Annotated in this window: 98 protein-coding genes and 5 pseudogenes (2 of these 103 cut by a window edge); 45 read left to right on the forward strand and 58 right to left on the reverse strand. The window is 71.3% G+C overall.

The features are described from left to right. The 3 genes from ACW9J6_RS12600 to ACW9J6_RS12610 all read right to left on the reverse strand — a co-directional run. On the reverse strand, nt 1-202 hold the beginning of the coding sequence (locus ACW9J6_RS12600; RefSeq protein ID WP_457116825.1) for a patatin-like phospholipase family protein. It extends 986 nt beyond the left edge of the window; the window shows 202 of its 1,188 coding nt (coding positions 1-202); it begins with the start codon at nt 200-202; the stop codon falls past the left edge of the window. Between the two features lie 333 nt (nt 203-535). Beyond that, entirely contained in the window at nt 536-1,450 is a 915-nt protein-coding gene (locus ACW9J6_RS12605) for a prephenate/arogenate dehydrogenase family protein (protein WP_457116826.1), read from the reverse strand. Further along, entirely contained in the window at nt 1,443-2,555 is a 1,113-nt protein-coding gene (locus tag ACW9J6_RS12610; protein ID WP_457116827.1) for a pyridoxal phosphate-dependent aminotransferase, read from the reverse strand. Before ACW9J6_RS12610 ends, ACW9J6_RS12605 begins: the two co-directional genes overlap by 8 nt. Nucleotides 2,556-2,704: 149 nt before the next feature. On the opposite strand from ACW9J6_RS12610, the gene ACW9J6_RS12615 reads away from it, so the two are divergent. Beyond that, nucleotides 2,705-3,007 carry a ribbon-helix-helix domain-containing protein gene (locus ACW9J6_RS12615; protein WP_457116828.1) on the forward strand — a complete coding sequence of 101 codons (303 nt, stop codon included), beginning with the start codon at nt 2,705-2,707 and terminating at the stop codon, nt 3,005-3,007. Nucleotides 3,008-3,016: 9 nt separating this feature from the next. Here ACW9J6_RS12615 and ACW9J6_RS12620 read toward each other — a convergent pair. From ACW9J6_RS12620 to ACW9J6_RS12655, 8 genes and pseudogenes are all read right to left on the reverse strand, one after another. Further along, nucleotides 3,017-3,163: pseudogene (locus ACW9J6_RS12620) on the reverse strand (AraC family transcriptional regulator); the annotation flags it as partial. Between the two features lie 216 nt (nt 3,164-3,379). Continuing rightward, complete coding sequence (locus ACW9J6_RS12625; RefSeq protein ID WP_457116829.1) at nt 3,380-3,742, reverse strand: hypothetical protein; 363 nt, start codon at nt 3,740-3,742, stop codon at nt 3,380-3,382. After that, complete coding sequence (locus tag ACW9J6_RS12630) at nt 3,742-5,310, reverse strand: GMC family oxidoreductase (protein WP_457116830.1); 1,569 nt, start codon at nt 5,308-5,310, stop codon at nt 3,742-3,744. The genes ACW9J6_RS12625 and ACW9J6_RS12630 overlap by 1 nt, the downstream gene beginning before the upstream one ends. Nucleotides 5,311-5,391: 81 nt before the next feature. Further along, nucleotides 5,392-5,940, reverse strand: a complete 549-nt coding sequence (locus ACW9J6_RS12635; protein WP_457116831.1) for a gluconate 2-dehydrogenase subunit 3 family protein — start codon at nt 5,938-5,940, stop codon at nt 5,392-5,394. Between the two features lie 59 nt (nt 5,941-5,999). Then, complete coding sequence (locus ACW9J6_RS12640; protein ID WP_457116832.1) at nt 6,000-6,395, reverse strand: VOC family protein; 396 nt, start codon at nt 6,393-6,395, stop codon at nt 6,000-6,002. A gap of 104 nt (nt 6,396-6,499) precedes the next feature. After that, nucleotides 6,500-8,263 carry a cache domain-containing protein gene (locus ACW9J6_RS12645; protein WP_457116833.1) on the reverse strand — a complete coding sequence of 588 codons (1,764 nt, stop codon included), beginning with the start codon at nt 8,261-8,263 and terminating at the stop codon, nt 6,500-6,502. Nucleotides 8,264-8,393: 130 nt separating this feature from the next. Next, nucleotides 8,394-9,287: a sulfite exporter TauE/SafE family protein gene (locus ACW9J6_RS12650; protein ID WP_457116834.1), complete on the reverse strand. Its 894-nt coding sequence runs from the start codon at nt 9,285-9,287 to the stop codon at nt 8,394-8,396. Nucleotides 9,288-9,293: 6 nt separating this feature from the next. Then, nucleotides 9,294-9,425, reverse strand: coding sequence for a hypothetical protein (locus ACW9J6_RS12655; protein ID WP_457116835.1), 132 nt, complete (start codon nt 9,423-9,425; stop codon nt 9,294-9,296). A 661-nt stretch (nt 9,426-10,086) separates the two neighbouring features. On the opposite strand from ACW9J6_RS12655, the gene ACW9J6_RS12660 reads away from it, so the two are divergent. Continuing rightward, entirely contained in the window at nt 10,087-10,689 is a 603-nt protein-coding gene (locus ACW9J6_RS12660) for a TetR/AcrR family transcriptional regulator (protein ID WP_457116836.1), read from the forward strand. A gap of 13 nt (nt 10,690-10,702) precedes the next feature. Here the strand turns inward: ACW9J6_RS12660 and pucL are convergent, their stop codons facing one another. Together pucL and ACW9J6_RS12670 are read right to left on the reverse strand one after the other, a co-directional pair. Next, a complete protein-coding gene (pucL, locus tag ACW9J6_RS12665) occupies nt 10,703-11,542 on the reverse strand; it encodes a factor-independent urate hydroxylase (RefSeq protein WP_457116837.1) in 840 nt (279 codons plus the stop codon). 75 nt (nt 11,543-11,617) lie between these two features. Continuing rightward, on the reverse strand, nt 11,618-13,018 hold the full coding sequence (locus ACW9J6_RS12670; protein ID WP_457116838.1) for a nucleobase:cation symporter-2 family protein: 1,401 nt from the start codon (nt 13,016-13,018) through the stop codon (nt 11,618-11,620). Nucleotides 13,019-13,221: 203 nt separating this feature from the next. Here ACW9J6_RS12670 and rnhA point away from each other — a divergent pair, with 203 nt between their 5' ends. From rnhA to ACW9J6_RS12685, 3 genes are all read left to right on the forward strand, one after another. Continuing rightward, nucleotides 13,222-13,926 (forward strand): ribonuclease HI, encoded by a 705-nt coding sequence (rnhA, locus tag ACW9J6_RS12675; RefSeq protein ID WP_457116839.1) that lies wholly within the window; start codon nt 13,222-13,224, stop codon nt 13,924-13,926. A gap of 115 nt (nt 13,927-14,041) precedes the next feature. Then, a complete protein-coding gene (locus tag ACW9J6_RS12680) occupies nt 14,042-14,524 on the forward strand; it encodes a MarR family winged helix-turn-helix transcriptional regulator (RefSeq protein WP_457116840.1) in 483 nt (160 codons plus the stop codon). Nucleotides 14,525-14,532: 8 nt separating this feature from the next. Beyond that, on the forward strand, nt 14,533-15,372 hold the full coding sequence (locus ACW9J6_RS12685) for a patatin-like phospholipase family protein (protein ID WP_457116841.1): 840 nt from the start codon (nt 14,533-14,535) through the stop codon (nt 15,370-15,372). Between the two features lie 55 nt (nt 15,373-15,427). Here ACW9J6_RS12685 and ACW9J6_RS12690 read toward each other — a convergent pair whose 3' ends face one another. Continuing rightward, nucleotides 15,428-15,655 (reverse strand): hypothetical protein, encoded by a 228-nt coding sequence (locus ACW9J6_RS12690; RefSeq protein ID WP_457116842.1) that lies wholly within the window; start codon nt 15,653-15,655, stop codon nt 15,428-15,430. After that, nucleotides 15,652-15,834, reverse strand: a complete 183-nt coding sequence (locus ACW9J6_RS12695) for a hypothetical protein (protein ID WP_457116843.1) — start codon at nt 15,832-15,834, stop codon at nt 15,652-15,654. Before ACW9J6_RS12695 ends, ACW9J6_RS12690 begins: the two co-directional genes overlap by 4 nt. A gap of 189 nt (nt 15,835-16,023) precedes the next feature. Between ACW9J6_RS12695 and ACW9J6_RS12700 the strand changes: the two genes are divergently transcribed. From ACW9J6_RS12700 to ACW9J6_RS12720, 5 genes are all read left to right on the forward strand, one after another. Continuing rightward, nucleotides 16,024-18,633, forward strand: coding sequence for a putative bifunctional diguanylate cyclase/phosphodiesterase (locus tag ACW9J6_RS12700; RefSeq protein WP_457116844.1), 2,610 nt, complete (start codon nt 16,024-16,026; stop codon nt 18,631-18,633). A gap of 557 nt (nt 18,634-19,190) precedes the next feature. Continuing rightward, entirely contained in the window at nt 19,191-20,756 is a 1,566-nt protein-coding gene (locus tag ACW9J6_RS12705) for an ABC transporter substrate-binding protein (RefSeq protein WP_457116845.1), read from the forward strand. Next, entirely contained in the window at nt 20,756-21,703 is a 948-nt protein-coding gene (locus ACW9J6_RS12710) for an ABC transporter permease (RefSeq protein ID WP_457116846.1), read from the forward strand. The genes ACW9J6_RS12705 and ACW9J6_RS12710 overlap by 1 nt, the downstream gene beginning before the upstream one ends. Next, nucleotides 21,700-23,436 (forward strand): dipeptide/oligopeptide/nickel ABC transporter permease/ATP-binding protein, encoded by a 1,737-nt coding sequence (locus ACW9J6_RS12715; protein WP_457116847.1) that lies wholly within the window; start codon nt 21,700-21,702, stop codon nt 23,434-23,436. The genes ACW9J6_RS12710 and ACW9J6_RS12715 overlap by 4 nt, the downstream gene beginning before the upstream one ends. Next, entirely contained in the window at nt 23,433-24,218 is a 786-nt protein-coding gene (locus ACW9J6_RS12720; RefSeq protein ID WP_457116848.1) for an ATP-binding cassette domain-containing protein, read from the forward strand. Before ACW9J6_RS12715 ends, ACW9J6_RS12720 begins: the two co-directional genes overlap by 4 nt. Before the next feature lie 12 nt (nt 24,219-24,230). On the opposite strand, the gene ACW9J6_RS12725 is transcribed toward ACW9J6_RS12720, so the two are convergent. After that, nucleotides 24,231-24,629 carry a flagellar biosynthesis repressor FlbT gene (locus ACW9J6_RS12725; RefSeq protein ID WP_457116849.1) on the reverse strand — a complete coding sequence of 133 codons (399 nt, stop codon included), beginning with the start codon at nt 24,627-24,629 and terminating at the stop codon, nt 24,231-24,233. Nucleotides 24,630-25,070: 441 nt separating this feature from the next. Between ACW9J6_RS12725 and ACW9J6_RS12730 the strand changes: the two genes are divergently transcribed. Next, a complete protein-coding gene (locus tag ACW9J6_RS12730; protein WP_457116850.1) occupies nt 25,071-26,102 on the forward strand; it encodes a flagellin N-terminal helical domain-containing protein in 1,032 nt (343 codons plus the stop codon). 744 nt (nt 26,103-26,846) lie between these two features. Here ACW9J6_RS12730 and ACW9J6_RS12735 read toward each other — a convergent pair. Together ACW9J6_RS12735 and ACW9J6_RS12740 are read right to left on the reverse strand one after the other, a co-directional pair. Continuing rightward, complete coding sequence (locus tag ACW9J6_RS12735) at nt 26,847-27,866, reverse strand: flagellin N-terminal helical domain-containing protein (RefSeq protein WP_457116851.1); 1,020 nt, start codon at nt 27,864-27,866, stop codon at nt 26,847-26,849. 1,136 nt (nt 27,867-29,002) lie between these two features. Next, entirely contained in the window at nt 29,003-30,022 is a 1,020-nt protein-coding gene (locus ACW9J6_RS12740; protein ID WP_457116852.1) for a flagellin N-terminal helical domain-containing protein, read from the reverse strand. Between the two features lie 1,092 nt (nt 30,023-31,114). Here ACW9J6_RS12740 and ACW9J6_RS12745 point away from each other — a divergent pair. Next, nucleotides 31,115-32,134, forward strand: coding sequence for a flagellin N-terminal helical domain-containing protein (locus ACW9J6_RS12745; RefSeq protein WP_457116853.1), 1,020 nt, complete (start codon nt 31,115-31,117; stop codon nt 32,132-32,134). 159 nt (nt 32,135-32,293) lie between these two features. On the opposite strand, the gene ACW9J6_RS12750 is transcribed toward ACW9J6_RS12745, so the two are convergent. From ACW9J6_RS12750 to ACW9J6_RS12835, 18 genes and pseudogenes are all read right to left on the reverse strand, one after another. Then, entirely contained in the window at nt 32,294-32,977 is a 684-nt protein-coding gene (locus ACW9J6_RS12750) for a hypothetical protein (protein WP_457116854.1), read from the reverse strand. Between the two features lie 59 nt (nt 32,978-33,036). Continuing rightward, nucleotides 33,037-33,672 (reverse strand): glycosyltransferase family 32 protein, encoded by a 636-nt coding sequence (locus ACW9J6_RS12755; RefSeq protein WP_457116855.1) that lies wholly within the window; start codon nt 33,670-33,672, stop codon nt 33,037-33,039. Nucleotides 33,673-33,736: 64 nt separating this feature from the next. Then, nucleotides 33,737-35,011, reverse strand: coding sequence for a hypothetical protein (locus tag ACW9J6_RS12760; RefSeq protein ID WP_457116856.1), 1,275 nt, complete (start codon nt 35,009-35,011; stop codon nt 33,737-33,739). A gap of 96 nt (nt 35,012-35,107) precedes the next feature. Then, nucleotides 35,108-37,159, reverse strand: coding sequence for an O-linked N-acetylglucosamine transferase, SPINDLY family protein (locus ACW9J6_RS12765; RefSeq protein ID WP_457116857.1), 2,052 nt, complete (start codon nt 37,157-37,159; stop codon nt 35,108-35,110). A 132-nt stretch (nt 37,160-37,291) separates the two neighbouring features. Next, complete coding sequence (locus ACW9J6_RS12770) at nt 37,292-37,615, reverse strand: hypothetical protein (protein ID WP_457116858.1); 324 nt, start codon at nt 37,613-37,615, stop codon at nt 37,292-37,294. Between the two features lie 246 nt (nt 37,616-37,861). Continuing rightward, on the reverse strand, nt 37,862-38,776 hold the full coding sequence (locus ACW9J6_RS12775) for a general secretion pathway protein GspK (RefSeq protein ID WP_457116859.1): 915 nt from the start codon (nt 38,774-38,776) through the stop codon (nt 37,862-37,864). Beyond that, nucleotides 38,773-39,327, reverse strand: coding sequence for a hypothetical protein (locus ACW9J6_RS12780; protein ID WP_457116860.1), 555 nt, complete (start codon nt 39,325-39,327; stop codon nt 38,773-38,775). The genes ACW9J6_RS12775 and ACW9J6_RS12780 overlap by 4 nt, the downstream gene beginning before the upstream one ends. Nucleotides 39,328-39,358: 31 nt before the next feature. Next, on the reverse strand, nt 39,359-39,763 hold the full coding sequence (locus ACW9J6_RS12785) for a prepilin-type N-terminal cleavage/methylation domain-containing protein (RefSeq protein WP_457116861.1): 405 nt from the start codon (nt 39,761-39,763) through the stop codon (nt 39,359-39,361). After that, nucleotides 39,760-40,227 carry a GspH/FimT family pseudopilin gene (locus tag ACW9J6_RS12790; RefSeq protein WP_457116862.1) on the reverse strand — a complete coding sequence of 156 codons (468 nt, stop codon included), beginning with the start codon at nt 40,225-40,227 and terminating at the stop codon, nt 39,760-39,762. Before ACW9J6_RS12790 ends, ACW9J6_RS12785 begins: the two co-directional genes overlap by 4 nt. Before the next feature lie 2 nt (nt 40,228-40,229). Then, entirely contained in the window at nt 40,230-40,910 is a 681-nt protein-coding gene (locus ACW9J6_RS12795) for an SCO family protein (protein ID WP_457116863.1), read from the reverse strand. Nucleotides 40,911-41,513: 603 nt separating this feature from the next. Beyond that, complete coding sequence (locus tag ACW9J6_RS12800; RefSeq protein ID WP_457116864.1) at nt 41,514-44,747, reverse strand: RICIN domain-containing protein; 3,234 nt, start codon at nt 44,745-44,747, stop codon at nt 41,514-41,516. A 399-nt stretch (nt 44,748-45,146) separates the two neighbouring features. After that, nucleotides 45,147-46,176 (reverse strand): annotated as a pseudogene (locus ACW9J6_RS12805) (IS630 family transposase); the annotation flags it as partial. 19 nt (nt 46,177-46,195) lie between these two features. Further along, nucleotides 46,196-47,791 carry an ABC transporter ATP-binding protein gene (locus ACW9J6_RS12810; protein ID WP_457116865.1) on the reverse strand — a complete coding sequence of 532 codons (1,596 nt, stop codon included), beginning with the start codon at nt 47,789-47,791 and terminating at the stop codon, nt 46,196-46,198. Between the two features lies 1 nt (nt 47,792). Further along, nucleotides 47,793-48,893, reverse strand: a complete 1,101-nt coding sequence (locus ACW9J6_RS12815; RefSeq protein WP_457116866.1) for an ABC transporter permease — start codon at nt 48,891-48,893, stop codon at nt 47,793-47,795. Beyond that, nucleotides 48,890-49,810 carry an ABC transporter permease gene (locus ACW9J6_RS12820; protein WP_457116867.1) on the reverse strand — a complete coding sequence of 307 codons (921 nt, stop codon included), beginning with the start codon at nt 49,808-49,810 and terminating at the stop codon, nt 48,890-48,892. The genes ACW9J6_RS12815 and ACW9J6_RS12820 overlap by 4 nt, the downstream gene beginning before the upstream one ends. A gap of 85 nt (nt 49,811-49,895) precedes the next feature. After that, complete coding sequence (locus ACW9J6_RS12825; RefSeq protein ID WP_457116868.1) at nt 49,896-51,482, reverse strand: peptide ABC transporter substrate-binding protein; 1,587 nt, start codon at nt 51,480-51,482, stop codon at nt 49,896-49,898. A gap of 286 nt (nt 51,483-51,768) precedes the next feature. Then, complete coding sequence (locus tag ACW9J6_RS12830) at nt 51,769-53,367, reverse strand: peptide ABC transporter substrate-binding protein (protein WP_457116869.1); 1,599 nt, start codon at nt 53,365-53,367, stop codon at nt 51,769-51,771. A gap of 14 nt (nt 53,368-53,381) precedes the next feature. Then, on the reverse strand, nt 53,382-53,816 hold the full coding sequence (locus ACW9J6_RS12835; RefSeq protein WP_457116870.1) for a GlcG/HbpS family heme-binding protein: 435 nt from the start codon (nt 53,814-53,816) through the stop codon (nt 53,382-53,384). Nucleotides 53,817-54,258: 442 nt separating this feature from the next. On the opposite strand from ACW9J6_RS12835, the gene ACW9J6_RS12840 reads away from it, so the two are divergent. After that, nucleotides 54,259-55,854, forward strand: coding sequence for a porin (locus ACW9J6_RS12840; protein ID WP_457116871.1), 1,596 nt, complete (start codon nt 54,259-54,261; stop codon nt 55,852-55,854). Between the two features lie 178 nt (nt 55,855-56,032). On the opposite strand, the gene ACW9J6_RS12845 is transcribed toward ACW9J6_RS12840, so the two are convergent. From ACW9J6_RS12845 to ACW9J6_RS12855, 3 genes are all read right to left on the reverse strand, one after another. Then, nucleotides 56,033-56,359: a putative quinol monooxygenase gene (locus tag ACW9J6_RS12845; protein WP_457116872.1), complete on the reverse strand. Its 327-nt coding sequence runs from the start codon at nt 56,357-56,359 to the stop codon at nt 56,033-56,035. Between the two features lie 79 nt (nt 56,360-56,438). Then, nucleotides 56,439-57,797, reverse strand: a complete 1,359-nt coding sequence (locus ACW9J6_RS12850) for an NAD(P)H-dependent oxidoreductase (protein WP_457116873.1) — start codon at nt 57,795-57,797, stop codon at nt 56,439-56,441. Between the two features lie 177 nt (nt 57,798-57,974). Beyond that, on the reverse strand, nt 57,975-58,877 hold the full coding sequence (locus ACW9J6_RS12855) for a LysR substrate-binding domain-containing protein (RefSeq protein WP_457116874.1): 903 nt from the start codon (nt 58,875-58,877) through the stop codon (nt 57,975-57,977). 287 nt (nt 58,878-59,164) lie between these two features. Between ACW9J6_RS12855 and ACW9J6_RS12860 the strand changes: the two genes are divergently transcribed. Both ACW9J6_RS12860 and ACW9J6_RS12865 read left to right on the forward strand, forming a co-directional pair. Further along, nucleotides 59,165-60,199 (forward strand): TRAP transporter substrate-binding protein, encoded by a 1,035-nt coding sequence (locus tag ACW9J6_RS12860; RefSeq protein WP_457116875.1) that lies wholly within the window; start codon nt 59,165-59,167, stop codon nt 60,197-60,199. Beyond that, nucleotides 60,196-62,073, forward strand: a complete 1,878-nt coding sequence (locus tag ACW9J6_RS12865; protein WP_457116876.1) for a TRAP transporter large permease — start codon at nt 60,196-60,198, stop codon at nt 62,071-62,073. Before ACW9J6_RS12860 ends, ACW9J6_RS12865 begins: the two co-directional genes overlap by 4 nt. Nucleotides 62,074-62,085: 12 nt before the next feature. Here the strand turns inward: ACW9J6_RS12865 and ACW9J6_RS12870 are convergent, their stop codons facing one another. Beyond that, a complete protein-coding gene (locus ACW9J6_RS12870; protein ID WP_457116877.1) occupies nt 62,086-62,331 on the reverse strand; it encodes a hypothetical protein in 246 nt (81 codons plus the stop codon). A gap of 184 nt (nt 62,332-62,515) precedes the next feature. Here ACW9J6_RS12870 and ACW9J6_RS12875 point away from each other — a divergent pair, with 184 nt between their 5' ends. Continuing rightward, nucleotides 62,516-62,728 carry a hypothetical protein gene (locus ACW9J6_RS12875; protein ID WP_457116878.1) on the forward strand — a complete coding sequence of 71 codons (213 nt, stop codon included), beginning with the start codon at nt 62,516-62,518 and terminating at the stop codon, nt 62,726-62,728. Between the two features lie 339 nt (nt 62,729-63,067). Then, entirely contained in the window at nt 63,068-64,045 is a 978-nt protein-coding gene (argC, locus tag ACW9J6_RS12880) for an N-acetyl-gamma-glutamyl-phosphate reductase (protein ID WP_457116879.1), read from the forward strand. Nucleotides 64,046-64,503: 458 nt separating this feature from the next. Here argC and ACW9J6_RS12885 read toward each other — a convergent pair whose 3' ends face one another. Further along, a complete protein-coding gene (locus tag ACW9J6_RS12885) occupies nt 64,504-65,532 on the reverse strand; it encodes a hypothetical protein (RefSeq protein ID WP_457116880.1) in 1,029 nt (342 codons plus the stop codon). A 48-nt stretch (nt 65,533-65,580) separates the two neighbouring features. Next, complete coding sequence (locus ACW9J6_RS12890; RefSeq protein WP_457116881.1) at nt 65,581-68,640, reverse strand: penicillin-binding protein 1A; 3,060 nt, start codon at nt 68,638-68,640, stop codon at nt 65,581-65,583. Between the two features lie 167 nt (nt 68,641-68,807). On the opposite strand from ACW9J6_RS12890, the gene ACW9J6_RS12895 reads away from it, so the two are divergent. Beyond that, entirely contained in the window at nt 68,808-69,659 is an 852-nt protein-coding gene (locus ACW9J6_RS12895) for a protein-L-isoaspartate O-methyltransferase family protein (protein ID WP_457116882.1), read from the forward strand. A 9-nt stretch (nt 69,660-69,668) separates the two neighbouring features. Here ACW9J6_RS12895 and ACW9J6_RS12900 read toward each other — a convergent pair. The 5 genes and pseudogenes from ACW9J6_RS12900 to ACW9J6_RS12920 form a co-directional block, all read right to left on the reverse strand. Continuing rightward, nucleotides 69,669-69,908 (reverse strand): annotated as a pseudogene (locus ACW9J6_RS12900) (multicopper oxidase domain-containing protein); the annotation flags it as partial. Continuing rightward, a pseudogene (locus ACW9J6_RS12905) lies at nt 69,909-70,082 on the reverse strand (hypothetical protein); the annotation flags it as partial. Next, on the reverse strand, nt 70,082-70,333 hold the full coding sequence (locus ACW9J6_RS12910; RefSeq protein ID WP_457116883.1) for a hypothetical protein: 252 nt from the start codon (nt 70,331-70,333) through the stop codon (nt 70,082-70,084). The gene ACW9J6_RS12910 and the pseudogene ACW9J6_RS12905, both read right to left, overlap by 1 nt. A gap of 29 nt (nt 70,334-70,362) precedes the next feature. Continuing rightward, entirely contained in the window at nt 70,363-70,806 is a 444-nt protein-coding gene (locus ACW9J6_RS12915; protein ID WP_457116884.1) for a hypothetical protein, read from the reverse strand. Nucleotides 70,807-70,982: 176 nt separating this feature from the next. After that, a complete protein-coding gene (locus ACW9J6_RS12920; RefSeq protein WP_457116885.1) occupies nt 70,983-71,321 on the reverse strand; it encodes a hypothetical protein in 339 nt (112 codons plus the stop codon). Nucleotides 71,322-71,889: 568 nt separating this feature from the next. On the opposite strand from ACW9J6_RS12920, the gene ACW9J6_RS12925 reads away from it, so the two are divergent. From ACW9J6_RS12925 to gyrB, 3 genes are all read left to right on the forward strand, one after another. Continuing rightward, complete coding sequence (locus ACW9J6_RS12925) at nt 71,890-72,531, forward strand: MBL fold metallo-hydrolase (protein WP_457116886.1); 642 nt, start codon at nt 71,890-71,892, stop codon at nt 72,529-72,531. An 11-nt stretch (nt 72,532-72,542) separates the two neighbouring features. Beyond that, nucleotides 72,543-73,502 carry an aldo/keto reductase gene (locus tag ACW9J6_RS12930; RefSeq protein ID WP_457116887.1) on the forward strand — a complete coding sequence of 320 codons (960 nt, stop codon included), beginning with the start codon at nt 72,543-72,545 and terminating at the stop codon, nt 73,500-73,502. 173 nt (nt 73,503-73,675) lie between these two features. Further along, nucleotides 73,676-76,111: a DNA topoisomerase (ATP-hydrolyzing) subunit B gene (gene gyrB / locus ACW9J6_RS12935; RefSeq protein WP_457116888.1), complete on the forward strand. Its 2,436-nt coding sequence runs from the start codon at nt 73,676-73,678 to the stop codon at nt 76,109-76,111. A gap of 504 nt (nt 76,112-76,615) precedes the next feature. Here gyrB and ACW9J6_RS12940 read toward each other — a convergent pair. Then, nucleotides 76,616-77,068, reverse strand: a complete 453-nt coding sequence (locus ACW9J6_RS12940; RefSeq protein ID WP_457116889.1) for a hypothetical protein — start codon at nt 77,066-77,068, stop codon at nt 76,616-76,618. A gap of 216 nt (nt 77,069-77,284) precedes the next feature. Further along, the gene (locus ACW9J6_RS12945; protein WP_457116890.1) at nt 77,285-77,779 is read right to left on the reverse strand and encodes a MerR family transcriptional regulator; all 495 of its coding nucleotides are present in this window, start codon (nt 77,777-77,779) and stop codon (nt 77,285-77,287) included. Between the two features lie 140 nt (nt 77,780-77,919). Here ACW9J6_RS12945 and ACW9J6_RS12950 point away from each other — a divergent pair, with 140 nt between their 5' ends. Then, nucleotides 77,920-78,573 carry a methyltransferase domain-containing protein gene (locus ACW9J6_RS12950; protein WP_457116891.1) on the forward strand — a complete coding sequence of 218 codons (654 nt, stop codon included), beginning with the start codon at nt 77,920-77,922 and terminating at the stop codon, nt 78,571-78,573. 168 nt (nt 78,574-78,741) lie between these two features. On the opposite strand, the gene ACW9J6_RS12955 is transcribed toward ACW9J6_RS12950, so the two are convergent. Further along, complete coding sequence (locus ACW9J6_RS12955; RefSeq protein ID WP_457116892.1) at nt 78,742-79,044, reverse strand: metal-sensitive transcriptional regulator; 303 nt, start codon at nt 79,042-79,044, stop codon at nt 78,742-78,744. A gap of 159 nt (nt 79,045-79,203) precedes the next feature. On the opposite strand from ACW9J6_RS12955, the gene ACW9J6_RS12960 reads away from it, so the two are divergent. The 3 genes from ACW9J6_RS12960 to ACW9J6_RS12970 all read left to right on the forward strand — a co-directional run bounded on the left by ACW9J6_RS12960 (nt 79,204) and on the right by ACW9J6_RS12970 (nt 80,121). After that, nucleotides 79,204-79,536 carry a four-helix bundle copper-binding protein gene (locus ACW9J6_RS12960; RefSeq protein WP_457116893.1) on the forward strand — a complete coding sequence of 111 codons (333 nt, stop codon included), beginning with the start codon at nt 79,204-79,206 and terminating at the stop codon, nt 79,534-79,536. A gap of 92 nt (nt 79,537-79,628) precedes the next feature. After that, nucleotides 79,629-79,922 carry a hypothetical protein gene (locus tag ACW9J6_RS12965; protein ID WP_457116894.1) on the forward strand — a complete coding sequence of 98 codons (294 nt, stop codon included), beginning with the start codon at nt 79,629-79,631 and terminating at the stop codon, nt 79,920-79,922. A 7-nt stretch (nt 79,923-79,929) separates the two neighbouring features. Continuing rightward, nucleotides 79,930-80,121, forward strand: a complete 192-nt coding sequence (locus ACW9J6_RS12970; RefSeq protein WP_457116895.1) for a hypothetical protein — start codon at nt 79,930-79,932, stop codon at nt 80,119-80,121. Between the two features lie 106 nt (nt 80,122-80,227). Here the strand turns inward: ACW9J6_RS12970 and ACW9J6_RS12975 are convergent, their stop codons facing one another. Then, complete coding sequence (locus tag ACW9J6_RS12975) at nt 80,228-81,184, reverse strand: toll/interleukin-1 receptor domain-containing protein (RefSeq protein WP_457116896.1); 957 nt, start codon at nt 81,182-81,184, stop codon at nt 80,228-80,230. Between the two features lie 53 nt (nt 81,185-81,237). Then, nucleotides 81,238-81,594 (reverse strand): hypothetical protein, encoded by a 357-nt coding sequence (locus ACW9J6_RS12980; protein ID WP_457116897.1) that lies wholly within the window; start codon nt 81,592-81,594, stop codon nt 81,238-81,240. Between the two features lie 344 nt (nt 81,595-81,938). On the opposite strand from ACW9J6_RS12980, the gene ACW9J6_RS12985 reads away from it, so the two are divergent. The 18 genes from ACW9J6_RS12985 to ACW9J6_RS13070 all read left to right on the forward strand — a co-directional run bounded on the left by ACW9J6_RS12985 (nt 81,939) and on the right by ACW9J6_RS13070 (nt 106,409). Beyond that, nucleotides 81,939-82,586, forward strand: coding sequence for a hypothetical protein (locus tag ACW9J6_RS12985; protein ID WP_457116898.1), 648 nt, complete (start codon nt 81,939-81,941; stop codon nt 82,584-82,586). Between the two features lie 190 nt (nt 82,587-82,776). Further along, nucleotides 82,777-83,880: a hypothetical protein gene (locus tag ACW9J6_RS12990; protein ID WP_457116899.1), complete on the forward strand. Its 1,104-nt coding sequence runs from the start codon at nt 82,777-82,779 to the stop codon at nt 83,878-83,880. Between the two features lie 360 nt (nt 83,881-84,240). Then, nucleotides 84,241-85,533 carry a type II restriction endonuclease gene (locus tag ACW9J6_RS12995; RefSeq protein WP_457116900.1) on the forward strand — a complete coding sequence of 431 codons (1,293 nt, stop codon included), beginning with the start codon at nt 84,241-84,243 and terminating at the stop codon, nt 85,531-85,533. Between the two features lie 269 nt (nt 85,534-85,802). Next, the gene (locus ACW9J6_RS13000) at nt 85,803-87,755 is read left to right on the forward strand and encodes a diguanylate cyclase (RefSeq protein ID WP_457116901.1); all 1,953 of its coding nucleotides are present in this window, start codon (nt 85,803-85,805) and stop codon (nt 87,753-87,755) included. 590 nt (nt 87,756-88,345) lie between these two features. Continuing rightward, nucleotides 88,346-89,824, forward strand: coding sequence for a calcium-binding protein (locus tag ACW9J6_RS13005; protein ID WP_457116902.1), 1,479 nt, complete (start codon nt 88,346-88,348; stop codon nt 89,822-89,824). A 130-nt stretch (nt 89,825-89,954) separates the two neighbouring features. Next, nucleotides 89,955-91,805 carry a type I secretion system permease/ATPase gene (locus ACW9J6_RS13010; RefSeq protein WP_457116903.1) on the forward strand — a complete coding sequence of 617 codons (1,851 nt, stop codon included), beginning with the start codon at nt 89,955-89,957 and terminating at the stop codon, nt 91,803-91,805. Further along, nucleotides 91,802-93,115, forward strand: a complete 1,314-nt coding sequence (locus ACW9J6_RS13015) for an HlyD family type I secretion periplasmic adaptor subunit (RefSeq protein ID WP_457116904.1) — start codon at nt 91,802-91,804, stop codon at nt 93,113-93,115. Before ACW9J6_RS13010 ends, ACW9J6_RS13015 begins: the two co-directional genes overlap by 4 nt. 83 nt (nt 93,116-93,198) lie before the next feature. Then, nucleotides 93,199-93,543: an NADH-quinone oxidoreductase subunit A gene (locus ACW9J6_RS13020; RefSeq protein WP_457116905.1), complete on the forward strand. Its 345-nt coding sequence runs from the start codon at nt 93,199-93,201 to the stop codon at nt 93,541-93,543. Beyond that, nucleotides 93,534-94,436, forward strand: coding sequence for an NADH-quinone oxidoreductase subunit H (locus ACW9J6_RS13025; protein ID WP_457116906.1), 903 nt, complete (start codon nt 93,534-93,536; stop codon nt 94,434-94,436). Before ACW9J6_RS13020 ends, ACW9J6_RS13025 begins: the two co-directional genes overlap by 10 nt. Continuing rightward, nucleotides 94,433-95,407 (forward strand): NADH-quinone oxidoreductase subunit J family protein, encoded by a 975-nt coding sequence (locus tag ACW9J6_RS13030; protein ID WP_457116907.1) that lies wholly within the window; start codon nt 94,433-94,435, stop codon nt 95,405-95,407. Before ACW9J6_RS13025 ends, ACW9J6_RS13030 begins: the two co-directional genes overlap by 4 nt. Continuing rightward, on the forward strand, nt 95,407-95,718 hold the full coding sequence (nuoK, locus tag ACW9J6_RS13035) for an NADH-quinone oxidoreductase subunit NuoK (RefSeq protein ID WP_457116908.1): 312 nt from the start codon (nt 95,407-95,409) through the stop codon (nt 95,716-95,718). The genes ACW9J6_RS13030 and nuoK overlap by 1 nt, the downstream gene beginning before the upstream one ends. Beyond that, nucleotides 95,715-97,565: an NADH-quinone oxidoreductase subunit 5 family protein gene (locus tag ACW9J6_RS13040; RefSeq protein ID WP_457116909.1), complete on the forward strand. Its 1,851-nt coding sequence runs from the start codon at nt 95,715-95,717 to the stop codon at nt 97,563-97,565. The genes nuoK and ACW9J6_RS13040 overlap by 4 nt, the downstream gene beginning before the upstream one ends. Before the next feature lie 15 nt (nt 97,566-97,580). Then, nucleotides 97,581-99,059 carry a complex I subunit 4 family protein gene (locus ACW9J6_RS13045; RefSeq protein ID WP_457116910.1) on the forward strand — a complete coding sequence of 493 codons (1,479 nt, stop codon included), beginning with the start codon at nt 97,581-97,583 and terminating at the stop codon, nt 99,057-99,059. A gap of 5 nt (nt 99,060-99,064) precedes the next feature. Continuing rightward, nucleotides 99,065-100,507, forward strand: coding sequence for an NADH-quinone oxidoreductase subunit N (locus ACW9J6_RS13050; protein WP_457116911.1), 1,443 nt, complete (start codon nt 99,065-99,067; stop codon nt 100,505-100,507). A gap of 301 nt (nt 100,508-100,808) precedes the next feature. After that, entirely contained in the window at nt 100,809-102,635 is a 1,827-nt protein-coding gene (locus ACW9J6_RS13055) for an ABC-three component system protein (RefSeq protein ID WP_457116912.1), read from the forward strand. Beyond that, entirely contained in the window at nt 102,632-103,189 is a 558-nt protein-coding gene (locus tag ACW9J6_RS13060) for a hypothetical protein (RefSeq protein WP_457116913.1), read from the forward strand. Before ACW9J6_RS13055 ends, ACW9J6_RS13060 begins: the two co-directional genes overlap by 4 nt. Next, nucleotides 103,186-106,029 (forward strand): AAA family ATPase, encoded by a 2,844-nt coding sequence (locus ACW9J6_RS13065; RefSeq protein WP_457116914.1) that lies wholly within the window; start codon nt 103,186-103,188, stop codon nt 106,027-106,029. The genes ACW9J6_RS13060 and ACW9J6_RS13065 overlap by 4 nt, the downstream gene beginning before the upstream one ends. Before the next feature lie 71 nt (nt 106,030-106,100). After that, nucleotides 106,101-106,409 carry a hypothetical protein gene (locus ACW9J6_RS13070; RefSeq protein WP_457116915.1) on the forward strand — a complete coding sequence of 103 codons (309 nt, stop codon included), beginning with the start codon at nt 106,101-106,103 and terminating at the stop codon, nt 106,407-106,409. Between the two features lie 62 nt (nt 106,410-106,471). On the opposite strand, the gene ACW9J6_RS13075 is transcribed toward ACW9J6_RS13070, so the two are convergent. Then, entirely contained in the window at nt 106,472-108,367 is a 1,896-nt protein-coding gene (locus ACW9J6_RS13075; RefSeq protein WP_457116916.1) for an IS200/IS605 family accessory protein TnpB-related protein, read from the reverse strand. On the opposite strand from ACW9J6_RS13075, the gene ACW9J6_RS13080 reads away from it, so the two are divergent. Next, a complete protein-coding gene (locus ACW9J6_RS13080; RefSeq protein ID WP_457116917.1) occupies nt 108,353-109,564 on the forward strand; it encodes a tetratricopeptide repeat protein in 1,212 nt (403 codons plus the stop codon). The genes ACW9J6_RS13075 and ACW9J6_RS13080 overlap by 15 nt on opposite strands. 92 nt (nt 109,565-109,656) lie before the next feature. Next, a pseudogene (gene tnpA / locus ACW9J6_RS13085) lies at nt 109,657-110,082 on the forward strand (IS200/IS605 family transposase). Here the strand turns inward: tnpA and ACW9J6_RS13090 are convergent. The 5 genes from ACW9J6_RS13090 to ACW9J6_RS13110 all read right to left on the reverse strand — a co-directional run. After that, on the reverse strand, nt 110,024-110,848 hold the full coding sequence (locus tag ACW9J6_RS13090) for a nucleotidyltransferase domain-containing protein (RefSeq protein ID WP_457116918.1): 825 nt from the start codon (nt 110,846-110,848) through the stop codon (nt 110,024-110,026). The pseudogene tnpA and the gene ACW9J6_RS13090 overlap by 59 nt on opposite strands. Nucleotides 110,849-111,742: 894 nt before the next feature. Continuing rightward, complete coding sequence (locus ACW9J6_RS13095; RefSeq protein ID WP_457116919.1) at nt 111,743-112,510, reverse strand: transglycosylase SLT domain-containing protein; 768 nt, start codon at nt 112,508-112,510, stop codon at nt 111,743-111,745. Further along, on the reverse strand, nt 112,507-113,196 hold the full coding sequence (locus ACW9J6_RS13100) for a copper-binding protein (protein WP_457116920.1): 690 nt from the start codon (nt 113,194-113,196) through the stop codon (nt 112,507-112,509). Before ACW9J6_RS13100 ends, ACW9J6_RS13095 begins: the two co-directional genes overlap by 4 nt. 94 nt (nt 113,197-113,290) lie before the next feature. Then, complete coding sequence (locus ACW9J6_RS13105; RefSeq protein WP_457116921.1) at nt 113,291-113,578, reverse strand: copper-binding protein; 288 nt, start codon at nt 113,576-113,578, stop codon at nt 113,291-113,293. A 246-nt stretch (nt 113,579-113,824) separates the two neighbouring features. Next, nucleotides 113,825-114,286, reverse strand: partial view of a multicopper oxidase family protein gene (locus tag ACW9J6_RS13110; RefSeq protein WP_457116922.1) — the 3' portion only. Its footprint extends 960 nt past the window's final position; only the last 462 of its 1,422 coding nucleotides appear in the window; its start codon lies beyond the right edge, outside the window — the gene reads right to left on this strand; the stop codon is at nt 113,825-113,827.

Raw genomic sequence — 114,286 nt, forward strand, 5'->3', positions numbered from 1 at the left:
TGGCGACGGCGCGGCCGACCTCGGCGAAGGCGGAGGCCGGGGCGTCGGCCCAGACACGGATATTGGTGGCCTGACCCGGGATCGTCGCGACGGAGGCCTCGGCCGCCGTGTAGGGCGCCCGTGGGATGGAGGAACAGGCCGCGATCGGCGCGGCGACGAGTGCGGCGAGGAGCCCGCGCACCGGATGCGATCGAAGGAACACGGGATCTCCGCCGTCGGTCTGGCTGCGCCGCCTCGGCCGGACTCTCCGTCAGGGGCCGGCGAATGGCAACGCTTATTGTAAAGCTTGAGCGGCGGAACGGTTCCGTTTCGGGAGGGCGTGGCGGCGGTGCATCGGGGGCGGCGCGCCGGACGACCCCTCCCCCCTCTGCGGGGGAGGGTGGCCTGCGGAGCAGGCCGGGAGAGGGGCCGGCGCGACGCTGCTCCAGTGAGCGCCCGTCAGAACGGTCCCGAACAATCCTGAAGCGTGGTTCCCCTCTCCCGCCCCGCTCCGCGGGGCACCCTCCCCCGCAGAGGGGGGAGGGTTCGGCCGCCCTCACCCCTTCCGGCGGCCGAAATCCGGCTCCGCGGTCTCCTGGCCCATCGCCACGATGCCGCGGCGGATCGCCCGGGTGCGGGTGAACAGGGCGTGCAGCGCCTCGCCGTCGTCCCAGCGGATCGCGCGGGCGAGCGCCGCCAGGTCCTCGTTGAAGCGGCCCAGCATCTCCAGCACCGCCTCCTTGTTGGTGAGGAAGACGTCGCGCCACATGGTCGGGTCGGAGGCCGCGATGCGGGTGAAGTCGCGAAAGCCGCCGGCCGAGAACTTGATCACCTCGGACTGGGTCACGGCCTCGAGGTCCGCCGCCGTGCCCACGATGTTGTAGGCGATGAGGTGCGGCACGTGGCTGGTGATGGCCAGCACGAGGTCGTGATGGGCCGGGGTCATGATCTCGACCACCGAGCCCATCCCCTCCCAGAAGGCGCGCACGCGCGCCACCGCCTCCGGGTCCGTGCCCTCGGGCGGGGTGAGGATGCACCAGCGGCCCTGGAACAGGGTGGCGAAGCCGGCATCCGGCCCCGATTGCTCGGTGCCGGCGACCGGATGGGCCGGCACGAAGGCCGCGTGGGCGGGCAGGTGCGGCGCCACCGCGGCCACCACCGCGCCCTTGACCGAGCCGACGTCCGAGACGATGGCGCCCGGCTTCAGCGCGCCCGCCAGCGCCGCCGCCACCGGGCCGGCCGCGCCCACCGGCACGCAGAGCACGACGAGATCCGCCCCCGCTACGCCCGCCGCGAGGTCCTCCGTGACCTCGTCGGCGATGCCGAGCGACCGGACGCGCTCGCACACCGCCGGGTCGCGGTCGATGGCGACGATGGTCCCGGCGAGGCCGTTCGCCCGCGCCGCCCGGGCGATCGAGGAGCCGATCAGGCCGAGACCGACCAGGGCGAGCCGGCCGATGACCTCACGCATGGACCGCGCTCCGCACGAAGTCGCCCAGCGCCGCGATCACCGCCTCGTTCGCCTCCGCGGAGCCGATCGTCATGCGCAGCGCCTGCGGCAGGCCGTAGGACGCCACGCGCCGCAGGATCAGCCCGCGGGCGGTGAGGAAGGCGTCCGCCTCCGCGGCCGTGCGGCCCGGCGCGTCCGGGAAGTGGATCAGCACGAAGTTGCCGACACTCGGCGTGACCGTGAGGCCGATCTCGGTGAGCGCCCGGGTGACCTTCGGCAGCCATTCCTCGTTGTGGGCCACCGCCCGCGCGATGTGGGCATCGTCCGCCACCGCCGCCGCGCCGGCCGCGATCGCTGCGGCGCTGAGGTTGAAGGGGCCGCGGATGCGGTTGACCGCGTCCGCCACCGCGGGCGGCGCCACCATCCAGCCGATGCGCAGCGCCGCGAGCCCGTAGACCTTCGAGAAGGTACGGGTCATGACCACGTTCTCGGACTCGGCCACGAGTTCGAGCCCGGCCGCGTAGTCGTTGCGGCGGACGTATTCCGCGTAGGCCGCGTCGAGGATCAGCAGCACGTTGCCGGGGAGCCCGGCATGGAGCCGGCGCACCTCGTCGAAGGGCAGGTAGGTGCCGGTCGGGTTGTTGGGATTGGCGAGGTAGACGATGCGGGTGCGCGGCGTGACGGCGGCGAGGATCGCGTCGACATCGGCCGTGTGGTCCCGCTCTCGCACCACGACCGGCGTGCCGCCCGCCGCCAGGATGGCGATGCGGTACACCAGGAACCCGTATTCCGAGTAGATGCCCTCGTCGCCCACGCCGAGATACGCGTAGGTCAGGAGCGAGAGCAGTTCGTCCGAGCCGGCGCCGCAGACGATGCGCGCGGGGTCGAGCCCGTACTTGCCCGCGATGGCGCGGCGGAGCGCCGTGGAACTGCCGTCCGGGTAGAGTTCGAGGTGGGATTCCGTGTCGCGCATCGCCGCGACCGCGGCCGGGCTCGGGCCGAGCGGGGTCTCGTTCGAGGACAGCTTGTGCAGCTTCACGCCGGCCGGCGCCGCGTTCTTGCCCGGCACGTAGGCCTCGATCGCGAGAACGCCGGGGCGCGGGACGGGGCGGAGGGCGGCGGACATGACGGGTCTCGGCGGTTTCGTGCGGAAATCGCCCGTCTAGAGCATGTCGGCGCGCAGGGGAACAGGAGCGCGCGCGACGCCGCAGCCCGGCCGGCTTGCCGGAGAGGGAGGCGGCTGTTTAGGCTTGTTCCAAACTCAGGAGGAACGTCATGTGCCGCATCTTCGCGGAGCAGCCACCCGAGAGCTACGCCTGCGAGACCCGCTCGCTCCGCATCGGCGGGCATTGCACGTCCCTGCGGCTGGAGACCGCCTTCTGGACCATCCTGGAGGACATCGCCCGCCAGGAGGGCCTGAGCGTCGCGAAATTCGCCACCAAGCTTCACGACGAGGTGCTGGAGCGGCAGGGCGAAGTGCGCAACTTCGCCTCGCTGCTGCGCTGCTGCTGCCTCATCTACCTCGCGCGGGGCGGCCCGGGGCGGTTCGGCGCGCCGGTGCTGATGGCGGCGGAGTGAGGGACCGCCTCAGGCCTTCGGCGCGACCGATGGCGGGACCGCGTACATGCCCGTGCTCTGGAACTCGGACGGGCTGATCCCGAAGGCGCGGCGGACCACCTTGGCGAAGTCGTTCGGGTCGGGGTAGCCGCAGGCGAGCGCGACGGCCTTGATGCTGAGCTGCGAACGGGCGGGCGGCCCCCGTCCATCCTCTGCTTGCGCACGAACTCGGCCGGGACCACCCCCGTGGTGCGGGCGAAGGACCGGCTGACCCCGGCGACCGTCGCCAGGGTGTCGATGTCGACCGCGGCGCGCCGGTCACGCTGGTGCCCGCGCCCCACCACCTGCACCGCTTCGCCGTGGACGGGACGGCGCTGCGCGGATGACGCGCCCTCACCGCGGCGCGGTGCCGTCCGCCCGGCTCGACGGCAATCCGCCCGGCGCGTCCGGATAGGCGGTGCTGGGCGTGCCGGTCCGGCCGGCGCCCTGGCTCGGCGCCGCGGTCCGGCTCGCATCCGCGGCCCCGGACGGGTCCGGCTTGCCCGGGCAGGGCGCGCCCGCCGGGCAGGCCGGATCCGGCGGACGCGCATCGCGCGCGGCGGCCGGGGTGCCGGCCGGGTTGCCCGGATAGGCGGCCGCGCCGCCGGGCTGCGTCGGCGCGGGCGCCGGCGTTCCCGACTGCGCCAGACGCGTCCCGGCCGCGGCGGCGGGACCCGCCAGGGGGAGGGCGACGAGGACGGCGAGGAGGATCCGCATCAGATCTCCCGCCGCTGCATGGCGCCCGCGATGTGGTCCGCCTGCCGGAGCGCCAGAGCCACGATGGTCAGCGTGGGATTGCAGGCCGCGCCACTCGTGAACTGGCTGCCGTCGGAGACGAACAGGTTCTTGACGTCGTGGGTCTGGCCGAACTTGTTCACGACGCCGTCCCGCGGCTTCGCGCTCATCCGGTTGGTGCCCATGTTGTGGGTGCTCGGGTAGGGCGGGGTCGGGTAGGTCACGGTCGCCCCCACCGCCTCGTAGACCGATGCGCCCTGGCGGTAGGCGTGGTTGCGCATGGCGACGTCGTTCGGGTGATCGTCGAAATGCACGTGGGCCACCGGCATCCCGTGCTTGTCCTTCTGCACGGGGTCGAGGGTGATGCGGTTCGTCTCCTGGGCGAGGTCCTCGCCGACGAGCCACATCCCGGCCATGCGCGGATACTGCTCCATGGCGCTGGTGAAGGGGCGCCCCCAGCCGCCGGGATTGAGGAAGGCGGCCATGAAGGGCAGGCCGAGCGACAGCGTCTCCATCTCGTAGCCGCCCGCGAAGCCGCGCGAGGGATCGTGGCGCGCCTCGTCGCGGATGATCCCCGCCATGGTCGTCCCGCGATACATGTGGACCGACTTCTCGAACACGCCGTAGACGCTGCCGGTCATGTGCCGCATGTAGTTGCGGCCGACCTGGCCCGAGGAATTGGCGAGCCCGTCCGGGAACAGGGTGGAGGCGCTGTTGAGGAGCAGCCGCGGGCTCTCGATCGAGTTGCCCGCCACCGCCACGATCCGGGCCTTCTGGCGCTGCAGCTGCCCCTTCTCGTCCGCGTAGACGACGCCCGTGACCTTGCCCGAGGCGTCGTGCTCGATGCGGATCGCCATGCAGTTGGGGCGGACCTCCAGGTTGCCGGTGTCCTCGCCGCGGGGAATCTCGGCGATCAGCGTCGACCACTTCGCCCCGGACTTGCAGCCCTGGAAGCAGAAGCCGATCTGCTGGCAGGAGCCGCGGTCGTGGCGCTCCTCGCTGTTGATCGCCATCCGGCCGCTATGCACCTCCCGGTAGCCGATGCGGCGGGCGCCGGCCTCCAGCACCTTGAAGTTGTTGTTGCCGGGCAGGCCCGGGATGCCGTTGGTGCGGGTCACGCCCATCCGGTCCTCGGCCTTCTCGTACCAGGGGTCGAGCTCCGCCCGGGTGATCGGCCAGTCGAGGAGGTTGGCGCCGGGGATCGCGCCGTAATGGTCGCGGGTGCGGAACTCGTGCTCCTCGATGCGCAGCGAGGCGCCGGCCCAGTGCACGGTCGAGCCGCCCACCGCCTTGACGATCCAGGCCGGCAGGTTGGGGAAGTCCCGCGCCACCCGCCAGGAGCCGGAGGTGGTGCGCATGTCCGTCCAGGCGAGCTGGGCGAAGCTCTCCCACTCGTCGTTGACGAAGTCCTCCATGTTGTGGCGGGCGCCCGCCTCCAGGATGACCGTCTTGATGCCCTTGAGCGCCAGCTCCGTGCCGAGCGTGCCGCCGCCCGCACCCGAGCCCACGATGACGACGAGCCCGTCGTCGTTCAGGTCGAAAGTCGCCATGGTTTCCTCCAGGGCCGGCGGGTCGCTGAAACCTGCGTCCTCGGGCCGGCGGTGCTTCGTTATTCTTGAGGCAGCCGGTGCTCAGACCTTGGGCAGCCAGTCGATGTCGTTGAAGCCGCGCTGGATGTAGCCGCCCTTGTCGGCCGAGGAGCCCTCGTAGCCGAACTTCGGCCACAGATCGTGCTGGTTGTAGAGCGACACGACGAGGTCGGCCCGCAGCGCCTTGAAGAAGGGCGTGTGCTCGATGGCCTGGAGGAGCGCGACCCGGTCCGCCTCCCAGCCGACCTGCGCGTAGGGCACCTTGTGGCGGGTGCGGGCATCGTCGTCGAGGCGCCGGACGCCCTCGGTGAGGAGCTGCTTCGTCGCCGGGTCGCCCGCGGCCTTGCCGTCCCAGGGCTTCACCGCGGTGATGTAGTAGGTGTCCGCCAGGAAATCGTGCGGGTAGATATCGCGCGCAACCTTTACCAGCGTCTTGAGCTGGTCCGGCGAGAGGGCGGATCCGCCCTCGGCCCAGGCCTCCTCGACGGCGAGGCCGGCCCCGGTGGCGATGGCGGCGGCCGGGGCCGCGGCGGCGGCGGATTGCAGGAAGCTGCGCCGGCTCACGCGCCGGCGCGGATCGACTTCTCTCATGGGATTTCCTCCAAGTCGTCTTTTGTTGAACGCTTTTGTCGTCCTTGACCGCGATGGGCTCAGCCGAAGCGGCCGCCCTTCTGGATGACCTCGATCTTGTAGCCGTCCGGGTCGGTGGCGAAGAAGAAGCGCGCGAGGGTGCGGCCCTGGTGCTGGAAGTCCTTGACGGGCGTGGCGGGCAGGCCCTCGCGCGCGAAGCGGGCGTGCTCCGCATCGACGTCGTCCACCACCACGGCGAGGTGGCCGTAGCCGTTGCCGGGGTCGTAGGGCTCCTGCCGGTCGAAATTGACGGTGAGTTCGAGTTCGAAGGGCGAGGCCGGGTCGCGCAGGTAGACGAGGGCGAAGGTGTCGAACTCGAAGCGCTCCGCCACCTCGAGCCCGAAGGCCTTGGCGTAGTAGTCGCGCGAGCGGGCCTCGTCGCGGACGCGGATCATCGAGTGAACGGGTTTGGCCATCCAGGTCCTCTCCGGGCGGTGCCGGCCGCAGCCGGCGCGTGGAGAAGAGCCTAGCGCCGTGGCGCAGCCGGAGGTGGTAGCGGGCTGTGGCGGGCTGTCCTCGCTCAGGCCGCCCGCACGCCCGCGAGGAAGCGCTCGACCTGCTCGCTCAGCTGCGCGGACCGGTGCGACAGGTCGGAGACCGAGGCGAGAACGCGGCGCGCGGCGGCCCCCGTCTCCTCGGCGGCGCCGGCGACCCCGGCGACATTGCCGGTGACCTCGCCCGTCCCGGCCGAGGCCTGCGCGACGTTGCGCGCGATCTCCTGCGTCGCCGCCCCCTGCTGCTCCACCGCCGCCGCGATCGAGGCCGAGACCGCGCTGATCTCCTGGATGCGCGCCGCGATCCCCTCGATCGCCGCGCCCGCCCGCCCGGTCGAGTCCTGGATCAGGCCGATCTGCGCGGTGATCGCCTCGGTTGCCTTGGCGGTCTGCCCGGCGAGCGTCTTGACCTCGGCGGCGACCACCGCGAAGCCGCGGCCGGCCTCGCCGGCCCGGGCCGCCTCGATGGTGGCGTTGAGCGCCAGCAGGTTGGTCTGTCCGGCGATCACGGCGATCATCGCGGCCACGTCGCCGATCCGCAGCGCCGCGCCGCCCAGGTCCTTCACCACGCCGGTGGTGCGCGCCGCCTCGTCGGCGGCCGTCCGGGCGAGGTCGGCCGAGCCGGAGACCTGCCGGCCGATCTCCTGGACGGAGGCGCCGAGTTCCTCGGCGGCGGCCGCGACCGTGCTCACATGCGCGGACGCCTCCTCGGCCGCGGCCGCGGCGGCCGATGCCCGGGAGGCGGTCTCGGAGGCGATCCCGGCCATGCCCTGCGATGCGGTCTGCAACGCGGTCGCGGAGGCCGCGACCCCGCCGATGACCTCGCCGACCGCGGCCTCGAACCGGTCGGCCATCCGCCGCATGTCGGCCCTGCGCTGCGCCTCGGCGGAGCGCCGCGCCGCCGCGGCCTCCTCCTCCAGCGTGCCGGTGCGGATCAGGCTCTCCCTGAACACCTGCACGGCGCGAGCCATGGCGCCGATCTCGTCGCCTCGGTCGCGGAAGGGCACCGCGACCGCGGTGTCGCCCCGCGCGAGACGGTCCATCACGGCGGTGGTGCGCGCGATCGGGCGAGAGATGCCGCGGCCGAGCAGCAGGAGGAGGATCACGACCGGCAGAACCAGGGCCGCCGACCACAGGACGGCGTGGATGGCGCGGATCCGAACGGCCTCGTGCACGTCGTCGAGGTAGAGACCGGTCGCCACCACCCAACCCCAGGGCGCGAACAGGTGAACGCTCGCGATCTTGTCGACCGGTTCGCCGCCGCCGGGCCGGGGCTTGCGGTAATGGACGAACCCGGACCCGTGCACCCGGGCTGTCTCGATCTGCTCGGCGAAGTAGCGCTTGCCGCCCGGCACGTCGGTCTGGTCGACGACGCTGTGGCCCACGGCCTTCGGGTTGAAGTCGTTCGCGAGCAGGATGCCGTCGAGGTTCTCGATCCAGAAATAGTCGTTGTCGCCGTAGCGCATGGCCGAGACGGCCTTGAGGGCGGCCTTTTGCGCCTCCGGCACAGATATCCTTCCCGCCGCGGCCTCGGCCGCGTGGGCGGCGACGACGCTGAGGGCGGTCTGGGCGAGGCGCTGCGTCATCGCCGCCCGGTCCTCCAGGACGGAGCGACGCAGTTCCACGAGGTTCAGGACGCCGAGCACCGCGACCACGGCGAGCACGAGGCCGGTCAGCGCGCCGAGCTTGTGTCCGACCTTGAGGTTCGCAGGGTGGAGCGCCGCGAACCGGCCACCCGCCCGCTCGCAGGAGGCGCCGCGGAATTCGGCGCGGGACGTGCTGGCCATCATGCGCAGTGCGGTCCTACGACGGCAGGTCGGCGGTCGGGGCCCCGCGCCGAGACGCGCCCGAATTCATGCGATCGACCAAGATCATAGTCCCACCCCAGGCAGATGTCGCCGCGCCGCGCACGGTCCCGTTCTAGAGGAGGAACGATAATCCTGAAACGATGAGGAGAAGGTTGATGGCGCGGGCGAAATGGACGTCCGACAGTCTGCCGTAGAGGAGGAGGCCGATCTTCGTGCCGAGGAGCGACCCCGGGATGCACAGAAGGCTCGCGGGATCGATGGCGGGGCCGCCGGCGCGGCCCCGGGCGGCCGCGATGAGGGCGAGGGCCGCCACCTGCATCACCAGGATGAAGGGCTGGAAGAGGGCGCGCTGCCGGTCCTTGGGCCACCCCTTGCCGCCGCACCAGATGGTGACGGAAGCGCCGGGGAAGCCGGCCGCTCCGCCCGTGACGCCGCCGAGGAAGCCGGCCGCGCCGTCCAGCAGGGGATGCTGGTGCGGACAGGTGAAGGGGCGCCGAGCGAGCATCGACGCGCCGTAGGCCAGGAGGAAGACGCCGAGCCCCGCGGTGAACGCGTGGCGGTCGGCGTCGATGAGCGCCCAGACCCCCAGGGGCAGCCCGAGGAGGCCTCCGACGAGGAAGACCGAGAGGCCGGCCCAGTTCACGTGCCGCCGCAGCGCCCAGACCATCGCGGCCTGGTTGGCGATGCTGCAGGTGATCATGATCTGCACGATCCCCACCGGGTCCCCGGCGAGGTGGAACAGCATGGCCCCGCAGATCGCCGAGAAGGCGAAGCCCGCGATGCTCGACAGGGCCGAGGCGACGATGATCGCCAGCATCGTGCCCGCGCTCGGCACGCCGGCGTGGCCGGCGAGGGCGAGGCAGGTCAGGGATCCGCCCGCGAGGGCGAGCCATTGCCAGGGCGATGGGCGGTCGGTCCCGCGCAACCGCCCGGGGCCGCGGGGCCCGGCCCTGTCGGAGGGGTCGGGGAGGGCTGCGAGGGCGCCGGCGCGGCTGATCGACGGCATCGCGCGTCAATCCGACGAGCCGGCCATCAGCGCGACCACGTCGGCAGCCCCCGGGGGGTGCGCCGGGCCGGGCCGGACCGCGCGATCGACCTCCACGATGGCGGAGACGATCAAAGTCACTAGGATGACGTAGCGCATTGGATCTCAGTCTCGTGGATTTACAGTGTCGTTCCGCAAAACCCTGCGCAACGATCCTGCCTTTGATTTATGACGCTGCGGATTAAACGAGGGTTTAATGGATGCGGCGCTTTTGCTGCAATGCAAAAACGGCTGTCCGCCGAGGGGCCGGCCAGCCCGTCATCCTCGTTCGGGCGGGGACTGGTTCCGGTCTCCGCGGCCGCCGGAGCCGCCTTACGCCGCGCGGGAGAGGCTGTCCTGACAGTGGCGGCATCGGTGGCGGCGAGGAGCCGGGGCGGGCCGTCGAGGCTCAGAGCGTTCCCGGATGGGGGGCTGTCGCGGTCTTGCCGTGGCGAGCCGGACGGTCCGCGAGGCGGTCGGCGAGCCGCGCCCGAACAGAGACCTCGACCAGCGCACGCGTGCACAGCGAACCGGCGCTTCTCTCGGTGACCCACTGTCGTTTCGCCACGCGGGCCTCCTCCCGAGGGCGACCCTGCGGGTCGGTCCGCGGCGGCTCCCGCCGGCCTCTCGGTCCGGGCGGGCGCCTGGGCCCGGCTCACGGCCGGGGCGGCATCCGGCGGGTGACGACCGGCCTCCCGTGCGGCATGGTCCCGCCCACCGCCCGGGCCGCGGCCGGCGCGGGCGGGCCGGCGCATCGCCGGACGGGCGGCGGGGAAGGCAGATGATCGCGATCCAGGACAAGCGGCCGCGGACCAAGCCAGCGGAGGTGCGGCGCGACGAGCTGATGGACGCGGCGCAGGCGCTGTTCCTGCGCAAGGGCTTCGCGGCCACCAGCGTCAGCGAGATCGTCGAGGATGCCGACGTCGCCAAGGGCACGTTCTACCTCTACTTCAAGACGAAGGACGACGTCCTGGCGGCGCTCCGCACCCGCTTCGTCGACGGCTTCTGCGAGCGGGTCGACGCCGCCATGGCGGCGGGCCACGCGGACGCGGCCGCGCGCCTCGACGCCTGGGTGAGGGCCTGCGTCGATGCCTATCTGGACAACGTCGCCGTCCACGATCTCGTCTTTCACCAGCATGCTCCGTCGGATCGGGCGGCGAGGACCGGGAACCCCGTCGTCGTCCGGCTGGCGGCCCTGATCGCGCGCGGGACCGCGGAGAAGGCCTGGACGGCCGACCACGCGCCCCTGACCGCCGTCATGCTGTTCGACGCCCTGCACGGCGCCGTCGATCACGCCATTGCCACCGGGATGACGGACCGCGCGGCGCTGATCGGCGCCGTGTCGACGCTGTACCGGCGCGCCCTGGGCATCGATCGCGGGTGAGCGGCCCGGCGCCTCACCGCCCGACCGTGCACTCGATCTGCCCGTGCGGCTCGTCGGTGGCGACGAAGACCTGGTTGGGATTGTCGAGGCCGAAGGGCGAGAGGTCGACGAGCAAGTAGTGCTTGTTCGGGCAGGCGAGGGTGACGGTCGCGACCTCCGGCACCGCCGCGAGGGCCGCCCGCGCCATCCGGTAGAGGCTGTCCTGGATGCTGTGGCTGTAGGTGGTGGCGAAGACCCCGAGCAGGCTGTCGAGGACCAGCGCGTTGGCGGACGGGTAGTCGGCGGGCGGGCGCGCCCAGAGCCAGGACGCCTCCATGCTGGTCGCCGCCAGCCGGTCGTGCGTCTCGGGGATGGTGGTGTAGGGGTCCTTCACGTAGTTCGCCCAGCCGGACTCGGTGGTCTTCAGGAAGGTGAAGCCCGAGAGGCCGGATTCGACCTGCGGCGCGCCGCCCCGCCCGAGGGTCACCCGGGCGAGGGAGCGGCCGTTGCCGTCGAGGGTGAAGGCATGCGGGTGGGGCACGCCATCGACGGCGAGCCGCGCCCAGCGCGTCTCGTGGGCCGTGACGGTGGCGGTCTCGACCATGGCGTAGGCGTCGAGCAGGCGCCGCGCCACCGCCGCGCAGAACTCTTCCGCCGCACCCATCGGGCTCTCGCGGGCCACGATGTTGACGACGTTCTTGATCGTGTCGGTCGATACCGTGGTGGCGTTGTCGGCCCGGGTGAAGGCCCCGTCGAAGCCGCCGGTGAGCATGGCCTGGACGGAGAGTTCGCGCACCTCGTGGCGCGCCCCGTCGCGGTGCACGCGCATCACGCGCACGCGGCCCTTGCCGTAGGTCTTGTGCAGGAGGGTCATGGTCTCGCGGCCTCGGTCACCCGGTATGCGGTGGATGGCTCCGCAGGGCGGAGCCGGCTTCGCGCGAGCGCCGCATCAGGCGTGCTCGGCGGCGGCGGCCATCGCGGCCGCGTCCCGGTGCGCGGTCTCGGCGCCGCCGAGGCCGTTGAAGAAGGCGTTGAGCAGCACCGCCGCCAGGGCCGCGAGCAGGATGCCCGATTCCAGCAGCGGGTGCAGCGCGTGCGGCAGGTTGCGGAAGAAGGTCGGGGCGACGAGCGGGATCATCCCGAACCCGACCGCGATCGCCACCACGAACTGGTTCTTCGGGTTGCTGCGGAAATCGACGGCCGCGAGGATGCGGGCGCCGGTGGCCGCGACCATGCCGAACATCACCAGCCCGGCCCCGCCCAGCACCACCTGCGGCACCGCCTCCACGAGGGCGGCCATCTTCGGCAGCAGGCCGAGGCCGACCATGATCAGGCCGCCCGCCACGGTGACGAAGCGCGAGCGCACCCCGGTGACGCCGACGAGACCGACATTCTGCGAGAAGGACGTGTACGGGAAGGTGTTGAACACCCCCCCGAGCAGGGTGCCGACGCCGTCCGCGCGCAGGCCGCGGGCGAGGGCGGCCCCGTCGAGGGGCGCGCCGGTGATCTCCCCGAGCGCCAGGAACATGCCGAGGGACTCGATCATCACCACCACCATCACCACGCACATCGTGGCGATCGGCACGAGGTGGAACTGCGGCAGGCCGAAGCGGAACGGCAGGACGAGGTCGAACCAGGGCGCGGCCGCGACCTTCGCGAACGGCATCAGCCCCAGCAGGGCGGCCACAACCGAGCCGGCCACGATCCCGAGGAGCACCGCCACGTTGGCGAGGAAACCCTCGCCCCACCGGATCAGCGCCAGGATGACGAGGAGCACGAACAGCGCGATGCCGAGCCCGGTGAGCTGGCCGTAGGCCGGGTTGGGGAAGCTCCCCGGCACCCCGTCGACGACCCGCGTGAGGGTCGGCAGGCCGCCCCCCGCCCAGTTGATGCCCACCCGCATCAGCGAGATGCCGATGACCAGGATGATGGTGCCGGTGACGACCGGCGGGAACAGCGGCAGCAGTCGGCTCACGAAGGGAGCGACCGCGATGCCGAAGATCCCGGCCGCGATCACCGACCCGTAGATCCCGAGGAGCCCGATCTCGGGGGAGGCGGCCATGGACAGCATCGGCCCGACCGACGCGAAGGTCACGCCCATCATCACCGGCAGCCGGATCCCCACGCCGGGGAAGCCGACGCACTGCACCAGGGTGGCGAGGCCGCAGGCGAAGAGGTCGGCGCTGATCAGGAACGCCACCTCCTCGGGCCTCAGGGCCAGCGCCCGGCCGATGATGAGCGGCACCGCCACGGCGCCCGCATACATGACGAGCACGTGCTGCAGCCCGAGCGGGATCAGCCTGCGGAGCGGCAGCCGCTCCTCCACCCCCGAATCCCTGCCCGTGGTCATCCTGGCATCCCTCCCGCGGACCGTCGGCGGGGCCGCGCCGCGGTTCGGCGCCATCAAGGACCGTGCCAGCCGGCCCCGCCCGGGAGGGCGGATTCGTTCAGCGTCTCGTGGCAGGATGCGGGCGCGGCGCGAGCGCCGCGTCCTCCCGCGGGCGCGGCGTCCCGCCCCGCTTCGTGCCGAAACACCAGAAGAGTTCAGGGCCCATGCGAACCATCGTATACGCCGACGGCGGCTGCGATCCCAATCCCGGACCGGGCGGCTGGGGCGTCGTGATCCTGGCCCCCGAGGGGCCGATCGAGCTGTGCGGCGGCGAGCGCCAGAGCACCAACAACCGCATGGAACTGACCGCGGCGATCACCGCCCTCGCGCATTTTCCCGAGGGGGCGGCGATCGAGATGCGCTGCGACAGCCAGTACGTGGTGAAGTCCGTGACGGAGTGGATGCGGGGCTGGAAGGCCAAGGGCTGGCGCACCACGACCGGCGAGGTCAAGAACCGCGACCTGATGGAGCGGATCGACGCGCTCAACGCCCGCCGCGACGTGCGCTGGGTCTGGGTGCGGGGCCATGCGGGCGAGGAGGGCAACGAGCGGGCCGACCGTCTCGCCGCCGAGGGCCGCCGCCGGGCGCTCGGCCTGCCGCCGCGCGAGAGCGCCGTCACCCCGGCCGCGATGCCGGCGGCCAAGCTCGAGGGGGTGAAGCCTGAGGGGCTGAAGCCCGAGGCGCCGCGCGGCCCCTCGCTGCCGATCGACGGCGCGCTCGGCCTGATGCTCACCCGCGCCGCCAAGCAGGCGGGTGTGACGCCCCAGGCCTTCATGGAGGAGGCGGTGCGCCTCGCCCTCGACCTCGGCCCGGACGGCGTCGCGCGGGTAAGGGAGGAACTGCGCAGCCGGAAGGCGCCGGCGGCCTGACCGGCGCGGCGGGACCGGCGGCGCGAGCGGTGGACGCGATCGGTCCACCGCCTTAGCGCCAGCGTCTTGGCGCCAGCGCCCTGGCGCCGGGATGGTTCTGTTGTAAACTATCTCCATGGCCTCCCCGTCGCCGCGTCCCGCGCCCGTCAGCCCCGCCGATCCCGACCCGATGCGGATCTGGTTCCGGTTCATCCGGCTCAACCGGCGGGTGATGGCGGCGGTGGCGGCGGAATTGCGGGCACTCGGGCTCTCGATCCCGCAATTCGACGCGCTCTCGACCCTTTCCGAGCGCGAGGGCCTGACCCAGCAGGATCTCGCCGAGCGGCTCTACGTGACGAAGGGCAACGTCTCGGGGCTGATCGACCGGCTGGTCGAGGCGGGGATGGTCGAGCGCCGCCCGATCCCCGGCGACCGGCGCTCGCACGCGCTCCACCTCACGCCCGCGGGCCGCGACCTCGCCCGGGCCGGGATGGCGGCGCAGGGCGCCTACGTGGCCCGCACCCTCGGGGCGCTCCCCCCCGCCGACCTCGCCGCGCTCGAACGGGTGGTGCTCGCCTGGCGCGCCCTCGCCCGGACGGACGAGGACGGGCGGCGCTAGAGGCAGTCATGTTCGACGCGGTGGCGTTCGCGGGCGGCGGCAACCGCTGCTACTGGCAGGGCGGGTTCTGGACCGCTGCGGCCGGGCGGCTGTCCCTCGCCCCCTCCCTGGTGGTCGGGGTCAGCGGCGGGGCCTTCGCGGCCTGCTACAGCCTGCTCGGGCTCGGGGAAGCGGTGGCGGAGCGGGTCGCGGCCGGTTGCGCGGCGGGCCGGCCCAACCTCGACTGGCGGGCCGCCTGGCGCGGCGCCCGGCCGTTCCCGGTCTCGGCCCTCTACGCCGACCTGATCGGCGCGGTGCTCGGGCCGGAGGCCTACGGGCGCCTGCGGGCGGGGCCGACGCAGGTTCTGATCGCCCTCGCCCGTCCGCCCCGGCACCTGCCCCTCGCCGCCGCGGTCCCGCTCGGCATCCTCACCTACCAGGTCGAGAAGACCTGGCGGGCGCCGGTGCATCCGCGCGGCGGGCGCGCGCTCGGGTTCCGGGAGGAATTCGTGGCCCTGCGCGACCTGCCCGGTCCCGCCGATCTCGCCGCCGCCCTGATGGCGAGCGCGAGCGTGCCGCCCTTCCTGCCGGTGGGACGGGTCGCGGGCCGGCCCGCCCTCGACGGCGGCCTCGTCGACAACGTGCCGGTGGCGCCGCTGCGCCCGATCGAGGCGGCGGGCGGGCGCACGCTCGTGCTGCTCACCCGCCGCTACCGCGCCCTGCCGCAGCATCCCGGCCGCACCTACCTGCAGCCGTCGCGGCCGGTCGCCGTCGGGCAGTTCGACATCACCGACCCGGAGGGCATCCGCCGGGCCTTCGCGCAGGGGCTCGCGGACGGGGCGGCCTTCGCGGCCGCCCAGGGACGCTGAGGCCGGAGAGGCGGGGTCCGGGCGCCGCGGCGCCCGGCAGGGATCCCGGCCCGCCTCAGTGCGACCGGTCGCTCCGGTCCGGGGCGAGGCCCGTGCCGCTGTGGCGGTGGTGACGGTCGCGCTCGCCGCCGCCGCCGGAGACGTGGGAGCGCGTGTCGTTGGTCGGGCTGCCGGGCGTGGGTCCCCGGTGCTCCGCCTGCTCCGGCGCGGTGGCGTCCTGGTGGCTGCTGCCGGGGCCGCCGTGATGACGGTCGGTCTGCGGCGCCTTGCTGGAGGTGCTCATCGGTCCTGCTGGTATCCCTGGTTCGTGGTGTTGACCTTGGAATTCCCGGCCTGGCCGATCTTGTCGGGATCCTTCGTCTGGCTGCCGGCCCGGCCGAGATCCGTCGGTGCCTCCGGGGCGCTGCCCGGCCCCTTGTGGGACTGGTTGGCGGGAGGAACGGGGGGAGGCTTGGCGGTCATCGCGGATCTCCTCTTCGGGTGTCGCGCCCAACGTCCCCGATCGGGCGGCTGTTCCCGCGCGGGCGGCGTCGGGACCCGCCTCCGCGGCGGCGCGGAGCGGCGGGATTGCGCGACGACGCCGGGAGTTAGGCGGGTCTCAACACTTCGCCTGTAACGCTCTCGGAGCGGAGCGATGACGGGACGGGGCGCGTGCCCGAAGCGGCGGATATCGAGGGCGGGAGGGTCCCGGGCCGCCGAAGGCGGGCGCCGGCGTCCCTGCGCCGCGTCCGGACCCTGCTCCGGCGCCTGTGGCGCGGCCGCCCGGTCTCCCGCATCGGCAGCCATCTCGCCGTGATGGTGCTGGTCACGGGGGCGCTCACCTTCGCCATCACCGGGCTCGTCGCGCTGCAGCGCCTCAATCAGGACGCCGACGAGCGGGCGCGCGCCGTGGGGCTCCTGTCCCGGGAACTGGTGGCGCACAAGCTCGACGGCGAGGCGCGCCTCGCCGCGGCGCAGCTGGACGGGCTGTTCGACGAGGCCGCCCGGCAGGCGCGCTTCCTCGCCCAGCGCCTCGACGTCGTGAAGGCCGTGGGGGCGGGCAATCCCGTGGCCCTGCGCGAACTCCTGGCGCCCGCCGCCGCCACCGCCGAACTCGACGCCCTCGTGGTCACCGATCCCAAGGGGATCGTGCTCGGATCGAGCGCCGGCAACGACCTCCTCGCCCTGGCCGAGGCGGTCGACGCGGCCGGCCTCGACGCGGTCGTCCGCGAGGTGCTGACCGGGAACAGCCGGCGGATGCGGCGCGGCGCGCGCCGGGCCCTCGTCCTGCCCGAGGCGCTGGGCGAGGCCCTGGGCCTGCCGGCGGAAAGCCGGATCGGCGAGGTCGCGGTCGAGCCCCTGTTCGACGATTTCGGCGATGCCGCGGGGGCGCTCGTGGCTTTGCGCCTGCTCGCGCCGCGGGAAGCGACCTTCGAGCGCTTCGCGGCGCTGACGCGGGTCGGGCTCCTCGTGCTGGCGGGGGAGCGCCGGATCGCCGCGGCCGGTGCGCCGGCTGCGGGACTGGTCCCGCGCATGGATGTCGGCGAGGACGAACTCCTCACCACCCCCGACGGCGCCAGGGTGGCGCGCTGCGTGCCCCACCGGCAGGACCTCGCGGTCTGCACCCATTCGGCGCAGGCCGAAGTGGGCGCCGCCGCGCGGGAGATGCTGCGGCTCGGCGTCATGCAGACCCGATCGCTCTTCGCGTGGTTCCTGCTGCTCGCCGCCTTCTCGCTCGGCGCCCTGGTGCTGATGGTGCTCGCCTGCGTGCGGCGGGTGACCCGGGGCCTGCCGGAACTGTCGCGCGCGGCGAGCGCCGTGGCCCGCGGCGATCTCGACGTGCCGTTCCGGGCGACCGGCCTCGGCGAGGTGCGCAGCCTGGGCCGCGCCTTCGAGACCATGCTGGCGAACCTGCGCGAGAGCCTCGGCCGCGTGCGGCAGCTCGCCTTCTTCGATCCGGTCACCGGCCTCGCCAACCGGGAGAAGATGCGCCTCGACGGCACCGCGGCCCTGGCGGCCCGCCGGGGGGCCGTCGCCTTCCTGTTCCTCGACCTCGACCGCTTCAAGGCGGTCAACGACACGTTCGGGCACCGGGCCGGCGACGCGCTCCTGTGCCAGCTCTCGCGCCGCATCCTCGGCTTCCTGGAGGAGCGCCGCCGGGCGGGGGCCTGGGAGAGCGCCCTGATCGGGCGCATCGGCGGCGACGAGTTCCTGATCGTGGTGAGCGGCGCCCTCACCCGTGCCAGCCTGCGCGAGAGCGGGGACGCCCTGGTGGCGCTGGTGGGCGAGAGCTACGAGATCGGCAGCGCCCACGCGGCGGTCGGCGCCAGTATCGGCATCGCGTTGGCCGAGCCGGACGCGACCTACGACGCGCTGCTCGTCGAGGCGGACATCGCCATGTACGAGGCCAAGCACCAGGGCCGCGGCACCTGCGCCTTCTTCACCGCCGCCGCCGCCGCGCGGGTGCAGGAGCGGCTGGGCATCGAGAGCGAGCTGCGCCGCGCCCTCAAGGCGCGCGAGTTCGGCGTGCACTACCAGCCCAAGGTCTCCCTCGCGGACGGGCGGGTGGTCGGCGCCGAGGCGCTGATCCGCTGGCACCATCCCGAGCGCGGCGCGATCCCGCCCGCGAAGTTCATCCCGGTCGCCGAGGAGGCGGGGCTGATCCCCGATCTCGGCGCCTTCGTGCTGGAGCGCGCCCTGCGGGAGATCGGCGCCCTGGTCGCGGGCGGCCACGACCTCACCGTGGCGGTGAACGTCTCGGTGCTCCAATTGGAGGATCCGACCTTCGCGCAGACCGTCGAGGACCATCTCGCGGCGGCGGGCGTGCCGCCCGCCTGCCTGGAGCTGGAGATCACCGAGACGGTGGCGATGCGCGATTCCGATACCATTCAGCGCCACATCGCCCGCCTCCGGGCGCGCGGCGTCCGGGTCTCGATCGACGATTTCGGCACCGGCTACTCGAACCTCGCCATGCTGGCGCGGGCGCCGATCGATGCCCTCAAGCTCGACCGCTCGCTGGTCGACGGCGTCGCGGCCCATCCGGATCAACAGACGATCGTGCGCGCCATCCTGTCCCTCGCCGCCGCCCTCGGCTTCGAGACGGTGGTGGAGGGCCTGGAGCAGGAGGCCGACCTGCGCTTCCTGGTCGAGGGCGGCGCCACCACCGCGCAGGGCTTCCTGTTCAGCCCGCCGGTGCCGATCGGCAGCTTCCGGGCACTGCTGGAGCCGGGGCAGCTCCAGGAGACCTGGGCGCGGGCGGGCGCGGACCGGTCGGCCGCGTGAGGGGCATGGCCGGATGGTCCGGGTCGGGCGCATTCCGACGGCTCCCGGCGGCGGGATGGACCCTGGCGGGTGAGACGACGTGGCGCTTGCTGGATGACGGACGCCCCTTTTCCGGACGACTGTAGCGTCAGCGGAAGGAGATCCGGAAACCAGCACAGGAATCTGCCGCGAAGCGGCACCGTCTTCCAGAGCCGTGGCTCAAAGCAGTCGCTTCGCGGAGTCTTGCGCTGGTTTCCGGATCTCCTTCCGCTGGCGCTGCAGTCGTCCGGAAAAGGGGGGTGTTACAATTTCACAAAATGTTTGATCTTACTGTGGTTCTAATGAAATCGAAAAATGCAACGAGCTTAAGGTTTATAAGCATAAAAAACGGTCGTCCATAACGATCTCTGCGATCGGTTGATCACCCTCTTCGCATCCGGTACCCCGACGCGGCACCTTGCACGCCGCGCATCGGGGGCCACTCCGGCACGAAACGGTCCTGGCAACGTTTCGACGTCACCCGCGTTCTCCGGAACGTTGCGGGATGCTCTCCGCCCGCCCCTCGCACCGGATGCGCCGTGGTCCTCATTCGCCTCGCGATCGCCGGCCTGCTCCTCCTGGGGGCGAGCCCGCCCAGCGCCCTCGCGGAGCCGATCCCCGACGACATCCTGGTCGTCGGGCAGAGTGCCGAGCCCGCCTCCCTCGATCCGGGCGTCGCCACGGCCACCAACGACGCGCGCATCCTCGTCAACCTCTACGAGGGGCTGGTCCGCACCAAGCCCGACAGCCTCGACGTCGAGCCGGCCCTGGCGGAGAGCTGGAGCCTGTCCGAGGACGGGCGCACCTACACGTTCCGGCTGCGCGCGGGCGTGCGTTTCCACGACGGCAGTCCTCTCGACGCCGAGGCGGTGCGGTTCACCTTCGGGCGGCTGATCGACCCGCATCATCCGGCCGCCGCGACCGGCCCCTTCCCCCTCGCGGTGCTGTTTCGCGCGGTGGCGCGGGTCGAGGCGCCCGATCCCCTGACGGTCCGCTTCGTGCTCTCCGAACCCTACGCGCCCTTCCTGGCGAACCTCGCGACGCCGACCGGCCTCGTCGTCTCGCCGAAGGCCGTGATGGCGGAGGGCCGGGAGTTCGGCCGCCGCCCGGTCGGGACCGGCCCGTTCCGCTTCGCCGGCTGGCAGAGCAGCCGAAAGGTCACCCTCGCGCGCAACCCCGATTACTGGGGGGCGCCCGCCGCCGCCCGCCTGGTGATCTTCCGGCCGCTCTCGGACCCGAATACCCGCGCGACCGAGATGCTGGCGGGCGGCGTCGACGTGATGGCCGAGATGCCCCCCGACACGGTCGGGCTGTTCCGCGACCGGCCGGGCTTCCGGGTCCACGAGGCGGTCGGACCCCACCTCTGGTACCTGATCCTGAACGCCGCCCAGGGAGCCCTGCGGGACCGGAGGGTCCGTCAGGCGGTCAACTACGCCATCGACCGGGAAGCCCTCGCCGCGCACGTGCTCCAGGGGGCGGCGGTCCCGGCCCGCGGGATCATCGCGCCGGCCTTCTTCGCCTACGATCCCGGTCTCGAGGGCTACCACCACGATCCCGATCGCGCCCGGCGCCTGCTGCGCGAGGCGGGGGCCGAGGGGGCGCCGCTCACGCTCCTCGTGGCGGAGGGCGGCTCGGGCATGCTCGACCCCGTCGCCATGGGGACGGCGATCCAGGCCGACCTCGCGCGGGTCGGCCTGCGGGCGCGCCTCTCGACCTTCGAGTGGAACGCCTATCTGGCCCGGGTGAACCGGGGCCTGGGACCCGATGCCGACATGGCCGAGATGGCCTGGATGACCAACGACCCCGACCAGCTCCCCGCGCTGGCGCTGGCGAGCGACGCGGTCCCGGCGCGGGGCGGCTTCAACGCGGGCGGCTACGCCAATCCGGCCCTCGACCGCCTGCTGGCCGAGGGGCGCCGCACCACCGACCGCGAGAGCCGCCGCGCCCTCTACCGGGCGGCGGAGCGGATCGTGATCGAGGACGCGCCCTTCGCGGTGGTCGTCCACGGCAAGCAGGTCGCGGTGACGACGCAGGCCGTGCGGGGCCTCGTGCTCGAACCCTCCTTCGCGCTGCGCCTCGCCGGCGTCAGCAAGCGCACGCCGTGATGGGGACCTGGTTCCTCGGGCGGCTCGCGGCCCTCGTCCCGGTCCTGATCGGCCTCACCCTGATCGTCTTCCTGATCATGGCGGCGATCCCGGGCGATCCGGCCCTGGCGCTCCTCGGCCCCTACGCCACGCCGGAGGCGGTCGCCCGCATCAACCGCGACCTCGGCCTCGACCGCTCGCTGCCGGTGCAGTACGCGTCCTGGCTGTCCCACGTGGTCACCGGCGATCTCGGCCGCTCGCACAGCCTCAACCGGCCGGTCCTCGACGAGGTGACGGAGCGCTTCTCCGCCACGCTGGTGCTGGCGGGGGCCGCGCTCCTCCTCGCCGCTTTCCTCGGCCTCGCGCTGGGCATCGTCTCGGCGGTGCGTCAGTCCGGCCTCGTCGACCGGCTCGCCACCCTCGCCGTGCTGGTCGGCCTCTCGCTGCCGTCCTTCTGGCTCGGCCTCCTGCTGATCCTGCTCTTCGGCCTGCGCTGGCGCCTGCTGCCGGTGAGCGGCATGCACGCGATCACCGGCGCCGAGACGCTGCCCGACCTCCTGCGCCACCTCGCCCTGCCGGCCGTCACGCTCGCGGTGGTGGCGGCGGGGGTGATCGCCCGGCTGACCCGGGCCGCCATGCTGGAGGTGCTGCGCCAGGATTTCGTGCGCACGGCCCGCGCCAAGGGGGTGGGGGAGGGGCGGATCGTCCTCGCCCACGCGTTCCGGGCGGCGCTCGTCGCGGTGATCCCGGTGATCGGCACCCAGGCGGGCTTCGTCCTCGGCGGGGCGGTCTACGTCGAGACCGTGTTCCAGTGGCCCGGCATCGGCCGCATGCTGGTTAACGCCATCGCGACCCGCGACATCCTGCTGGTCCAGGGCGGGGTGCTGGTCGTGGCCAGCGCCTACGTGCTGTTCAACCTCGCGGCCGACCTGCTGCAGCGGCTCGCCGATCCGAGGATCGCGGCGTGACCGGCGCCCTCGCCCGGCTCCGCCGGAGCGGCCTCCTGCGCAACCGCCCGGCCGCGGCGGGCCTGCTGGTCCTCGCGCTGGTGGCCGGGACGGCCCTCGCGGCGCCCCTCCTGCCGCTCGCCGACCCGGATGCCACCGCGCCGGCCCAGCGCCTGCTGCCGCCCTTCACGCCGGGCGCGTGGCTCGGCACCGACGCGCTCGGGCGCGATCTCCTCGCCCGCCTCGTCTGGGGCACCCGGGTGAGCCTCGCGGCGGGCGTGGCGGCGGCGGCGCTCGCCGCGGCGATCGGCTCCGGGATCGGCCTCGTGGCGGGCTTCGCCGGCGGCCGGGTCGAGGCGGGGCTGATGCGCCTGATCGACGTGCTGATGGCCTTCCCCTACCTGCTGCTGGCGCTCGCCGTGGTGGCGGCGCTGGGGCCGGGGCTCCTCAACGCGCTCATTGCGGTGGTGGTCGCCAACGTCCCGTTCTTCGCCCGCACGGTCCGGGGCGTCGCCGCGACCCTGCGCGGCCGCGACTTCGTCGCCGCGGCTCGGCTCTCCGGCATGGGACCGGCCCGCATCCTCCTCACCGAGGTGCTGCCGAACGTGATGCCGGTGATCGTCGTCACCGCCTCGACCACGGTCGGCTGGATGATCCTGGAGACGGCGGGCCTGTCCTTCCTCGGCCTCGGGGCGCAGCCGCCGCAGGCGGATCTCGGCGCGATGCTGGGGGAGGGCCGGCGCGTGCTGGTGAGTGCCCCGGCCGTGGCGGCGGTGCCGGGCCTGGTGGTGTTCCTGCTCGTGATGAGCCTCAACCTCGTCGGCGACGGCGTGCGCGACGCCATCGACCCGCGCCTGCGCGGCGGCGCGCCCGGGCGGCCGTCGGCGGCGACGCGGGTGGAGCGGATCGCGCCCGGCCCGCAGCCGGCGCCCGGTCCCGGCCTCGCGGTCGCGGCCCTGCGCGTCGCCTTCGACACCCCGGCGGGCCGGGAGGAGGCGGTGCGGGGCGTCGACCTCGCGGTCGCCCCCGGGGAATGCCTGGGCCTCGTGGGGGAATCCGGCTCCGGCAAGTCGGTCACCGCCCACGCGATCCTGCGCCTCGTTGCCTCCCCGCCGGGGATCGTGACGGGCGGGAGCATCCGTTTCGGGCCGACGGACCTCCTCGCCCTCGACGGGCCGGCCCTGCGCCGCCTGCGCGGGAACCGCATCGCCACCGTGTTCCAGGATCCGCTCACCGCGCTGCACCCGCTGATCCGGGCGGGCGCGCAGGTGGCGGAGGCCCTGCGCGTCCACGGGCGCGGCGCCGGGGCGGAGGCGCGGGTCCTCGATCTGCTGGCGGATGTCGGCCTGCCGGACCCGGCGCGGATCGCCCGCGCCTACCCGCACGAACTCTCGGGCGGGCAGCGCCAGCGGGTGGCGATCGCCATGGCGCTCGCCAACGCCCCCGACCTGATCATCGCCGACGAGCCGACCACCGCGCTCGACGCCACCGTGCAGGCCGGCATCCTCGACCTCCTCGACCGCCTGCGGCGGGAGCGCGGGCTGGCGATCCTGTTCATCAGCCACGACCTCGGCGTGGTGCGGCGGCTCTGCGACCGGGTGGCGGTGATGCAGGACGGGCGGATCGTCGAGGCGGGCCCGACCGCGTCCGTGTTCGGGGCGCCCCGCCACCCCTACACGCGCCGCCTGATCGCGGCGGTGCCGGTGCTCGGGCGCGCCCGGGCAATCCTCGACGCGGGGGAGGGGAGCGCGTGACGCCGGCCCTGGAGGTCCGCGACCTCGCCAAGACCTACCCGGCCCGCTCCGGCCTCCTCGGCCGGACGCGCGCGGCCGTCACGGCGCTCGGCGGGGTGTCATTCCGGGTGGAATCCGGCGAGACGCTCGGCATCGTGGGCGAATCCGGCTGCGGCAAGTCCACCCTGGCGCGCTGCCTGGTCGGGCTCGTGCGGCCGAGCGCCGGATCGGTCGCGATCGAGGGGCGCCCCCTCGCCGACCTCGTCCGGGCGGGGCCGCGGAGGCTCGGCCGCACGATCCAGTACGTGTTCCAGGATCCGGTCTCGGCGCTCAACCCGCGCCGGACGATCCGGGACGCGCTCGGCGCCCCGCTGCGCTTCCTCGCCGGGGTGGAGGCGGCCGGGCGCGGGCCCCGCCTCGCGGCCCTGATGGACTCGGTCGGCCTGGATCCGGCGCTCCTCGACCGCTACCCGCACGAGGTCTCGGGGGGGCAGGCGCAGCGGGTCGCCATCGCCCGGGCCCTCGCGGCGGGCGCGCGGATCATCGTCCTCGATGAGCCGGTCTCCGCCCTCGACCTCTCGGTGCAGGCGCAGGTGCTGCGGCTCCTCGCCGACCTGCGGGCGCGCCACGGCCTGACCTTGCTGTTCATCAGCCACGACCTCGCCGTGGTGGAGGCGCTCTGCGACCGGGTGCTGGTGATGGCGCAGGGCGGGATCGTCGAGGAGGGGACGCCCGAGGCGATCGTGCGAACGCCCCGCCACCCCTACACGCGCCGGCTCATCGCCGCCGTCCCGGTGCTGTGAGCCCGCGCCTGGTCAGGCGCCCTGGGGCGCGGCCTCCTTCGGCGCGCGCATGACCTTGCGCAGCTGCGCCATCGCGCTCTGGTACTTCCCGCGCTCGACGAGGCGCAGGATCGGGTGCAGCGACGCCTCGTCCGGGAGCCCCGCCCCGGCCGCCAGGCAGGAGCGGTAGGCTTCCTGCCACTCCGCCATGCGGCCCGGCTCGATCAGCATCTGCTGCACGAGGTAGTAGAGGCGCTGCACGGGCGTGCGCACCTCCTCGGCCTCGATCAGGTGGTTGGGCATCAGGAGCACGTCGACCGCGTGGATCTGCAGCGTGACGCTGTCGCTCGCCCGCATCAGGGCGCCGTTGAGGAAGAAGCGGGCGCCCTTCTTGATGAAGGCCCGCACCGGCGACGATTCCGTCCTGCTCATGATATCCCGTTGTCCCTGGCGTCCGCGGCTCTAACCGGGGGACCTTGTCCGGGCCTGACGTCTCCCCGGCGCGGTGCGATTCGGTCCCGGGCCTGCGCAGGAGAATGACCGGCATCCCGGCCATCCGCGAGGCCCGGCCGGAGCGTGGTTGCCGCTAGGTTCTCCGGCGTCAGGAATTGTTAACCTTAACAGGGGAATGTCCCGTCATCGGGCGGGCGACGGCCGAGTGCCGGTCCGCCCGCCGCGTCGAGCGCGAAGGAGCGGGTGCCGTGCCGTCCCGGCCGGACGCGGCTCCGCCGCCCCGGCGGACCCGAGACTGAACGCGCTGTAGAATGGATTTCGCTCGGAATCCAAAGGCATGACGCCGACCTGCCGCACCGGTGCGAGCCCGGATCTTCCTGACCCGTATTCGAAGATCACGCGCACCGTCTGGAGAGAGCCGTGACCAGCATCCTGACCAACAACGCCGCGATCATCGCGCTCAGCACCCTGCGCACGATCAGCGACAGCCTCGATTCGACCGGGACCCGGGTGTCGACCGGCAAGAAGATCAGCACGGCGGCCGACGGCGCGGCCTACTGGTCGATCGCCTCCACGATCTCGTCCGACAACGGCGCGCTGGGCGCGGTCAAGGACGCGATCGCGCTCGACAAGAACACCGTCGACGCCACCTCCACCGGCCTCAACAAGATCCTGGACGACCTCGACCAGATCAAGACCCGCCTCACCGCTGCCACCTCGACCTCGACGGCGCGCAGTCAGATCCAGACCGAGATCAAGTCCTATCTCGACGACATCAAGTCGACCTCCAACAATACCGTTATGAACGGCGTGAACTGGCTGTCGATCGATACGTCCGCGCCCGGCTATTCGGCCACCAAGAACCTGGTGGCGGCCTTCGCCCGCAACGGCAACAGCATCGCGGTCAGCACGACTCCGCTCGACATCAGCACCTTCACGGTCTTCGACAGCTCCACGGCCGGCGTCACCTCCGGTGCGGGCTTCGACGCCCTCAACGCGATCATCGCGGCGGTCGGCGGATCGTCCGCCTCCTTTGCGGCCGTGCACGGCGTCATGGACACCACCTATTCCGGCGTCACCATGGTCGTGAACGGCACGACCCAGGCGGTGTCGGACTTCACCCTGTCGGGCATCGACATCGGGTCGCTGGCCGACAGCAACCTCGACAAGGCGACGCTCAAAGCCTACCAGGACGTGGTGGACCGCACGCTTTCTGCTCTGCGCTCCAGCGCGGCGAAGCTGGGCTCGACCTCGACGCTGCTGAAGTCGCAGTCGGACTTCACGCAGAAGCTGATGGACATCAACACCAGCTCGATCGGCGCCCTGGTCGACGCCAACATGGAGGAGGAGTCGACGAAGCTGAAGGCCCTGCAGACCCAGCAGCAGCTGGCCGTGCAGTCCCTCAGCATCGCCAACTCCAGCGGGCAGAACGTCCTCTCGCTGTTCAAGTAAACGTCCTCACAGGGCACGGGGTCTCCCCGCGCCCAGCCCCGCTCCGGCATCCCGTATGCGACGCGGATGCCGAGTCACGACGCGACATGACAGCGGGCGGTGGCCGCGAAAGGCCGCCGCCCGCTGTCGTGTCGCGTCCGACCGCGTCCTGGCAGGCGAGGGGGGTTGGGAGACGAATTCAAGGCCCAGGCCCGTGCGGGGCGATGAACCGCCGGCACTCGCGCCAAGCCCGCGGGCGCGAAGCATGCCGCCGAGCCCCGGCGGCCGGACCACCCACGGAACGCTCTCCGCACGCCCCGGCCCATGCCGGTCGCTCCGGGATTTCGCCCATTCCTCACCGCCCGGCATGGCGCTCGGCCCGACCGTGCGGTCCGGCGCATCCGGGTCCCGAGGGAAGTCGAGGCGTCGTCCCAACGGCCCGAGATGCCGACGCATCGGGTCGTCGACCATCTTGAATCGTCGACGCTCCGCCAGAGGCTTGACCAAAACACCAAAACAGAACCAGCCGTCCTGGGTGACGGCTACGGTATCACACCGTCACGGTGCGGTCGCCGCACTCCGGTGCGGCCTCCGACGGGAGGGCTGCGCGGCTCCCACGGGAGGGCGCCTCTTGCGTCCGGCGCGCTCGAACCGTCGGGAGCCGTCGAGCCGCACGGGCGCGGGGCGACGCAACGCAAAGGGGGGCCGCGCCTCTCCGGCGCGGCCCCCCCTCGAGGCGTGACGTCCAGCGACGAGGGCGGCCCCTTAGCGGAACAGGCTCATGATGTTCTGGCCGCTGGAATTGGCGATGCTGAGGGACTGCACAGCCAGCTGCTGCTGGGTCTGCAGGGCCTTCAGCTTCGTCGACTCCTCCTCCATGTTGGCGTCGACCAGGGCGCCGATCGAGCTGGTGTTGATGTCCATCAGCTTCTGCGTGAAGTCCGACTGCGACTTCAGCAGCGTCGAGGTCGAGCCCAGCTTCGCCGCACCGTTGCGCAGCGCGGTGAGCGTGCGGTCCACCACGTCCTGGTAGGCCTTGAGCGTCGCCTTGTCGCCGTCGGCGGTCCCGAGCGCGGAGATGTCGATGCCCGACAGCGTGAAGTCGGACACCGACTGGCTGTTGACGTTGAAACCCGAATACGTGGTGTCCATGAAGCCGTGAGCGGCCGAGAAAGTCGCGGCCGAGCCGCCCGCCGCGCTGGCGATCGCCACGAGGGCGTCGAAGCCCGCGCCGCTGGTGGTGCCGGTCGAGGACGTGTCGTAAACCGCGAAGACGCTGGTATCGAGCTTGGTCGTGCTGACCGCGACGCTGCTGCCGTTGCGGGCGAAGGCCGCGACCAGGCTCTTGGTCGCCTGATAACCGGTGGCAGAGGTATCGATCGACAGCCAGTTCACGCCGTTCATGACGGTGTTGGTGGCGGTGGACTTGACGTCGTCGAGATAGGATTTGATTTCGGTCTGAATCTGCTTGCGGGCAGTCGACTCCGAGGTGGCAGCGGTGAGACGGCTCTTGATCTGGTCGAGGTCGTCCAGGATCTTGTTGAGGCCGGTCGAGGTGGCGTCGACGGTATTCTTGTCGAGGGCGATCGCGTCCTTGACCGCGCCGAGCGCGCCGTTGTCGGACTTCAGGGTCGAGGCGATCGACCAGTACGCGGCGCCGTCGCCGGCGGTGGCGATCTTCTTGCCGGTGGAGACCCGGTTGCTGGTGGTGTCGAGGCTGTCGCCGATCGTGCGCAGGGTGTTGAGAGCGACGATCGCTGAGTTGTTGGTCAGAATGCTGGTCACGGTGTGATCCTAACGCTGTTTGATCTTCGATACGCGAAGTGAAGATCCGGGCTCACACCGGGGCAGCGGGACGGCGTCATGCCTTCGGATCCCCGAAGGGAACCGACCCACCATGCGTTCAGACACGGGCTCACACCGGGACGGCGACGTCGCGTCATGCCTGCGGATCCGGGGATCCGCCTCGCCGTGCATTCATCCCCGCGGCGGGAGGGCTGCGCCTCTCTCCTCTCCTTGGGTAAATTAATCATCTGCGCTCAACATTTCAGAAAGGTTAATCGCAAACGAGCCAGCATTTTCGTGAAACGACGATCGCAGATTAAATATCAATTTATTTTATTCGATCGAGCAGATCATTGTTGCGAACCGAGCCGTGCCGACGGGCGACGGGATGGCGCTGTGATAGTCTGGGGAGCGATGAATCCGAGCGGTCTTGGGTCGGGCAGGTCTTCTTCCGGCCCGCGCGGCGGCTTTCCAAACCCGCGTCCTGTCCCACGTCTCGGTCCTGGTCTCGAACCGACCCATCCTCCACGTTGCGAGCCGTCAGGTCTGGACAGCAATGCTTGATGAGGCCGGCCCGCGCCGTTCTCTGCTCGAATTTGCTCCCTCGCGGCGGATCGGAAACGGCCGGACGAACCCGGCACGATTGCCGGCGACAGCACCTGCGCATTCTCAAATCCGAAATTCAATTGCAACGCAAACACCCAAGAACAATCGATTAACCATGTTCCGAACGATAAAAAAATGTTAGGTCAAGACTATAATTTCGAAACGATCGGAAGGAGCGGGCTTCCGTGAAGAGGGAGGCGCCGAAACGCGGGTCCCGGATCGCATCGGACCGGGCGGTCCTTCGCGCGGACCCTGGACTTGGCACCTCTCCCGCTCGGCGGGGCCGGGTGACCGGCAAATCGGCGGGCCGCGCCCGACGGATAGAACGCGGGGGAGGGGCGGCGCCGCCGGGTCGGGGAGCGGCGCTGCTGGGGCGCGCGGCCGATCGAGACGAGGAGCTGATGCGCTCCCCGGAGGGGGGCGGCGGTCGCCGGCGAACCGGGAGGAGCACGACGACCAGGCACAACGACGAGGGGCGCACCGTCAGGCGCGCCCCCGCGAAGCGTCCGGTTCGTGGACGAAGCCGATCCTTACCGGAACAGGCTGAGGACGTTCGAGCTGCTGGAATTGGCGATGCTGAGGGACTGCACGGCCAGCTGCTGCTGGGTCTGCAGGGCCTTCAGCTTCGTCGACTCCTCCTCCATGTTGGCGTCGACCAGCGCGCCGATTGAGCTGGTGTTGATGTCCATCAGCTTCTGCGTGAAGTCCGACTGCGACTTCAGCAGCGTCGAAGCCGAGCCCAGCTTCGCCGCACCGTTGCGCAGGGCCGAGAGGGTGCTGTCCACCACGGTCTGGTAGGCCTTGAGCGTCGCGTTGTCGCCGTCGGAGCTCCCCAGCGAGCTGATGTCGATGCCCGAGAGGGTGAACGAGGACACCGACTGGCTGTTGACGCTGAAACCCGAATAGGTGGTGTCCATGACGCCGTGGAAGGCCGTGAAGGTCGCGGCCGAGCCGCCCGCCGCGCTGGCGATCGCCACGAGGGCGTCGAAGCCCGCACCGCTGGTGGTGCCGGCCGAGGACGTGTCGTAGATCGTGAAGACGCTGGTGTCGAGCTTGGTCGTGCTGACCGCGACGCTGCTGCCGTTGCGGGCGAAGGCCGAGACCAGGTTCTTGGTCGACTGGAAGCCGCTCGCCGAGCTGTCGATGGAGAGCCAGTTGGCGCCGTTCATGACGGTGTTGGTGGCGGTCGACTTGATATCGTCGATGTAGGACTTGATTTCGGTCTGGATCTGCTTGCGATCGGTCGAGCCCGACGTCGCCGCGGTGAGGCGGGTCTTGATCTGGTCGAGGTCGTCCAGGACCTTGTTGAGGCCGGTCGAGGCGGCATCGACGGTGTTCTTGTCCAGCGCGATCGCGTCCTTGACCGCACCGAGCGCGCCGTTGTCGGACTTCAGGGTCGAGGCGATCGACCAGTACGCGGCGCCGTCGGCCGCCGTGCTAATCTTCTTGCCGGTGGAGACCCGGTTGCTGGTGGTGTCGAGGCTGTCGCCGATCGAACGCAGGGTGCTGAGCGCGACGGTGGCGGAGTTGTTGGTCAGAATGCTGGTCATGGTGTGATCCTAGAGTTGCGTGATCTTCGATGCGCGACGTGAAGATCCGGGCTCACACCGGGGCGGCGGGACGGCATCATGCCTTCGGGTCCGAGGACCCGACCCGCCATGCGTTCGAACACGGGCTCGCACCGTGACGGCGAGGCGGCGTCATGCCTGCGGATCCGGGGATCCGCCTCGTCGTGCCTTCATCCCCGCGGCGGGAGGGCTCTGTCGCGCCCCTCTCCTTGGGTGACACCAGACTGTATTTGCGGGCATTTCCGAATCATGAATCGTCATCCCGGTCCGGGATTCTTTCGGCGATTGAGGTTTTTTACCTTAATTATTTGCTGACAGAGATCGTAAACGTCGATCATTGCTATCGATGAGCCGTCTTCTCGCACTCTGACGCCAGGGCAGCGGCCATCTTCGGAAGGAGCGGCACGCGGCGCGGCCGAATGGGCGCGGCGGAGGCGCGACATCGGTCACCGCCGCCACGCCGCGATGCGGAGGTTCGGGACCCGTGCGGGAGAGGCCGGCGGCCGTCCGGGAGGTTGGCGGCGAGATCGTCCGTGCTTCTCGGTGCACGGCGGACCGGACGCGAGCGACGTCGCGCGATCCGGGATTGCCCGCGGGGGTAGGGGCGGGGGCGTCCGGCGGCCATGGCAACCTCGCCGATGGCGCGTTCGTGCGGACCTCGTCCGGGATCATCGGTAGGGGAGCGCCGCGTTTTCGATCGAGTGCCGATGGCCGTCTTTACGATCAGAAAAGCGTCGAGAATTATTACGACATTTAATATTTGGTTCACCATAAATTTTTTGCGAAGGAAAGGGCCAAATTGATATTTACGACTTCGAAATTTGGTAAAGGTAACGTCTTCCTACTTGAGCAAGCGGTGCCCGGCGCATCCGCTCTTGGGTCAACGCACGACGAGGCGGATCCCCGGATCCGCAGGCATGACGCCGCCTTGCCGTCCCGGTGCGAGCCCGTGTTCGAACGCATGGCGGGTCGGATCCTGCGCGGACCCGAAGGCATGATGCCGTCCCGCCGCCCCGGTGTGAGCCCGGATCTTCACGTCGCGTACCGAAGATCACGCAATTCTAGGATCACACCATGACCAGCATTCTGACCAACAACGCGGCCACCGTCGCGCTCAGCACCCTGCGCATGATCGGTGACAGCCTCGACACCACCAGCAACCGGGTCTCCACCGGCAAGAAGATCGCCTCCGCGGCGGATGGCGCCGCGTACTGGTCGATCGCCTCGACCCTGAAGTCCGACAACGGCGCGCTCGGTGCGGTCAAGGACGCGATCGCCCTCGACAAGAACACCGTCGATGCCGCCTCGACCGGCCTCAACAAGATCCTGGACGACCTCGATCAGATCAAGACCCGCCTGACGGCCGCCACCTCGACCTCGACCGACCGCAAGCAGCTTCAGACCGAAATCAAGTCCTATCTCGACGACGTCAAGTCGACCGCCGCCAACACCGTCATGAACGGGATCAACTGGCTCTCGGTCGACACATCGGCCACCGGCTACACGGCGACCAAGAACCTGGTGGCGGCCTTCGCCCGTAACGGCAGCAGCATCGCGGTCAGCACGACCAAGCTCGACACCAGCGCCTTCACGGTGTTCGACACGTCCTCCGCCGGGACCTCCTCCGGCGCCGGCTTCGACGCCCTCACGGCGATCGCCACCGCGGTCGGCGGGACGGCCGCGACCTTCTCGGCCGTCCACGGTTTCATGGACACCACCTACTCGGGCATCAGCATCAACAGCCAGTCGGTGTCCGACTTCACCCTGTTGGGCATCGACATCAGCGCGCTCAACGGCAGCGCGCCGGATGCCGCGGCGCTCAAGGCCTATCAGGACGTGGTCGACGGCACGCTCTCGGCCCTGCGCAACGGTGCGGCGAAGCTGGGCTCGACCTCGACGCTGCTGAAGTCGCAGTCGGACTTCACGCAGAAGCTGATGGACATCAACACCAGCTCGATCGGCGCCCTGGTCGACGCCAACATGGAGGAGGAGTCGACGAAGCTGAAGGCCCTGCAGACCCAGCAGCAGCTGGCCGTGCAGTCCCTCAGCATCGCCAATTCCAGCAGCCAGAACGTCCTCACCCTGTTCCGGTAAGCCTCCGGGGGCCGGGGCCCGGCCCCGATCCCGTCGCGGCATGGCCACGCGCCGACCCGGTGCGTGGCCGCTCTGCATCCGCGGCCGGGATCGGGCCTCGGCAGCGCCCGGCGGCCCGCCGGGTGCGATTGGGGGGAGCCGCTCCGTCGCGGTCCCGCCTCAGGGCCGGTCCTGCTTCGCGCAGTGGACGGCGACCATCCGCTTCCCCTCCAGGAACACCACGTCCAGGATGCGCCAGGGCGTGAACTGCTCGACGCAGTTCGCGAGGGTGTAGGGCGTGAACCACGCCTTGTGGTCCGGGTGGATCTCCTCCAGGTAGTCGTCCTGGCCGGACAGGTGGCCGCGCCGCCAGCCGGGAAAGTCCGCGTAGTTGAAGCATCCGATCCAGCCGAGCAGGCAGGGAGCGGTGATGAACACCTCCGCGAAGGACACGCGGTCCAGGCTCTCCAGGAATTCCTTGATGTTGTGGACGTGCTCGATCGTCTCCGGCACCAGCACCAGGTCGTAGCTGTCCCGGATCTCCGAGACGTCGCCGTAGTAGGTGCCCTGAACGAATTGCGAGAGGGCCTTCAGCCCGGCCGCGTCGGTGTCGAGCCCGTCGAGGCGGGCGCAGTGGCCGGCGATCTGGATGTGGAGGTTGTGCGCCGGGTTGAAGACCGGGAAGTCCGTGCAGCCCACATGGAGCACGCGGCGGCCCGCGCAGAGTTGGCGGATGTAGGGCAGCCGCTCGGGAACGTTGCGGACCTTCATCCGCTGCAGGTAGAAGTAGTTGAGCGCGCCCCGCTCGATCGCGTAGGGCGCAGCGCTCGCGGGCGCCTCGGCCGTCACCGTCTCCGATATCATGGTTCGCTCCGATCCTTCCGTGGATCACCGCGCGCCGCCCCGCGGCCGCGGCGATCCGGCTATTGCCGCACCTCGACGCCCCAATGGCGATGGGTCGAACCCCAGTACTGCTTGGCGAAGACCGGCCCCGCTCCCGTGTATTCCAGGCCGGTCAGGTGCCGCGGAAAGAAGAAGTGGCTCGGATAGACGGTGAGGTTGATGAAGCTCGACTGGCGGACGGTGTTCGTCAGCCGCAGCGGCCCGACCTTCTCCCAGGCCATGCCGGCGTGCGGCTCGGGGTCGGCCCAGATGTCGTGGATGATGCGCTTGACCAGGGGATGCTCCGGCTGGAAGCCCAGCGCCCCCGCGGCGATCAGGCCGGTCCGGGTGATCTCGTTCTCCCAGGCGGCGAAGCTGTCCGGTTCGATCAGCCAATCCTCCAGCGGCCGGACGCAGATGCTGTCCGCGTCGAAGGCCAGGCCGCCGTGCCGCTGCAGGATCTCCCAGCGCAGGATGTCGGCGGCGCCGTTGATCTCGCGCTCCCACCAGTAGCCGATCTGGTCGGCCAGCGCCCACTCGACGGCGTTGACCTCGTCATTGCCCCAGATCCGGACCTCGTAGTCCGGATTCTGCTGCTTCCAGGTTTCCATCCACTGGGTGGGGCGCTTGCTCTGATCACCGATCCAGATCAGGTGGATCACTTTCGGGAGAGGCATTCCGGGTCGTCCTTCGCGTCATGATGCCTGTCGGGCCGAGCGGTGCCCGGCGCCGGGCGGCGGGTCACGGCACGTGGATGCCGCGCACGAGGTCGCCCTCGCCGATGATCAGGCCGGGCACGTAGCCCTGCTCCACGAGACGCGTCCGCTCCGCCTCGGCCCGCTCCGCGAGGAAGACGAGGCAGCGCTGCAGCGTCTTGTCCGGCAGCCCGGCGACCGGGGGCGACACGGTGATCCGCCGGGGCAGCCCGAGCTTGCGCAGCAGGTTGCTGATGGACGGGCCGTCGTCGACGCCGACCAGGATGACGCGCTCGATCTCCGGGATCGCCTCGGCCAGCCGCGCCAGGGTCTGGACCGCGACCAGGAGGGGAAGGCGGTCGAGATCCTCGATCGGCTGCTCGGCCTCGGCCGGCCCGTAGACGGTCAGCCGGCCGTAGATCTCGTGGGCCGCGAGGTAATCGCCCTGCGCCATCGCCATCCGCATGGCGAGCCGCAGCTGCGTGCGCTCGTAGTGGTCGACCGCGCCGCGCAGCGAGCGCTGCTGATCCTCATCCGTCGCCCCGCCGAGGCGCCGCAGCATCGCGCGGATGTAGGTGTCGAGGCCGCCGCGGTGCAGGTCCCAGCGGCCGGTCCCCACGGTCCCCGCGCCGCCATGCACCTCGCGCGTGAGCGGGTCGCGGGTCGGGATCCGGCAGAGCGGCTTCGTCAGGAAGGCGACGGCCCGGTCCGTGATGAGGTCGCTGAGGGCGACGAGCCCGGGATGGCAGTGCCGCCCGCCCCGCAGCAGCCGGTGCGCCGCCTCGGCCCGGTAGAGCCCGATCTCCGGCGCCATGGCGTGCCGGAGCATGAAGCTCAGAAGGTCGATCGCGTCCCCGGGCCCGAACACCGCCTCCTCCGCGGCGTCGTACTGCAGGACCGGATCGCCGATCTGGAGAGCGTCATGAACTTCCCAGGGGCCGAAGCAGGCGCCGATCTCAGGACGGGCCTCCATGAGCTGCACCGCCGCGATCAGCGTCTCGGGAACGACGGCCTCGTCGTCCCCGATCGCGATCAGGGTTCGCCCGCGGCCGCGATGGAGCGCCGGGAGGAGGCGTGCGCGGGGGCTCTCCCCGGCGGCCGGACCGGTCGCCCGGGGATCCTGACGGTAGTAGGTCAGCGGCGCGCCCTCGGCGGCGAGGCCTTCCACCAGCGCGCGGCTCCCGTCCTCCGGCGCGGCGTCGACGACGACGACCTCGTGGGCGAACGGGAACAAAGACGGGGCGAGCAGCGGATCGAGCAGGCGCTGAAGGACGGTCGGTCCGCGCGTGGCCGTGACGCAGATGCTGAGGGCGATGGTCATGCCTTGGTCTCCGCACGGTCCGCGCGGCGGCACCCTCCTGTCGGGTCGCGCGGGCCGTTGATGGTTCGTCGATGGGGCGCGCGTCGGCTCCCGCGATCAGATGTCCGCGGGCAGGACCGCGAAGGGTTCGGGGGGGCGGCCCGCGCAGCGCAGCGCGTGCATGCGCCGGAACGCCGCCTCCAGGCCGCGCGCGTACCGGGCGGGATCGAACAGGGAGGTGGTCCGGCGCGCGGCGTCGAGCCGGGCACGCAGATCGGCAAGGCGCGACCGGTCGAGGCCGAGGTCGATGGCCAGGGCCTCGTACGCCGCCGCCGAGGTCACGGCGAGTTCCGGCAGGCCGACCGCGTGCAGGAGGCTCGCGGCGACGCGCCCGACCATCCGGTCACCGAGGCGCGTGAGGACGGGGACGCCGGCCCGCAGGGCGTCGCTGGCGGTGGTATGGGCGTTGACCGGCAGCGTGTCGAGGAACAGGTCGGCGTGACCGAGCCGCCGGAGATGCGCCTCCAGGGGCAGGTTCGGGGCGAAGACGATCCGCGCGGGGTCGATGCCGCGGGCGCCGGCCTCGTACTGGAGGTTGTCTTGCACCGCCCCGTTCGCCTGGAACAGCCAGAGGACGGCATCCGGCACGCGGGCGAGGATCCGCATCCAGGAATCGTACAGCTCGGCGGTGATCTTGTAGGTGTTGTTGAAGCAGCAGAACACGACCGCGTCGTCGGGCAGGCCGCAGGCGGCCCGTCCCGGGCCCGGCTCGATCTCCCGGAAGACGTCGTTCGGCTGGTAGCAGCCGGGCAGGTTGACGATCCGCTCGTCGTAGAAGGGCTGGTGCTCCGTCGGGGTGATGACCGCGTCGCCGACGATGTAGTCGATGAACGGTGCGCCGAGCGTGCCGGGATAGCCCAGGTAGTTCACCTGCACGGCGGCGGGCCGCAGCGCCATGATCTCGGTGCGGCAATCCCGCGTGTAGCCCTTGAGATCGACCAGGATGTCGATGCCGTCGGCCCGGATCCGCTCCGCCGCCTCGCGGTCCGACAGCGCGCCGATCTCCTCGAAATGCTCGAACGCGGCGAGGAGCCGCCGCCTCATGGGGGAATCGTCCCGCGGGCCGTGGCTGTAGGCGAAGACCTCGAAGGCCGTCCGGTCGTGCTGCTCGAACAGGCCCACCGCGAGCATCGCGGTGGCGTGGTAGTGGAGGTCGCTCGACAGGTAGCCGACCCGGATCCGGCGCCCCGGCACGGGCGCGGGCGGGGGCGGCAGGGTCTCTGTCACCCGGGCGGTGACCCCCGCCGTCCAGCGCCGCGCGCAGGTCAGGGCCATGGCGGGCGAGACGTCCAGCGTCAGGACCTTGAAGGGCGAGAGGCGGTCCTCGGCGGTCTCCAGCTGGGCGATGACCCGGCGCTCGTGCTCGCGCATCGCCGACCACTCGCAGGCGTGCCGCAGCTGGTCGAGGAGTTCGAACCGGGCCATCACGGAGGTCGGGTCGACGAGAAGGGCCTTGCGGAACCACTCCACGGCGTCGTCGGGACGGCGGATGAGGGCGCAGACGAGGCCCATGTTGATCATGGCCGGGACGGCGTCGGGCTTGACGGTGAGGGACCGCGCGAACGCCGCGTAGGCCCCGGCGAGCCGGTTCATCTTGAGCAGCAGGCAGCCCAGCACGTTGTGGAACTCGGCGTTGTCGGGGCGCAGGGCGATCGCGGCCTCGAACGCCTCGACGGCCTCGGGGAAGCGTCCGAGGCGGTCGAGGCACAGCCCGAGCTGGAACGGCGCCTCGAACTTGCTCGGGTCGAGCGCGGCGGCCGCCCGCAGCGCCGTCTCCGCCGCCGCGAGGTCCCCGGCCGCCATGAGACCCTTGGCGTGATCGAGCTGGATCTCCGCGTTCTCCGGAGCGAGGGACACCGCCTTGCGCAGGGCGGCGAGGGCGCCGTCGAACTGCCCCAGATGCCGCAGACACAGGCTGCGCAGGTGATGGGCGGAGGCGTTGCTCGGGTCGAGCAGGGTCGCGCGCCGGTACTGCGCCTCGGCCCCGGCGGTGTCGCCCTTCTGGTGGAGGCGAAGGCCCTGCGACAGGCACTGGTAGACCTGCGCCTGACGATTCGCTCCGCGCGCCGATGCCCGGTCGACGCTCCGCTCCGCGGCCCTGCGTTTCATCTCGTTCCAATCCATGCGGGGTGCCGCGGCGCCGCACCCGGCGGCCCGAGCCGCGCGCATCTCGTCCCGATGCACCGCCAAGGTGCAGGGGGGGCCTTGCGCGAGGCTTGTGGGGGGGCGCGCGGCGTCCCGTCAGGCGGACGGGGCCCGTCCCGGGCCGGCGAGGGTCCGGACCCGGGCGGCGAGGACCTCCGTGGCGAAGGGCTTCGTCATCCCCTGCATGCCGGCGGGCAGGGGGACAGTCCCGAGGATCGCCTCGGCGGAGCCGTTGATCCGCAGCACCGTCAGGCCCGGGCGCAGGGCCAGGCCCGCCTCCGCCATCGGGCGGTCGTTCATGCCGCCGGGCAGGCCGACATCCGTCACGACGAGGTCCATCCGCTCCGGTCCCCTCAGGCAGTGCAGGCCCGCGAGGCTATCCTGCGCCTGCAGAACCCGGTCGCCGCGCTCGCCTATCACCCTCGGCCACCACCATCCGCACGCCCGCCTCGTCGTCGACGACGCGCACGGTCTCGCCCGGTCGAGGGGCCCCTGATCCCGCGAGACGGGTCGATGTCCTCCGCCGCCGGCACCAGCGTGGTGTGGGAGCGCTCGACCGTCGGGAAGAACGGACCCTGGGTCGGCACGGTCGCGCCGTTGGCTATCGTCGACCGAGATCGCACGCTGCTCATCGTGAAAAGCCGATTGTTCACTCGGCAAGTTGTTTTATCGACGATTATTGTCGGCCGGATCCAACGCTGCCAGGATCGATCCGCAAGATGGATGCGATATGGGTGCCGGGATATCGTCCGTTGCAAAGCGCCAGGCGATGAGGCCCGTCCCAGTGCCGGGGGCATTCACGGAGACAACCGCGCTACGGCCCACCCGCGTGCCTCCGGGACTGAGGACAATCGCGGTGATCATGTAGGACTGATGCGGCGAACTCACCGCATAGTGGCGCAGGGCCTCGGTGAGGGCAGTTCCCGCGAAGGCCCGCGGGGGAGCGACAGCGGGATCGATCCCGCCGGTCGGATTGTGCACGGTGATGCCCGGCCGCAGTCGCATCGCGAGCGCGTCGGTCATGGACGGCAATCCGTCGATCTCGTCGATCGTTCCCATTGGTGCATTGCGCGGGCCGGGGAGCCCGAGGGCGCGGTATTGCGGTGCCTCGGCGCCGTTCGGCTCTGGCACGTCGTCGGGATCGCGGGCGTCGACGGTCTCGGCCGCGAGCGCTGCCGCCTCCCGGTCGGGCGCGCCAAGGGCCCGGAAGGCATCCTCCAGCAGGGCACGCGGGGCCGCGTTGAGATCAACGAGACCAGCCTGATCCTGCACCACGAGCGTCAGTGAGCCGCCTGGCCAGGAGCAGATGACCGGCGTGCCATTCTCGGGCAGGCCGAGTCCCGGTAGCCGACGAATGTGCTGCACCGCCAGCGACATCGCGACCAAGCGCACCGCCCCGTCGGCGAGACCCTGCAGCCGCAAGTTCATCGACCGACCTGCGGTCGTGGCGCTGCGCGTCAGCAGGACATGCGTCGCGGATGCGGCCACGGCCGCGATGACGAGCAAGATCGCCAGGACCGAGGGTAGGACGAAGCCGGCCTCGTCTCGGTCGTCAGCCTGCTTCGCTGCTTCGGCGTTCACGAGCCGCTGCCTAGCGCGAGCACGAGCGGCGGCCACCGGCGCCCGTCGGCGGGTGGGAACGCGACCGTGACCTCGACCAGGACGGGCGGTCGGTCGGGACGCGTCCAACTCGACGCCCACCGCGGCATGGGATCCGAGGCCTGTGCTCCGAAATAGCGGAGTTGCAGGCCTGCGATCCGGTCGAGCAGCAGGTCCGGTCGCCCCGGCGTCTTGGCGGATCCGCTCGTCTCGACGAAGGCCAGGCCGTCCTCACCCGCCGCCGTGCCGAGACTCATTTGTAGTTCCGAGCCGCGCGCGACGTCGCGGTTGGCCTGCAAAGTGGCGACGAGGCGGTCGGGCAGGCCCAGGAAAGGGGCATGCCGGCCGTTGGGACGACGTCCGGCGCGATCGGCGAAGGCCCGCCGCAGGTGCTCGCGCACGAGTTGGACCTCCTCCTGGGCTTCGAGCTGGCGCGCGGTGCGGCTGAGCAGCCCGGTCGCCTGGAGGGCCTGGAGCGTCAACACGGCGACAAGGGCGCAGAGCGCAAGGGAGACCAGCATCTCGACCAGCATGAAGCCCGCCTCGCCGGATCCCGCCTCCGCCTCAGACACCGCCGAGCCCTCCTGCGATGAGCGTGGCGTAGATGAGCTGGCCGTCCGGCCGGTCGAGGGTGAGGCGTACGCGCCAAAGAGGCGGCAGGTCACGCCAGCCGAGCACCGGTCTGGCATCGACGACGGTGAGCGTCCAGGGCTGCCCGTCGCCGAAGCGGCCTTGCTCGAGGCCGGGCCGCAAACTACCGGCGGCCGCCCGGACGAGGACGATGCCTTCGGCTTCGTCGAGCCGGATCGCCGCGGTCTCGATCCGGCGGCCACCGACCGCCATGTCGGCGGCGATCCGAATTACCATCAGGCTGACCAGTGACACGATCGCGAAGGCGACGAGAACCTCGACCAGCGTGAAGCCGGCGTCGCCGGCGTGTCGCGCTGCTCCCCTTCGTACCGGCCTCATGGCGCGGTCTCCCCGCGCCGGACGGCGCCGGTGATAGGACTCACCGTCAACACCCGCCGGCCGGAGCCGCGGGCGAGCACGATCCGGCCTCCGGTCGAAGCACCGCCCGGCAGGAACCGGATCTCGTTCGGGCTCGACCGATGACCCGGCGGGATCTCGACGCTGACGCGCAGAGACGGCGTCGCCAGCGGCCGGGCGGAATTGCGTGAGGAGATGAAGCGGGCGGTCTCAGGATCGTAGACGAGGCTGGTGCGCTGGCCGGTGCGCACGGCCTCGGCCCGGAGGTGCGCGAGCTCGACCGCCAGCGCACCGGCGACCGCATCGAGCTGCTGCCCGGGTAGCAAGGTCACGAGCGTTGGGCCGCCAAGCGCCGCCGCGAGCCCGAGGATGACCAGCACCACGAGCATCTCGACGAGCGAGAAGCCGGCCGCCGGGTCGGCGGCGACATCGGCATTGCACGCCACGATCACCGGGCCGCGACGGGCGGCGGGCTCGCACCGACCGCGAGGGCGGTGAGCCGGGCCGCGAGGAGGTCCGGGCCAAGGCCGGGTCCGAGCCGATCGACAATCAGCCCGTCGCCGTCAACGAGGAAGAGCGCCGCGGTGTGGCTGTAAACGTAATCGCGGCCAGGCAGATCGGTACGCTGTGCGATGACGCCAAAGCTACGAATCGCTTCGTCGATCGCGGGCGGAGTTCCCGAGAGAGCAGTGATGCCCGGGTCGAAGCTCTGCATGTACTGCGCGAGGACCTCAGGCGTATCGCGCTCGGGATCGACCGTCACGAAGTAGATCGCCAAGTCGCGGGCTGCGGTCGGCAGCTTCGGAAGCGCGAGCGATAGTTCGGCGAGGGTCGTCGGGCACAAGTCCGGGCAGTGAGTGAAGCCGAAAAACACGGCGTAGGGATGGCCTGCGCGCTCGTCCGTGTCGATGGTTTTTCCGTCAGGGGCGACCAGCCGGAAGTGGCCGGCGATCAGGCCGCCGTGAGCGGATGGTGGCGGGAGGGCGGTCTGAGCATCCGCTGGATGGAAGCACGAGAGGCAGAGACCGAAGACGAGGAGTGAGCGTCGGAACATCATGGTCGGCCTAGAGAAGATCGACGAATCGATGGGATTGCAGCTACGCACCACGCCATCACCGCTTAATTTCATATGGTTTATATGCAATTAACGCACAGAAAGCATGATTAAACGGCAAAAATATCGATATACCATTGATTACGCAGGTCCTATATTTAGTATTATTGAAATGCAAAGACCGGCACAGGGTCATATATCCATGGTGCGATCGTTTGATATTTTCGTTTTTGACCCGCTTGGATAGTCGTCAGATATCCAAGCAGGGGCTTATTCATCAAAGGCGCACCATAACGCGGAGAATTAAATTAATCTAAGGGCAGCTTTCGCCTGGCTTGAATGTCGTCTTGGAGTGCGTTTCCATGGCAACCGCGTTGCAGCCACCGGCATCCATCCCGGGCGTGCAGCCTTGCTGGCCATTGTTGTGGACGATGATACAGGCTCCCCTGGTGGTCGCCGGTCGCGGCGTCGCCGCGCCGAATGTCGAGGGTTGCTGCGCGTCGGCACCGCCGCAAAGAGCGACGAGCCCAACAGCGGCTAAGCCGAGACGGAGTGTCGTCATGATTGGAGTCCTTCCCGATGGCGTTCGTCGAAGCATTCACTGGGCCGGTGGCGGAGGCGACCGAGCAAGCCTGGCCCCGAGCGGGCCTGCATCTGCACGCCTGCTCGGGGGTTGGGCTACTGCACCCGAACGATCTTGGCGACGCTCGGCACGCCGTTCGCGTCCATGGCGAACAGCATCCATGGGCCGGGCAGCAGGATTCCCGGCTCGTTCGGAAGGTTGAGCCTGTAGGTTGTGCCGTTGCTCGAGGCGACCGCGAGGGGCACTCGGCGCTGGTCGCCGTTGACGGTGTGGGTCGTGGCTCCCATCCGCACCAGGGCGAAGCTCGTCACCGTGCGGTCGGTCGCGATCGACAAGGTCGAGCCGGCGCTGGCCGAGGTCGGGGCGGAGGTGATGGTCGGCCGGGCGGCGGGCTTTCCGTCCGCGCCGAAAAGGTAGGGCGGGCTCAGGAATTGGAACTCGTAATGGTCGCCGTCGCAGTTGCAGAGGCCGCCGCCGCCCGAGGCGACGCGGCCGTCGGGCATCAGCACCGCCCAGCTGTGGTAGTTGCGCCCGACCGCGGCCGGCGGGAGCAGGCGGAACTTGCCGGTCGCCGGCGACCAGATGTCGGCCATCAGCACCGAGCGCACGTCGCTGAACTGAGCCTGCAGGGTCTGGCCGCCGATCGTCACGACCTCGCCGCTCGGCAGGACGACACTGTTGTGGAAGGCCCGCGGGAACGGGGCGGCCCCGAGCTTGGTGATGGTCGGGGTCGCGCCCGGGCCGGCCGAGATGTCGATGATGTAGGCGTTGTCGTTGGCGAGCTCGTTGAGAGCGCCGGCGGCGCCGCCGATCTTCAGGATCTTGTTGACGTCGTACATCACCGCGGTGCCGCTCTGGCTCCAGGTGTCGTCGCCGCGGGTGCCGACCTGGGTCAGGCTGCCGTTGCCACTGGTGTTGATCCAGAACATCTTGGGGCTCGGCCCGGCATTGAACGCCCAGCCGTTGGCGGCCGCGAATACCCAGTAGTGGTTGTCACGGAACGCCTTGTTCTTGGCGTAGTACACAGCCGCAGGCTCGGAGCTGACGTTCTGGAGCACGCGCCACTTCCCGGTCGAGGGCGACCAGACCTCGGCGAGCTTGTCCGAATCGTAGTTGCCGGACCACGAGCCGCCATAGGTCAGCGCCTCGCCAGTCGAGAGCGTGGTGTTGCCGGAATACCCGCGCTGGATGTTCATTGACTGACCCGTCGACCACGAGTTCGACGACGGATCGTAGATGATCGTCCTGTCGGCGTTGCTGCCGCCGTTGGTCAGGATGCGGCCGTCGGCCAGGATGCTGGTGCCCGGGCAGAAGGCTTCGCCGGCATTGCTGACGTACGACTCGGCCGCGCTGTCGTTGGACGGATCGTACAGGGTCGTCCACATGTTGGTGGACGATCCGAACGTGTTGCGGGTCTCGCCGCCCCACATCAGCAACTTGCCGCTCGGCAGGGCCGCGGCGGAGACCGGCACGATCCCGATGGTGCGCAGGGGCGTCCAGGCCGCGGTCACGGGCCCCGCTGCCAGCGTGAATCGCTGGGAATCGTCGCCGAGGCAGTCGTACTGCATCAGCCCGGCGCCTTCCTCGCGCGAGTTGTTCTCGATCGTCGCGCAGCGGCTCGAATGCGCCGCCACGAGCTCGTACCACTGGTCGAGCTTGCGCAGCTTCCAGAAGCCGCCGGCCATGCCCGAGTTGCATGATTGCTGGATCAGGCTCGGGGTATTGTCGGTGTAGCCGCGGTCGACCCACAGGCAAGCGCCCGAGCTGACGTTCCTGACCTGATATCCCTGGTTCCCGGCCGACACGAACGACCAGAGTTGCGGCGACTGGTTGGTGCAGGTGGTCAGGTTGAGCTTAGCGCCATCGCCCGCCTGGCCGCCGGGCACCTGCAAGCACTTGCCGCTGTAGCGAAGGATGAGCATGAGACTGCCCCCCGGCGCCTGCTCGCTCGCGGCCGTGTAGACGGAGCCGCCCGACGAGACGGATCCGTCCACGGTGCCGCCTGTCACCGTGCCACCGCTGCCGGGCGGCGAGGAGAAGATCTGATTAGCGCTACCGAGGCAGGTCCACTGGATCACCTGCGTCCCGGCTGCCATCGAGACGCCGTAGACGTCCAGGCACTTGCCGCTGGAGGCCGAGACCAGGGAAAAGCCGCCGCTCTGCGGCCGCGCCGACCACGCCTCGTTGGCGCTGCCGCCGCAGGTATACTGGTTGATCGCCGTGCCGTCGGCATTCAGGCCGCCATACAGGTTCATGCACTTGCCGTTGGCGCGGTTGACCAGCTTGAAGCCGCCGGCCATCCCCACCGCGTCCCAGATCTGCTCGGCGCCGCTGCCGCAGGGCTGCTGGCGGATGGCGACGGCATCGGTGTTGTCGCCGACCGGCGTCGCCAGGCACATGCCGGAATGGGCTGCCTTCAGCTGGCCCGAGCCGGTGCCGCCGACGAGGTTCAGGTTGACCATCGCCGGCGAGGAGAAGGTCTGATTCGCGCTACCGAGGCAGGTCCACTGGATCGCCTGCGTCCCGGCTGCCATCGAGACGCCGTAGACGTCCAGGCACTTGCCGCTGGAGGCCGAGACCAGGGCGTAGCCGCCGTTCTGCGCCCGCGCCGACCACGCCTCGTTGGCGCCGCCGCCGCAGGTATACTGGTTGACGGCCGTGCCGTCGGCATTCAGGCCGCCATACAGGTTCATGCACTTGCCGTTGGCGCGGTTGACCAGCTTGAAGCCGCCGGCCATCCCCACCGCGTCCCAGATCTGCTCGGCGCCGCTTCCGCAGGGCTGCTGGCGGATGGCGACGGCATCGGTGTTGTCGCCGACCGGCGTCGCCAAGCACATGCCGGAATGGGCCGCCTTCAGCTGACCCGACCCGGTGCCGCCGAAGAGGTTCACGCTGACCGTCGCCGGCGAGGAGAAGGTCTGGTTGGCCCCGCCGTGGCAAGGCCAGTGGATCAATTGTGTCCCGGCTGCCATCGAGACGCCGTAGACGTCCAGGCACTTGCCGCTGGAGGCCGAGACCAGGGCGTAGCCACCGTTCTGCGCCCGCGCCGACCACGCCTCGTTGGCGCCGCCGCCGCAGGTATACTGGTTGACCGCCGTGCCGTCGGCATTCAGGCCGCCATACAGGTTCATGCACTTGCCGTTGGCGCGGTTGACCAGCTTGAAGCCGCCGGCCATCCCCACCGCGTCCCAGATCTGCTCGGCGCCGCTGCCGCAGGGCTGCTGGCGGATGGCGACGGCATCGGTGTTGTCGCCGACCGGCGTCGCCAGGCACATGCCGGAATGGGCCGCCTTCAGCTGGCCCGAGCCGGTCCCGGAGGCGAGGTTCAAGCCTGCGGTTTGCGCAGAGGCGGGGACCGCGGCCCACAAGCTACCCAGAATCAGCGCTGCAGTCAGAAACGCAAACCGTGCTTGCATATTTCGGAATCCTCCGCGCGGAACACATGCCCTAAAGTCCTTACTCACGGTTTAATTTGCATTTGTGCATCTTAAAGTTGTCTGTGTCGCAGAAGTCAAAAATGGTGCAAGATAGGAATTTTGTCAGTATAGATAGAACTGAGATGTTTTGATTTCGTGAGCGCCTGTATGCCTTTGAACCAAGCGGAACATTTTTGATTAGATTGAGAGAGTATTGGATATGACCAGCGCAGGTCACTGCCTTGTTCTGAGCGGATCATCCGTCGCTACGGAAGCAATTCTCAGATTACGTCTATTAGCTTTGGACAGAGATTATGATACTTTGGCGGGTTCGGGGTAGGCGGCGGCGAGCTTGGCTCTGGCGCGCTGGGTGGTGAACACCCAGGTGATGCGGGCGCCTTCGGCATTGCGGCGCTGCTCCCGGGCCGCGACCTGCCCTGTGAGGGTCGCCTGATCAGGGATGCGGCGGTCGCGTCAATGGCCGCGCAGTCCCCCGATCTCGATCTCCACCATGTTGAGACAGCTCGCGTGCTTTGGCGTGTAGTGGAGTTCGATGCGGCTCAGGATCCGGTTGGGCCTCCTCGGCCGGGAAACTGTCGGAGCGGGCTCCGGGGGGATGGCTGGACAGGTTGTCCAGCACGACCCTGATCCGCGCGGCTTCGGGATAATGGGTGTCGACGAGGTCTTGCATGCAGTGGGCAAAATCGACGGCCGTGCGCCGATCCGTGACCTTCCCCTTGCGCCGGGCCCGGTGTGCGTCGACGAAGACGAACAGGTTGGCGGTGCCATTGCGCCGGTGCTCATGATCGTAGCGCTCCGGCCCGCCCTGGGGCGGCCGGGACGGGCTGGCGCGCCTCGCCGATCAGCTGAATCGGGCTCTCGTCGAAGCAGACCACCGGACGGCGCGGGTGGGGTGCTTCGGCGTAGAGGTCGAGCACGTCCTCCATGCGAGCCACGAAGGTGTCGTCGACCTGCGGGATGCACCACAACTCGCGCCGCCACGGCTTGAGGGCGTTCTCGGCCAGGCGGCGGCGCACCGTCTCCCGCGGCACCGCCGCGTGCCCGCTGGCTGCCACCACCGCGTCGGCCAGCAGGCTCGGCGTCCAGCGGGCGCGGCCCTTCGGCGGTGCGGAGCAGGCGGTGGCCACCAGCAAGGCCTTGTCCTCGCCCGGGCGCTTGCGCGCGGCCCCAGCGCGGGGCTGCTCGGTCAGGGTGGCCTCGCCCCCTCCTCCACGAAGTGGCGCTTGGTGCGCAAGATCGTCGACCCGCTGACACCGAGGCTGGCGGCCAGGCTCTCGTCGCCGATCCCCGTATCGGCACCCAGCAGGATTTGCGCGCGCTTCGGCCCCACCACAGGATGGTCAGCCCGCTCCCAGCCCCGCGTCGAGCCCCGCCGCCGCCACCAGCGCGCGCGTGTAATCCTCCCGCGGCGTCTCCAGCACGGCCTGCACCGGACCCCGCTCGACCTCGCGCCCGTCGCGCAGCACCAGCACGGTATCGGCCAGCGCCCGCACCACCGCGAGGTCGTGGCTGATGAACAGGTAGGCGAGGCCGTGCGCAGCCTGGAGGTCGCGCAGCAGCGCCACGATGTCCCGCTGCACGGTGCGGTCCAGGGCGGAGGTCGGCTCGTCGAGCACCACCACCTTCGGCCGCAGGATCATCGCCCGCGCGATGGCGATGCGCTGGCGCTGGCCGCCCGAGAAGGCGTGCGGGAAGCGGTGGCGGGTCGCCGGGTCGAGCCGCACCTCGGCGAAGGCCTCGGCCGCCCGCGCGTCGCGCTCGCGGGCGCTCAGGTGCGGCGCATGGACCCGCAGGCCCTCCGCCACGATCTCGGCCGCCGTGAGCCGCGGGGAGAGCGAGCCGTTCGGATCCTGGAAGACCGGCTGGAACCCGCGTCGCAGCGGGCGCAGGGCGGCGCGGCCGAGGGCCGTCAGGTCGCGGTCCTCGAAGCGCACGATCCCGGTCGCGGCCGGTTCCAGCCGCAGCAGCGCCCGGCCGAGGCTCGACTTGCCCGAGCCCGATTCCCCCACCACGCCGAGCGTCTGGCCGGCCCGCAGCGTCAGGTCGATGCCGTGGAGCGCGACCCGCGGCGCGCCCCGCCGCAGGAGGCCGGAGCGGCCCGGATAGGCGATCCGGATCCCGCGTCCCGCCAGCACCACGGGCGCGGTCTCCGGCACCGGCGCCTTGCGGCCCGCCGGCTCGGCCGCCAGCAGGTCGCGGGTCTCGGGCGCGGCGGCGGCCGCGAACAGCCGCTCCGTCGGACCGGTCTCGACGAGGCGGCCGGCGCGCATCACGGCGGTGCGATCGGCGATGCGCCGCACGAGGCGCAGGTCGTGGGTGATGAACAGGAGGGCGAGGTTCAGCCGCGCCTTCAGGTCGGCGAGCAGCGCCAGCACCTGCGCCTGCACGGTGACGTCGAGGGCGGTGGTCGGCTCGTCGGCGATCAGCAGGTCGGGCTCGCAGGCCAGCGCCATGGCGATCATCACCCGCTGGCGCTCGCCTCCCGAGAGTTCGTGCGGGTAGGCGGAGAGGCGCGACGCCGCGTCCCGCAGGCCGACGAGCCCCAGCAGGTCGAGGGCGCGCGCCCGCGCCGCCCGGCCGTCCATCCGGCGATGCGCCCGCAGGGGCAGGGCGATCTGGTGGCCGATGGTGAAGAGCGGGTGGAGGGCGGTCATCGGCTCCTGGAAGACCATGCCGATCCGCGCGCCCCGGATCCGGTCGAGGGCGGGGCGGGGCAGGCCGATCAGCTCCGTCCCGTCGAAGACCGCCGAGCCCGCGACCCGGGCGCCCTCCGGCAGCAGGCCCATCACGGCGAGCGCCGCCTGGCTCTTGCCCGAGCCCGATTCCCCGACCAGGGCCAGGGTCTCGCCCCGGGCGATGGTGAGGTCGAGGGCGTGCAGGGCGGTGAACCCGCCATAGGCCACCGAGAGCCCGCGCAGGGCGAGGAGCGGTGCCATCTCAGGCCCCCCGCGGGTCGAGGGCGGCGCGCAGGCGGTCGCCCAGAGTGTTGAGGGTGATCAGCGTCGCCACCAGCGCCGCCGCCGGGGCGATCAGCATCCAGGGGGCGCTCTCGATGCTGCGCGCGCCGTCGGCGATCAGCACGCCCCAACTCGTCGTCGGCTCCTGCACGCCGAGGCCGAGGAAGGACAGGAAGCTCTCCAGCAGGATCACCCGCGGGATCAGCAGCGCCGCGTAGACCACCACCGGGCCGAGGGCGTTGGGAACGACGTGGCGGCGCAGGATCGCGCCCGTGCTCAGGCCCAGCGCCTCGGCGGCGCGCACGTAGTCCTGGCGGCGGATGGCGAGGGCCTCGCCGCGCACGATCCGCGCCATGTCGAGCCACTCGACGGCTCCCACCGCCAGGAAGACCAGCACCAGCGAGCGGCCGAACACCACCATGAGCAGGATCACGAAGAACACGAAGGGCAGGGCGTAGAGGATGTCGACCAAGCGCATCATCGCGGCGTCGACCGCCCCGCCGAGATAGCCCGCCGTCGCCCCGTAGGCGACGCCGATGGCGAGCGCCACCGCGGTGCCGAGGAGCCCGAGCGCCAGGGAGACCCGGCCCGCCACCAGCACGCGGGTGAGGAGGTCGCGCCCGAGGGCGTCGGTGCCGAGGAGGAAGCGCGTCTGCCGCACCGGCACCCGGACCGTGAGCCGGCGCCCGTCCTCCGCCCGCCCGGTCACGGTCGCGGGCGCGAACAGGTCGGAGCGGGCGAAGAAGGTCAGCACGCGGTCGTCGATCGGCTTGTCCGCCGCCAGCGTCGCCCGCAGGGCGCCGTCCTCCGGGACGATCGCCTCCGCCCGCACGCGCATGCGCAGGGCGAGCCGCTCCAGGGCCGGGCCGACGGTCTCGGGCCGCGGGTAGACCTGCAGGGAGGGCGGCGTGCGCGCGTAGTCGTAGTAGATCCGGTCGGGGGGGTGGCCGGTGAGGACCGGGCCCACGAGGCAGGCGAGGGCGATCAGCGCCAGCACGGCGAGGCTCGCCCGCGCGGTGCGGTCCGCCCACAGGCGGCGGCGGGACGCGGCCAGAAGCGAGAGGTCCGGCGTGCCGCTCATGCCTGCCGCACCCGCGGGTCGACCAGCGCGGTGGCGAGATCCACCAGGAGATTGAAGGCGATCACGAAGACGCCCACCAGCACCACCGTTCCCATCACCAGCGGGTAGTCGCGGTTGAGCGCGCCGTCCACGAAGGCCCGCCCGACGCCCGGCAGCCCGAAGATCGTCTCCACCACCACCGAGCCGGTGAGCAGGTTGGCGGCGGTCGGCCCCAGATAGGAGACGACCGGCAGCGCCGCCCCGCGCAGGGCGTGGAGCGCGATCACGCGGGGCGGCAGGCCGAGCGCCCGGAAGGTCCGCATCGGCAGCGTGCCCAGCGTGTCGATCAGGGCGGCGCGGGCCAGCCGGGCGATCACGGCGATCTGCGGCAGGGCGAGGGTGGCCACCGGCAGCACGAGGTGGCGCGGCGCCCCGTCCTCCCAGCCCCCCACCGGCAGCCAGCGCAGGGTGAGCCCGAAGGCGATCTGCAGCAGCGGGGCCACCACGAAGCCCGGCACCGTCATCCCGAGGGTGCCGAGCGTCATCACGGCGTGGTCGAGGAGGCTGCCCCGGAACGCCGCCGCGAGGCCGCCGAGGCCGATCCCGGCGAGGAGCGCCACCCCGAGCGCCAGGGCGCCGAGTTCGATCGAGACCGGCAGGCCGCGGGCGAACAGTTCCGCCACGCTCATGTCCCGCACCGAGAAGGAGGGTCCGAGATCGCCCGTGAGGAGCGAGGCGAGGTAGCGCCCGTACTGGACCAGGAGCGGCTGGTCGAGCCCGTAGACCCGGCGCAGATTCTCCATCGCCGAGGGGGGCAGCGGCCGCTCCAGGTCGAAGGGACCGCCCGGCGCCACCCGAGCCAGGAAGAAGGACAGGGTGACGACCAGGAACAGGGTCGGGACCGCCTGGAGCAGGCGGCGCAGCACGAAGCCGATCATCGCGGGCGCCCGGCCCGGCGGGCGGCCCCGGCCGGGCCGGGAGACGGCAGTGGGCGGCCACAGGCCATTCCGGGGATGCGTGCGCTCATGCGTCGAGCCAGAGGTTCTGGGACAGGGTGATGCCGCGGACGTTGGGCTTCAGGCCGTGCAGGCGCGAGGCCACGAGCTGCGTGTAGCGCCGATGAACGAGCGGGATCCAGGGCAGGTCTCGGAGGAAGATCTCCTCGGCCTTGAACAGGAGCCGGGCCCGCCGGTCGAGGTCGACCGTCCGGGCGGCCTCGTGCATCAGCGCGTCGTAGTCCGGATTGGCGTAGCCCCCGTGATTGAACCCGGTATTGTCGCTCTCGACCAGGAACAGGAAGTTCTGCGGGTCCGAGTAATCGGCTTGCCACGCGTAGAGCGCGAGGTCGAAGGGGGCGCCGCTGCTCAGATGCGCCGACAGGGTCTTGAAGTCCGTGCCGACGAGGCTGGCGGTGACCCCGAGCGGCTTCCACATGTCGGCGATCGCCACGATCATGTTGCGGATCTCTTCGGCCGCAGTGAAGCGGATCTCGAGCGTGAGCGGCTTGCCCCCCGGCCCGTAGCCGGCCTGCCGCAGCAGCGCGGCGGCCTGCTCCTCCCGCTCGGCGGGCGACAGGTCCTGGCCCGGCATTTCGGGCGGCGGCCGCGCATTGTCGAGCCCGGCGGGCGTCAGCGAGGAGGCGGGCAGGCGTGATCCGCTGAAGATCGCCTCCGCGAGGTAGCCGCGGTCGATGGCGATCGAGAGGGCCTGCCGCACGCGGCGATCGCCCAGCGGCGCCTTGCGGGTGTTCACCACCAGGGACGTCACGTCCAGCGCCGGCGCGACCACGAGCTGCGATCCGAACCGGGCCTGGATGTCCTTGAATTGCTGGGGCGGCACGCCGCAGGAATCGAGTTCGCCCGCCGCGAAGCGGCGCACCGCCGCGGCGAGGTCCGTCGTCGGGATGTACTCGACCTGCGGGATCCGGACCTGGGCGGCGGCGCGGTAATGCGGGTTGCTCACCACGGTGATCCGGTCGCCGGGAACGACGTCCTTCAGCCGATAGGCGCCGTTCGAGACGAGGTTTCCGGGACGCGTGAAGGCGTCGCCGTGGCGGGCGAGCGTGGGGCGGTGCACCGGGAAGCTCGCCGGGTGGCCGAGCAGTTCGAGCAGGTAGGGGGTGGGCTGCGCGAGGGTGACCACGAGCCTGCGCGCGTCCGGCGCCTCGACGCCGAGAGATTCGACCGGTGCGCCGCCGCGGTTCACCGCCTCCCCGCCGCGCAGGCAGTACAGCAGGTTCGCGTAGGGGGCGCCGGTCTTGCGATCGAGGGCGCGCCGCAGGGCGGCCGCGAAATCCTCCGCCACGACCGGGTCCCCGTTGGACCAGCGGTTCTCGGACCGCAGCGTGAAGGTCCAGGTCAGCCCGTCCTCGGAGGACGTCCACGACTCCGCCGCTCCCGGCACGATCCGGCCGCCCGGATCGTAGGTGATGAGCCCCTCGAACAGGTCGCGCAGGACCGCCTCCTCGTAGATCGAGGTGGATTTCTGCGGATCCAGGGTGCCGGGTTCCGCCGCGATCCCGCGTCGGTAGACGGCGGGGCCGGCCGCCCGGGCGGGAGCGTGGACCAGGGAGGTGGCCGCCAGGCCGGCGAGAAGGTCACGGCGACGCATGGTGGTGCTTCCTCCTGATCGCGCCCGGCCGGCGCCTCGGTGATCGCGCGCGGAGGCCCCCGCTCGCGCGGCTCGGGCCGCCGGTCGGGAGAGCCTGTCACGGTGGCGGCCCCCGCGTCGCGGCGCAATGTTCTGGTGGCATCCCCGGAACCTTGCGTCAAGACGCGGTGTTTGCCGGCGAAACCTGGTCTAGGTTAACGACTTTCGAAGAGACAGCGCCGCCAATGCGGGTTCGCATCCGCATCCCCGCCGGCCTGTCGCCGGTCGCGGTCCGACCCTGCGCACCTCACCCGTCCAGCCGCAGGAAGCGGGTCGGGGCGACCCCGCGGATGTTCGGCCGCATGCCCTCGAGACGGGGCGAGACCAGGTGCTTGCTGCGGTAATGCAGCAGCGGGATCCAGGGCAGGTCGGCGAGGACGATCTCCTCGGCCCGAAACAGAAGCCCGGCGCGGCGCGCGAGGTCGACGGTTCCCGCCGCCTCCCGCATCAGCGCGTCGAAGGCCGGATTGGCGTAGTGGCCGACATTGAAGCCGTCGTTGCCGCTCTCCAGCATGAACAGGAAGTTCTGCGGGTCCGAGTAGTCGGCGATCCAGCTGAAGCGGGCGATGTCGAAGGGGCCGCCGTCGCGCAGGTAGGCGAAGTGCGTCTTGGCGTCGGTGTTGACGAAGGTGGCGGCGATGCCGAGCGGCCGCCACATCTCGGCGAGGGCCACCATCGTGTTGCGGTTGTTGTCGGTGGTGTTGTAGCGCAGCTCGACCGTGAGCGGCGGTCGCCCCGGCCCGAATCCGGCCTCCCGCAGCAGCGCCACCGCCCGGTCCTCCCGCTCCAGGGGCGAGAGGTCCCGCCCCGGCAGTTCGGGCGGGGGCAGGGCGTTGTCGAGCCCGGCGGGGGTGAGCGAGTAGGCGGGGAGCATCGTCTCGCCCCACACCGCCTCGGCCAGGAACTCGCGGTCGACGGCCAGCGAGAGGGCCTGCCGCACCCGGCGGTCGCCCAGCGGCGGCTTGCGCAGGTTCAGGATCAGCGGAAAGACGCCGAGCGCCGGCGCGAGCCAGACCTGCGCCCCGAACCGGGCCTTCAGCGTCCTGACCTGATCCGCCGGCAGGTCGGCGAGGGAATCGATCTCGCCGGCCGCGAAGCGGCGCACCGCCCCGGCGAGGTCCGGCGTCGGGACGTAGGCGACCTGCGGGATCCGGACGCTGGCCGCGTCGCGGAAATGCGGGTTGCGGGAGGCCAGCACCCGGTCGCTCGGGACGACATCCACGAGCTGGTAGGCGCCGTTCGACACGAGGTTGCCGGGCCGGCTGAAGGCGTCGCCGAACCGGGCGAGCGAGGGCCGGTGCACCGGCGTGCTCGCCTGATGCGTCATGAGTTCCAGGAGGTAGGGCGTTGGCTGATCGAGGTCGATCACCACCGTGCGCGGGTCCGGCGCCCGCACGCCCAGGTTCTCGACCGGCCGGGCGCCCCGGTTCACGCCTTCCGCCCCGCGCAAGGGAAACAGCACGCTCGCGTACTTGGCCCCCGTCGCCGGGTCGAGGACGCGGCGGAACCCGGCCACGAAGTCCTCGGCCACCACCGGGTCGCCGTTCGACCAGCGGCCGTCGGGCCGCAGGGTGAAGGTCCAGGTCAGGCCGTCGGGCGAGGTGGTCCAGTCCGCGGCCGCGCCCGCCACGACCCGTCCCTCCGCGTCGTAGGTCGTCAGGCCCTCGAACAGGTCGAGGAGGATGGTGGCCTCGGAGAGCGACGAACTGCGGTGCGGGTCGAGGGTCTCGGGGTCGGCGTCGTTGCCGCGCCGGTAGAGGGCGGGCCGGGGGGCCGATTCGGCCGCCCGGATGGGCCGCGCGAGGGCGGCGGCGCCCAAACCCGCCAGGAGGTTGCGGCGGCGCAAGGGCGGCGCCCCGCTCAGGCGCCGGTCACGGCCTCGAAGCCGGCGGCCTCGATGCCGGCGACGGCCGCGATCTCGTCGTTGTCGGAGGTGTCGCCCGAGATGCCGACCGCCCCGACGATCCGTCCCTCCCGGCGGATCAACACGCCGCCCGGCACCGGCACCAGCCCGGCCGGACCGGCGAGATGCGTCACCGCGGCGACGAAGTACGCCTGGCTCTCCGCCCGCGCGCCGATCGCCCGCGAGCCGATCCCGAGTGCCAGCGCCCCGTTCGCCTTGGCGGCGGCGATCTCGGCGCGCTTGAGGCTGGTCCCGTCCTCGACCGCCGCCGCCTTGAGGGCCGCGCGGGCATCGAGCACCACGACGGCGAGCGGCTTCAGGGAGAGGCCCCGGGCCGTGGTGAGGGCGGTGGCGGCGATGCTCTGGGCGGCGTCGAGGGTCAGGTCCGACATGCAATGTCCCGCTTGCGTCGTGGGAAGGAGGCCTCTGATCGCATGGCCGCCCTGTCCCGTCACCGGGGCATGCGCGTGGACGCTTCCGCGCATCGGCCGCGACCGACCCGGCGCCGCACCTTTCCCTACGAATCCGAGATGGTGACAGCTGATGATGGTTTCTTGATCATGTCTCGATGAATCTGTAGGCAAATTGACCCGATTTTGTGGAAAAAATTTCTACATTTCCCAGAGAAAGTTGCCAACTTGCAACACTTAACGTCGATGTTTAGCCGGTTCAGGCTCGCGATATAGAATGGGTTTGCCCATTATCCGCTGATTCCCTTACGTCATTTTTGTGGGTCAACGAGAGGTGACCCGGCAACGTGAGGGGCGATAGATGATGGACAGAAAGCAGGGTCATTCCGCGGCACCGCGACGGGGTCTGCGGTCGGCCCTTCTCATGACGGCGGCCGGACTGGCGACCGCCGGCGCGGCGCGGGCGGCGGACCTGCCCGGCCGGAAGGCGGCGCCGGTCGACTACGTCCGGGTCTGCTCGACCCATGGCGTCGGCTTCTTCTACATTCCCGGCACCGATACCTGCTTGCGGGTCGGCGGGCGGGCGCGCTTCGACCTGCTCGCGACCAAGATCCTGACCCGGACGCCCGGCGACGGGGACGTGCTCGGTTACTCGGGAAGCGGGCGCCTGAACGTCGATTCCCGGACCACGACCGCCTACGGCACCCTGCGCGCCTTCGTGCGCTTCGTGATCGCGAGCCGCACGGGCTGGCTAACCTCCGGCGGGCTTCAGGCTCAGGCCGCCGCCTTCCCGGCCACCGGCATCGATACGGCGGGCCGCGTCCAGCAGGCCGCGGGCGTGGCCGCCGCCTTCATCCAGTTCGCCGGCCTCACGGCCGGCCGCGCCGATTCGTTCTACGATTTCTACGCGCACGACTTCGAGATCAACGGCGCCACCCTGAACTCGGACAACAGCGCCAACCTGCTCGCCTACACGGCGACGTTCGGGAACGGCTTCTCCGCCACGCTCTCGATGGAGGATCCGATCCTGCGCAAGAGCCCGATCTTCGGGGGCGGCGGCGTCGGCGTGGGGATCACCGCCAATCCGTCCCGCGGCAGCAACTACGCGCCTGTGCTGGTGACGGACGCGGCCGGCAACCCGGTCGGCTGGCAATCGGCCGACGTGGTGCAGCGCTCGCGCCTGCCGGATTTCGTCGGCGTCCTGCGCTACGACGGGGCCTGGGGCGCCGCGCAGCTCTCGGCGGCCGTGCACGAGCTGAACGCGGGCAACGGCACGATCGCCACGTCCGCGCCGCTCGGCCTGGACGACGCGCAGCGGGCGCTCCTCCCCGCCCGGGCGAATCCGGCCGGGCGCGTGGCGACGGAGTACGGCTGGGCGATCCAGGGCGGCGTCAAGCTCAACCTCCCGGGCGTCGCCGCCAACGACTTCCTCTACCTGCAGGGCGCCTACGGCGTGGGCGCCGGGAGCTACACCGGCATCTTCAACTTCAACGGCAGTTTCGGCCTGTTCGGCGCCGGCGGGTCGGGCCTGTTCGGCACCACCGCCGCCGACGCGGTCGTGGATCCGGTCACGGGCCGGCTGGCACCATCGTCGAGCTTCACGGCGGTCGCCTCGTATCTCCACTACTGGTCGCCGGAATGGCGGTCGGCCTTCTTCGGCTCCTACGGCGAGCAATCCTACAAGGCGGGGCTGCGCCGCCGCGTGGCCCTGTTCGGGGTGGCCGGCCTGCCCGTCCCGACTACGGCGGCGGGCGCCGCGGGCCTCGCGGTCAGCGACGTCTTGCGGGACTTCAACGAGGTCGTGGCGGGTCTGAGCCTGATCTGGTCGCCGGTGCGGGACCTCGATATCGGCGCTGAGGGGTTCTACGTCCGCCAGGCCGTCCCGCGCGGCAGGGTTCTCAATCCGAACAAGTCGTCGCTGAACCTCGTCACCGCCTCGGCTGAGGCGATCGCGGCGGCGCCGACCGTCTCGGCGCAGGACTCGTTCAACGTGCGGTTCCGCGTCCAGCGCGACTTCTGACCGCCGGACGCATGGGGACTCCTCCCGGGCTGGGCCCTCCTTGCAAGGACGCCCGGCCTCGGAGCGGTGGGCCGTCGCCTCCGTCGGTGATCACGGCGAGGGCGCGCACCACCGAGGACACGGGGCGCATCGCCAGGATGCGCCCCGTCTGCGGGTGCGACCCGACCCTGCTCGGCGCTCATCGCCCGTCCTCGGCGCCACAGCAGACCCGGCCGAGGAAGCGGACCGGGCGCTCCTCCGCGACGAGGGTCGGGAAGCCGGCCCGGAACGCGGCGAGGTGCGGGGTGTCGAGATGCGCGTCGAAGGCCGCGCGATCGTCGTAGACCTCGTAGAACAACACGGTCAGGGGATCGCTCTCGCTCACCGCGACGTCGAAGGTTCGGCAGCCGGGCTCGTGCGCCACCGAGGCGCGGGCATCCGCGCGGGCGAGGTCCAGGAAGGCGTCGAGGCATCCGGGCCTGACCACGAACTCGGCGATCACCACGAAGGGGCGGGGCTCGGTCATCGGCGGGCTCCTTTGAGAGGGCTCTGCTGCCGGGACCGCCGGCCGGCGCGGACCGACCGGCGGTGAGACGAGAAGCGCCTCAGGCCGCCCGCGAGGGCGCCTGCCGCACCGCGTCCTCCATCTCCCGGCGCAACGCCACCACGTCGAGGTCGTTGACCAGTTCGACGTCGTCGACGCTCACCACCTGGTCCTTGCCGACCGCGCGCTTGAGCTTGACGTTGTGGGCGAGCCCGATCGGCAGCGCGCCGAGGGCAAGGCTCTTCGAGGCCGGGATGGCGTTCGCCCAGACCGCGTAGCCGCCCTCGCCGTCGAGCATCTCGCCCGGCTTCAGGTCGCGCTTGGCGGTCGCCACCGCGTCGCCGCGGAACTCCTTCGAGCAGCCGGTGGGCTCGTGGCGCAGCACCGCCGAGAGCACGCTCACGCTCGTCTCCAGCCCGATCATGTGGAAGGGCCGCCACATCGAGCCGTACCAGCCGGACGGGTCGGTCAGGAGCCCGTACTGGCGGAAGCAGGCCCGGGTGTACTCGCTCGTCGCCTTGAAGGTGACGAAGACGCCGTACCGGATGTTGTTGAACACCTCGCGCCCGTCCGGCTCCTGGCTCGCCGCGATGTCGACGAGGCCGCTGCGGGGCAGGCGGCCGCCATCCGCCACCGGGCGGAAGACGCGGGCGAGGTCGTGCAGGCCGGTCGGCGGGAAGGCGAGGCCGTCATCCGGGCAGTCGAGCCCGGTGCCGTTGGCCACCGCCGCCATCTCGATCGCCGCCTTGGTGCCGTCCGTGAAGGAGTTGTACATCTTGGGGTTGAAGTCGCCCTTGCGGACTTCCTCCTCGGACCAGCCGAAGAAGCTCCAGACGGTGTCGGGCGTGGAGTAGCGGTAGCGCGGCTCGAAATTCATGCCCTTGCCGGCCGAGGTCAGCTCGAAGCCGCAGGAGCGCGCCCAGTCCACCAGCTCGCAGATGATGGCGGGCTGGTCCCCGTAGGCCATGCTGTAGACGACGCCGCGGCGCCGCGCCCGCTCGGCGAGGAGGGGACCGCAGAGCACGTCCGCCTCGACGTTGACCATGACCACGTGCTTGCCCGCGTCGATGGCCTGGAGCGCGTGCCGGATCCCGGCGATCGGGTGCCCGGTCGCCTCGATGATGCACTCGATCTCCTCGCAGGCGCTGAGCGCGCCGGCGTCGGGGAGCACGCAGGTACGGCCCGAGCGGACCGCGTCGCCGAGGCTCTGGGCGGCGTAGCGCTCCTCGGGCCAGCCGACCCGGGCGAGCGAGGCGCGGGCGCGGCCGACATCGAGGTCGGCGACGCCCACCACGTGCATCCCCTCGATCCGCTGCGCCTGGGCGAGCACCATGGAGCCGAACTTGCCGGCGCCGATCAGGCCGACGCGCACGGGGCGTCCGGCCGAGGCGCGGGCGTTGAGCAGGGTGGACAGGTTCATGGGCTTCCTCCTCCGCCGGGACCGCGCGACCGATCGCCCGGTAGGCGTCGGCGCGGCTCTCCGCGATTGCAACCTCGGCGGGTCTTGAGGGCCGCGCCGCGAGGTCGTGACGGGGGGACGCTAGAAGCGCGCTCCCTGTAGGACAATCCAGATTTCCGAGCCCACCGTGAAGACGGCCTAAAGGGTCGCGGCCCGCTCCTCCGCCCAGGCGTCCCGCTCGGCCCGGATCCAGTCGAGGAAGATGCGGACCTTGCGCAGGCGCAGGTGGTCGGGCGGGAAGGTCAGCCACTGCGTCACCAGGGTGACGGGAGGCGGGTCGCGCACCGGGCAGGCGAGCCGGCCGGCGCGCAGGTCGCCCCAGAGCATCAGGTCGCTCTCCAGCGCGATGCCGAGCCCGCCCGCGGCGGCGTCGATCGCCATGTGGGTGCGGTCGAACAGGAGCCGCCGCCAGCGCGCCTGAGGGGTGAGGCCCGCGCGCGCGAACCAGTGCGTCCACGGCATCTGCGACTTCACCGAGTGGATCAGCCGGTGCCGCGGCAGGTCCTCGGGCGCGAGGCTGCCCGCCGGGGCGAGGGCGGGCGCGCAGACGGGCCGGAAGCTCTCTTCCACCAGCCCCTCCGCGTAGAGGCCGGGCCAGCCGCCGGTGCCGTGGCGGATCTCGATGTCGACACTCTCCTTCTGGAAGGCGGTGGGCTCGTTGGTGCCGTCGAGGCGCAGCTCGATGTCGGGATGCGCGTCCACGAAGCGGGCGAGGCGCGGCAGCAGCCACTTCGTGGAGAGGCTCGGCGTCGCCCGCACGGTGAGCGTGGTCACGGACCGGAAGCCCTGGATGCGCTGCGTCGCCTCCATGATCCGGTCGAACTCGGCCCCGATCATCTCGAAGTAGCGCTCGCCGGCCTCGGTCAGCACGATGTTGCGGCCGGCCTTGCCGATCAGCGCGGTGCCGAGGCCCACCTCCAGCGTCTGGATCTGCTGGCTCACCGCCGAGGGCGTGACGCCGAGCTCCTCCGCCGCCCGGGTGATGCTCCCGGACCGGGCGACCGCGTGGAAGACCGAGATGGCGCGCAGCGGAACCGACATCCGATCAGTTTAGCTGCGCTACAGGGACGCGCAAACAATCTGGATTGTCCTACACGAACCCGCTCTCCTAGTCTCGGACTGGAGAACGCAGAAGTGCCCCCGCGCGGGGCGCCGCCCCGGAACGGGGTTCGCCCCGACGGGGTTCGCCCCAAGGGGGCCAGACAGGGAGGACGAGGAGCGCGGCCCGCGCTCCGCAGACGGCGACGCCCGCCGCCCCGCGGCCACCCGAGACAGAAACGATGCCGCACCGCGCGTCCCGCGGATGACGGCGCGCTGGAGGAAACCCCATGACCGAGACGGACCTCAAGTCGAGAAGCGGCCTCTCGCGCCGCAGCCTCCTCACCGCGGCCGCCGCGATCCCGCTGGTCGCGGTGCGCACGCGGCCCGCGCTCGCCGCCGAGTTCACCTACAAGCTCGCCACGGGCCAGTCCCTGACGCAGCCGATCAATCCCCGCCTCGACCAAGCGACCCAGCGCATCCGCGAGGCGTCGGGCGGGCGCCTGGAGGTGAAGTTCTTCCCCGCGAGCCAGCTCGGCTCCGACACCGACCTGATCACGCAGGTCCGCTCCGGCGGGATCGAGTTCCTCAACATCGCCGGCTCGGTGATCTCGACCGTCGCGGCGGGGGCGGCGATCACCAATGTCGGCTTCGCCTTCGCGGATTACGACCAAGCCTGGCGCGGGGCGGACGGGCCGATCGGCCAGTACGTGCGGGCGCAGATCGAGAAGGCCGGACTCCTCGTCGCGGCCAAGCCCGCCGACAACAGCTTCCGGCAGATCACCTCGTCGGCGAAGCCGATCCGCACGCCCGAGGACCTCAAGGGCTACCGGATCCGCGTGCCGGTCTCGCCGATCTTCACCTCGCTGTTCTCGTCGCTCGGGGCGAACCCGACCTCGATCAACTTCAACGAGCTGTACACGGCGCTGCAGACGAAGCTCGTCGATGGCCAGGAGAACGGCCTGGTGGCGATCGAGTCCGGCAAGCTCTACGAGGTCCAGAAATACGTCTCCGAGACCAACCACATCTGGGACCCGTTCTGGATCGTGGCGAATAGGCGCGCCTTCTCCCGGCTGCCCGAGCCGCTCCAGGAGATCGTGCGGCGCGAGTTCGACCGGGCGGCGACGGAGCAGCGCGAGGACGTGGCGCGGCTGAACGGCACCCTCAAGGCCCAGCTCACCGCCAAGGGCCTCGTCTTCGAGAGCGCCGACAAGGACGCGTTCCGCCGTGCCCTCACCCAGGCCGGCTTCTATCGCGACTGGAAGGAGAAGTTCGGACCGGAGGCCTGGAAGGCCCTCGAATCCGTCACGGGAGCGCTGGCATGAGCGCGATGGTCGACCTGCCGGGCCGGGTGCAGGCGCGCCCGGCCTCCCACCCCGACTGGCTCACCCTCGCCGAGCAGGCGCTGCGCGTGACGATCGAAGTACCGGCCGCGCTGCTCGTGGCCGCGGAGGTCGCCATCCTGTTCGCCGGGATCGTGGCGCGGGCGCTCGGGCACCCGGTCATCTGGAGCGACGAACTCGCCTCGATCCTGTTCCTGTGGCTCGCGATGCTGGGCAGCGTCGTGGCGATCCTGCGCGGCGAGCACATGCGGCTCACCTTCGTGGTCGGAAAGCTGCCGCAGCGGGCGCAGGCGTGGTGCGAGGCGCTCGCGGTCGGGACGGTGTTCGTCTTCCTGGGCCTGCTGCTCCACGCGACCCTGGACTACACGGAGGACCAGTCCTTCGTGGAGACGCCGGCTTTGGGCTGGTCGGGGACGGTGCGGGCGCTGGCGGTGCCGGTCGGGTTCGCGGCCGCGCTCCTCGCCTGCTCGCTGCGCCTCGCCCGCCACGGCATCGCGGACCTCCTCGGCGTCGGGCTCGTCCTGGCGGCGCTCGCCGGGCTCCTCGCGCTGGCGGCCCCGGCGCTGACGGATCTCGGCAACGGGGCGCTCGTCGTGTTCTTCGTCGGGCTCCTCGGCCTCGGCATCCTGGCGGGCGTGCCGATCGCCTTCTCCTTCGCCCTAGCGACCTCGGCCTACCTGCTCACGGTCACCTCCACGCCGCTCACCATCGTGGTCGGGCGCATGGACGAGGGCATGAGCGGCCTCATCCTGCTCGCGATCCCGCTCTTCGTGCTGCTCGGGCAGCTCGTCGAGGCGACCGGCATGGCGCGGGTGATGGTCGCCTTCCTGGCCTCCCTGCTCGGCCACGTGCGGGCCGGCATGTCCTACGTGCTCCTCGGCGCGATGCTTCTCGTCTCCGGCATCTCCGGCTCGAAGACCGCGGACATGGCGGCGGTCGCCCCGGTGCTGTTTCCCGAGATGCGCCGGCGCGGGATGAAGGACGGCGAATTGCTCTCGCTGCTCGCGGCCTCGGGCGCGATGAGCGAGACGATCCCGCCCTCGATCGTGCTCATCGCCATCGCGTCCGTGACCGGCGTGTCGATCGCGGCCCTGTTCACCGCCGGCATCCTGCCGGCCCTCGTCCTCGCCCTGGTGCTGGCGGCCGTCGCCCGCTACCGCGCGGGCCGGGAGGAGGACGCGGTCGTGGTGGAGCGGGCGCCGGCCTCCGTGGTCGGCCGCACGCTGCTCGTGGCGCTGCCGGCCCTGCTCCTGCCCTTCCTCATCCGCACGGCGGTGGTGGAGGGCGTCGCCACGGCCACCGAGGTCTCGACCATCGGCATCGCCTACTCGCTGGTGCTCGGGCTCCTCGTCTACCGCGGCGGGCTGCGCTGGCGGACCGCCCTGCCGATGCTGGCCCGCACCGCCTCCCTGTCGGGGGCGATCCTGTTCATCGTCGGGGCGGCGAGCGCCATGGCCTGGGCGCTGACGCAGTCGGGCTTCTCGCACGACCTCGCCCACGCGATGGCGGCGGTGCCCGGGGGCAAGACCGGCTTCCTGCTGATCTCGGTGATCGCCTTCATGGTGCTCGGGAGCCTGCTCGAGGGGATCCCGGCGATCGTGCTGTTCGGGCCGCTGCTCTTCCCGATCGCCCACCAGTTCGGCATCCACGAGGTCCACTACAGCATGGTGGTGATCCTCGCGATGGGGCTCGGCCTGTTCGCGCCGCCCTTCGGGCTCTGCTACTACGCGGCCTGCATCATCGGGCAGGTCTCGCCCGAATCGGGGATGCGCCGGATCTGGATCTATCTCGGGGCGCTGTTCCTGGGCCTGCTGGTGCTGACCTTCGTGCCCTGGTTCTCGACCGGGTTCCTGTGAGGGCACCCGCCCTCAGAACGGCGTGTAGTCGCCCCCGTCGGTGATCACGTCGAGGGCGCGCTCCACCGAGGTCACGGCGTCGAGCAGCATCTGCACGGTGCGCTCGGTCTCCGGGCGCGGCCGGCCCAGCACCGCCGCGCGGGCGCCGATGTCGTGCAGCTGCTCGGCAATCGCCACGAGGTCGGAGACCATCGCGGCGGCCTCACGGGCGGACATGTCGGGCGCCGGCCGGGCGCGCAGGGGGACGACATTGCTCATCGGCCGGACTGTCGCGCAAAGCCCCGGGCCGCGCCAGCGCGGAATCCGGTCTCTCCACGGGATTCCGCGACCAGCGGCGCGGCGGCCACGGCCCCCGGGAAACCGCCGTCGGCAGGGCCGTGCCGCCTTGACCGCGCCCCGATCCCCCGCGAGGACGGCCGCTCCCCTTGCCCAGGACCGGTCGATGAAGCTCCCGTACCTCCTCGCCACCGCAGCGCTGGTCGCGCTCCTTCCCGCCTGCACCAGCCTGGAGGGCGAGCGCTCCGCCTTCAGCGACACGTTCAACACCGACAATTACCGCCGGTCGAACGACACCAACGGCACGCAGCGCCGGCCGGACGTGAACCGTGCCTTCACCCAGCCGAGCGTGCCGACCATCGGCAATCGCGGGCTCTGAGGCGGGAGGACGCCTCCCCTGCTCTTGGAGTGTCCGAGGCAGGGGGAGGAGCCCCATCGGCGCCGTCGCGGGCTGGCTGCCGACAAGCCGCTTGACGATGAGGGAGGCTGGCGACAGTGTCGCGGGCCATGATCAGGAACCGAACCTCGTGTGACCGACGCCGACGCCGCTGCACCCCGCGGCGGCTCCTCGGGCTGCGCGTCGATCAGCGGTCCTTCCGCGCGTGACGGCCTGACCCCAGGCCCTCGCGTCGGAGCGGTCCCGGCCCGCGCTCCCGAACCTCCGCAGCCCTCGGCTCCGGGGGTTTTCTTTTGCCCGAACCCCGGAAAGGACACCCCCATGAGCATTCGCGTCGGCATCGTCGGGATCAGCGGTTTCGGCGGCGGCGAGGCGTTGCGCCTGATCGCGAGCCACCCGTCCTTCGACCTCGTCTACGCCGCAGGCGAGGGCAGCGCCGGCAGCCGGCTGGTGGACCGCTTCCCGGGCGTGCCGGCCAAGCTGGCCGACCGGGTGATCGAGAAGTGGGATCCCGAGACCCTCCCGCGGCTCGACGTGCTGTTCGCATCGCTGCCCACGGGCACCTCGGCCGAGGCGCTAGCCCGCGTTCCCGGGGACGTGAAGATCGTCGATATCGGCGGCGACCACCGCTACGTCGAGGGTTGGGCTTACGGCCTCGCCGACGTCTGGCCCAGCCGGATCGTGGGGCAGACCCGCATCGCCAATCCCGGCTGCTTTCCGGCGGCGACGCTGACCGCGCTGGCGCCGCTGCTGGCCGACGGGCTGATCGCGCCGGGCAACATCGTGATCGACGCCAAGACCGGTATCTCCGGCGCCGGCCGGGGGGGCGCCGACAGCCGGTTCGGCTATGCCGAGAGCAACGAGAACCTCGTGCCCTACGGCCTGCTCAAGCACGTCCACATGCCCGAGATCGCCACGACGATCGAGCGGCTGAGCGGGGGCGATGCGGCCGGGCTGGTGTTCACGCCGCACTTGGTGCCGATGACCCGCGGCGTCCTCGCCACCATCTACGGCCGCGGACGCGCCACCACGGACCAGTGTCTGGACGCGGCGCGGCGCTTCTACGCCGGACGGGCCTTCGTCCGCGTGACCGACAGGCCGCCGCAGACCAAGTGGGCGACCGGTTCGAACCTCGCCTTCGTCAGCTACGCGGCTGATCCGGAGCGGAACCTGGTGATCGCGATGGGCGTGGTCGACAATCTCGGCAAGGGGGCGGCCGGCCAGGCGGTGCAAAACGCGAATCTGATCTGCGGCCTGCCGGAGACCGCGGGACTGGACGGCGCGCCCGTCTGGCCGTGACGGGGCCTCCGGGCCGTCATGCGGGCGCGTCGGAGGGCGATCGGCCCTTCGCGGGTCCTCACGAGGGTCGTCCCGGAGAGGATCCGTCGGCGGTCGGCGACGACGCCGGCGTTGTCACCGATCCTCGGCCGCGGCGCGCCCGTAGCCGGCCTCAACAGAAACCGGGTCGCGGGGCGGTCACGCGTCTCGCAGTTTCACACCGACCTCCCCCCTTTTCCGGGCGCATGCAGCGACATCGGAATGCGACCCGGAAACCAGCGCAAGACTCCGCGAAGCGACCGCTTGTCAGCAACGTGTCTGGAAAGCGGAGCCGCTTCGCGGCAAATTCCTGTGCTGGTTTCCGGATCTCCTTCCGCTGTCGCTGCAGTCGTCCGGAAAAGGGGCGTGTGATTCCAGGCGGTGGCGAAAACTCATACCAGATCTGCTTGCCAAACCCGTTTGATCACGCCGATCCCCCATCACTCCTTGGCCAGCGCGTCCGCGAAGGCGGCGATGCGGTTGCGGGCGTAGGTCGGCAGCCCGGCGCTGATCGAGGTGCCGGTGTTGAAGGACGAATTGCCCATCAGCACCTGCGCCGGCAGCAGGTTGCGCAGCACCGGCACCCGCTCGTACTCCTTCTTGCGGTCGAGCACGTCGGCCTTGATGCCGAGCGCCATCGTGGCCGTCACCACGGTCTTGTTCGGGTCGCCGGCCGCCGGCTGCAGCACCGCCAGGAACTTGCCGAAGCGCAGGATCTGGTTGACCCAGAAGATGTTCTGCTCGAGCGCGCCCGCCACCGGCGTGTCGAGCTTGGTGAGCGCCGCGAGCTTGCCCGCCTCCTCGGGCGGGAGCACCCGCAGCTCGCTCTGGAAGGAGACGAACTCGGCGATCTTCTTGCCGCCCTCCTCCAGCTTGTTGGCGAGCTTGACCCCGAGCGGCAGCTTGCCCTCCAGGGTGTAGCGCGACTCGATGCAGAGCGTGTCGGGCGCCTGGCACCAGGGGCGGTCGGGCCGGCGCGCGAAGGCGGCGGCCGGGTCCTTGGTCGGCGTCGCGTCGGCCGGGTCGAGGGCCCGGTGCTTGATCTGCGGGTCCATGCGGCCGAGGAAGGCCAGCGAGGCGAAGCGCTTGAGGTCGATGCGGTCGGCCGGGCGCGGCACCACGAACCGCGCCTCCGCCACGTAGACCTTCAGGGCCTCGTGCCGGGGCTTCGTCGTCCCGTTCACCGTCACCGTGTAGTCGGGCTCGACGTAGTCGGGATAGGGCGCCAGCACCGCCTTCTGCGCGGGCTGGGCGCGGCTCCACTCCACGAAGGGTGTCAGCCCGCTCTCGGGGCTCGACGGGTTGTCGCGATGATCCGTGAAGGCGATCGTGTCCGGCGCGATCGCCGCCGCGCCGAGGCCCGTGACGGACGGCACGTCCTTGGTGCGGTACTCGGCGAGGGCCGGTCCCGTCAGGGCGACGAGGAGGAACGCGGCGAGCCGGAGGCGGGCCGTGGGGCTGTGACGCACGGGTGGGACTTCCTTGCGGTTCGGGTCTGTCGGGGGCGCGGCCCCGCGTCAGTAGGTCGGGTCTTCCCCAAAGAAATAGTCGGGATCGCGGCGCCGCGGGCGGCGCACGTAGACATCGTCATCGCCGAAGGGCGAGCGGGCGGATTCGCCGGGCCAGGCCGAGTCGGGCGGGGGCGAGGGCTGCGCGCGCCGGATCGGCGGCGGGCCGCCCCCGAAGAGCTGGCGCCCGATCTCCCCGAACGGGTCGTAGCGGTCGTCCTCGGGCCGCTGCACGTCGCCGCGGCGGGCCGGGCCAAGCCCGCGCGGATCCTCGGGGTTGCCGTCGAGGGCATCGCCGTCCTGGTCCGCGTCGGGCCGCATGGCGTAGAGCGATTCCTGCGGCACGAGGCGGTACTGGGTGTCGGCGAGCCGCCCGTCCGGCTGCAGGCGGAAATGCTCCATGAAGCCGCCGCTCGCCACCCGGGTGCCGGAATGCAGGTCGATCGGCGCGTCGGCGATCAGCCGGCGCGCCTCCGGGCTCGGCGGCGCGAGCGGCGTCTTCGGCACGCCGTTCGCCCAGGCGGCCTGGAGGATCTGGGCGAAGATCGGCACCCCGAGATGGCCGCCGGTCTGGCCGCGGCCGAGGGTCCGCCGCTTGCCGTCCGCGTTGTCGTAACCGACCCAGGTAACGATGGTGATCTCGTTGGTGAAGCCCGCGAACCAGGCGTCGTTCTCGTCCTCCGAGGTGCCGGTCTTGCCAGCCACGTAGGGCGAGAAGCGGGCGAGCGCCGCGGCGGTGCCCCGCTGCGTCACCCCCTGGAGCAGGCTCTTGATCTGGTAGAAGGCGACCCGGTCCGCCGAGCCAATCCGGGCGAGCGGGCGCTCCGGGTGGGTGTAGAGGGTCGTCTCGCCCTGCGCGACGGAGTCGAGCGCGTAGGGGCTCGGCCGCTCGCCCTCGTTGGCCACCGCCGCGTAGAAGGCCGCGAGGTCGATCATCCGCACCGGCTGGGCGCCGAGCACGAACGGGTAGTAGCGCTCGCACGCCGCGTAGAGCTGCGCTTCGAGGGCGATGTCGCAGACGCGCTTGAGGCTCTGCTCCGGCTTCTCGGCGATGCCGCCGCGCAGGAGCTGGGCCGTCACCAGGTTCTTTGAGTGCTCCAGGCCGCGCCGCAGGGTGGTCGGGCCGGAGCCGCCGCCCTCGTAGTTCTTCGGCGACCAGGATTCGCCGACCCCGCCGATCGGCGGCAGGGTCACGGCCGCGTCCATCACCAGGGTGTTGGGCTGCAGCCCGGCGTTGAGCGCGGCGAGGTAGGTGAGGGGCTTCAACGTCGAGCCCGGCTGGCGGACGCTCTGGGTGACCCGGTTGAGCTGGCTCAGCGGGTAGGAGAACCCGCCCGCCATGGCGAGGATGCGCCCGGTGCGGTTCTCCAGCACCAGGGCCGCCCCCTGCACCTGCGGCCGCACGCGCAAGTCGGCCCGCGGGGCGCCCTTGCCCTCGCGCAGGGCCACCCGCACCACGTCGTAGGGGGCGAGCCGGCCGCGCGCCTGCCCGGGATTAAGGCTGGCGATCCGCCCGTCCGCGAGGCCCACCCGGGGCATGCCGCCCCGTCCGCCGGTGTCGAGCACCACGGCGAGCGGCCAGTGCACGTCGTAGAGGGGCGGGCGGGCGGCGTCGAGGGCGCGCTGCCAGGCGGGCTTCGGCCCGGCGGGCTTGGCCGCGAGTTTCGGCGCCGCCTTGACGGTCCTCTTGGCCGCCCCGCGGGCCGGAGCCGGGGCCGGGGCCGGGGCCGGGGCCGCGGCGGGCGCGGGTTCCGCGGGGGCGTCGGGCCGCGCCTTCGCGTCCGCCGCCTCGATGCGCTTGACCGCCTCCGCGAGGTTCATCTCCGGCCCCTCGAAGCGGGCGCGGCCGGTCGCGGCCTCGTAGCGGGCCAGGCTCTCCTGCAGGATCGATTCGGTGGCGGCCTGGAGCCCGGCATTGAGGGTGGTGCGGATCGTGTAGGATCCGGCGGTGAGCGACTCGAGGCCGGCGAGCGAGCGGGCTTCGCGGCCGAGATGGTCGACGTAGTAGAAGCCCGCCTCCTGGCGGGTGCGCTCCAGGGGTACGAGGCCGAGGTCGCTCTTGAGCGCCGCATTCATCGCGGCCTCGTCGATCACGCCCTCCTCCTTCATGCGCGAGAGGACGTAGGCCCGCCGCTCGCGGGCGCGGTCCGGGTACTTGTCCGGGCTGTAGAAGTTCGGGCCCTTCGGCATGCCCGCGAGCAGGGCCGCCTCCGGCACCGTCAGGTCCTTGACCGACTTGCCGAAATAGCTGCGCGCGGCCATCTCGACCCCGTAGGCGCCGCGGCCCAGATAGATCCCGTTGAGGTAGAGGCCGAGGATCTCGGGCTTGGTCATTACCTGCTCGGCGCGCACCGCCACGATCATCTCGCGGATCTTGCGCTCGTAGGTGACGTCGTCGCCGACCGAGAGGTTCTTCACCACCTGCTGGGTGATGGTCGAGCCGCCGGCCGGGCGGCCCGGCGCCGCGAGGTTGCCGATGAAGGCCCGGATCACCCCGCGCTCGTCGATGCCCTTGTGGGTCTCGAAGCGCTTGTCCTCGGCGGCGATGAAGGCCTTCTGGACCATCGCCGGCACCTGGGTGATCGGCACGTTCACCCGCCGGCCGTTGGGCTCGGCGGTCTCGGAGAAGCGGTTGCCCCGGCCGTCCAGGATGGTGCTGACGCCCGGCAGCTTCAGGGTCTTGAGGGCGGCGGCGTCGGGCAGGCCCTCCACCGCCTTGTCGTAGAACTCGATCACGGCCCGCGCCTCGAAAGGCGAGTTTTGCGGGTCCTCGTTCTTGCAGAACTGCTTGTAGGCGGTGTTGAGCTCGCCGATGTCGAGGCCGTGCAGGATCTTGGTGTCGCCCGCGATCGCCTTCGGGTCCTCCATGGCGGTGGAGATCAGGTCGTCGAGGTTGATGTCCTCGATGTCGAAGGCCTTCCGCATGTGGGCGCAGCCGTCGCGCAGCAGGCGCACCACCTCCGGCCCGTCCGTGGCGGCGTCGAAATGCGTGCGGATCGCGTCGGGCCGGGTCGTGGCCTGGCTCAGCGTCAGCGCGGTGGCGAAGAGCTTGATGAGGATCGCGTTCATGGACCTTGGCGCCCGGCCGGAAGGCTGCCGCGGCAGGAGAGGGCCGGGGACCTGAAGGGGACGTGTACAACGCGGCCCTTTTAAGGTCGGACGGTGCGGAACCGGGAGCATTCCCTGCCGTTCGAGGGCAGGAACGCCGCCCGCCCGCCAACCGAGAGGGGCTCGCGATGGCCGATCTCGCCCGACGGCGCGCCGCCTACGCGGCCGAGGTGGCGGCGCGCGCGCGCACCCGCGACCCCGCCCTGATCCGCGCCTTCGCGACGGTGCCCCGCGAGACCTTCTGCGGCCCCGGACCCTGGCGGGTGATGGGCGAGGCGGGGCCGGAGATCGTGCCGGCGGAGGATCCGGCCGGGCTCTCCCGCGACGTGCTGGTGGCCCTGCGGCCGCAGGACGGGATCAACAACGGCGAGCCGAGCCTGCACGCGCTCGCGCTCGCGGCGGCGGCCCCGCGCCCGGGCGAGCGGGTGGTGCAGGTGGGAGCGGGCGGCGGCTACTACACGGCGATCCTCGCCGAGCTCGTCGGTCCTGGCGGCCGCGTCGACGCCTACGAGGTCGATCCGGCCCTGGCCGCGATGGCCGCCGCGGCGCTCGCGCCCTACCGCCAGGTGGCGGTCCATGCCCGCTCGGGCGCCGAGGGCCCGCTGCCGGAGGCGGACCTGGTCGCGGTCCATGCCGGGGCGACCGCGCCTCTCGCGGCCTGGCTCGACGCGCTGTCGGAGACCGGCCGCCTGATCCTGCCGCTGACGCCCGACCGGAGCTGGGGCGGGCTCCTGCTCGCGCGCCGCCTCGGGCCGGGCCGGCCCGCGGAGGTTCTGGAGGCGCGCTTCCTCGCGCGCATCCTGTTCGTGCCCTGTCTCGGCGCGCGCGACCCCGAGGAGGCGCAGCGGCTCGCGGCGGCCTTCGCAGGGGGCGGCATGGAGCGGGTGCGCAGCCTGCGCCGCGGCCCGGTGCCGGACGCGGATGCCTGGGCGGCGGGGGAGGGGTGGTGGCTGTCGGAGCGGGCGGCGGGTGCCCCGTGAGGGGCGCCGTCAGCGGTGCGGGTGGCCTCCCGCCGCCGCGGTTGCCTGCGGGCCGAAGGTCTCGGGCAGCCCGATCCGCACGTTCTGCATCATCCCCTGGTCCTCGTGGTCGAGGATGTGGCAGTGCAGGACGTACTCGCCGATGTAGCGCTCGTAGCGGGTGCGCATCACCACCTCGTAATCCTGCTTGGTGAAGATCGTGTCCTTCCAGACGCCGCGCAGGTCGAGGAATTGCGGGTCGCCGTTCTCGATCCGCAGGCGCTCCGCGTCGGGGATGAAGGCCCAGTGGGTCATGGCCTCGTAGCCGTCGAGGAGGCCCGCGGCGGCGAGGAGGAGCGCCCCCTCGCAGACCGAGGCGACCAGCCGCGCCTGAGGGGCGGTGCCGCGCAGGTCGTCGAGGGAGGTCCGGTCCGGCCCGCTCATCAGGCGCCGCAGGGCCTCCGGCGCGCCGCCGGGCACCCACAGGACCACAGGACGTCGAGATGCGGCACCGCCCCGAAGGCGTCGTGCGGCCGGAACCGGAACCCGTCCCGCGTGGTGACCTCGTCGATCGTGGCGCCGAGCACGCGGACCTGCGCGTCGACGCCGTTGCTCGCCAGCCACCCGAACATTTCGAGGGGGCCGGTGACGTCGAGCAGGTCGACGCCCTCGTAGACGGGGATGCCGATCAGCATCGCGGCTCCTCCTGCGGCTTCGGCCCCTGTCAGGGCGTCAGGCTGGCGCTCTCGAAGGTGACGTCGGTGATCTCGCCCGCACGCTCCGCCCCGATCGTGGTGACCGTCACGGTGATCGAGCCGCCGTCCCAGAGGCCACGCGCCTGCTGGGCGGCCAGGATCGCACCGACGTCGTAGCGCAGCTCGGTCCGTCCCGCGGCGTCGTGGGACCCGTGATCCGCGCCGTCCCCTTGGGTCATCGGCTGGCCCATGGCGAGGTCGACGTTGAAGAAGTTGAGCGTAGCGACGGAGTAGGGACCGTTGAGCTGAGGCTCCGCATCCTTGGGCAGGTTCAGGAACACGCTGAGGGGGGCGGGCGGTCGCCGCACCAGCCTCAGGCCCGAGAGGGCCAGGGTGGTGGGCCCGCCCGTGCGGGGCGCGCCGTCGCGCAGGTTCGGCGTCGCGGCCCCCGCCTCGGGGGCTAGCGGATTCACAGAACGCGAAAAATACAAACAGGGTAGATACTTACGTCGACACACGAGGGTTCCCGGGTATGGCGTGGGGAACCCCTCTCCCGTGCGGGAGAGGGGATCCCGCGGGTCTCCTCGGTTCGGTTCAAGCGACTGTGAAAGAAGAGCTTTTTCATGTCGATAGGCGAAGTGTGAACACGCTAGGCCTCGGGGGTGAGCGTCACGGTCGCCCCGCCGGCCCCGACCGCGAATCCCGTCCTGCGCATCGCCGCCTCCACGATCGCGGGCACGGCGTTGGCCGCCAGCACGAGGTCCTGCCGGGCGACCCGGACCGCCGCCGGCTTGGCCAACGTGCCGTAGACGTAGTCGAGCTTGGCCGTGTCGATCGCGCTGCCGAACTCGACTTGGAAGAGCTTGCCCGTCTCATCCACGAACCACGCCGTCCGCCCCTTCCAGGTGCTCTCGCTCGGCTGGGTGTCCGTGCCGCCCCAGTTGTACGAGCTGCCGGGCAGCGCCTCCCAGGAGGCGTAGAGCCTCACCGTCCTTTCCCCGGGGCCGGAGGCGAGGTTCGGGCGGGTGCGCGCCGCCTGCGCGACGGCCTGTCCCGCGCCGGCGACAGCCCCGCCGCGATGCCCGTCGCGATCACGTCGCGCCGCGTCGTCGTGGTATCCATTCGATCCATCCTGGCGGCCCAGCCGGCAGCAGTGATTGCGTGGGATTGATGTCTTGAGAAAAGCTCATGCCGTGGTTATTTAACTTCGTTGCATGCAATCTTCATAAAAATGCAGTGGCTGTTATAGTATAAAATACAAAAATGAGACTTAATTTGTAATATTAGTCAAAAAACCGCGATGCAAAACGGATTATGAAAAAAATTCTTTTCCCGGTCTGGCCTTCATGACGCGGATATTTTGGCTGGATCGAGTCCTCTCCCGGCCCGAAGATTTTGACAACGGCGGATCTGAACTGCCGGCCGGATTTTCGTACTGGGCGGAGGTGGGGCGGGACCGGAGGCGCGGACGGCGCGGCGGGCGCGGGTTCGGCACGGTGTCCTGCGCCGCCAACTCGGCTAAAAGACCGGGAGCGACCTCCACCGCCAGGACCCTCATGCCGAGCACGCCCCGCGCCGCCATCATCCCGGTCACGCCCTTCCAGCAGAACTGCACCCTGCTGTGGTGCGACGCCACGAAGCGGGCCGCGGTGGTCGATCCGGGCGGCGACCTCGACCGAATCCTCGCGGCGGTGGAGAAGGCCGGCGTCACCGTGGAGAAGATCCTCCTCACCCACGGCCATATCGACCATGCGGGCGGGGCCGCGGAGCTGCGCGAGCGCCTCGGCGTCGCCATCGAGGGGCCGCACGCGGCCGACAAGCCGCTCCTCGACGCGCTCCCCGGGACCGGCGCCGCCTACGGCATCGCGGGCGCCCGGGCCGTCACCCCGGACCGCTGGCTCGCCGAGGGCGACACGGTCACGGTCGGCGACCTGACCTTCGACGTGCTGCACTGCCCCGGCCACTCCCCCGGCAGCGTCGTGCTGGTGAGCCGCGACGCCCGCTTCGCGCAGGTCGGCGACGTCCTGTTCCGCGGCTCGGTCGGCCGCACCGACCTACCGGGGGGCGACCACGACGCCCTCATCGCCGCGATCAAGACCAAGCTCCTGCCCCTCGGCGACGACGTCGCCTTCATTCCCGGCCACGGCCCGACGAGCACGATCGGCCAGGAGCGCCTCTCGAACCCCTTCCTGCAGTGAGAGCATTCCCCATGGACCTGCGCCCCCTCGGCCGCTCGGGCCTCTCCGTCCCGCCGCTCTGCTTCGGCGGCAACGTGTTCGGCTGGACCGCCGACGAGCCGACCTCCTTCGCGCTGCTCGACCGGCTCCTCGACCAGGGCTTCACCTTCATCGACACGGCGGACGTCTATTCCCGCTGGGCGCCCGGCCACGCGGGCGGCGAATCGGAGACCATCATCGGCCGCTGGCTCAAAGCGCGGGGCGGCCGCGACCGGATGGTGATCGCCACAAAGGTCGGCATGGACATGGGCGAGGGCAGGAACGGCCTGAAGGCCGCCTATATCCAGCGCGCGGTGGAGGATTCCCTGCGCCGCCTGCAGACCGACCGGATCGACCTCTACCAGTCCCACCAGGACGATCCGGAGACGCCGATCGAGGAGACGCTCGGCGCCTACGACCGCCTGATCCGCGCCGGCAAGGTGCGGGCGATCGGCGCCTCGAATGTCACCGCCCCGCGGCTGCGGGAGGCCCTCGACGTCGCCGCGCGCACCGGCCTGCCGCGCTACGAGTGCCTGCAGCCCGAGTACAGCCTCGCCGCGCGCGGCTACGAGGCGGAGCTGGAGCCGCTCTGCCGCCGGGAAGGGATCGGGGTGATCTCCTACTTCTCCCTCGCGGCGGGGTTCCTAACGGGCAAGTACCGGGAGGCCGGCGCCGCGGCGGGCCGCGCCCGGGAGGCCCGCGTGGCCCCCTACCTGACGCCGAAGGGCTTCGCGCTGCTCGACGCGCTCGACGCGGTGGCGCGGGAGCACGGCGCCACCCCCGCCCAGGTCGCCATCGCCTGGCTGGTCGCCCGGCCGGGCCTCACGGCCCCGATCGCCAGCGCCACCTCCCTGCCGCAGCTGGAGGAACTGATGGCGGGCGCCCGCCTCACCCTCGATCCGGACGCGGTCGCGCGCCTCGACGCGGCGAGCCGCGGCGGCCTGACGGGTTAAGTTTCCGCGCCCTTAACCCGAAGCTGCGATTTCTCGTCCGGGCGCCCCTGCGGCGCCCGAATCCCGTGCAATCTCAAGGCGGAATGCTTATCTAAGCATCCGAGAGAATTGTTGCGGCGGCGCCATTCCGCCGGCGTCCCACGCCCCCGGCGCCCGCCCGATCAGGAACCGACATGGCCGAACCCGCCCGCGATCTGACCCCCGACACCTACGGCGCCGATTCCATCAAGGTCCTCAAGGGCCTCGACGCGGTGCGCAAGCGGCCCGGCATGTATATCGGCGACACCGACGACGGGTCGGGCCTGCACCACATGGTCTACGAGGTGGTCGACAACGCCATCGACGAGGCGCTGGCCGGCCACGCCACGCTCGTCACCGTCACCCTCAACCCGGACGGCTCCTGCACGGTCACGGATAACGGCCGCGGCATCCCCACCGACATCCACCCGGAGGAGGGGGTCTCGGCGGCCGAGGTCATCATGACCCAGCTCCACGCGGGGGGGAAGTTCGACCAGAACTCCTACAAGGTCTCGGGCGGCCTGCACGGCGTCGGCGTCTCGGTGGTCAACGCCCTGTCGACCTGGCTGCGCCTGCGCATCTGGCGCGGCGGTCAGGAATTCGCGATGGAGTTCCGCAACGGCGACGCGGCGGCGCCGCTCGCGGCGGTCGGCCCGGCGGGCAACAAGCGCGGCACGGAAGTCACCTTCCTGCCCTCGCCCGAGACCTTCACGATGGTCGAGTTCGATTTCGCGACGCTGGAGAAGCGCCTGCGCGAACTGGCTTTCCTGAATTCCGGGGTGCGCATCGTGCTCACCGACGCCCGCCACGCCGAGCACAAGCGGGAGGAACTGGTCTACGACGGCGGCGTCGAGGCCTTCGTGCGCTACCTCGACCGTGCCAAGACGGCGCTGATCGCGGCGCCGATCGTCCTGCGCCAGGAGCGCGACGGCATCGGCGTCGAGGTCGCCCTGTGGTGGAACGACACCTACCACGAGAACGTGCTCTGCTTCACCAACAACATCCCGCAGCGGGACGGCGGCACGCACCTCGCGGGGTTCCGGGCGGCGCTGACCCGGCAGGTCAACGGCTACGCGGAATCGAGCGGCGTCGCCAAGCGGGAGAAGGTCACCCTCACCGGCGAGGATTGCCGCGAGGGCCTGACCGCCGTGGTCTCGGTGAAGGTGCCGGACCCGAAATTCTCGTCGCAGACGAAGGACAAGCTCGTCTCCTCGGAGGTGCGCCCGGCGGTCGAGGGGGTGCTGAACGAGACCCTCGGCAACTGGCTCGAGGAGCACCCGAACGAGGCCAAGACCATCGCCGCCAAGGTGGCGCTCGCCGCCGCCGCGCGGGAGGCGGCCCGCAAGGCGCGGGACCTCACCACCCGCAAGGGCGCCCTCGACATCGCCTCCCTGCCGGGCAAGCTCGCGGATTGCCAGGAGCGCGACCCGTCGAAATGCGAGATCCTGCTCGTCGAGGGTGATTCGGCGGGCGGCTCGGCCAAGCAGGGCCGCGACCGCACCTTCCAGGCGGTGCTGCCGCTGCGCGGCAAGATCCTCAACGTCGAGCGCGCCCGCCTCGACAAGATGCTGTCGAGCCAGGAGATCGGCACGCTGATCACGGCGCTCGGCACCGGCATCGGCCGCGACGGCAACCACGCCTTCAACCCGGACAAGCTGCGCTACCACCGCATCATCATCATGACCGATGCGGACGTGGACGGCTCGCACATCCGCACGCTGCTGCTGACGTTCTTCTTCCGCCAGATGCCGGAACTGATCGAGCGCGGGCATCTCTACATCGCCCAGCCGCCCCTCTACAAAGCCTCGAAGGGGCGCTCGCACCTCTACCTCAAGGACGAGCGGGCGCTGGAGGATTACCTGATCGACGGCGGCATCGAGGGCGCGTCCCTGCGGCTGGCCACCGGCGTCGCCTTCGCCGGGGCGCAGCTCAAGGCGCTGGTCGACGAGGCCCGGAGCGTGCGCGCGATCCTGCACGGCCTCCACACCCGCTACGACCGCGCGGTGGTCGAGCAGGCGGTGATCGCCGGTGCGCTGCGCCCGGCCGTCGCCGAGAACCGGGCGGAGGCCGAGGTGGTGGCCGACGAGATCGCCCGCCGCCTCAACACGATCGCGGACGAGATCGAGCGCGGCTGGGAGGGCGAGGCGAAGGACGGCGGCTACGTGCTGTCGCGGACCCTGCGCGGCGTGCGCCAGGTGGCCGTGCTCGACGAGGCGCTGGTGCACTCGCAGGAGGCGCGCCGCCTGGACGAGCGCGCCGAGGCCCTGCGCCAGATCTACGACGCGCCGGCCACCCTCGAGCGCAAGGGCGACGAGACGCTCCTGCACGGGCCGGTGGCCCTGTTCGAGACCATGATGGCGCTCGGCCGCAAGGGCCTGCAGCTCCAGCGCTACAAGGGCCTCGGCGAGATGACCGCCCAGCAGCTCTGGGAGACCACCCTCGACCGCGACGTGCGCTCGCTGCTGCAGGTCAAGGTCAAGGACACGACCGACGCCGACGACCTCTTCGTCAAGCTGATGGGCGACGTGGTCGAGCCGCGCCGCGAGTTCATCCAGGAGAACGCGCTGAACGTGGCGAATCTCGACGTCTGAGACGGGATCCGGTCTGCCTATACCCAAAACAGCTCTAGTTTAACCCAATTGGGCTTGAACCGGAGCTGTTTTTCACCCAAAACCCTCGTCTGATAGCTGGTTTGCACCCATATCGATCAGGACCTCGTCCGATGGCCGGCTGCTGAGCGGCTCACCACCGAGTTGCAGAACAACAGCCTCCACAGCAGAGGGGCGCCCAACTCGTCACTACATGACTTGCGTTCAGAGCGCCACATCTGGCCGACCCGGCGGGGCTCCTGCCGGCTTGTAAGGAGCGCCACGTCTGGGGGTCGCCAGGAGTTCGCGCGGTACGTGGCCGTAGGTGTCCCAGCCAGAACATGGCCGAGGCTTGCTGGTGATCCGTTGACGAGGCGGCTCGGCACCATTCCAAACCCGCTCCGCTGAAAGGGGAGCGGGACTGGAATGCCTTCACGGCCGGGGGGTACGCCGGACGCAAGCTGAGGCATCCTGCTCGTTTTCCCGGGTGCGGACACACGCCGCACCTCATGGTGCCTGTCCGAGCCGCCTCATGTAAGCCGCGTGGCCATCGCCGTGCTCGCTCAACGTCGTGACCACGAACGTCCTCACCGTGAGCGCGCACCAGCGGTCGAGAGCTTCGTTCGCATCCTTGGGCGGCAGCGCCGATAAGGGGCGAACCTCCTCGCGCGCGGCATCGCGCGCGGCCTGCGCGGCTCGGAAGAACAGACGCTCGGCCTCCTCCGCGGAATTGGACGAGAACACTTCCTGCTTCAAGTGCATGGCGTAGGCAAACAGCAGGCCCTTGGCGTCCTCGGTCGAAGGCAGGAACCCCGGGTTCCGGGTCGCGCAGAGGGTGCCAAGTTGGTGCGCGAGGAGACCGGGAACGAGCAGGTCAACACGAGGGTCCGGTGCGGGCGCCATACTCCCTTGTGCAAGCAAGACGAGGCCTGAGAGGCTTGCCTGCAACGTACCGGACATCGGAGGCTCCCTGATAACGACTGGATCGTCGCGCTCGGTGCGATCCGACGCTACACCTGCGGTCGCGCGAAGACCACGGACGGGTACGGTGGTCCGGCCAGCCGCCGAGAGGGGCATTGCACCCAGAGCGGACGAGGTGGAATGGACGTCGCGGTGGAAAGGGTTGGAGCAGGGGAGGGCGCCCGTGGTCCGTCGGGATACCCGTGAGCTAGGCGATCAGCATTCACCACCCGCCATATCCGGTTGCGCAAGCACTTCCAGAAGACGTCCCCCATGAGGCAGGCCACGGCCGTATTCGGCTGCAACGCGCTCAAGCTCGGACCGGAGTGCCGTCAGCAGGGCGATTCGCCGGTCCGCCTGGTCCCTGTGGTGCAGGGCCAACCTGGCGGCTTCTTCGGGCGGGTTGCTCTGCCCTGTCCCTAGTTCGAGGAGTTCTCGGATTGCATCAACCTCGAACCCAAGCTCTCTGGCCCGTCGGATAAATCTCAACCGGACAACATCGTCCTCAGTGTAGCGCCTCTGCTGGCCCTCAGTTCGAGCCGGAGCCGAAACGAGGTGGTTCTGCTCATAGTACCTTATCGTAGGTATCCGCACGCCCGAGCGTCGCGACAGTTCGCCGATTGAGATCGCCACCCGAAGGCCTCTTCCACTCCCGATCCTAGGAACCTTAGCGTATGCGGGGAGCGGAGAACATGGTCCGCGCTCGCCCACTTGCCGTGTCTGCCTTGTACCCTTACCCCGTAACGGTACATGCGTGCCTCAAAGCGGATGCCGTTGAAACAGTCGCCGTCGTCTTGCGGCAGGTGCGCCTCGGGCCGACGTCGCTGGCGGCGTCGACCGGAACGGTTTCTATGACGATGACCCTATTCCTTGGTGCGCGCCGATGGATTGCCAGGCGTGGTTTCGAGCGGACTTATCCCGTCCTGATGCAGGACACAGCCTGCACCGAGCCCCTTATCGCCGCCCTCGCTCCCGCGTCCGGCGAGCGCATCCTCTATGTAAGGGGTACGCAGGCCGAACCCGTGCTCGCGCTCGCCAGGAGGTTTCCCGGAACCGCGTTTGTTGGCTTGGAAGCGGATGCGGAGCGCGCCGCCGTGATGCGGGCCGATGCGGTGGCGGCTGGCCTTGCGAACGTAAAGGCGTTCGCGTGCGAGGCCCACGGTCGCATGCCGTTCCCTCCCGCTTCCTTCGACAAGGCGGCTTTGGTGATGGCTCTGCATTCCGAACCACCGGAAGGAAAGCTTCGGATCACGCGCGAGTTGTTGCGCGTCCTTCGGCGGCAAGGAAGCCTGTTCGCCTCCGACCTGGATGCGGCGCGTGGGCTGCAGGAGGGCGCCTTGCTCAAGGTCGCGACCATGATGTTCGGCGAGGCGCATCTCCGGCCGCACACAGACGGAACGTGGCCCGACATCCTTTCCGAGGCTGGCTTCGCGCGGGTGAAGCGCCTTGGCTCGCGTTCGGTCCTTGTCGCACGAGTAGGCGTCGTCCGGGCATCGAGGCGCTGAGACGCCGCCGCGGACCCGGGCACTTGCCCCTTGCCGGCGGAGGCATGCGCGTCTGCCGACCGCGAGGCCGCGCGCATGCGCTCGGGCCGTAACGCCGAATTTCCCTCACGAGTTGCCCGCGGCCCTGGCAGGCGCCTGCCAGACCTTGCTCGCCGTCCCGCTCTCCGGTCAGACGATCCTGCCGATGAGATTGCCGATCTCGTCGGCCAGGCGCTGCCGCTCCTCCAGCGAGAGGTCGCTCGCGACGGAGGCTTGCACCAATCCGTGCATGTGGTCGCGGATCATGTCGGACTGCACGCGTCGCAGCGCGGCGATGATGGCGTCGATCTGGTGCGCGACGTCGACGCAGTAGCGCTCCGTCTCGATCATCTGCTGGATGCCACGCACCTGCCCCTCGATGCGACGCAGCCGGGGGAGTTGCTGCTTGTGGTCGACCTTGATCCCACCGTGGTCCTTTTCGGAACCCGACATGCTGCCTTGCGCCTCCGGTGGGACGGGCGGCCGCCGGCCCAGGATGTTGGAACCATACCCGGTAGGGGTATGTTTTCTCGTCGTGTACCCGCTCCACCCGAGCAGGTCCGCGCACTCATACTAAGGCTTGGCCGAACTCCCAACAATGCGAGCGACACAATGAACCAGATGAGCCCGGACATGCAGGCGTGCATCGACGAGTGCCTGCGGTGCTACCAGACCTGCCTCGGCATGGCATCCAACCACTGCCTGCCCGCCGGTGGGAGGCACGTCGAGCCGGAGCACCTCCGCCTGATGCTCGCCTGCGCCGAGATGTGCCGCACCTCGGCGCACTTCATGCTCCTCGGCACGGGCCACCATAGGCACACCTGCCGCGAGTGCGCCGACGTGTGTGAGGATTGCGCACGGAGCTGCGAGCAGGTCGGCGATATGCAGCACTGCGTTGACCAGTGCCGGCGCTGCGCCGAAAGCTGCCGAAAGATGGCGGCCTGAACCGCTCGTTCGGGGCGGTTCAGGCCGCATCCGCCAGGCCGCCTGATACGGTGCGAGGCATCCTTTCGCGGTTGATGGGCTTGGAGCAGCACGTGCTCGACCAGGCCTATGTGAGGCTGCTGACGCTGGTATCGCTCAGGCAGGCGAGCAAGGTCGTCGAGAGGGAGGCGCGGGCCGTGAACATCCACATCAACCTGGACGACATCGAGAGCGTGCGTGAGCATTCCCAGCGCAAGGCGCGGGATGCGATGATCGACCTGGTCGGGGATCAGATCGCCGCGAAATTCGACATGTCGCCGAAGGCCGCGAGGGCGCGCCTGGCGGATCTTCAGGGGCTCTTTGGAGGAAGGCGTCCTGGCGGCGACCCTTCGCGAAGATGGCTGTGACGACGCGATGCTCGTCGAGCGGTTCGGGCATCTCCCCAAGCTGATAGGAAAGGGCTCGTGGCGGTCCTTGCTGCCGAGCCGTGACGGACACGTCGATGCCCCTCGTCGCGACCACGAGGCGGCGTTGCCGGAATCCCCGGTCGAGCGCGTCGTCTACGAGGCCGGTGTGGCCACGAAGCGTCAGGCGGAAATGGGCTGACGCCCAAGGCTGAGGCTGCACTACGGTCAGCCCGACCACGTAGACCCCTACCCTAAAACCTGGCTCTTTCGGGCGGGGCGTGCTTCCGATGGGACGGCGTTGTCGGTCACCGGCCTTGAAGCGGTTTGATCAGCATGTCCCAATAGAGTTCCGCGGCGCCCTCGTGGGTGAGCTTCCGCTTGTCGTCGCGCCCGTAGCTCTGCATCCCCATCGAGCGCAGGAACATGCCCTGGTCATCCGCCTCGACGCTGATGCTCTCGTTGAAGCCGTTGCTCTCGACGCGGTCGCTGGACGAGTAGGTGATCCCGCGGCCCATCATGCCGCCGAGGACCACGGCGCAGCGTGAAACCGCCTTCCCGTCCCGATAGACCACCGCGGTGAAGCGGTTGGCATCGACGCGCCGGAAGGTCGTCTGGATGCCTTCGTTGCGCTCCTGCAGTTCGGCGAGCGAGTTCTCGAAGAGCTTGGCCATGAAGTCGTAGGCATCGTCGAGGTAGCGATCGCGGTCGACCTCGGTGAAGGTCTTCTTCAGTCGGAGGTTGCTCGACCGGGGGCCGGCAACTGAGACCGCGGCCTGCTGGGGTGCAGCTGGGGCCGGAGATGCCTTGGAAGAGGCGGGCCTTGGAGAGGACTGCGGCAGAGATTGGCGGAGGCGCTGGACGATGTCGAGGAACGCCTCGTCGAGGTCGGGCCAGCGGGTGACCGCCAAGCCGTCGCGGGGGAAGGCCAGGAGCTTGCCAAACGGCATCGGGTGCCAGTCGCAGGGCCGCAGGATCACCGGGATGACCCGGGCCTCGCCGCTCTCGTGCCGCTCCATCGCCCGTGTCATCTCGACGTCGTGGCAGTAGTTCGAGGCGATGAAGTCGGGCGAGACGAGCAGCAGGATCACGTCGGCGCGTTCGAGCTCGGCCCGCACGCCCTTGTCGAAGTCGTCGCCGCCCCGCAGCCGGCGGTCGTGCCACGCGTCGATCAGGCCCTGCCGCTTCATGGTCGTCAGGGCGACCTCCAGCCGGTCGCGAAGCTCCTCGTCCTTGTGCGAGTATGAGAAGAATACCGTGGCCATGAGCCCTCCCTGGCCACCATGTGGGTCTTCGGCGGCCAGGGTGCCAGCGGCACTCAGTACAGGGAGGGCTCGTCCTTCGCCCAGGCGATGGTGATGACCCCGTTGCCCTCCGTCACCGGCACCCCGGTCATCTCGCGCAGCGTGTCGACGATGCCGTCGAGCGCGGCCTTTCCGACCCTGCCTAGCCTGAGCGTCATGGATGGCTTCTTCGCCTCGGCCGCGTGGATGGCCTCCTGCAGGATCGAGCCGATGACCGTCTGGACGAGGTCGACGCCGGCATCCCTGCCGAACACCGTGATGCCCTCGAAGATGCGGTGGGTGTGGTCGTCGTACTGGGTCTGGGAGTTCGTTTTGGCGATGGCCTCCTTGTAGGCGGCCTGGACGTCGGACTTGAACTTCTCGGGGTTCATCGGGCTGTCATCCCAACCGTTGGCGTGGCGGTCATATGGGGTGCGAACCCATGGGACATGACCCGTTCATGCGATAAGGCCGCTACGGGGGTGACGTGCTTATGGGGCGCACGGCGTCGGACTTCGCGCGCTCATGGGGTGCGAGCCGGCCAGCCGGGGTGCCCTCGGTCCGCACCGCCGGCGCCCCGGCGAAGTGGATGGGCAAAGCGCGGCCGGAGGCCGTCCCGGCGGCCCTCCACGAGGCAGGCTAGCCGGTAGTCGTCGCGGCCTTGCAATCCGCTTGGCGCATGCGATCACCTGACGCAGCTCAACCCATTGGCGCCGTAAGCTGGGAGGGGTGCCCGATGAAGGCTGCAAACCAAGACCGCGTCGTTCTGCTCGGGCTGGACGGCACCCCGTGGGCCGTTGCCCTGGGTCGCGATGCCAAGGCCGAGCATGAGCACGGCTGCCTCGGGCTCCTGGATTGGCTCGGTATCGGAGACGAAGCCATCACCGTCGCGGACGTGTGCTGCCGCCCCCGGCCGACGGGGCCGGACTGGGCACTCTGCGAGCCGGACGACCCGCGGGCCGCGACCGTTCTCGGCCTGAACAGCGCGGAGGCGGGGATCTGGCGGACCAAGCGCCATGCCCTCAAGCCCAAACACGTCCAATCGGACGGGGACGCGTTCTACGGCGCGTGCCAGGAGGACGACGCCCTCGTGACCGCCTGGGATGACCGGAGCGCGGCGCTGGCCGCCTTCCGCCCCGTGGACCGCAAGCTCGTGAGGGATATCGCCGAGGCTGTCCGGACCGGCCGGCTGGTGGCGTTCGACGGGGGGGCGGTCGGGCCCATCCTGGTGCTCGCGGACCGCATCTCGCCCGACGTGTTCTGCCAGGCTATCGCGGAAGCGGCCCTTGTCGTCGGATTCGACGACGACGGCTCGGGCATCGCCTACGCGGAGCGCTCGGTCCGGAGCCTGGAGACGTGCACCGTGCCGCAAAGCTGGCCGTGACTTCCCCGGCGCGGGGCGAGGCTTTCGGGACCGGGGCCGGATGGCCGCCGTCGGAGGCTTGGCGATCCGACCGCTCGGCGGACCGCGCTCCGGCTCCGCGCGCTTGTGGCCGTCCATCATCCTGCGATCATCGCCCCGGCGAGACCGGGCGGTGCTGGGGCCAGGTTGCCGTGTCCCGGGAGCCGGTTCCGTGCAGGTTCTGAAAGCCGTCGAGGTTCCCTTCCCGTTCGACGCCGTGATCCGCAAGCGCGGCGGCAGGGAGCTTACCCGTGCCTTCTATGCCTGGGCGTCCGCCACGGTGCCGGTCGTAAGGGATGTCGAGGCACCGGTGATCCTGCTGGCGAGGGGCGTCAGGACGGCCCGCGACCGGGAGCCTCATGGCATCGCGTGGCGAGCCTGGCGTGGCCACCACTGGCGGCCCGTGCTCGATGACCTGGGCAAGCCTCAGTTGGTTGACGCTGAGGATTTCACCTGCGACCCGCCGCGGTCCGGCCGGAGCTACAGGTGGATCGACCATCCCTGCGGCCTGCGGTTCGGCGAACGCTTCGTCAGCGGCCCCGACGCGCTGGGATTCTGGTCGTGCGAGACCGAGGATTTCCTCCTCAAGTGGGACCGGGTCGTGGGCGGCAACCGGGGCGAGGCCGCAAGCCTCGCGACGGCGGTGGCAGCCGAGGAAATGGCCCAGATCGACGGGGTGCTCCACAAGCGCGCCGAGTTGCCGATGTGGTCCCTGGGGTGGAGCCAGGATCTCGACGTCTACGACGGGGAGGTCTCCCTCGTCGTGCCGGATTTCGGGGGGCGGGCGCCTCCGTCACTGGGCCTGGTGCCGCTGACGCACCTCGACCTGGCCAAGCAGGCGGCCGAGGGGCTGGTGCGCTACGGCGGCGGTGACCCGCGTCTCGCGAAGCCGCCCGACCCGTCGTCCTCCGTGGAGGTCGTCGGGACCGTGAACGCGGACGAGGCCGTGGTCCACACCCTGCTGCATGCGCGGGAGATGTTCGATCTCGTCTCGGCCGGGAAACCCTACGAGGCGGAGCCTTCGGTCGGGCCGGCGTTGGGCCGCATGCGCGACAGCCTGGATCGCCTCCGCGAGGCCCCTGTCGCCGACCGTGCCCACCATTGCGGCCTCGCCGTCACCGCCATCGGCCGCGCCTTGCAGGCCATGGAGACGGATGCACGGCCGCGTCGCGACCTGATGGCCATCCTCACGCCGCCGATCCGGGTCGCCGACCGCTGCAGGAATCGCCCCTGGGGCGACCCCGAGGAGGCGGAAACCCCGGGCCCGGGCCGCTGACGTTGCGAACCACCGCCCGCGGGCGCATCTCCGGCGTCGCGCGCTAATGGGGTGCAGGGCCCTGGACGTCGCGGGATTACGGGGTGGGACGCGACGCGGTTTTGGGGTGGGCCCTGACCTTCCGGCCAGGGACTTAACAGGCCCTCAGAACCGGGTAATGGGGGTCAGTACAGTTGCGGTCCGGCGCCGATGGCTCGGCCCACGTCATGTCCGCCCGCCGTCGGCTGCTCACGCATCCGTTGCACGGTTGCGACACCCGCCCACCATCACGGGAAACCTTGCTCAGCTAATCCCCGGCCTTGTGGTGCCTGATGCCCCGACCGGGCATATTCGGGAGCCACGACCACCAAGCCCCCGAACATGACGAACGTGAACGACGCCTGGATCGGCAACCTCGTCCGGCACTGGCGCGAGGACCCCGGCGCCTCCTACCGGACCTGGTTCCTGTGGGATGAGCGCATCAAGAACTTCCGCTCGATCCGGCGCGGCATCCAGGCGGTCATCGACGAGATCCGGGCCGACACCTTCGGCAACGCTTACCGGGGCTCGTCGCTGGAGACCGTCGTCGCCTCCATCGCCGAGCAGCGCCAGGTGTTCAGGGGCGCCGACCACGCCTTTCTCTGGAAGCCCAAGCTGCGCATCCCCGACATCTACGAGGACCGGACGAACCAGCTTGCCTTCGGGCGCTTCCTCGACACCTGCCTGTGCTGCAACGCCGAGGCGCAGGTCCTGGCGGCCATCCGAACGCTCGACCAGTCGCGCATCAAGGGGCTCGGCCCGGCTGCGGCGAACCTGCTGTACTTTCTGCACCCGACCGTGGCTCCCCCGTTCAATACCGCCATCGTGAAGGGCTTCAACGCGCTCACGGGCGCCAACGTGAAGCTCGGCAGGTGGGACGAGTACCTTGCGATGCGCCAGGGCATCCTGGCCCTAAACGCCGCCCACCGGGCGCTTCTGTCGAACGACCTCGGCGCCGTGGCCGGCTTCCTCTTCGACGTCGGGTCGGGGCGCTACCCGCTTCCCGAGCGTGATGCCACCGCGGCGCTGGAGCGGTGGCGGGAGGATCTCGAACGCGTGCGGGCGGAGGCGGCCGGCGCGGCCTCGAAGGCGGCACTTGCCGCGAGCGAGGCCGACCACACCCACACCGAGATCCAGGGCTGGCTGCGGGACCTCGGGCTCGCGCTCGGTTTCGACGTCTGGGTCGCCTCGAACGATGGCAGCCGCCCTTACGCGGGCGGAAGGCTGTCCGACGGCTGCCTCGACCGGCCTCCGGAGCGCCTGACCGCGAACGGCTCCGCCGAGACCGTCCGTCTCATCGACGTGATCTGGTTGGACAAGGCCAGCCGCGACGTGGCGGCGGCCTTCGAGGTCGAGCACACGACGAGCATCTACTCCGGTATCGTGCGGATGCTAGACCTGGCGCTCGGCGTCGAGGGCGGCACGGCCCGCAATTTCTTCCTCGTCGCGCCCGACAACAGGGAGGAGGACGTGCGGGCGCAGTTCGCCAGGCCGGCCTTCTCGCGGGTGAGCGAGTTGGACCTCCGCTACCTGCCCTACAGCGAGTTGCGCGGGCATCGCGAAACCATCGCGCGCTTCGGAACGGGCCTCAAGGGGGTGCTGGCCATCGCGCGGCCGGTCGGTGCACCTCGGTGAGCCCCGGGCCTCGCGCAGCCGTGGCCGCGTCGGCCGAGGCGCCCTGACAGGTTCGCCCCGGGCGCTCGGCACAGGCCTTACGGTGGCCGACACGGGCTCGGTCGGCGGGGCGGTCCCGTGCCGCCCGCGACGGGCGCGGCGTTCCGATTGGCCGGGCCGCGGCGGAGCCGGTCGTGGTGCCGGAATTGTACACAGGTTTTACCCGCACACGTGAGGCCGCGTTCACTTGGCCGTGCACTGATCGCCCCGACGTTGTCCGAGGGCGCTCGATGCGATTTCCCGACGAGTGCACGAGACCAGGGGCGCGCCGGCGTTCATCCACGGCGAGCCGCTCGGGCTCGCTGCCCATCCGCACACTCGCATTCGTGCTCTTCGTCTGCGCCGCGCTGATCGCGGTCGAGGGGTGGCGCGAGTGGGCGACCCACGACGCCGAACTGCGCAACGCCGGCAGCGACGCCGCCAACCTCGCCCGCTCCCTCATCCAGCACGCCGAGGACACGTTCGAGATCGCCGATGCCGTCCTCCTCGGCATGGTTGAGCGGTTGGAGACCGATGGAACCGGCCCGGCCAACCTCGAACGGCTGAACCGATTCCTGGAACAGCGCGTCGCCAACCTGCCCCGCCTGCGAGGGCTCTACGCCTACGCCGAGGATGGTCGGTGGCTGGCAAGCTCGCTGGCCAGCATGCCGGCGAACGCCAACAACAGCGACCGTGCCTACTTCCGGCACCATCGGGAGACGCGGGAGCGTGTCGCCTTCCTCGGCACACCCGTCCGCAGCCGGTCCGGAGGGCAGTGGATCCTGACCCTCTCCCGCCGCTACGAGCACCCGGACGGAAGCTTCGCGGGCGTAGTCCTCGCGACCCTCGACGTCGCGTCCTTCCATGAGTTCTACGCGCGGTTCGACATCGGACCCCGGGGGTCCATTGCCTTGCTGCGGCGCGACGGAGCGATGCTGGCGCGCCATCCGCACGACGAGCGCCTTCTCGGCCGCGACTTCTCGAAGGGCCCGCTCCTCCGGGACGGGGTCGCCGACGGCCAGGGCGGGACCAAGCGGTACGTTTCTCCCGTGGACGGCGTCGACCGGGTGAGCGGCTACGGAGCGGGGGTGCGCTTCCCGCTGGTGCTCGTGGCCGCGTCGGCCGCCACCGATGCGCTTGCCGATTGGCGCACCCAGGCGGCATGGCGCCTCGGCGGGACGCTGGCGTTGGCGGCCCTGGTCGGACTCGTCGGCTGGCGCCTCGCCCGTCAGGCCCGGCTCGGGCACCTCGCGGAGGCGGCGCTGGCCGCGAGCGAGGCGAAGTTCCGCATGCTGGCCGAGCACTCCTCCGACATGGTCACCCGAACCGACGCCGAAGGTAGGTGCCGGTACGTCTCGCCGGCTTCGGCACGCCTCCTCGGTTGGGCACCTCACGAAATGGAAGGGCGCCCCATGCTGGCCGACGTCCATCCCGATGACAGGCCGGCGCTTGAGCGCGGCATCGCCTCGCTGCGGGGAGGGGAGAGGACAGAGGTGGTGCTCGCCTACCGCACGACGCACCGCGACGGACGGGAGGTCTGGATCGAGTCCTCCGTGCGGATCTCGCCCGACCCCGTCACCGGGGAGCCGGACGGCGTGGTCACGGTCTCCCGTGACATCGGCGAGCGCAAGGCGTCCGAGGCGAGGCTCACGGCGTTGGCGAGCACCGACGGCCTGACAGGCCTTGCCAACCGCCGCCGTCTCGACGAGGCCATTCCAACCGTTCTGCACGAGGGCGCGCAAGGGGAATCGCCCGTTTCCGTGCTCCTCATCGACGTCGACCACTTCAAGGCCTTCAACGACGGCTACGGGCACCAAGCCGGTGACGAGTGCCTCCGGCGCGTGGCTCAGGCCGTGTCCGCCGCGGCGCAGCGGTCGGGCGGGCTCGCCGCGCGCTACGGCGGCGAGGAATTGGCAATCCTGCTCCCGGCGACGGGCCAGGGGGCGGCCATCGACACGGCGGAAGGCGTCCGCCGTGCGGTCGAGGCGCTCGCCTGCCCGCACCGCGGCAACTCCGCGGCGCCCGTGGTGACGGTGAGCATCGGGGTCGCGACGGCCTCGCCGGCGTCAAGCGACCCGGCACGCGCAAGTCCGTCAGCCCTGGTGGAGGCCGCCGACGCCGCCCTGTACGACGCAAAGCGTCGGGGGCGGAACCGCGTCTCGTCGGCGCCGCTCGCCTCTGATCCACTCACGAGGGCGGCATAGACCGGAGCTCATTCAGGGTAGCCCAGCCCGATGCTTGATCGATCTACCGGCGTGGATGCCGCGCGAGCACAAGGTGCCCATATCGGGGCATAGTCGAAAAAAGCTCCTGGACCGAGCGGGGCTCGGAGCCGTGGCAGGCGGCACGTACGGCGGGACCGAACGGGAACACGGGCGGCTCATCGGCCCGCTCCGGGAGCAAGCCTAGGATGCCTGTTCCCCGGCGGGCCATGTCTTCCTGACCTGGCTCCTGCGCGGCCGGCTCCCGAAGGACTAGAGACACATTCGGGCGCACCGGGTCGCGCGACCCGCAACCGGATACCCCATCGGGGTTCCTTGCCCAGCATTTCGCTCGCGAACCCCCATCCTCAGTCCTCATCGCCGCAGCGGCGTGCGACCGGAGCCCGCCGGGACGACCGCGCTCGGAGCAGGAGACCGGCGCTGCGTCATACCGTCTCGTGCCGGCGCCATGATGAAACGACGCCGCGGATCAGGGGTTGGATGGCAACCTACCCTGTGGGGGTATAATCCGGCGCGCATCCCAGCCGGGTCGGCTCCCCAATCCTTTGCTCATCGGCGGAAGGACACGCCTCATGACGCATCGCCCGCACCATCAAGTCCCTGGGAACGACTTGGACGTACAGGACGATTTCGGCGATTACCGCCTGTACATTGGCGGGCACGGTGCCGATGCCTATTCCGGCACCGGCCGCATGGACATCGCGTTCGGGCGGGACGGGAGCGATTACCTCGCCGGCCGAGGCCAGGATGACGACCTGCAGGGCGGCAAGGGCAGCGACATCCTCCTGGGCGGCAGCGGCATGGACCACCTCGACGGAGGCAAGGGCAACGACGTACTGGTCGGCGGCGGCGGCGATGACGGCCTCCGGGGCGCGCAGGGCGGCGACTACCTCAACGAGGGCATGGGCCACGGTGACCTTGAGGGCGGCCCCGGCAACGACGTCCTGACGGGCGGCCCCGGCGGCGACGCCTTCGTGATATCGCCCGACAGCGGCGACGACGTCATCACCGACCTCTCCGCCGGACCCGGCATGCTGGACCACCTCGCGGTGCGAGGCATCGCCCCCGAGGACCTGCGGTTCGATGAGACATCCGCGGGCGTGAGGATCAGTTGGGACGTTGCGGAAGGCGAGGGTTCGGTCCTGTTGCAGGGTGTCCATAAGTCCGACCTCGCGCAAGACGACTTCATGTTCACGGACGACCGACAGGTCATTGCGCCGACCGATCCAAATGCGACCCATGTCTCCACGGAGATTAGCAACAAAATCATCGAACCGGACGATGTCTCCCCCCCGAGTGCAGGGAGCGACACCGGCTCGGACGATGCCTTCCGCTTCGACGAGTTCAACGTGAGGGAAGGATCAGGGCACGGCGACACTTTCCAGGGCACGGACGCGTGCGACTACTACTTCGGCCTGGGCGGGAACGACAACCTGTTCAAGGCGGAAGGAGACGACGACCTGCGCGGCGGGGATGGCAACGACGTGCTCGTCGGAGGAGCCGGGCAGGACCACCTCATGGGTGAAGCCGGGAGGGACAAGCTCTACGGCGGCAGCGAGGCCGACAACCTGATGGGCGGCGACGGCGAGGATGAACTATACGCCGGCACGGGACATGACATGCTCGACGGCGGCAAGGGCGACGACATCCTCAACGGCGGCGATGGCGCCGACGCCTACATCGTGAGACCCGACAGCGGCAACGACGTCGTCACCGCCGGCTTCGATGCGGGGCCTGGCGCCTTCGACCACATCGCCTTCGAGGGCGGGATCACGCCTGATCAAGTCACGATCACCCAGGGCACCTCGCCGACGCACACGGACGGGCACACGGGCTTGCTGGTCAGCTGGCAGACGGCCGAGGGCAGCGGCTCGATATTCCTCGAAGGTCTGTCCAAGAGCCAGATGGCCCAGGACGACTTCATGTTCAGGGCCGACAACGGGACGCAGGCGCTATTCACGAAAGACCCGACGATCACCACGGAGGGTTCCGAGTACATCTTCCGGGGGCCCGAGACCACCGCGGCCGGCGATCCGAACCACACCTACTAAGCCACGCAGGCGTCCACGGCCGTTCCCCGGGCGTCCCCACGGGCGGCCGAACCGGCCGCCCGTCGCGACAAGTCCTTGAGGCCGCAGGAACGTGCTGCCCAAGGGCCCTTCCTTCGTCAGGACCGCCGAGATGAGCCACGTCGGGAGTTCGTTCAGCTTGCCCGGGCACGAAGCGGGCAAGGACGAGGAGGGGGGGCTGCTCCGCGGGACCGGTACCGCGCTCCTGGCGGTCGGCCTGCTGAGCGCGCTCGTCAACCTCCTCTACCTGACCGGCTCGCTGTTCATGCTGGAGGTGTACGACCGCGTCCTGCCGAGCCACAGCGTTCCCACGCTGCTCGGCCTGGCGACCATCGCGCTCGCCCTCTACGCGTTCCAGGGCCTCTTCGACGTCTTGCGCAGCCGGCTGCTCGTCCGGGTTGGCGCCACAGTGGAGCGGTCCCTCGGACGACGCACCTACGAGGCCGTCGTGCAAGCGCCGCTGACCACCGCGCGGCAGGGCGACGGCCTGCAGCCGCTCCGCGAGCTCGACCAGGTCCGTGCCTTCCTGTCGAGCCCGGGCCCCGCCGCCCTGTTCGACCTGCCCTGGATCCCCCTCTACCTCCTGCTCTGCTTCGCCTTCCACGCCTGGATCGGGGCGGCCGTGCTCGGCGGCGCGCTCCTCCTGGTGGTAATCACCCTGGTGACGGACCTCCTGACGCGGCGGCCTTCGAGGGCCGCAGCCGCCGCGGCGAGCCAGCGCAACGCCCTGGCGGAGGCCGGGCGCCGCAACGCCGAGGTGTTGCGCGCGATGGGTATGGCGGCGCGCACGGGCGACGCCTGGGACGAGGCGAGCGAGCGCCACCTTGTCGCCCAGCGCCGCGCTTCCGACGTCTCGGGCGGCCTCGGCGCGGTGACCAAGGTCGCGCGGCTCACGCTGCAGTCGCTGGTGCTCGGCATCGGCGCCTACCTCGTGATCGAAGGCGAAGCGACGGGCGGCATCATGGTCGCCAGTTCCGTCCTCGTCGGCCGGGCGCTCGCACCGGTGGAACTGGCCGTCGCCCACTGGAAGGGGCTCGTGGCCGTGCGCCAGGGCTGGAGGCGCCTGAAGGCATTCCTCTCCCTTTTCCCGCGTCGAGCCGTGGGCGTCGCCCTGCCGCCGCCGCGCGAGGGCGTCCGCGTGGAGGCCCTGACCGCGGCGGCCCCCGGGGCGGACCGTCCCCTCGTCCGCGACGTCACGTTCGCCCTGCGGGCAGGGGATGGCCTCGGCATCATCGGCGCGAGCGGTTCGGGCAAGTCCTCGCTCGTCCGCGCGCTGGTCGGGGTTTGGCGCCCCCTGCACGGCTGCATCCGCCTCGACGGCGCCACCCTCGAACAGTGGACGCCGGAGGCACTCGGCCGGCACGTCGGCTACCTGCCGCAGGACGTCGAGCTCTTCGCCGGCACCGTCGCCCAGAACATCGCGCGGTTCGACCCGGGCGCATCCTCGGAGGACATCATCGCGGCCGCGCGCCAAGCCGGTGCCCACGACCTCGTGTGTTCCTTGCCGGAGGGGTACGACACGCCCATCGGGGAGGGCGGAGCCGCCCTTTCGGGCGGGCAGCGCCAGCGCGTCGCGCTCGCCCGGGCGGTCTACGGCGACCCGTTCCTGGTCGTGCTCGACGAGCCCAACTCCAACCTCGATGCCGAGGGCGAGGACGCGCTGACCCGCGCGATCAGGGGCGTCCGCTCCCGCAGGGGCATCGTGGTCGTCGTCGCGCATCGACCCAGCGGCCTCACGGGCGTGGATCACGTGCTCCTCATGGCGGAAGGACGCGCCCGCGCCTTCGGGCCGAAGGACCAAGTCCTGTCCGCGCTCAAGCGGCCGCCCGCCCGCGCGCCGTCGCGGCAGCCCAGGCTGCCCCGGGTGGGAGCCGGCGAACTCGCCTCGGTCGGGGAGCGGCCGGTGCCGCTGAGGGTGGTGGCCGACGCGGACGCCACCCAGGGAGAGGAGGCCACGGCGTGAGAGCGTCACCCACCTGGGACATCCGCCGCTCCGTCCGGCGTCACGTCCTCCTGAGCCTCTCGGCCGCGGCGCTCCTGACCGGCGGCCTCGGGGGCTGGGCGGCGACCACCGAGCTCGCCGGCGCCGTCGTCGCTCCGGGCACGCTGGTGGTCGACTCCTTCGTCAAGAAGGTGAAGCACCCCACCGGCGGCGTCGTGGGCGAGCTGCGCGTACGGGACGGGGACGTGGTACGGGCCGGGCAGGTGGTCCTGCGCCTGGACGAGACGGTCACCAGGGCGAACCTCTCCGCCATCGACAAGAGCCTTATCGAGTTGACCGCGCGGCAGGGGCGCCTGGAGGCCGAGCGCGACGGGGCCGCTCAGGTCGGGTTCCCGGCCGCCCTGCGGGAGCGGGGCCGCACCGAGCCCGAGGCCGGCAAGGTCGTGGCCGGCGAGGCGCGGCTGTTCGAACTCCGCCGGGAGGTCCGTGCAGGACAGAAGGCGCAGTTGAAGGAAAGGACGGGGCAGCTTCGCGAGGAGATCCAGGGCCTGACGGGGCAGGTCGCCGGCAAGAGGCGCGAGATCGACCTGATCAACCGCGAGCTCGAAGGCGTGCGCGAGCTCTGGCGCAAGAACCTCGTCCCGATCCAGCGCGTGACCGCCCTCGAACGCGACGCCGCCCGCCTGCAGGGCGAACACGGGCAGCTCGCCGCATCCATCGCGCAGGCGAAGGGAAAGATCTCGGAGACCGAGCTCCAGGTGATCCAGGTGGACCAGGACCTGCGCAGCGAGGTCGCGAAGGAGCTGGGCGAGGTGCAGGGGAAGATCGCCGAACTCGTCGAGAAGCGCGTGGCCGCCGAGGACCAGCTTAAGCGCACCGACATCCGGGCCCCCCAGGACGGGGTGGTCCACCAACTCGCCGTCCACACCGTCGGCGGGGTGGTCACCCCGGGGGAGCCGATCATGCTGGTCGTGCCGCGGGCCGATACCCTCGTCATCGAGGCCAAGGTGACCCCGAGGGACATCGACCAAGTGCAGCGCGGGCAGGCGGCGCTGCTCAGGCTGACGGCGTTCAACCAGAGGACCACCCCGGAGGTCGAGGGCACCGTCAGCCTCGTCGCCGCCGACCAGATCACGGACGAGAAATCGGGCACGAGCTACTTCAAGGTCCACGTCGCGCCCAGGCCCGAGGCGCTCGCGCGGCTCAGGGGAGTGAGGCTCGTGCCGGGGATGCCGGCCGAGGTGTTCATCCGGACCGGCGAGCGGACCGTGCTGTCCTACCTGACGAAGCCGCTCAACGACCAGGTCAGAAGGGCGTTCAAGGAGGATTGACGCCGACGCCCCGGGCGCCACGTCGCCGTGGCTCCCGGATGTGAGGGAGAACCCTGGGCGGGAGCCGCCGGAAGGAGAGGCGAATGGAGCGGATGCCGGCGCAAAGCCCGGTCCTCGGTGACTTCGGCTTCGTGGCCCTGGTGCTGGTCATGGCCGTGGGCCTCGCGTTGCTGGCGGTGGCCGCCTTCGCGCGCGCGCCGGCTCGGACCGTCCGCGCGCGCCCGGCCTGGGCGCAGTTCCGCTTCGGCTACGCGGTCTACGCGCTCATCTTCCTCGCCTTCGACATGGAGATGATCTTCATGTATCCGTGGGCGGTCGTCTTCGCCGACATCGGCGTGAGCGCCTTCCTCGACATGCTGGTCTTCATCGTGCTCCTGTCGGCGGGCATCGCCTACGCCTGGGGCATGGGTGGGTTGCGATGGGAGTAGCGGCGGCCCTGGCGGTCCTCGCCGCCCTGCTCGGGGGGGCCGCCCTGACCCTCGTGGTCGAGCGCGCTTTCGTTCGCGCCGGCCGGGAGTCCGGCCCGGCGGAGGGGGCCGACCTGCGGCACGCCCTCGAATTGCCCAACGCCGACCGGTGGCTGCTGCCGGCCGGCCCGGTCGTGGCGCTCGCCGGCGTCGCGCTCGCGATGGTGGTGCTGCCACTCGGCCCCGGGCTGGTCGGGCGCGATCTCGGCATCGGTCTCTTCTACGTCATCGTGGTCGTCGATTTCGTGGTGCTCGGCCTGGCCCTCGCCGGCTGGGGCGCGAACACCCCCGAGGGGGTCGAGGCCTGTTACCGCATCGTCGCCCAGCTCGTCGCGTACGTCGTGCCGCTCGGGCTCGCCTACGTCGGCGTGGTCATGATGGCCCGTTCGCTGTCGACCGTGGCGGTGGTCGACGCACAGCGTGGCCTATGGTTCGTCGTCCTGCAGCCCCTGGGCTTCCTGCTCTACGTCGTCACCGGGCTGATGCAGTCGTACCGCGCCCCGTTCCTGGAGCCGTTCGCGGCCTCGCTCGGTGGCGGCGTGCTCGGCGTCGCGGGCGGCTGGTCCGCGTTCGCGTGGCGGGTCGCGCTCGCCGGCGTGCTCCTGGTCGTGGCCGCGGTCGGGGCGGTGCTCTACCTCGGAGGCCCGTCGGGCCCCTGGCTCCCGGGATGGGCCTGGATGCTGACCAAGACCTACGGCCTGATGGCGCTGATGCTCGGGCTCGGGCGCCTCGTCCGCCCGCTCTCGACGGCGGAGACGCTGGCGCTCTCCTGGAAGGTCCTCATCCCGCTCGGCCTCGTCAACGTGCTCCTCGTCGGCGGCCTGATCCTCCTCGGAGTGGGACCCGGCGCATGATGGCCTCTTTCGAGATCATTGCCTTCGGGGCCTGCTCCTTCGTCGCCGTCGCAGGCGCGCTCGGCATGGCGACGACCATGAGCATGTTCCGCTCCGGCATCTTCCTGATGGCATCGTTCATCGGCGTCGCCGGCCTGTTCATCCTGCTGTCGGCCGACCTGATCGGGCTGCTCCAGGTCATGATGTACATCGGGGGATTCCTCGTCATGATCCTCTTCATGGTGCTGGTCATGCACGATCCCGGCGGGGCGATGATGGCCGGCATGGACCTCTCCCCGCTGGAGCGCTGGTTCAGCAAGGGCCTGACGCTGCGCAAGGCCGCGGGCGCGGGACAGGGCGGCCATGGGCACCGCGAGGGCCGCCATGACGGCGGGAACAGTCACGGCGGCCACGCCATGGCGCACGGGGAGGGCCACCGCGGCCACGCACAGGACCACTCGGGCGCGGCCATGCCGCACGGCGCCTCCGACGGGCATGCGGGGCATGCGGATCAGGGACACGCGCACGCCGGACACGGGCACGGGCACGGGCACGGGCACGGGCACGGGCAGCACGGGCACGGCGGCATGGACATGTCCATGGTGACGCCCGTGCGCCCGCTCGCGGCATGGCTCGCCGTCGCCGCCGGGACGGTCCTCGTTGGCATGCTGGTCCTGCGGCCGGCCTGGCCCGTGACCGACGCGGTCCCGGACCCGGACTCGGCCCAGCGGATCGGCCACCTTCTCATGGACAAGTACATGGTCGCGTTCGAGGGCGCGGGATTCCTGATCCTGATCGGCATCTTCGGCGCCGTGCTGCTTGCCCGGCCCTCGACATACCCGGACGACGCCTCGCGCGAGGCAAGGGTCGCGCTCGACGCGAAGCCCGAGGCGATACGGGACGACCGCTTGGCACCGCTCGCGGGACCGGGAGACGAGGCGGTCGAGCCGGATCACCGTGGGCGCGACCACGCTCACGAGGGCCACGTCTGATGACGGTACCGCTCACCGCCTATCTCGTCGTCGCCGCGGTCCTGTTCGCCATCGGCGTCTACACCGTCGTCGCCCAGCGCTCGGCGGTCATGGTCCTGATGGGCGTCGAGGTGCTCCTCAACGCCATCGGCCTGAACGCCATCGCGTTCTGGCGCTTCACCGCGCCGGGCGACTACTCCGCACAGATCCTGGCCATCCTGGTCGTCACGGTGGGAGCCGTCGAGATGGCCATCGGGCTGGCCCTCGTGCTGCTCCTCTACCGTCAGCGCCGGACCGTCGAGGTCGACGCCTACACCGACCTGAACGGATGACCGCGCTCCTCGTCATCCCCCTCCTGCCGCTCCTGGCGGCCGGCACGGCCCTCGCCGCCGGCCGGCGCCTGCCTTGGGGAGGCGGCGGACTCGTGGCCGCCGGGGTGGCCGGCTCCCTCGTCGCGCTCGCGCTGGTCCCGACCGGGGCGACCATGTCCGCGACCTGGTTCGAGAGCGGTGGCCACCGCTTGACGGTCGGGCTCGCGGCCGATCCGCTCAACCGGTTCGTCGCGGCGGTCGTTGCCGGGGTCGCCCTGTGCGTCGTCGCCTACGCCATCGGCTACATGGCCGGTCGTCGCGACCAGCCCCGCTTCTTCGCCGAGCTCGGGATCTTCGTGGGCGCCATGCTGGCCCTCGTCCTGGCGAACTCCCTCGTTCTCCTGTTCGCGGCCTGGGAGATGGTCGGGCTGGCGTCCTTCCTGCTGATCGGCTTCGAGTACGCCGCGCCCGAGGCGTCGGCAGCCGCCGCCAAGGCGTTCCTGATGACGAGGACCGGCGACGTCGGCCTCCTGCTCGGATGGCTGCTGGCGCTCACAACCGTCGGAACCACCGACATCGACGCCATCGCCGGGGCCGTCGAGGCCGGACGGGTCGCGCCCGGCGCGGTGACCGCGATGGCGCTCCTCATGCTCGCCGGCGCGGCCGGCAAGAGCGCCCAGTTGCCGCTCTCCGCATGGCTCCCCGACGCCATGGTCGGGCCCACGCCGGTCTCGGCCCTCCTGCACTCGGCCACGATGGTCGCCGCGGGCGTGTTCCTCGTCCTGCGCCTCGACGCGGTTTTCGCGGCGGCCCCGCTCGCGATGGCCGCCCTGTTCTGGGTCGGTGCGGCCACGGCGGCCTTCGCGGCGCTCGTCGCGACCGCCGAGGCGGACCTGAAGCGGGTGCTCGCGTGGTCGACCTGCTCGCAACTCGGCGAGATGATGGTCGCGCTCGGCCTCGGCGGCGCCCGCGCCGCGGCCTTCCACCTCGCGGCGCACGCGGCCTTCAAGTCCACCCTGTTCCTCGCGGCGGGCATCGTGCAGGAGCGGGCGGGCACGCGCGCGCTCGACCGCCTCGGCGGCCTCCTCCGCACCTTGCCACTCGCGGGCGCCGCGTTCCTCGTCGCGGCCCTCGCGCTCGCCGGCGTTCCGCCGCTCTCCGGCTTCTGGAGCGAGGATGCGATCCTCGCCGTCGCGTCGCGACACGGTCCCGGGGCGGGGGCGCTCGTCGTGGTGCTCGTGCTTCTCGGCGGGACCTACATCGGCCGCGCGGGGGCCGCGGCCTTCCTCGGTCCGCGCCGCGGCCCGACGGAGCCCGGCGAGCCCGCCTGGACGATGCGTGCGGCTACGCTCGCGCTGGCGCTCGCCGCGGCGGGGCTAGGCTGGCTGCTGGCCGGCCGCCTCGACGCTTACCTGCCATTCGGGACAGGCCCCGGGGCGGAGGTCGCCTGGAGGAACCTCGGCATCGCGGCCGGCCTCCTGGGCCTCGGGATAGGGACCGTCAGGGGAAGGGACGGATCGCCCGCGCTCGGCCCGTGGCCTGGTCGGCTCGCCGCCGGGCTGTCGGCGGCCACGGCGGCCCCGGCGCGCTGGACGACGTGGCTCGCGCGGCGCCTCGGGCCCGTGGAGGACGCGCTCGACGCGGCGGCCCGGGGCATCGCCGGATGGACGTGGAGCGCCGGCGAGGAGGCCGGCCGCGCCGAGGCGCGCGGCTTCGCGCGCCTGGGGGACGGACTCGCTGCCTGGCTGGCCGCCGGGGGCGAGCGGCTCCGCACGCTCCAGGCCGGCCGCCTGTACCTCTACACGCTCGGCCTGTTCGCCTGGGCCACGGCCGCCCTGGCGGCCGGCGCCCTCCTGCTCTGGCCCTGAACCCGAGTCGACACGATGCTCACGGCCACGATCTTCCTTCCGCTCATGACGGGCCTCGTCGTGCTGGCGCTGCCGCGCGACCGCCCGGGTCTCGCGCGACGCGTGGCGCTCGGCGGCGCGGTCCTGACGCTCGCCGCGGCGCTGACGCTCTGGGCCGGGTTCGAGCCAGGCGCCGGCGGCCTGCAATGGCGGACGACCTTGCCTTGGATCCCGTCGGTCGGGGCGGCCTACGACGTCGCCGTCGGCGGCCTCTCCCTGTCGTTGATCCTGCTCACCGCGGTCCTGCTCACGGCGGTGATGGTCTACGCGCTGCCCGGGCACGACCGGGCGCACGCCCACGCCTTCCTGTTCCTGCTTCTCGCGACCGGGCTCATCGGCCTGTTCGCGGCCCAGGACCTGCTGCTGTTCTACCTGTTCTTCGAGGTCGGGCTGGTGCCGATGTACTTCATCGTCGGCATCTGGGGCGGGGAGCGGAGGCGCTACGCGGCGCTCAAGTTCTTCCTCTACACGCGCGCCGGCAGCCTGGCGATGTTGCTCGGCTTCCTCGCCCTCTACCTGGCGATGGAGCCGCACACCTTCTCGCTGCCGGCCATCGCGCGGGCGAGGCCGCTGGACGGCCCCTCGCTCGCCGGGAGCCTCGCCTTCCTGGCGCTGCTCTTAGGCTTCGGCGTCAAGCTCCCGGTCGTGCCGCTGCACAACTGGCTGCCCGACGCGCACGTGGAGGCGCCGACGGAGGGCAGCGTCGTCCTCGCGGGCCTGCAGCTCAAGATGGGCGGCTACGGCATGCTCGCCGTCCTGCTGCCGGTCCTCCCGGAAACCGCCTCCCGGTTCGGCTGGCTCCTCGTCGCGCTCGCGTTGGCCTCGCTCCTCTACGGCGCCCTTGCGGCGCTGGCGCAGACGGACATGAAGCGGCTCGTCGCGTACACCTCGGTCAACCACATGGGCTTCGTCACGCTCGGCGTCGCGGTCATGGCGATGGCCGGGGGGGAGGGCGCCCGGCAGCTGGCCTTCAACGGAGCCGCCGCGCAGATGGTCAGCCACGGCCTCCTCACCGGCGGCATGTTCCTGATGGTGGGCATGCTCCAGCACCGCGCCGGCACGAGGGAGATCGACCGCTTCGGAGGACTGATCGGCGCGATGCCGGCCTTCAGCGGCCTGCTCGGCCTGCTGGCATTCGGGTCGCTCGGCCTCCCCGGGCTGTCCGGCTTCATCGCCGAGTTCCAGGCCATCGGCGCCGCGCTCCAGCTCTCCGCCTGGGTCGCCGGCATCGCGGTCCTGGCCCTCATCGTGACAACGGCGGTCTATCTGAGGCTGGTCACGGGCCTCCTGATGGGCAGTGCGCCCGCCGACGCGCCGCCGCTGGCGCCGCTGACGGCGAGCGAGGCATGGTCGGCGGGCGGGCTCGCGGCGCTGTCGGTCGTCGTCGGTGTCCTGCCGGCCACCCTGGTCGCCCTCTTCGACGGCGCGACCGTCGCCCTCGCGCATCTTCGGTGACCGGCATGGACGCGATGGGCTGCATGGACCTGGGGGCGGTCGCGCCCGAGCTGGCGCTGGCCGGGACCGCGCTGGCGCTGGTGCCGTTGGCGGGCTGGGCGCGCGGCGGGTGGCGCCGCGCGCCCGCCGCGGTCGCGCTCCTCGCCCTCCTCGTCGCGATGGGCCTGACCGCCCCGATGCTCGTGGCGTCGCCGCGGGACGCCTTCTGCGGCACCTACGCCGTCGACCCGTTCAGGGCCTTCTACCAGTTGCTCGTCCAGGCGGGCGCCCTGGTCAGCCTGCTGGCGCTCGGCTCCCACTTCCGAGGGGCCGAACAGGAGCCGCAGTACCCGGTCGCGCTTCTCATGGCGACCGTCGGCGGCATGGGGCTCACGGCCGCCACGGACCTCGGCCTCATCGTGCTGTTCCTGCAGATGGTGAGCTTCCCGTCCTACCTGCTCGTCCTTCTCGTGCGCGGCGACGGCCCGGCGCAGGAAGCGACGTTGAAATACTTCCTGTACGGCGCAGCCGCGCTGGCGGTGATGGCCTATGGGCTCACCTTCCTGTTCGGCCTCACCGGCAGCCTGAACCTGCGGGCCATCGGCGCGGGGCTCGCGGGCGCGGACCGGGCGTGGGTCGCCCTGGCCTTCGGGCTCGTCGTCGTCGGCTACGGCTTCGAGGTGACGCTGGTGCCGTTCCACGTCTGGGCGCCCGACGTCTTCCAGGGCGCGACAGCCCCCGCCTCGGGCTTCGTGTCGGTGGTGCCGAAGGTCGCGGCCTTCGCCGGCCTCATGCGCTTCCTGCTGGAGGCGATGCCGGGGGGGCTCGCCGGCTGGCCGGCCGTCCTCGCGCTCGCCTCCGCGGCGACGATGACCTTCGGCAACCTCGTGGCGCTGCGTCAGCGCAGCCTGAAGCGCCTGCTGGCCTACTCCAGCATCGCGCAGGCCGGCTACGTGCTGATGGCGGTCGCGGTGGCGGACCGGGCTCACGGCGCCCTGCCGGCGGTCGCCTTCTATCTCGCGGCCTATCTCCTGATGAACCTCGCGGCCTTCACCGTGGCCGCGCAGGTCGAGCGAATGCTCGGGACCGATGCCGTGGAAGCGGTGCGCGGCCTAGGCCGGCGCGCGCCGTGGCCCGCGGCGGCGCTGGCGCTCGCGCTTCTGTCGTTGGCGGGCGTGCCGCCGCTCGCGGGCTTCGCCGGCAAGGTGTTCCTGCTCATCGCAGCCATCGACGGGGGGGTCGCCTGGCTCGCCGCGTTCGCCGCCGCGAACATGGCGGTGGCCCTCTTCTACTACGCCGCGGTCATCGCCGAGATGTACTTCCGCGAGCCGGAGCGACCGGAGGCGGTCGCCCCCGGCGCGGCCTATGCGTGGGCACTCGGGCTGTGCTCGGCGGGCACGCTGGCGCTCGGCGTCGCACCCGGCCTGGGCCAGGGGTTGGCACGGCTCGGATCGACACTGCTGCGCTAGCCAGGGATGCCCGCCACCCGACCAAGCGGGGTGAGGTCGCGCCGACCGAACGGCCCGGCGCGACCTGCCTGAAGCGGGTCTCCGCCACGGGCCTGCAACTTGCGCTTGCGAGGCGCCGCGCGGCTCGCGGCTCGCGGCCGGGGCTTCCCCGCAAACCCGGTGGGTAGCGCTCGCCCACCCCTTGTGGCGTCAAGCCGTTGGTTGCATACCGCCAACCCCTGGGCGGCGACCCACGCGCGTCGAGGGGCCACCCTCCAGTCCAGCGGAATGCCGAAGGCGGCTTCCCCCCCCCGCAAGCCCCATGCCCCAGCCCACAAGCGTCGAGCGCGCCGACCGCGTCGCCACGTTCGCCTTCGACTTCGACGCCCTGGTCGACGGCGAGGCCGACGCCTGCATCGTGCAATCCCCCCGGATCGGCGACGACGACATCACGGGGGATGCGAGCAGGCCGGCAACCGTCCGGGTCCTGCGGCAGTTGCTCGCGCCCGATGAGGCAGGCGCGTGCCGCCTCGACGAACTCCTCCCGGGGCGGCGGGCGAAGCTGGTGCTCGCCCCCGAGTACGCACTCGGGTCGCCCGACTGGGCGACGGTCGACGAGGCCGTGAGGACCTGCCCGCGCAACCTCGTGCTGATCGTGGGCTTCGGCGCGACCTCGGGGGCCTGGCTCGCCGCCTGGCTGCGCGAGCAGGGCCAGACGGGCCGTTCCGGCACGTGGGAACCCGGTCCCGGGTCGCTCGGGCCCGGCCACGTCTACGGCGGCGGCTGGGTGTGGATCCACGGGCCAGGCACCGGGACGCACTGCGTCTGCTTCCTGAAGACCTTCCTCCAGCAGCGGGACGAGGCCGCCATTCCCAACATGGGTCGCGGGGACTTCATCCTGCGCGTCAAGCTCAACGACCTGGACCTGTTCCCCTTGATCTGCGCCGAGCTCCTCCAGGAGCCGGGCGAAGGGGTCGTGACGGCGCTTCGGAGGGTTCGGCGCGCCCTGGACTCCGAGGGGGCGACGGCGAGGCCTGCCCTGGTCACCGCGTGCGTGCTTCAGGAGCCCCCGTCGAACGTCAACTGGCGTCGCGCGATAGCGGCCGCGGTGTCCTCGTCCGACGTGCGGCCGGTCCGTCTCCTAATCGCCAACCAAGCCTGCGGGCGTCCGTGCGTGGAGGAGGACCACGACCGCTGGAGATCGCTCAGCGGGGCCTTCGTCGGGTATGGCTCCTCGCCGAAGGGGTACCGCGCCTTCCCCGGCGGCCGGCCGGTCTCCCTGGACGGCATATTCCAGGGGATGGTCATCCGCGACAGCGGCCCGTGCCTCGCGGCGGGCCCGCTCGTGTTCCGGCCGCGAACCGTCGTCACGAGCCTCGACCTGTGGCGCGTCCAGACGACCGCGCCGTTGGGTGCCGACGGCCTGCTTCCCCCGCGCGGCTACGACGGGACCATTTGCGGCCACGAGCTGCACAGGCTGACCCTGCGGTGCCCCGGCAGGGACGAATGGGGCGCGGTGCTGCGCAACGGCCTGGAGCGCGTGCGGGGGCACCTGTGCGCGGCGGGCCATCCGGACGCCGCCAGCGTGCTCGCCTCGCTCCTGGGCGGCACCAGCCGTTCGCCGGTGGATGCCGACGCCTTCCATGGGGTCATGGACCGGCTCTCGGACGCGATGCATGCGCTGGCGACGCTTGCGGCCCTGGATGGCTTGCGCTGGCACGGCCGCGAGGGCTACGACGGTCAACTGAGCTTCGAGGAGGCCGAGGCGCACGTGCTCGTGTGGAACGACCCGCAGCGCACGGGCCGCGAGATGATCCGCATGCTGGAGGCCTGGGCGTTGGAGACCGGACCCTTGAGGCGCCTGGTCGTCTTCGGGGCCGGCTGCCTCCTCCCCCTCGACGAAGGGCCGGTCCAAGGGGACCGGCGGACCGAACTCACGGCGCCGCCTCCCGGCGGCGACGAGGATTGGGAGCCGCTGGCGGAGGAGGGCGGGCCCGACATCTCGGTCCCGCGCATCAGGCGCGCCGTGGCCTGCATCGGGCTGCACGAGGTCGCGGCGGTCTACGTCGACGGGGAACGCCCGGCGGAGGAGGCCCTCGCCTTGCTGGCCGACATCCTCCGGCGAGGTCGCGAGTGGCTCGCGGCGTGACCGACTGGCCCTACGCACACCTGGACCGGCTCTGCGACGAGGTGGGGCTGCGGCGGCTCGCCGCCCTGCCCGCCAGCGAGCGGACCCGGGCCGCGCCGCCGGCGGATGCCGCGATGTGGTCGGGCAGCTATGCCATGGTCGTCCTCTGGCCGGTCGGGGCCGCGGACGCCCTGGCCACGGCCGCCGCGGACGGACAGGCTTGGCTGGACGCCGTGCTGTCGGCCGCGGAGGGCGGCAAGCTTCCCATCGACGGGTACTTGGTGCTCGCGCTTCCGGGGAGGCCCGGTACGGCCGAGGGGGACGGCCTCGTGCGGCGGCTTGAGGCGTCGACCCATGTCTGCCGCAAGCACGTGATCTGGCCGGACGGGGGGAGCACCCTGGGGTGGCGGGGGCTCGTGGCCGTCAGCGCGCTCGGCTTCCCCGCCGCGCCCGCCGCGCGGGTGGTGACCCAGGGCCCCGGGCTCGACCCGGAGGTCGCGGCCCTGTGGGCGCGCATCCAGGCGCACGGCCACGCCAAGGCCGCCGCGGAGGACGGGGGGAGGAGGCGCAAGTGAGCGAGCTGCGCATCGACCGCCTGCGGGTCGAGGCTTTCCGAGGCATCAGCGGGTCGGTGGAGCTCGACCTCCGCTCGCCACTGACGCTGCTCTACGCACCGAACGGCACGGGCAAGACGACCCTCTGCGACGCCGTGGAGTGGCTCCTGACCGGCCGCGTGCAGCGCCTTTGCGCGAACGGCGACCTCGATCCGGCCGTCCTGCACGCGAAGTTCGGCGGCGGCGCGGAGCCGCGGGTCGAAGCCCACCTCTCGGTCGACGGCAGCCCTTACTTCCTTCGCCGCACGCTCGGCGGGGCATCGGGCGGCTCGACCGCAAGGGGCGCGCGGCCCGTGGCGCCGACGACCCTGCTCCGCAGGCTCGCCCCGGACGCGGCGCTTGACGGCAATCATCACCGGACCGCCAACCGCCGCCGCGAGCAGTACCTGCGCGCGACCCACATCCTCACGTCCGAGGCCCTGGCCGCGCTCGTCGACACCGACGAGGGCACCCTCGTCCGCCGCCAGGAGATCTTCACGGACCTCCTCGGCGTCCGTGAGGAATTCGATGCCGCCGACCGGCTTCGACGGTATGGCGAGGCGCTCCAGCCGTCGCAGGCGGGCCTTGAGCGGGAGGCGGAGGCCGCCGGCCGCGAGCTCGCCGCCTTGCGCGCCGAGCTCGCCGGCGCGCCGGAGGGCGATGCGGCCGACCGGGAAGCCGGGGCGGCCGAGGCGGCCCTGCGGGTCCCGCCGGCCGGCTCCGGCGAGGACCGCCTCCGCGCCGTCGCGGCGGCGGCGGCGCGGAGGCGGCAGGAGGTCGCGGCGCTCGATGCCGCGTTGGAGGCCGTCGACCGGGACTGGGCGTCGCGTCTCGCGTTCGAGCGCGACCTGCCCCTGGCCGAGCAGGCCGAACAGGAAGCCGGCGGCGCGCTCCGCGCGAGCAGGGAGAGCCTCGCCCGGATCGAGCGGGAGGAACGTGCCGCCGGCGAGGAAGCCGCCCGCCTCCGGAAGGACCTGCAGTCATTGCGCCAACTCGCCGGAGCGGTCTCCGCGAGGCTTCCTGGTCTCGTAGGGCGGGCCGCCTCCACGGGGCGCACCGATGATGGGACGTCGGCGGCGAGCCTCTCGGCCCTCAGGTCGACCCCGGAGGCAAGGCTATCCCCTGCGGACCGGCTGCGGAGGCGGTCCGAGGTCCGGGACCTCGTCCGTAGGACGACGGCGGTGCAGGCTTCCCGGGGGAGGCTCGGAGCGGCTGAGAAGGCGCTCTCGGCCGCGCGCGAGGCGCTGCCCGAGCCGGGGGAGCAGGCACGCCTGGAGAAGGAACTCGGGGATGCGCGCGCCGCCCTCGGGCAGGCGCGGGCCCGGCTGAGGGCGTTGGAGGAGCCGCTCCAGGAACTGAGAGCCGCCGGACGCGCCTTCCTCGACCATGACCACGGCGGCGCCGAGTGCCCGGTGTGCGGCCACGATTGGAAATCGTGGGAACGCCTCCGCGCCGCGGTGGGCGCGATGCTCGGCAGCGAGCCGGGCGTGGTCGGGGCCGCCGAGGAAGCCGTCGCCCAAGCGAACGTCCGCGCGGTGGCCGCGGGCCAAGCGTGGGAGGCGGTGCGGGCCGCCCTCGCGGACGTCGCCCGCCAAACGACCGCCGTGGACGCCCTTCGGGCGGAGGTCTCCGGCTTCGAGCAGGGCGTCGCCCGCCTCGGGCTTCGGCCGGAGCGGCCCGACCTCCCGGCGGCATTGCGGCGCCTCGACCTTTGGTTGGACTTGGCCGAGGAGGTCTCCGCCCTGGAGGACGCGGTGGGCAACCAGTCGCGCCTCCTGGCGACCCTGCTCCCGGGCGACACACCCGTCAGGTCGCTGGAATCGGTCTTCGCGGCTGCGGTCGAGCGTCGCTCCGCCGAACTGTCGGTGCGGCTGCAGCAGGCGGATGCGCGCGTCGCGGCGCTCGCCCAATCGCGCGCGGCCGGCGCGGCGGAGGCCGAGCGGCGCGAGGGCGAGGCGGTGCGCCTCGCCGGCCACGCGGCGGACTTGAGGAGGCGCCGGGAGGCGTTCCGTCGCGCCTGGGCCCTCGTCGCCGGGGAGGCGGTTCCGAGCGAGCGGGCGCGGGCCGCATCGCGCGAGCGGGCAAGGGCCGCGGCTACGGCGGTGGAGACGGCGGAGCGCCATCTCGCGGCAGCCCGTGCCGCTCTGACGTTCCGGCTCGGGCAGGAGCGGGTGCGGGCGTTCGAGGAGAAGCTCTCCCGGTTGGACGAGGAACTCGCCCGCATCCGCCGAAAGCGGGCGGCGGCGGACCGCGGGGTGGCGGCCTTCGAGGCTCACACCAGGCGGGTCAGCCGCGAGCGGCTGTCGGCGCTCGACGACATGGTGAACCCGCTGTTCCTGCGCATGCACGGGAACCGCGTGTACGACCGGATCGACGTCGGGGACGGCAAGGCGGGTTTCCTGCGCTGGGGCGCCGAGGCCGACGGGAAGAGCTTCGACCCTTCCCTCGAATTCAGCCAAGGCCAGCGCCAGGACTTGGCCATCGCGCTGTTCCTGGCCCGCGCTCTCAGCCTGCGCGGCACCTTCGTGCTGGACGAGCCCGTGGTTCACCTCGACGACCTGAACCGCATCGGCCTGCTCGACGTGCTGCGGGCGGCTTCGCTCTGGCAGGGCGGTCGGGTGAGGCTCCTCGTCACCACCTCCAGCCGTATGCTCGCCCGGCACCTGATCGAGAAGTTCGCGCGCGTGGAGGCTTCCTCGACCGGCGAGGCTCCGCCGCTCCGCGTCCTGGAGATGCGTGGCAACGGGCTCTCGGGCTTGGACCTCTCGGAGGTCTACCCCGTCCGGGTGCGGCGCGAGCGGCCGGCATCGGTGCCGGCCTGAGCGGTCACGGGAGGATGGTGGCGTAGATGGCGGGTGGGGAAGCGGGAGCGCGGCCGGGCGGCGCGAGGGCTTTGGCGTCTGAGCTGGAGCGCAACCTGTCCCGGGTGGACCGGGCGGCCGCGGGCGTCTGCGTCGTGCTGGCGGCGCTGGTCGCCGGCTATGCCTACGGCGCGGCGCCGGCCGGCGCCTCCGCCCTGGTCACGGCCGTGGTCATCGGCGCGGTGGCGGTCGCCAGCGCCCTTCTCGGCGGGCTCGCCGGCTTCCTCTTCGGCATCCCGCGCCTGCTCGCCCGAGGCGGTCCCGCGGCCATGGCCCCGGACGGGCAGGCTTCCGCCGGTGTGCCGGCGGACCTGGTCGGCTCGTCAGACGCCGCGCGATAGGCCAAGCCGCTTTAAGGCAACTCGAACCTGGAGGAGATCCCCGACTGGGTCACCAAGATCGGCTATCGAGAAGCTTCGGTAGATCGGCTACCGTGAGCTTCGTCTAAGCGGGTTGGCTTTCGCCGTCCCTGGGGCGGGCGTACCCGCTCCCGCGCCGGGCCAGTCCGTAAGCCCGACGACCTCGCCGGGGGCGCGACCCCGCCGGACGCACGACGGGGCGGTGATCCGCCCCGTCCCTCCTTCGCCGGCGGAGGTCCGGCCGTAGCCTCGCGTCCGCTCGCTCCGGTGGATCGCGCCTCCCGGCGCGCCCGCGCGCGTGCCACGTGCACCGCCTGTTTCGCCGAGTGCAGCCGTCGCCACGACGACCAGACATGCCTGCGCGCCTTCCTCACGGGATACGCCAGGGTGACAAGGTCGCCGCCGTCGAGCCTCACGGGGACGCAGGCCGGACCCGGCCGTGCGCCCTCGGGGGACTCTTCAGGCTTCGGCAGCCTCTCGGAGAGCCTCATCGCCCGGCGCGCGACGCACAGGGCGGCCGCCGCATGGACGCTCAACCCGTAGCGGGGAGCGTACGACACGCGGCCGATTAAGCTGGTATAGGCCGGGTTCACCCGGCGCAGCGCCACGCCGGCGCGTAGCGCGGCGGAGGCCAGCGCCCTGTCGAACTCTGAAAAGGCGAACAACGACAGTTGCCTGGCCCGGCGCGGGTGTTCCCCGCATCCGAGTTCCGCCCTCTTGGCGGCGAAGTCGAGCTTCTCGACGACGAGCGGGACGCGGAGTTCCCTCGCCAGTTCGGCGAGGCGGGCGGCGACCTGGCGGACCATGTCGAGCCGCTGCCCGTCGGTCCTGCCGTAGGCAGGAAGCGGGAAGGTCCAGGTGCCGCACGGGTTGCCGTGCACGTCGGCCAGCGTTGCGACGGCGTCGTGCTCGTTGAGGTCGATGCCGAGGGCACCGTTCTCGTAGGACAGCCTCGGCTCGGCGTATCGAACCTCTGCGGTGACCATGACGCGCCAGCCGTGCTCGTCGCGGACGAAGCGGTAGGAGACGGGCGGTCCCGGCGGTAGGGTCGGGTCGAGAGCGTGCAGCCGGTGCTGGATGAGCCAATCCGCGACGGTGTCGCGCCCGTGCTCGAACCGCAGGCCGTCGAGGACGATGGAGTGGACGCAGGTGCCCCCTGAGAGATACCCGCCGTCGGAAAGGTGGGCGACGGCGCGGGGGAGCCTGATCTCCAGGCTGAACGTGCCGTCCTTGCGCGGGTCGAGCCGGACGAACTGGTTGCCGCCGGCGAAGGCGCGGTTCCCCTCGCTGATGAACTGGCCCGACCGGGCGTCTCGCCAAGCCTTGAGCCAATCCTCGTGGCTGGCGAATCCGTTCTCGACGAGCGCGTGCTGCGCGGCGAACAGGTCGCGGGTGCCGAATGCGAGCGACGGATCCGCTGCGCGCTCGTCGAGCCGCTTGGCGTCGGCGAGCAGGCTGTCGGCCTTGCGCCTGTGCTGGTGTATCTCGTGCTTGAGGCGGTCGATCAGCTGGTCCGCCTTGTCGACCTTGGCGTGAGCTTCCGGCAGCGCATCATGAGCCTTCGCCGCGGCCATGGCCTTGCGCTTGGCGACCTTGGTGTCGGTTTCAGGATCGCGCGCAGCGGCGACGGCGTCGTGGAGCGCCTGGCGCTTGGCGTCGAGCTTCTGGCGCTTCAGCCGCTCCTTCCTGAGGCGCTTGTCCTTGGCCTCGGCCTGGACGGTCTTGGCCTTAGCCTTCTCCCGCAGGCCTTTGGCCTGGGCGGCCGCGCCCTCGCGGACGGCCTTGAGCTTGCCTTCGAGGCCGCGCCTGACATGATCTACGTGTTGCGACGTAACGTCGAAGCGCTTGTAGAGGGTAAGTTGGAGATCGCCGCTCCAGGAACGCCCCGCCTTGAAGGCGGCGTGGAGGGTGTGTTCGATGCGTCCGTGAAGGTCGCCCATGGCGTCGAGAGCCGGGTGACCCGGCAGACGCGTCTGGACGGTGGGAAAGGTGGACGGCACGCAGGCCCACAAGCGGTTGACGATATGGAACGGATCATGAACGCAGTGGCCGCCGTGTCAAGGTGGAAACTGCACCATCAACCAAAGTTTCTCGCTACCTCCAAGATCCTGGTCGGCCTGGGGCTGGTGAACGCCGGCAAGGTCGCCGACACGGTGAGGGAGGGCGGGTCCCATGTCGCCGCCCAAGGCCTGGGCGGCGCCGCGGGAGCGGAGATGGTCGTACTGTCCCTCGGCCTGTCCTCGTTCTTCCTCGGCTTCCTGTTTCTCTACCTGCAGACGCGCACCCGCATCACGCTGATGCTGTTCGCGACCGAGGGCGTGCAGGGCGAGGCCGCGCTGCCCCCGCGTGCCGTGGAGGCGGCGAACGAGGCCCGGATCACCGCCGAGGCGGACGGCGAGGCGTTGACGACCGCCATGGCCGCCCGCATCGGCAGCGCGCGCGGGCCCGCCGCGCCGGTGGCCGCCGACAGGGACGTCCTGCGGAGCCGCTTCGACGGCCTGCGGACCGCGGAGGAGTTTGCCGCCTGGGGCGCGGCGCAGGCTCGCGCCGGCAATCTGGAGGCCGCCGAGACCGCCCTACGGCGCGCCAACGCCCTCTCGCCGGACGATGTCCGCATCATGCGGCGCTTGGCGGAGCTCCGGGCCCTGCGCGGGGACTTCCGCGGGGCCGTCGAGCTGCTCGGGGAGGCGCGCGGGAAGGCTCCCGGGAACTGGCGCATTCGGCGCCAGGAGTTGCTGCTCTCGCTCTACCTGCCCCAGCCGGAGGGGTTCAGGCGAGCCCAGCCGTTGGCCGACGCCCTCGCCGACCATCCCGAGGCAGGCACCGACCCGATGGTTCACGTGTGGAGGGCCTGCGCCTACGGTCAGAAGCATCGTTGGCTGCGTGAGACCAACGCCGGCGAGGCCGCCCTGCGCGAGGCCCGGGGCGCGGCCCTCGCATCCACCGGGCGCGCAATCGAGCTAGCGCCCGATCCGGCGAGCGTGCCGCGAATACTTCTCCGCCGCCTGCTTGACCCCCGGGCGGCGCAGGGCGACCCATCGGAGAACGACCTTGAGGACTTCAAGGACGACGGGGCCTTCCGGGAGCTCATCCTCGGAGCCGCGGCTCAGCCTCCCGTGTCGTCCGCAGGTCCGTGACCACACGCATCGTGCAAGCCCCTGCCTCCGGGCATAAGGTCAACGATGCCAGGGCGCAGGGGATTGAACCTTGGACTTGTCCCTGCCAACCAATGCCCGCGCGCTACCGCTTGAACCGGAACATCTCCCGTTCCTGCAAGTGCCACCTTGTGTGGTGCCCGAATTGCCGACGCGCCGTACTGCAATCCCCCTTAACGACTCCCGCGTCAGGGCGCTGCTCGCCGAGGTCTGCGCGGAAACGGGGTCCGACCTGATCAAAACGGAGGTCATGCCCGACCGCGTCCACATGCTCGTCGACTGCGGCCCCCAGTTCGGCACCCGCAATACTGGTCAATTCCCTAGAGGGCAGGACGTCGCGCATACTCCGCCAGGAACACCCGCCACTCTGTTCGCGCCTGCCGAGCCTCTGGGCTAACAGCTACTTCTCCTCAAACGTCGGGGGCGCGCCCCTCGCGGCGGTCAGCCGGCCGGGACGGCGCCCCCGATGTCGCGAGCGTCCTCGGCCACCATGCGGATGAGCGCCAGCGCGTGGCGGCGACGCGTGAACGGCTCGCGGTAATGCGAACGGGTCCGCGGGGACCTGCGGATGCGCAGGGCCTCGTCGAAGATGCCCCGCCACTCGGCCGGAAAGGTGATCAGCCCGTAGAGGCCCGCGTCCGATCTCGATGGGACCACGCCGGTCGCGAGGACGTAGTGGTACCGGCAGACGTCGAGGACGGTTCGCGAGACCGTCCCAGGGCGCAGGAGCGAGAGGCCGTCCCGCGAGAGGAGCCGCGACGCTCGGGAGAACCAGGGGAGCCAATGCTCGTCGAGGTCGCGCAGGACGCTGCGCTCCAGGCCGGGCTGGTCCATCCAGACCGACGCGCCGGCGCTCATCGGCCCGCGTACCGTCACCGCGTCGGCCGCCAGGACGCCCCATGTGAGAGGGTGCCGTCCGTGGCGCCGGGACATGCAGAAGCGGCCGGCGAGGACGCAGGGGCCGTCCGGCGTAGCGAACGGACCCGCCCGCACCTCGTCCCAAGTCAGGTACAACCCGTCGAGCGTGAGCAGGGAGCCCTCGCCGGCCAGCCGCCAATGGGCTCGCGCGAGCGCCGCGAGGGCCGCCTCGGTCGGTCGCCCGCCCGTAACGGCGACGAAATCGAGGTCGCTCCAGCCTGGCTGGAAGTCGCCCAACGCGATGGAACCGACGAGGTAGAGCGCCTCGACGAGGCCCGGCGCCGCGTGATCGACCGCGGCGAGGTAAGCCTCCACCGTGCGCAGGACGAGAGGGTGCAGCGCCGCCACGGGGCCTCAGCCGATCCGCGTCCCGCGCGGCCCCAGGGCTTTCCTGACCATGCCCACGCATGACAGCCCCGTCGCGGTCGCTGCGGTCGCCGGGGAGAGCAGGATGCCTCGGGCCGGACAGAGCACCCCTGCCACGAGCGGCGCGCCGAGGGTCCAAACCCGATCAGCGTGACCCTGTGAATGGCCGCAGGGGATGGCGAGCAGATCTCCTTGTGGAACCCGGCTCCCTTCCTCTGATGCGATGCCTGAGTGAAGGCGGCGGAGACTACATTGGACATGCTCCGGCGGCACGGCCGAGACGGCGCGGAGCACGTCGCCAAGCAACGCGCGCTCGTAGCCCGACCGAGGTCGGATGGCCCGCCAATTGAACAGGCGGAAGCGCTCCTCGGTGCTTCCGAGATCCCCCAACGCCAGCACGAGGTGCACCTCGCGCAGGCAGAAGGGGAGCAGGGGTGAGATCTGCTTCGATTCGGGAGCAGCCCTCGCAAGGTCAAGCCGGTTCGGTTTCGACCCTGGGACGTCGTAGGCGAACGCGAGTAAGTTCTGCCGGATAAGGCTTCGCGGCCGGTCCCGGCGGATCTTCGGACGCATCGGGCAGGCGCAGACCGCGCCTTCCGGACCCGCCGTCGGCCCCACGGCCCTGTTGGCGCCCCGCAAGCAGCGTCCCGTGTCGGGGATGAACGATGGCCGGCAGCCCGCCAAGCGGTGACGATGGGCCACTGCTCCGTGTGCGGCACGGTGGAGGGTTGCGACAGGACGGACCCGCATGCCGCCCACCGGGTTGCGCCCGACCGCGGCATCCGCCCTGCCGCGTGCGGGCCCGGCGTGCCGGGCGCGACCTTCGTGCGAACGGCGGCCCTGGGCCATGGATGGGTCCTTCCCCGCCATCGATGTTCAGCCGCCCCGCATGATCCGCTCGGTCCGCGCCTCGATGGCGCGGATGCGCGCGACGTGCTCGGCCCAGATGCGGCGGTTCAGGGCGGACAACGCGGCCTGCCGGGCGCGCCCGGCCGCGGGCAAGGGTGAGGGCACATCGGCCCGGGTCACGGCCGGCGGGGCGGGGGAGAGCAGGGGCGCTCCGGTCGACGCGAGGCGCTGGCGCGCACGCTCGCAATACCCTGCGGAACGCGGGGTCATGCGCTCCTCCCCGTGCCCGGCCCGGTACTTCATCAGCGCGCGGCAGAGATCGCCCCCCGCGAGCTTCCACGCTCGCGCGAGGTATGCGACGCCGAAGCGGATGTTGGTCTCCGGGTCGAGCAGGTCGGTGGCCGGGCCGACGTGTCCGAGCATCGCGGCGGTCGAGGGGCGGACCTGCATCAGCCCGAGCTCCCCCACCGCGCCCCGTGCGCCCGGGTCGTAGCCGCTTTCCACGTACGCGACCGCGTCGGCGACCGCGGGGGGAAGGCCGCGGCGCAGGGCCTCGCGAGTAAGCACCTCCCGGTAGGACGCGTTGCCGGCCGCCTCCCTGGTGTCCGCGGTGGGCGCGTCGGTCGGGCGCAGGGCCGCGGGCGCCACGGCCCCGGATGCCTCCGGCCGCACCGCCGGGACCTCGGCGGCGGACGATGCCGCCACGAGCGGCGCGCCGCAGGCAAGCAGAACCGGCAGCGTCGCGATCCGCCCGAGGCCGCGGAGGAGCGGCGCGCAGGCGCCGATCCCCCTCATCTGCCTTTCTGGATGCGGGTGATGGCGATGGAGCCGTTCACGCGGTCGGCCGAGAACCGAACCTTCTCGCCAGGCTTGAGGCCCTTGAGCATGGCCGGGTCCTGGACGCGGTAGGCCATCGTCATCGCGTCCATGTCAATGTTGGGGATGCGCTCGTGGTCGAGCGTGACCTTGCCGGCCGCCTCGTCGACCTTCTGAACGGTGCCGGCGACCAGCGGCCCGGTCGGAGCGGGCGCAGGCGCAGGCGAGGGCGGCTTCTCCGGGGCCGGGGCGGACGGCGTGCGCGGCGCCCCCGCCTGCGCCTGGCGGTCGAGCGGGCCTTGGCCCGAGGGCGTTTGGTTCGGTTGCGCCTGGTAGTCAGGCTGGCGGCTGCGCACCTGCCATTCCTTTATGGCGTCGATCTTCTTCTGCTCCCCTCGCTGGATCGCCTCGGCCATCTCGCGCAACTGCCGGTCGCCGCCGTAGTCGAGCTGCGCCTTGGCGAGGAAGAGCGTCTCCTCGTAGCTCGCGATCAGAAGTTCGGCGAAGTCCCTGTCCGGGTCACCCGTGAGCTTCGTGTCCTTGAAGCGGTTCGCCATGACCTCGCGAACGCGTTCCATCGCGGCCGCGGCACCCTTGGCGGGCTGGGCCCGCGCGGCGAGCGGGCCCGTGACGGCGAGCGCGAGGCAGAGGGCACCAGTCAGCATTGGGCGTCGCATCTGTGTCGTCTCCATGCGGTTCGGCCTGCCGCGCGAGGCCGGGGAGCGGCGCCCCGCCTCGCGCCTCAGGCACCTGGCGTCTCTACTGCGCCTTCCGGATCTTGGTCACGGTGTACTGCCCGTCGACTTGGTCCGCGTCGAACAGGACCTTGTCGCCGGCTTTCAAGTCCTTCAGGTCAGACGGATCCTTGACCTTGTAGGCCATCGTCATCGCGTCCATGTCGAGCTTCGGAATGGCAGCGTGGTCGAGCGTGACCTTGCCCTCCGTCTGGTCGACCTTCGTGACCGTTCCCTTGACGGACTGGGCGAGTGCCGGGCCCGGGACGGAGAGCAGCGCCGCCAAGGCGGCGATGGATGCAAGGTGCTTCATGGTGGTCTCCTCTTTCGCTCGTTCCGCTGCGCGGGCGCGGGTCCTGGATGGGGGGGCTGGTTCCCGGCCCGCGCAGCGGTTGCCGGAGGCGGCGACAGCCGCCCCCGAACCCTGGTGCCTTCAAGATCGGCCGGGGAGGGGGGGGAGGGGGGGGTGGGGGGGGGGGCCGGAGGGGACCTTGTTCCCTCGATCCCCCCCCCCCCCCCCCCACCCCCTCCCCCCCCCCCCCCCCCCGCCCCGGTACGGTCAGTGGTTCCCGTGGCCGCCCATGGTCGAGGCGGTGCGCCGGGTGCGAGGGTCGACGGCGCGCCACTCGGTCGCCCGCGCCCGCCTGCCTTTCGGCGTGTCCGGGGACCGGTTGGGCTCGGGCAAGGGCTCGCCCGTCCACTCGTAGGCGACCGTGCGCGGCGGGTGCTGGTACCAGCCCGGGTCACGGTAATCGCCCGCCGCGAGGCCCGGCCGCACCTTCAGCACGGTGAACATGCCGCCCATCTCGACCGACCCGAACGGGCCGGCGCCGGTCATCATGGGCAGCGTGTTCTCCGGCAGCGGCATCTCCATCTCGGACATCATGCCGCCGCCCGTGGAGCCCATCGGCATGTAGCCGGGCGCGACCTTCTGGATTTGCTTGGCCGTGCTCTTGAGGTTCACGCCGATGTAGGTGCGCACGGAATGGCCCATGGCGTTCATGGTGTGGTGCGACTTGTG

The organism is Methylobacterium sp. JK268, assembly GCF_054052225.1.

Coding starts and splice junctions, on each gene's coding strand:
- ACW9J6_RS12605 (WP_457116826.1), bottom strand. CDS start 1,450: ATGCGTGAGGTCATCGGCCGGCTCGCCCTGGTCGGTCTCGGCCTGATC.
- ACW9J6_RS12610 (WP_457116827.1), bottom strand. CDS start 2,555: ATGTCCGCCGCCCTCCGCCCCGTCCCGCGCCCCGGCGTTCTCGCGATC.
- ACW9J6_RS12615 (WP_457116828.1), top strand. CDS start 2,705: ATGTGCCGCATCTTCGCGGAGCAGCCACCCGAGAGCTACGCCTGCGAG.
- ACW9J6_RS12625 (WP_457116829.1), bottom strand. CDS start 3,742: ATGCGGATCCTCCTCGCCGTCCTCGTCGCCCTCCCCCTGGCGGGTCCC.
- ACW9J6_RS12630 (WP_457116830.1), bottom strand. CDS start 5,310: ATGGCGACTTTCGACCTGAACGACGACGGGCTCGTCGTCATCGTGGGC.
- ACW9J6_RS12635 (WP_457116831.1), bottom strand. CDS start 5,940: ATGAGAGAAGTCGATCCGCGCCGGCGCGTGAGCCGGCGCAGCTTCCTG.
- ACW9J6_RS12640 (WP_457116832.1), bottom strand. CDS start 6,395: ATGGCCAAACCCGTTCACTCGATGATCCGCGTCCGCGACGAGGCCCGC.
- ACW9J6_RS12645 (WP_457116833.1), bottom strand. CDS start 8,263: ATGATGGCCAGCACGTCCCGCGCCGAATTCCGCGGCGCCTCCTGCGAG.
- ACW9J6_RS12650 (WP_457116834.1), bottom strand. CDS start 9,287: ATGCCGTCGATCAGCCGCGCCGGCGCCCTCGCAGCCCTCCCCGACCCC.
- ACW9J6_RS12655 (WP_457116835.1), bottom strand. CDS start 9,425: ATGCGCTACGTCATCCTAGTGACTTTGATCGTCTCCGCCATCGTGGAG.
- ACW9J6_RS12660 (WP_457116836.1), top strand. CDS start 10,087: ATGATCGCGATCCAGGACAAGCGGCCGCGGACCAAGCCAGCGGAGGTG.
- pucL (WP_457116837.1), bottom strand. CDS start 11,542: ATGACCCTCCTGCACAAGACCTACGGCAAGGGCCGCGTGCGCGTGATG.
- ACW9J6_RS12670 (WP_457116838.1), bottom strand. CDS start 13,018: ATGACCACGGGCAGGGATTCGGGGGTGGAGGAGCGGCTGCCGCTCCGC.
- rnhA (WP_457116839.1), top strand. CDS start 13,222: ATGCGAACCATCGTATACGCCGACGGCGGCTGCGATCCCAATCCCGGA.
- ACW9J6_RS12680 (WP_457116840.1), top strand. CDS start 14,042: ATGGCCTCCCCGTCGCCGCGTCCCGCGCCCGTCAGCCCCGCCGATCCC.
- ACW9J6_RS12685 (WP_457116841.1), top strand. CDS start 14,533: ATGTTCGACGCGGTGGCGTTCGCGGGCGGCGGCAACCGCTGCTACTGG.
- ACW9J6_RS12690 (WP_457116842.1), bottom strand. CDS start 15,655: ATGAGCACCTCCAGCAAGGCGCCGCAGACCGACCGTCATCACGGCGGC.
- ACW9J6_RS12695 (WP_457116843.1), bottom strand. CDS start 15,834: ATGACCGCCAAGCCTCCCCCCGTTCCTCCCGCCAACCAGTCCCACAAG.
- ACW9J6_RS12710 (WP_457116846.1), top strand. CDS start 20,756: ATGGGGACCTGGTTCCTCGGGCGGCTCGCGGCCCTCGTCCCGGTCCTG.
- ACW9J6_RS12725 (WP_457116849.1), bottom strand. CDS start 24,629: ATGAGCAGGACGGAATCGTCGCCGGTGCGGGCCTTCATCAAGAAGGGC.
- ACW9J6_RS12740 (WP_457116852.1), bottom strand. CDS start 30,022: ATGACCAGCATTCTGACCAACAACTCCGCCACCGTCGCGCTCAGCACC.
- ACW9J6_RS12745 (WP_457116853.1), top strand. CDS start 31,115: ATGACCAGCATTCTGACCAACAACGCGGCCACCGTCGCGCTCAGCACC.
- ACW9J6_RS12750 (WP_457116854.1), bottom strand. CDS start 32,977: ATGATATCGGAGACGGTGACGGCCGAGGCGCCCGCGAGCGCTGCGCCC.
- ACW9J6_RS12755 (WP_457116855.1), bottom strand. CDS start 33,672: ATGCCTCTCCCGAAAGTGATCCACCTGATCTGGATCGGTGATCAGAGC.
- ACW9J6_RS12760 (WP_457116856.1), bottom strand. CDS start 35,011: ATGACCATCGCCCTCAGCATCTGCGTCACGGCCACGCGCGGACCGACC.
- ACW9J6_RS12765 (WP_457116857.1), bottom strand. CDS start 37,159: ATGAAACGCAGGGCCGCGGAGCGGAGCGTCGACCGGGCATCGGCGCGC.
- ACW9J6_RS12780 (WP_457116860.1), bottom strand. CDS start 39,327: ATGCTGGTCGAGATGCTGGTCTCCCTTGCGCTCTGCGCCCTTGTCGCC.
- ACW9J6_RS12785 (WP_457116861.1), bottom strand. CDS start 39,763: ATGAGGCCGGTACGAAGGGGAGCAGCGCGACACGCCGGCGACGCCGGC.
- ACW9J6_RS12795 (WP_457116863.1), bottom strand. CDS start 40,910: ATGAAATTAAGCGGTGATGGCGTGGTGCGTAGCTGCAATCCCATCGAT.
- ACW9J6_RS12810 (WP_457116865.1), bottom strand. CDS start 47,791: ATGGCACCGCTCCTCGCCCTGCGCGGGCTCTCGGTGGCCTATGGCGGG.
- ACW9J6_RS12815 (WP_457116866.1), bottom strand. CDS start 48,893: ATGAGCGGCACGCCGGACCTCTCGCTTCTGGCCGCGTCCCGCCGCCGC.
- ACW9J6_RS12820 (WP_457116867.1), bottom strand. CDS start 49,810: ATGATCGGCTTCGTGCTGCGCCGCCTGCTCCAGGCGGTCCCGACCCTG.
- ACW9J6_RS12825 (WP_457116868.1), bottom strand. CDS start 51,482: ATGCGTCGCCGTGACCTTCTCGCCGGCCTGGCGGCCACCTCCCTGGTC.
- ACW9J6_RS12835 (WP_457116870.1), bottom strand. CDS start 53,816: ATGTCGGACCTGACCCTCGACGCCGCCCAGAGCATCGCCGCCACCGCC.
- ACW9J6_RS12840 (WP_457116871.1), top strand. CDS start 54,259: ATGACGGCGGCCGGACTGGCGACCGCCGGCGCGGCGCGGGCGGCGGAC.
- ACW9J6_RS12845 (WP_457116872.1), bottom strand. CDS start 56,359: ATGACCGAGCCCCGCCCCTTCGTGGTGATCGCCGAGTTCGTGGTCAGG.
- ACW9J6_RS12850 (WP_457116873.1), bottom strand. CDS start 57,797: ATGAACCTGTCCACCCTGCTCAACGCCCGCGCCTCGGCCGGACGCCCC.
- ACW9J6_RS12855 (WP_457116874.1), bottom strand. CDS start 58,877: ATGTCGGTTCCGCTGCGCGCCATCTCGGTCTTCCACGCGGTCGCCCGG.
- ACW9J6_RS12860 (WP_457116875.1), top strand. CDS start 59,165: ATGACCGAGACGGACCTCAAGTCGAGAAGCGGCCTCTCGCGCCGCAGC.
- ACW9J6_RS12865 (WP_457116876.1), top strand. CDS start 60,196: ATGAGCGCGATGGTCGACCTGCCGGGCCGGGTGCAGGCGCGCCCGGCC.
- ACW9J6_RS12870 (WP_457116877.1), bottom strand. CDS start 62,331: ATGAGCAATGTCGTCCCCCTGCGCGCCCGGCCGGCGCCCGACATGTCC.
- ACW9J6_RS12875 (WP_457116878.1), top strand. CDS start 62,516: ATGAAGCTCCCGTACCTCCTCGCCACCGCAGCGCTGGTCGCGCTCCTT.
- argC (WP_457116879.1), top strand. CDS start 63,068: ATGAGCATTCGCGTCGGCATCGTCGGGATCAGCGGTTTCGGCGGCGGC.
- ACW9J6_RS12890 (WP_457116881.1), bottom strand. CDS start 68,640: ATGAACGCGATCCTCATCAAGCTCTTCGCCACCGCGCTGACGCTGAGC.
- ACW9J6_RS12895 (WP_457116882.1), top strand. CDS start 68,808: ATGGCCGATCTCGCCCGACGGCGCGCCGCCTACGCGGCCGAGGTGGCG.
- ACW9J6_RS12910 (WP_457116883.1), bottom strand. CDS start 70,333: ATGCTGATCGGCATCCCCGTCTACGAGGGCGTCGACCTGCTCGACGTC.
- ACW9J6_RS12925 (WP_457116886.1), top strand. CDS start 71,890: ATGCCGAGCACGCCCCGCGCCGCCATCATCCCGGTCACGCCCTTCCAG.
- ACW9J6_RS12930 (WP_457116887.1), top strand. CDS start 72,543: ATGGACCTGCGCCCCCTCGGCCGCTCGGGCCTCTCCGTCCCGCCGCTC.
- gyrB (WP_457116888.1), top strand. CDS start 73,676: ATGGCCGAACCCGCCCGCGATCTGACCCCCGACACCTACGGCGCCGAT.
- ACW9J6_RS12940 (WP_457116889.1), bottom strand. CDS start 77,068: ATGTCCGGTACGTTGCAGGCAAGCCTCTCAGGCCTCGTCTTGCTTGCA.
- ACW9J6_RS12950 (WP_457116891.1), top strand. CDS start 77,920: ATGACGATGACCCTATTCCTTGGTGCGCGCCGATGGATTGCCAGGCGT.
- ACW9J6_RS12955 (WP_457116892.1), bottom strand. CDS start 79,044: ATGTCGGGTTCCGAAAAGGACCACGGTGGGATCAAGGTCGACCACAAG.
- ACW9J6_RS12960 (WP_457116893.1), top strand. CDS start 79,204: ATGAACCAGATGAGCCCGGACATGCAGGCGTGCATCGACGAGTGCCTG.
- ACW9J6_RS12970 (WP_457116895.1), top strand. CDS start 79,930: ATGCTCGTCGAGCGGTTCGGGCATCTCCCCAAGCTGATAGGAAAGGGC.
- ACW9J6_RS12975 (WP_457116896.1), bottom strand. CDS start 81,184: ATGGCCACGGTATTCTTCTCATACTCGCACAAGGACGAGGAGCTTCGC.
- ACW9J6_RS12980 (WP_457116897.1), bottom strand. CDS start 81,594: ATGAACCCCGAGAAGTTCAAGTCCGACGTCCAGGCCGCCTACAAGGAG.
- ACW9J6_RS12985 (WP_457116898.1), top strand. CDS start 81,939: ATGAAGGCTGCAAACCAAGACCGCGTCGTTCTGCTCGGGCTGGACGGC.
- ACW9J6_RS12995 (WP_457116900.1), top strand. CDS start 84,241: ATGACGAACGTGAACGACGCCTGGATCGGCAACCTCGTCCGGCACTGG.
- ACW9J6_RS13000 (WP_457116901.1), top strand. CDS start 85,803: ATGCGATTTCCCGACGAGTGCACGAGACCAGGGGCGCGCCGGCGTTCA.
- ACW9J6_RS13005 (WP_457116902.1), top strand. CDS start 88,346: ATGACGCATCGCCCGCACCATCAAGTCCCTGGGAACGACTTGGACGTA.
- ACW9J6_RS13010 (WP_457116903.1), top strand. CDS start 89,955: ATGAGCCACGTCGGGAGTTCGTTCAGCTTGCCCGGGCACGAAGCGGGC.
- ACW9J6_RS13020 (WP_457116905.1), top strand. CDS start 93,199: ATGGAGCGGATGCCGGCGCAAAGCCCGGTCCTCGGTGACTTCGGCTTC.
- ACW9J6_RS13025 (WP_457116906.1), top strand. CDS start 93,534: ATGGGAGTAGCGGCGGCCCTGGCGGTCCTCGCCGCCCTGCTCGGGGGG.
- ACW9J6_RS13030 (WP_457116907.1), top strand. CDS start 94,433: ATGATGGCCTCTTTCGAGATCATTGCCTTCGGGGCCTGCTCCTTCGTC.
- nuoK (WP_457116908.1), top strand. CDS start 95,407: ATGACGGTACCGCTCACCGCCTATCTCGTCGTCGCCGCGGTCCTGTTC.
- ACW9J6_RS13040 (WP_457116909.1), top strand. CDS start 95,715: ATGACCGCGCTCCTCGTCATCCCCCTCCTGCCGCTCCTGGCGGCCGGC.
- ACW9J6_RS13045 (WP_457116910.1), top strand. CDS start 97,581: ATGCTCACGGCCACGATCTTCCTTCCGCTCATGACGGGCCTCGTCGTG.
- ACW9J6_RS13050 (WP_457116911.1), top strand. CDS start 99,065: ATGGACGCGATGGGCTGCATGGACCTGGGGGCGGTCGCGCCCGAGCTG.
- ACW9J6_RS13055 (WP_457116912.1), top strand. CDS start 100,809: ATGCCCCAGCCCACAAGCGTCGAGCGCGCCGACCGCGTCGCCACGTTC.
- ACW9J6_RS13075 (WP_457116916.1), bottom strand. CDS start 108,367: ATGGGCGACCTTCACGGACGCATCGAACACACCCTCCACGCCGCCTTC.
- ACW9J6_RS13095 (WP_457116919.1), bottom strand. CDS start 112,510: ATGAGGGGGATCGGCGCCTGCGCGCCGCTCCTCCGCGGCCTCGGGCGG.
- ACW9J6_RS13100 (WP_457116920.1), bottom strand. CDS start 113,196: ATGCTGACTGGTGCCCTCTGCCTCGCGCTCGCCGTCACGGGCCCGCTC.
- ACW9J6_RS13105 (WP_457116921.1), bottom strand. CDS start 113,578: ATGAAGCACCTTGCATCCATCGCCGCCTTGGCGGCGCTGCTCTCCGTC.